Origin of the sequence: Archangium lipolyticum (assembly GCF_024623785.1) — a bacterium.
GTDB lineage: Bacteria > Myxococcota > Myxococcia > Myxococcales > Myxococcaceae > Archangium > Archangium lipolyticum.
In genome coordinates this window covers 1-115,343 of the sequence record NZ_JANKBZ010000021.1, presented here as the reverse complement: position 1 = coordinate 115,343, position 115,343 = coordinate 1, and the positions used below count along the sequence as shown (strand labels likewise).

General features: G+C 69.0%; 88 protein-coding genes. 51 read left to right on the top strand and 37 right to left on the bottom strand.

Annotation, left to right across the window (positions count from 1 at the left end):
* Positions 1 to 7: 7 nt before the first annotated feature.
* The 3 genes from NR810_RS34300 to NR810_RS34290 all read right to left on the bottom strand — a co-directional run bounded on the left by NR810_RS34300 (position 8) and on the right by NR810_RS34290 (position 3,032).
* Entirely contained in the window at positions 8 to 1,987 is a 1,980-nt protein-coding gene (locus tag NR810_RS34300) for a PhoX family protein (protein ID WP_257458688.1), read from the bottom strand.
* Between the two features lie 110 nt (positions 1,988 to 2,097).
* Positions 2,098 to 2,535, bottom strand: coding sequence for a DUF192 domain-containing protein (locus NR810_RS34295; RefSeq protein WP_407653868.1), 438 nt, complete (start codon positions 2,533 to 2,535; stop codon positions 2,098 to 2,100).
* A gap of 101 nt (positions 2,536 to 2,636) precedes the next feature.
* Positions 2,637 to 3,032: a TIGR02266 family protein gene (locus tag NR810_RS34290; RefSeq protein WP_204226821.1), complete on the bottom strand. Its 396-nt coding sequence runs from the start codon at positions 3,030 to 3,032 to the stop codon at positions 2,637 to 2,639.
* A 25-nt stretch (positions 3,033 to 3,057) separates the two neighbouring features.
* On the opposite strand from NR810_RS34290, the gene NR810_RS34285 reads away from it, so the two are divergent.
* Positions 3,058 to 5,409, top strand: a complete 2,352-nt coding sequence (locus tag NR810_RS34285) for a hypothetical protein (protein WP_257458686.1) — start codon at positions 3,058 to 3,060, stop codon at positions 5,407 to 5,409.
* A 61-nt stretch (positions 5,410 to 5,470) separates the two neighbouring features.
* Positions 5,471 to 5,938: a nuclear transport factor 2 family protein gene (locus tag NR810_RS34280; RefSeq protein ID WP_257458684.1), complete on the top strand. Its 468-nt coding sequence runs from the start codon at positions 5,471 to 5,473 to the stop codon at positions 5,936 to 5,938.
* 24 nt (positions 5,939 to 5,962) lie between these two features.
* Here the strand turns inward: NR810_RS34280 and NR810_RS34275 are convergent, their stop codons facing one another.
* Positions 5,963 to 6,934: a homoserine kinase gene (locus NR810_RS34275; protein WP_257458683.1), complete on the bottom strand. Its 972-nt coding sequence runs from the start codon at positions 6,932 to 6,934 to the stop codon at positions 5,963 to 5,965.
* Between the two features lie 147 nt (positions 6,935 to 7,081).
* On the opposite strand from NR810_RS34275, the gene NR810_RS34270 reads away from it, so the two are divergent.
* Positions 7,082 to 8,677 carry a tetratricopeptide repeat protein gene (locus NR810_RS34270; RefSeq protein ID WP_257458681.1) on the top strand — a complete coding sequence of 532 codons (1,596 nt, stop codon included), beginning with the start codon at positions 7,082 to 7,084 and terminating at the stop codon, positions 8,675 to 8,677.
* 4 nt (positions 8,678 to 8,681) lie between these two features.
* Here the strand turns inward: NR810_RS34270 and NR810_RS34265 are convergent, their stop codons facing one another.
* Genes NR810_RS34265 through NR810_RS34255 form a run of 3 tightly spaced genes read right to left on the bottom strand, consistent with a single transcriptional unit; the run spans position 8,682 to position 12,578 of the window.
* Entirely contained in the window at positions 8,682 to 9,173 is a 492-nt protein-coding gene (locus tag NR810_RS34265) for a hypothetical protein (RefSeq protein WP_306818755.1), read from the bottom strand.
* A 16-nt stretch (positions 9,174 to 9,189) separates the two neighbouring features.
* Positions 9,190 to 10,530 (bottom strand): cyclic nucleotide-binding domain-containing protein, encoded by a 1,341-nt coding sequence (locus tag NR810_RS34260; protein WP_257458677.1) that lies wholly within the window; start codon positions 10,528 to 10,530, stop codon positions 9,190 to 9,192.
* Between the two features lie 41 nt (positions 10,531 to 10,571).
* Positions 10,572 to 12,578 (bottom strand): FHA domain-containing protein, encoded by a 2,007-nt coding sequence (locus tag NR810_RS34255; RefSeq protein WP_257458675.1) that lies wholly within the window; start codon positions 12,576 to 12,578, stop codon positions 10,572 to 10,574.
* A gap of 248 nt (positions 12,579 to 12,826) precedes the next feature.
* Between NR810_RS34255 and NR810_RS34250 the strand changes: the two genes are divergently transcribed.
* Positions 12,827 to 13,684 (top strand): MbnP family copper-binding protein, encoded by an 858-nt coding sequence (locus NR810_RS34250; RefSeq protein ID WP_257458674.1) that lies wholly within the window; start codon positions 12,827 to 12,829, stop codon positions 13,682 to 13,684.
* Positions 13,685 to 13,693: 9 nt separating this feature from the next.
* Positions 13,694 to 14,833 carry a methanobactin export MATE transporter MbnM gene (locus tag NR810_RS34245; RefSeq protein ID WP_257458673.1) on the top strand — a complete coding sequence of 380 codons (1,140 nt, stop codon included), beginning with the start codon at positions 13,694 to 13,696 and terminating at the stop codon, positions 14,831 to 14,833.
* A 56-nt stretch (positions 14,834 to 14,889) separates the two neighbouring features.
* On the opposite strand, the gene NR810_RS34240 is transcribed toward NR810_RS34245, so the two are convergent.
* Positions 14,890 to 15,153, bottom strand: coding sequence for a mersacidin/lichenicidin family type 2 lantibiotic (locus NR810_RS34240; protein ID WP_257458672.1), 264 nt, complete (start codon positions 15,151 to 15,153; stop codon positions 14,890 to 14,892).
* A gap of 130 nt (positions 15,154 to 15,283) precedes the next feature.
* On the opposite strand from NR810_RS34240, the gene NR810_RS34235 reads away from it, so the two are divergent.
* The 19 genes from NR810_RS34235 (at position 15,284) to NR810_RS34145 (ending at position 36,618) form a co-directional block, all read left to right on the top strand.
* Positions 15,284 to 16,267 (top strand): ParB/RepB/Spo0J family partition protein, encoded by a 984-nt coding sequence (locus tag NR810_RS34235; protein WP_257458671.1) that lies wholly within the window; start codon positions 15,284 to 15,286, stop codon positions 16,265 to 16,267.
* Between the two features lie 21 nt (positions 16,268 to 16,288).
* The gene (locus NR810_RS34230; RefSeq protein WP_257458670.1) at positions 16,289 to 17,704 is read left to right on the top strand and encodes a sigma-54-dependent transcriptional regulator; all 1,416 of its coding nucleotides are present in this window, start codon (positions 16,289 to 16,291) and stop codon (positions 17,702 to 17,704) included.
* Positions 17,705 to 17,896: 192 nt separating this feature from the next.
* Positions 17,897 to 18,811, top strand: a complete 915-nt coding sequence (gspC, locus tag NR810_RS34225; RefSeq protein ID WP_257458669.1) for a type II secretion system protein GspC — start codon at positions 17,897 to 17,899, stop codon at positions 18,809 to 18,811.
* 26 nt (positions 18,812 to 18,837) lie between these two features.
* Positions 18,838 to 21,375 (top strand): type II secretion system secretin GspD, encoded by a 2,538-nt coding sequence (gene gspD / locus NR810_RS34220; RefSeq protein WP_257458668.1) that lies wholly within the window; start codon positions 18,838 to 18,840, stop codon positions 21,373 to 21,375.
* 3 nt (positions 21,376 to 21,378) lie between these two features.
* Entirely contained in the window at positions 21,379 to 23,172 is a 1,794-nt protein-coding gene (gene gspE, locus NR810_RS34215; protein ID WP_257458667.1) for a type II secretion system ATPase GspE, read from the top strand.
* Positions 23,173 to 23,238: 66 nt separating this feature from the next.
* Complete coding sequence (gene gspF, locus NR810_RS34210; RefSeq protein ID WP_257458666.1) at positions 23,239 to 24,495, top strand: type II secretion system inner membrane protein GspF; 1,257 nt, start codon at positions 23,239 to 23,241, stop codon at positions 24,493 to 24,495.
* 13 nt (positions 24,496 to 24,508) lie between these two features.
* Positions 24,509 to 24,658, top strand: coding sequence for a hypothetical protein (locus NR810_RS34205; RefSeq protein WP_257458665.1), 150 nt, complete (start codon positions 24,509 to 24,511; stop codon positions 24,656 to 24,658).
* Positions 24,659 to 24,724: 66 nt separating this feature from the next.
* Positions 24,725 to 25,141, top strand: a complete 417-nt coding sequence (gene gspG, locus NR810_RS34200; RefSeq protein ID WP_407653867.1) for a type II secretion system major pseudopilin GspG — start codon at positions 24,725 to 24,727, stop codon at positions 25,139 to 25,141.
* Between the two features lie 22 nt (positions 25,142 to 25,163).
* Complete coding sequence (locus NR810_RS34195) at positions 25,164 to 25,649, top strand: type II secretion system protein GspG (RefSeq protein WP_257458663.1); 486 nt, start codon at positions 25,164 to 25,166, stop codon at positions 25,647 to 25,649.
* Positions 25,646 to 26,368, top strand: coding sequence for a pilus assembly FimT family protein (locus NR810_RS34190; protein ID WP_257458662.1), 723 nt, complete (start codon positions 25,646 to 25,648; stop codon positions 26,366 to 26,368). The genes NR810_RS34195 and NR810_RS34190 overlap by 4 nt, the downstream gene beginning before the upstream one ends.
* A complete protein-coding gene (locus tag NR810_RS34185; protein ID WP_257458660.1) occupies positions 26,365 to 27,195 on the top strand; it encodes a prepilin-type N-terminal cleavage/methylation domain-containing protein in 831 nt (276 codons plus the stop codon). Before NR810_RS34190 ends, NR810_RS34185 begins: the two co-directional genes overlap by 4 nt.
* On the top strand, positions 27,192 to 27,863 hold the full coding sequence (locus tag NR810_RS34180; RefSeq protein WP_257458658.1) for a type II secretion system protein GspJ: 672 nt from the start codon (positions 27,192 to 27,194) through the stop codon (positions 27,861 to 27,863). The genes NR810_RS34185 and NR810_RS34180 overlap by 4 nt, the downstream gene beginning before the upstream one ends.
* A 2-nt stretch (positions 27,864 to 27,865) precedes the next feature.
* Entirely contained in the window at positions 27,866 to 29,209 is a 1,344-nt protein-coding gene (locus NR810_RS34175; RefSeq protein WP_257458657.1) for a type II secretion system minor pseudopilin, read from the top strand.
* Positions 29,210 to 29,212: 3 nt separating this feature from the next.
* Positions 29,213 to 30,811, top strand: coding sequence for a type II secretion system protein GspL (locus NR810_RS34170; protein WP_257458656.1), 1,599 nt, complete (start codon positions 29,213 to 29,215; stop codon positions 30,809 to 30,811).
* A 2-nt stretch (positions 30,812 to 30,813) separates the two neighbouring features.
* Positions 30,814 to 31,371 (top strand): type II secretion system protein M, encoded by a 558-nt coding sequence (locus NR810_RS34165; protein WP_257458655.1) that lies wholly within the window; start codon positions 30,814 to 30,816, stop codon positions 31,369 to 31,371.
* Between the two features lie 2 nt (positions 31,372 to 31,373).
* A complete protein-coding gene (gene gspN / locus NR810_RS34160) occupies positions 31,374 to 32,354 on the top strand; it encodes a type II secretion system protein GspN (RefSeq protein WP_257458654.1) in 981 nt (326 codons plus the stop codon).
* Between the two features lie 1,498 nt (positions 32,355 to 33,852).
* Positions 33,853 to 34,287 (top strand): hypothetical protein, encoded by a 435-nt coding sequence (locus NR810_RS34155; RefSeq protein WP_257458653.1) that lies wholly within the window; start codon positions 33,853 to 33,855, stop codon positions 34,285 to 34,287.
* Positions 34,288 to 34,360: 73 nt separating this feature from the next.
* Positions 34,361 to 35,992 (top strand): sigma 54-interacting transcriptional regulator, encoded by a 1,632-nt coding sequence (locus tag NR810_RS34150; RefSeq protein ID WP_257458652.1) that lies wholly within the window; start codon positions 34,361 to 34,363, stop codon positions 35,990 to 35,992.
* Positions 35,993 to 36,108: 116 nt separating this feature from the next.
* On the top strand, positions 36,109 to 36,618 hold the full coding sequence (locus NR810_RS34145; protein WP_257458651.1) for an RNA polymerase sigma factor: 510 nt from the start codon (positions 36,109 to 36,111) through the stop codon (positions 36,616 to 36,618).
* Between the two features lie 94 nt (positions 36,619 to 36,712).
* Here NR810_RS34145 and NR810_RS34140 read toward each other — a convergent pair whose 3' ends face one another.
* Both NR810_RS34140 and NR810_RS34135 read right to left on the bottom strand, forming a co-directional pair.
* Positions 36,713 to 37,381, bottom strand: coding sequence for a hypothetical protein (locus NR810_RS34140; protein ID WP_257458650.1), 669 nt, complete (start codon positions 37,379 to 37,381; stop codon positions 36,713 to 36,715).
* The gene (locus NR810_RS34135) at positions 37,381 to 39,552 is read right to left on the bottom strand and encodes a S46 family peptidase (RefSeq protein ID WP_257458649.1); all 2,172 of its coding nucleotides are present in this window, start codon (positions 39,550 to 39,552) and stop codon (positions 37,381 to 37,383) included. Before NR810_RS34135 ends, NR810_RS34140 begins: the two co-directional genes overlap by 1 nt.
* A 207-nt stretch (positions 39,553 to 39,759) precedes the next feature.
* On the opposite strand from NR810_RS34135, the gene NR810_RS34130 reads away from it, so the two are divergent.
* Positions 39,760 to 40,497 carry a M50 family metallopeptidase gene (locus NR810_RS34130; RefSeq protein WP_257458648.1) on the top strand — a complete coding sequence of 246 codons (738 nt, stop codon included), beginning with the start codon at positions 39,760 to 39,762 and terminating at the stop codon, positions 40,495 to 40,497.
* On the opposite strand, the gene NR810_RS34125 is transcribed toward NR810_RS34130, so the two are convergent.
* A complete protein-coding gene (locus NR810_RS34125) occupies positions 40,473 to 41,132 on the bottom strand; it encodes an MBL fold metallo-hydrolase (RefSeq protein WP_257458647.1) in 660 nt (219 codons plus the stop codon). The genes NR810_RS34130 and NR810_RS34125 overlap by 25 nt on opposite strands.
* A 136-nt stretch (positions 41,133 to 41,268) precedes the next feature.
* On the opposite strand from NR810_RS34125, the gene NR810_RS34120 reads away from it, so the two are divergent.
* The 8 genes from NR810_RS34120 (at position 41,269) to NR810_RS34085 (ending at position 54,300) form a co-directional block, all read left to right on the top strand.
* Positions 41,269 to 41,949 (top strand): hypothetical protein, encoded by a 681-nt coding sequence (locus NR810_RS34120; protein ID WP_257458646.1) that lies wholly within the window; start codon positions 41,269 to 41,271, stop codon positions 41,947 to 41,949.
* Positions 41,950 to 42,418: 469 nt separating this feature from the next.
* Entirely contained in the window at positions 42,419 to 44,803 is a 2,385-nt protein-coding gene (gene parC / locus NR810_RS34115; protein ID WP_257458645.1) for a DNA topoisomerase IV subunit A, read from the top strand.
* A 12-nt stretch (positions 44,804 to 44,815) separates the two neighbouring features.
* Positions 44,816 to 46,753, top strand: coding sequence for a DNA gyrase/topoisomerase IV subunit B (locus tag NR810_RS34110; protein ID WP_257458644.1), 1,938 nt, complete (start codon positions 44,816 to 44,818; stop codon positions 46,751 to 46,753).
* A gap of 100 nt (positions 46,754 to 46,853) precedes the next feature.
* On the top strand, positions 46,854 to 48,278 hold the full coding sequence (locus NR810_RS34105) for a PEGA domain-containing protein (RefSeq protein WP_257458643.1): 1,425 nt from the start codon (positions 46,854 to 46,856) through the stop codon (positions 48,276 to 48,278).
* 23 nt (positions 48,279 to 48,301) lie between these two features.
* The gene (locus NR810_RS34100) at positions 48,302 to 49,522 is read left to right on the top strand and encodes a PEGA domain-containing protein (RefSeq protein ID WP_257458642.1); all 1,221 of its coding nucleotides are present in this window, start codon (positions 48,302 to 48,304) and stop codon (positions 49,520 to 49,522) included.
* 47 nt (positions 49,523 to 49,569) lie between these two features.
* On the top strand, positions 49,570 to 52,053 hold the full coding sequence (gene sppA, locus NR810_RS34095) for a signal peptide peptidase SppA (RefSeq protein WP_257458641.1): 2,484 nt from the start codon (positions 49,570 to 49,572) through the stop codon (positions 52,051 to 52,053).
* A gap of 302 nt (positions 52,054 to 52,355) precedes the next feature.
* A complete protein-coding gene (gene rho / locus NR810_RS34090) occupies positions 52,356 to 53,843 on the top strand; it encodes a transcription termination factor Rho (protein WP_257458640.1) in 1,488 nt (495 codons plus the stop codon).
* 145 nt (positions 53,844 to 53,988) lie between these two features.
* Positions 53,989 to 54,300: a hypothetical protein gene (locus NR810_RS34085; protein ID WP_257458639.1), complete on the top strand. Its 312-nt coding sequence runs from the start codon at positions 53,989 to 53,991 to the stop codon at positions 54,298 to 54,300.
* A 27-nt stretch (positions 54,301 to 54,327) separates the two neighbouring features.
* Here the strand turns inward: NR810_RS34085 and NR810_RS34080 are convergent, their stop codons facing one another.
* On the bottom strand, positions 54,328 to 55,932 hold the full coding sequence (locus tag NR810_RS34080; RefSeq protein WP_257458638.1) for a serine/threonine-protein kinase: 1,605 nt from the start codon (positions 55,930 to 55,932) through the stop codon (positions 54,328 to 54,330).
* A 253-nt stretch (positions 55,933 to 56,185) separates the two neighbouring features.
* Here NR810_RS34080 and NR810_RS34075 point away from each other — a divergent pair, with 253 nt between their 5' ends.
* On the top strand, positions 56,186 to 56,560 hold the full coding sequence (locus tag NR810_RS34075) for a glutaredoxin (RefSeq protein ID WP_257458637.1): 375 nt from the start codon (positions 56,186 to 56,188) through the stop codon (positions 56,558 to 56,560).
* A 229-nt stretch (positions 56,561 to 56,789) separates the two neighbouring features.
* A complete protein-coding gene (locus tag NR810_RS34070) occupies positions 56,790 to 57,290 on the top strand; it encodes a CBS domain-containing protein (protein WP_257458636.1) in 501 nt (166 codons plus the stop codon).
* 4 nt (positions 57,291 to 57,294) lie between these two features.
* Here the strand turns inward: NR810_RS34070 and NR810_RS34065 are convergent, their stop codons facing one another.
* From NR810_RS34065 to NR810_RS34050, 4 genes are all read right to left on the bottom strand, one after another.
* A complete protein-coding gene (locus tag NR810_RS34065; protein WP_257458635.1) occupies positions 57,295 to 58,494 on the bottom strand; it encodes a heparin lyase I family protein in 1,200 nt (399 codons plus the stop codon).
* Between the two features lie 360 nt (positions 58,495 to 58,854).
* A complete protein-coding gene (locus tag NR810_RS34060) occupies positions 58,855 to 60,933 on the bottom strand; it encodes a hypothetical protein (RefSeq protein WP_257458634.1) in 2,079 nt (692 codons plus the stop codon).
* Positions 60,934 to 61,171: 238 nt separating this feature from the next.
* Positions 61,172 to 61,768: a DUF2378 family protein gene (locus NR810_RS34055; protein ID WP_257458633.1), complete on the bottom strand. Its 597-nt coding sequence runs from the start codon at positions 61,766 to 61,768 to the stop codon at positions 61,172 to 61,174.
* 70 nt (positions 61,769 to 61,838) lie between these two features.
* Positions 61,839 to 63,944 (bottom strand): ATP-binding domain-containing protein, encoded by a 2,106-nt coding sequence (locus NR810_RS34050; RefSeq protein ID WP_257458774.1) that lies wholly within the window; start codon positions 63,942 to 63,944, stop codon positions 61,839 to 61,841.
* A 135-nt stretch (positions 63,945 to 64,079) separates the two neighbouring features.
* Between NR810_RS34050 and NR810_RS34045 the strand changes: the two genes are divergently transcribed.
* Positions 64,080 to 64,958 carry a BsuPI-related putative proteinase inhibitor gene (locus NR810_RS34045; protein ID WP_257458632.1) on the top strand — a complete coding sequence of 293 codons (879 nt, stop codon included), beginning with the start codon at positions 64,080 to 64,082 and terminating at the stop codon, positions 64,956 to 64,958.
* 76 nt (positions 64,959 to 65,034) lie between these two features.
* Here the strand turns inward: NR810_RS34045 and NR810_RS34040 are convergent, their stop codons facing one another.
* Positions 65,035 to 65,592 (bottom strand): DUF2780 domain-containing protein, encoded by a 558-nt coding sequence (locus NR810_RS34040; RefSeq protein WP_257458631.1) that lies wholly within the window; start codon positions 65,590 to 65,592, stop codon positions 65,035 to 65,037.
* Positions 65,593 to 65,747: 155 nt separating this feature from the next.
* Between NR810_RS34040 and NR810_RS34035 the strand changes: the two genes are divergently transcribed.
* The 10 genes from NR810_RS34035 (at position 65,748) to NR810_RS33990 (ending at position 79,131) form a co-directional block, all read left to right on the top strand.
* Positions 65,748 to 67,418: a PQQ-dependent sugar dehydrogenase gene (locus tag NR810_RS34035; protein ID WP_257458630.1), complete on the top strand. Its 1,671-nt coding sequence runs from the start codon at positions 65,748 to 65,750 to the stop codon at positions 67,416 to 67,418.
* Between the two features lie 230 nt (positions 67,419 to 67,648).
* Complete coding sequence (locus NR810_RS34030) at positions 67,649 to 68,209, top strand: YfiR family protein (RefSeq protein WP_257458629.1); 561 nt, start codon at positions 67,649 to 67,651, stop codon at positions 68,207 to 68,209.
* On the top strand, positions 68,206 to 70,149 hold the full coding sequence (locus NR810_RS34025; RefSeq protein WP_257458628.1) for an ATP-binding protein: 1,944 nt from the start codon (positions 68,206 to 68,208) through the stop codon (positions 70,147 to 70,149). The genes NR810_RS34030 and NR810_RS34025 overlap by 4 nt, the downstream gene beginning before the upstream one ends.
* A gap of 12 nt (positions 70,150 to 70,161) precedes the next feature.
* Positions 70,162 to 72,393, top strand: coding sequence for a TonB-dependent receptor (locus NR810_RS34020; RefSeq protein ID WP_257458627.1), 2,232 nt, complete (start codon positions 70,162 to 70,164; stop codon positions 72,391 to 72,393).
* Between the two features lie 45 nt (positions 72,394 to 72,438).
* Positions 72,439 to 73,326 (top strand): phosphate ABC transporter substrate-binding protein, encoded by an 888-nt coding sequence (locus NR810_RS34015; protein ID WP_257458626.1) that lies wholly within the window; start codon positions 72,439 to 72,441, stop codon positions 73,324 to 73,326.
* Positions 73,327 to 73,374: 48 nt separating this feature from the next.
* Positions 73,375 to 73,647, top strand: a complete 273-nt coding sequence (locus NR810_RS34010; RefSeq protein WP_257458625.1) for a hypothetical protein — start codon at positions 73,375 to 73,377, stop codon at positions 73,645 to 73,647.
* A gap of 1 nt (position 73,648) precedes the next feature.
* Entirely contained in the window at positions 73,649 to 75,535 is a 1,887-nt protein-coding gene (locus NR810_RS34005) for a DUF4129 domain-containing protein (protein ID WP_257458624.1), read from the top strand.
* A complete protein-coding gene (locus NR810_RS34000) occupies positions 75,528 to 76,829 on the top strand; it encodes a DUF4350 domain-containing protein (protein ID WP_257458623.1) in 1,302 nt (433 codons plus the stop codon). The genes NR810_RS34005 and NR810_RS34000 overlap by 8 nt, the downstream gene beginning before the upstream one ends.
* Entirely contained in the window at positions 76,826 to 77,827 is a 1,002-nt protein-coding gene (locus NR810_RS33995) for an AAA family ATPase (RefSeq protein ID WP_257458622.1), read from the top strand. Before NR810_RS34000 ends, NR810_RS33995 begins: the two co-directional genes overlap by 4 nt.
* Positions 77,824 to 79,131 carry a DUF58 domain-containing protein gene (locus NR810_RS33990; RefSeq protein WP_257458621.1) on the top strand — a complete coding sequence of 436 codons (1,308 nt, stop codon included), beginning with the start codon at positions 77,824 to 77,826 and terminating at the stop codon, positions 79,129 to 79,131. The genes NR810_RS33995 and NR810_RS33990 overlap by 4 nt, the downstream gene beginning before the upstream one ends.
* 3 nt (positions 79,132 to 79,134) lie before the next feature.
* Here NR810_RS33990 and NR810_RS33985 read toward each other — a convergent pair whose 3' ends face one another.
* The 16 genes from NR810_RS33985 to NR810_RS52645 all read right to left on the bottom strand — a co-directional run bounded on the left by NR810_RS33985 (position 79,135) and on the right by NR810_RS52645 (position 106,318).
* On the bottom strand, positions 79,135 to 83,130 hold the full coding sequence (locus NR810_RS33985) for a serine/threonine-protein kinase (protein ID WP_257458620.1): 3,996 nt from the start codon (positions 83,128 to 83,130) through the stop codon (positions 79,135 to 79,137).
* 12 nt (positions 83,131 to 83,142) lie between these two features.
* Positions 83,143 to 84,153: a stage II sporulation protein M gene (locus NR810_RS33980; protein WP_257458619.1), complete on the bottom strand. Its 1,011-nt coding sequence runs from the start codon at positions 84,151 to 84,153 to the stop codon at positions 83,143 to 83,145.
* Between the two features lie 62 nt (positions 84,154 to 84,215).
* On the bottom strand, positions 84,216 to 85,073 hold the full coding sequence (locus tag NR810_RS33975) for a TonB family protein (RefSeq protein ID WP_306818752.1): 858 nt from the start codon (positions 85,071 to 85,073) through the stop codon (positions 84,216 to 84,218).
* Positions 85,054 to 85,485 (bottom strand): ExbD/TolR family protein, encoded by a 432-nt coding sequence (locus tag NR810_RS33970; protein ID WP_257458617.1) that lies wholly within the window; start codon positions 85,483 to 85,485, stop codon positions 85,054 to 85,056. Before NR810_RS33970 ends, NR810_RS33975 begins: the two co-directional genes overlap by 20 nt.
* A 2-nt stretch (positions 85,486 to 85,487) precedes the next feature.
* Complete coding sequence (locus tag NR810_RS33965) at positions 85,488 to 86,165, bottom strand: MotA/TolQ/ExbB proton channel family protein (protein ID WP_257458616.1); 678 nt, start codon at positions 86,163 to 86,165, stop codon at positions 85,488 to 85,490.
* 154 nt (positions 86,166 to 86,319) lie between these two features.
* Positions 86,320 to 87,546 carry a hypothetical protein gene (locus NR810_RS33960; RefSeq protein WP_257458615.1) on the bottom strand — a complete coding sequence of 409 codons (1,227 nt, stop codon included), beginning with the start codon at positions 87,544 to 87,546 and terminating at the stop codon, positions 86,320 to 86,322.
* A 55-nt stretch (positions 87,547 to 87,601) separates the two neighbouring features.
* A complete protein-coding gene (gene mxcH, locus NR810_RS33955) occupies positions 87,602 to 90,187 on the bottom strand; it encodes a TonB-dependent siderophore myxochelin receptor MxcH (RefSeq protein WP_257458614.1) in 2,586 nt (861 codons plus the stop codon).
* A 60-nt stretch (positions 90,188 to 90,247) separates the two neighbouring features.
* A complete protein-coding gene (locus tag NR810_RS33950) occupies positions 90,248 to 91,624 on the bottom strand; it encodes a class II 3-deoxy-7-phosphoheptulonate synthase (RefSeq protein ID WP_257458613.1) in 1,377 nt (458 codons plus the stop codon).
* 37 nt (positions 91,625 to 91,661) lie between these two features.
* Positions 91,662 to 95,963, bottom strand: coding sequence for a myxochelin non-ribosomal peptide synthetase MxcG (gene mxcG / locus NR810_RS33945; RefSeq protein WP_257458612.1), 4,302 nt, complete (start codon positions 95,961 to 95,963; stop codon positions 91,662 to 91,664).
* 61 nt (positions 95,964 to 96,024) lie between these two features.
* Positions 96,025 to 96,945, bottom strand: coding sequence for an isochorismatase family protein (locus NR810_RS33940; protein WP_257458611.1), 921 nt, complete (start codon positions 96,943 to 96,945; stop codon positions 96,025 to 96,027).
* A gap of 14 nt (positions 96,946 to 96,959) precedes the next feature.
* Positions 96,960 to 98,627, bottom strand: coding sequence for a (2,3-dihydroxybenzoyl)adenylate synthase (locus tag NR810_RS33935; RefSeq protein ID WP_257458610.1), 1,668 nt, complete (start codon positions 98,625 to 98,627; stop codon positions 96,960 to 96,962).
* A complete protein-coding gene (gene dhbC, locus NR810_RS33930) occupies positions 98,624 to 99,862 on the bottom strand; it encodes an isochorismate synthase DhbC (RefSeq protein ID WP_257458609.1) in 1,239 nt (412 codons plus the stop codon). The genes NR810_RS33935 and dhbC overlap by 4 nt, the downstream gene beginning before the upstream one ends.
* 97 nt (positions 99,863 to 99,959) lie before the next feature.
* Positions 99,960 to 100,733 (bottom strand): 2,3-dihydro-2,3-dihydroxybenzoate dehydrogenase, encoded by a 774-nt coding sequence (locus NR810_RS33925; protein ID WP_257458608.1) that lies wholly within the window; start codon positions 100,731 to 100,733, stop codon positions 99,960 to 99,962.
* 173 nt (positions 100,734 to 100,906) lie between these two features.
* Entirely contained in the window at positions 100,907 to 103,282 is a 2,376-nt protein-coding gene (locus NR810_RS33920) for a FecR domain-containing protein (RefSeq protein WP_257458607.1), read from the bottom strand.
* Positions 103,260 to 104,552, bottom strand: coding sequence for a serine/threonine-protein kinase (locus tag NR810_RS33915; protein WP_257458606.1), 1,293 nt, complete (start codon positions 104,550 to 104,552; stop codon positions 103,260 to 103,262). The genes NR810_RS33920 and NR810_RS33915 overlap by 23 nt, the downstream gene beginning before the upstream one ends.
* Entirely contained in the window at positions 104,552 to 106,318 is a 1,767-nt protein-coding gene (locus NR810_RS52645; protein ID WP_257458605.1) for an adenylate/guanylate cyclase domain-containing protein, read from the bottom strand. Before NR810_RS52645 ends, NR810_RS33915 begins: the two co-directional genes overlap by 1 nt.
* 257 nt (positions 106,319 to 106,575) lie before the next feature.
* On the opposite strand from NR810_RS52645, the gene NR810_RS33905 reads away from it, so the two are divergent.
* Entirely contained in the window at positions 106,576 to 107,286 is a 711-nt protein-coding gene (locus NR810_RS33905; protein ID WP_257458604.1) for an expansin EXLX1 family cellulose-binding protein, read from the top strand.
* 32 nt (positions 107,287 to 107,318) lie between these two features.
* Entirely contained in the window at positions 107,319 to 108,116 is a 798-nt protein-coding gene (locus NR810_RS33900) for an RDD family protein (RefSeq protein ID WP_257458603.1), read from the top strand.
* On the opposite strand, the gene NR810_RS33895 is transcribed toward NR810_RS33900, so the two are convergent.
* Entirely contained in the window at positions 108,113 to 108,628 is a 516-nt protein-coding gene (locus NR810_RS33895; RefSeq protein WP_257458602.1) for an outer membrane beta-barrel protein, read from the bottom strand. The two genes, NR810_RS33900 and NR810_RS33895, sit on opposite strands and share 4 nt — an antisense overlap.
* 113 nt (positions 108,629 to 108,741) lie before the next feature.
* Here NR810_RS33895 and NR810_RS33890 point away from each other — a divergent pair, with 113 nt between their 5' ends.
* The 3 genes from NR810_RS33890 to NR810_RS33880 all read left to right on the top strand — a co-directional run bounded on the left by NR810_RS33890 (position 108,742) and on the right by NR810_RS33880 (position 111,702).
* Entirely contained in the window at positions 108,742 to 109,803 is a 1,062-nt protein-coding gene (locus NR810_RS33890) for a tetratricopeptide repeat protein (RefSeq protein ID WP_257458601.1), read from the top strand.
* A 40-nt stretch (positions 109,804 to 109,843) separates the two neighbouring features.
* Entirely contained in the window at positions 109,844 to 110,947 is a 1,104-nt protein-coding gene (locus tag NR810_RS33885) for an FHA domain-containing protein (RefSeq protein WP_257458600.1), read from the top strand.
* 182 nt (positions 110,948 to 111,129) lie between these two features.
* Positions 111,130 to 111,702 (top strand): hypothetical protein, encoded by a 573-nt coding sequence (locus NR810_RS33880; protein ID WP_257458599.1) that lies wholly within the window; start codon positions 111,130 to 111,132, stop codon positions 111,700 to 111,702.
* 66 nt (positions 111,703 to 111,768) lie between these two features.
* Here NR810_RS33880 and sctV read toward each other — a convergent pair whose 3' ends face one another.
* The 3 genes from sctV to NR810_RS33865 form a co-directional block, all read right to left on the bottom strand.
* Positions 111,769 to 113,892 (bottom strand): type III secretion system export apparatus subunit SctV, encoded by a 2,124-nt coding sequence (gene sctV / locus NR810_RS33875; RefSeq protein WP_257458598.1) that lies wholly within the window; start codon positions 113,890 to 113,892, stop codon positions 111,769 to 111,771.
* A 161-nt stretch (positions 113,893 to 114,053) separates the two neighbouring features.
* Entirely contained in the window at positions 114,054 to 114,614 is a 561-nt protein-coding gene (locus NR810_RS33870) for a tetratricopeptide repeat protein (RefSeq protein WP_306818751.1), read from the bottom strand.
* A gap of 108 nt (positions 114,615 to 114,722) precedes the next feature.
* Positions 114,723 to 115,298, bottom strand: coding sequence for a hypothetical protein (locus NR810_RS33865; protein WP_257458597.1), 576 nt, complete (start codon positions 115,296 to 115,298; stop codon positions 114,723 to 114,725).
* Positions 115,299 to 115,343 lie beyond the last annotated feature (45 nt).

Here is a 115,343-nt window from a genome sequence, read left to right as displayed (position 1 = left end):
CCGGTAATCAGTTCATCGCCGGGAACGGGCCGATGTAACCGGTGTACGACTGACTCAGGCGCTGCGCCTCGGCCAGGTCCGCCCCCAGCTTCTCGACGTCGGACTCACCGTAGGGGTGCTGCACCTGCGCCTTGATGTACGCGAAGCCATTGATGTCCGGGTAGAAGTAGACGCCCGTCGTCTCCGAGCCGTAGGGGGCGGAGAAGATGCGGGTCAGCTCACGCGTGACGATGTTGTAGGACCAGACCATGTCGTTCTGGTGGCCCTCGACGGTGTCCTCGCCGATGAGCAGCGTGTCATACCCGTTGATGAAGGACAGGTTGTCGGGATTGGCGATGCCGTTCACGCTGCACGTGTTCGCGGTCCCCTTCACGGAGTCACCGCTGCTGTTCACGTACGTGAAGGAGGGATCGTAGAAGGGGCTGTTGCTCGGGTAGGGGTTGGCGGAGCCAGGAGCATTCAGCCACACGCCCTCGACCAGCGGCGAAGCGGATTCGACCACGTAGTCACTGCCGATGTCCGCGTTGCGCGACACCACCATCTCGTAGACCGCGCCGCAGTCGTTGCGGGCGACCTGGACGTGATTCGGCCCGCCGAGATCCCTGTTCGTCGGGTCGCTGATCATCCCGTTGTTCAGCTCGCTGAAGGACACGTAGAGCCGGTGGGCGGCCACGTTGTACGTGATGCCCTCGGTCTTGCGGAACTCGGTGGTGGCGCCGACGTAGGCCGCGTAACGGCGGCTCTCCAGGCGGGAGGCCGCCAGCTCCTGACCGGGCTTCAGCCGCAGGCACTCACGGCCGGTCTCGGTGTTGATGGCACGGAACCCGGATTCCGCGCTCGGGCAGGTGCCATTGGGGGCCTGGTCCTCGGTCTCGAAGATGTCGGAGAACTTGATGCCACCGTCGATCAGCGCCTTCACCTCGGCGTTCGTCGCGCTGGGGCCCAGCGGAATCCAGTAGATGTCCGCCCGGCCCGAGGGCAGGCCCGAAGCGGTGGTCTGGAACCACCGCGCCGCGTAGAGCTGGCCCTCGGACAGGTCCCCCTCCCGCTTCGCCACGAACATGTAGAAGCCGTCATTGGTGCCGTCATCGCTCAGGTAGGCGGTCCTGCGATCCGGCATCACATAGGCCAGCTCGAGCGCACGCCGGCCCGCCGCGTAGTGCTTCTTGACGGTGGTGGTGCCCGAGCCGTCCACCGCGACCTCGACCACGAAGCCATAGCGGTAGGGCGAATAGACGGCCTTGGCCTGCTCGATGGTGGCCGTGGCCGGATCGAGCCCCCAGTAGCGAAGCATCGAGCGATCCGCCGAGGGAAGGCTGCTCACCGTCTTGGCATCTTCAAACTTGCGCGCATCCGACGGGTACTCCTCGCTGCTCAGGTTCGTGTTCCACGGCGACACGCTGCCCGCGCAGGGAATCCAGTAGCCCTCCACGCCGGAGAAGTCGATCGGCCGGGTGCTGGTGGCCGTGAGCTTGCCATTCGCGTCCTGACGCAGCTCGGAGAGGTACATCGACGCGGGCGTGGTCTCGAACTGGGTGAGCTCGAAGATCTTGTTGCCCGTCTGGATGAGCGCCGAGAAGTCGTTGGACGGAGAGATGAAGTCCGAGCCGTCCGTGTTCTTCACCGGCTTGCCGTCCTTCTGGATCATCCGGCCGAAGACGTGCTCGCCCACGGTCTGACCGGAGCGCAGCACGGTCTCGTACTGGATGGAGACCTCCTTGCCGTTCACGTTCGCCTTCGGGCTGGCGTAGACGGCTCGCTTCTCCGCATCCGTGCGCGCGGCGTTCACCGGCGTGAAGCTGAGAGATTTGACATTGCCGGCCGGCCCCTGCGGGCCCGGTGCCCCTGGGGCTCCCGGTGCTCCCGGCTCGCCGTTGTCGCCCTTGGGCCCCGTCTCGCCCGTACACGCGGAGAGCGCGAGCGCGGTCAGGGACGCCAGCACCAGACGCCCCGTCCGGCGCTCCCACCTCGAATAACCCGATTGCATCGTGGCCTCACGATTGGAAGTGATGATGGCGGATGCTACCGGTGCCCGGTGGGCTCCAGGCAAGGTACTCGTGACACAATTGGCACAAACGCTCCCCCCGGGGCGCTCGCTCAGGGCACGACCTGGAGGTGCTCCACCCCTTGGAGCTCCACGGAACCACCGCGCGTGATGCCCACCTTCTGACACCAGCCGCCGGGCACCTCCAGCACGTAGCGCCCCGGCACGCCCACCGAGCGCGGGGAGAGCGTGCGCGGCTCGGCGTTCTCGATGATGCCCACGATGCGCCCCGCCGAGTTGATGAAGAGCATGTCCAGCGGGATGAGCGTGTTCTGCATCCAGAAGCTCTGCACCTCGTCGTGGGGGAACACGAAGAGCATGCCCTTGCCCGCCGCCAGCTCCTTGCGCCACATCAGCCCGCGCGTGCGCGTGTCGGGCGTGGCGGCCACCTCCACGTCCACCCGGTGCACGCCTCCATAGGCGTCCTTGAGCAGCACCCGCGCCCGCGGCAGCGAGGGCCCTACGTAGTCCTCCGCGGTCACGTCCGTCACCTTCCTCGCCTCCGGCGCGGACGGTCTACCCTTGGCCTCGGTGGCCTCGCAAGCCGTAAGCAGCAGCAGCGCGGCACAAGCAGCCCCCGGCCCCCGGCCCATCATCCCAGGTGGAGCTGCTTGTTCAGCAGCTTCTCCGTGAGCTGCGTCCCCAGGCTGTCCGCCATCAGCCGCTCCACCACACCTTCGAACTCGCCGCGCTGGCGCTCGTCGTTGTAGATGAAGCGGATGCCCATGCCGGGCTCCTCGGCGTCGCCCTTGGACCAGACCACCTCGCCGAGCAGCTCGAAGGGCGCCTCGCGCTGGGGCACCGTCAGCTTGAACAGGAAGCGCGTCCCGATGGGCAGCGGCTTCTTCGTCTTGATGAAGGTCCCACCCTTGGAGATGTTCTTCGTGTAATCGGCGAAGAACGAGTTGAGCTTCTTGTAGTCCACCTTCAGCTCGATGGGCGCACGAGCATGTTGGCGGTGTTCAGAGCCTGTCTTCTGTTCGGCCATGCTGTGGGGAGTATAGGAGAAGGCCATGCGGCAAGTCCTCTTCCGTGCCATCGACCTCGTCCGGCGCCCCCCGGTGCTGGTGCTCGCCGGGGCCATCGCGGTCGGCGGCTCGGCCCTCGTCCTGCTTCCCCTCTATGGCGTGCCCGGCTTCGAGCTGGGCCTCACCCTCTCCATCGCCGTCGGCCTGCTCGGGGGTGGGGTAGGCATCGCCGCGGTGCATCAGGAGCGCCGTCTGCTCACCGGGCAGGCGGTCGCCGCGGCCTCCACGGACACCCCGGGGACACGGGTGTGGCGGGCCCTCGCCCCCGCCCTGCTCATCAACCTGGCCATCCTGGTGCCACCCTTCCTCGCCGCCACCCTGTACGCGTCGATTGGAACCCGGTGCGACCCCTTTGCCCTGGTGGGCTTCTACCCCCTGCTCACCCTCCCCTCCGCGGTGCTGGCCTCGGTGGTGGGCGTCTTCTGCGGCTTCGCCACCCGCCGCTGGGGCCGCGCCGTCCTGCTCTACGTGGGGCTCGTCCTCCTCTCGGGGGTGGGCACCGGCTGGCCCATCGTCTTCGGGCCCCAGGTCTACGCCTTCAACCATTTCCTGGGCCACCTGCCCGGCCCCCTCTATGACGAGTCGCTCTCCGTCTCCTCCGCCCTCCTCTGGTTCCGGCTGGAGACGCTGCTGCTCGCCCTCGCCGTCTGGGCGCTCACCGCGCTCTGTCTGGACCTCTCCGAGTCCCGGCTGCACCGCCCGGGCCTCCGCGCCGGTGCCCTCACCGTGCTCGGACTGGCCCTCGTCCCCGTCATCCTCCTCGAGGCGCATGGGACGGACCTGGGCCTGCGCATGACGGATTCGGCCCTCATGGCCCGGCTCGGTGGAGTGCGCGAGACGGAGCACGTCCAGTTCATCTACCCCCGCGGCGAGCCCCGCGAGGAGGTGGACCGGATGGTGAGGGACATCGAGTTCCGCTACGCCCAGCTCTCGCGCTTCCTCGGCGGTGCGCCCGAGGGCCGCATCCGCGTGTGGCTCTACCGCTCGGACGAGGAGAAGCAGGCGCTGGTGGGCGCCGGCCGCACCCAGTTCGCCAAGCCCTGGCGCCTGGAGCTGCACATCAACGGGGGGCACGACTTCCCCCACTCCACCCTCAAGCACGAGCTGGCGCACGTGATGGCGGCTCCCGCGGGCAGCGCGCCCTTCCGCGTCACCACCCGGCTGGGCGTGTGGCCCCTCATGGGCGTCATCGAGGGCCTGGCGGTGGCCGCGGACAACCCCGTCCTGGGAGACCTCACCCTGCACGAGTGGGCCGCGGGCATGCGCCGGCAGAAACTGGCCCCGGACATCCGCAAGCTGGTGGGCCCCGAGGGCTTCTACCAGTCGGCCCCCGCCCGCGCGTACACGCTCGTCGGCTCCTTCCTGCGCCACCTCGCCGACACCTACGGCGCGGAGAAGCTGCGCGCCCTCTACGCCCATGGCGACTTCGAGGGCGCCTATGGCCGCCCGCTGGACGCGCTCGCCACCGAGTGGGAGCAGTACGTCGACGCGCTGCCGCTGGACGAGGCCACGGTGAGCCGCGCCTTCCAGCGCTTCCGCACCGGCAGCCTCTTCTCCCGCGCGTGCGCCCGCGAAGTGGCCCTCCTTCAAGAGGAGGCCCGCGACTTCCTCGCGAGCGATCCGCAGCAGGCGCTCGAGCTGTACCAGCGCGCCGCCCGCCTCCAACCCCAGGAGCCCTCCTTCCTGCTGGGCCAGGCCACCGCGCTGGAGCGGCTGGAGCGCCCGGACGACGCCACCCAGGTCCTGGCCGCGCTCTCCGAGCAGGTGAAGGGCCAGCCTTCCCTGGAGGCCGAGGTGGCCCTGGCCCGGGCGGACGTGGCCTCGCGGCGGGGGAACAAGGAGCAGGCGCGGGCCTTCCTCGACCAGGTCCTCGCGCTCACCCCCGGCCCCGAGGTGACGCGCACCGCCCAGGTGAAGCTGGCCGCGCTCGACTCCGACGTCCGCGCCGGCCCCATCCAGTCCTACTTCCGGGAGAAGAGCGAGGAGCTGCGCCTGCTGCGGCTCGCCAACGGCCTGGAGGCGGCACCGAAGGATCCCTACCTCCACTACCTGCTCGGCCGGCGCCTGCTCCAGGTGGACGCCCCCGCCCTGGCCCTGACGCACCTCTCGCGCGTCCTGGAAGGCGAGCTGCCCGAAGCCATCCGCCGAGAGACACTCCGCCTCCGGGTGCAGGCCGCCTACCTGGCGGGGGACTGCGGGACGGTGAGGCACGAGGTGGGGGCGTTGCCCGACTTCGGCCCCGGCTTCCGCGCCGTGGCCCAGGAATGGGCCGAGCGCTGCGACTTCGAGGACGGCCACTTCGGCGGTCCCCTGGTGCCCCGCGAGTCTTTCCGCTAGACCCGGCACGAGGAATGCAAATCTCCATGCGCGGTTGCCCCTTCACGGAGACTCCACGAACATGAACGCCCGTCTGCTCCCCGCCTGTGCCCTCCTGCTGCTCGTGGCCTGCGCCCCGCGCAACATCCCCGGCACGCAGATCCCCGACACCAATGACACCCGTGCCATTCTCGACGTGATGGAGCGCTACCGCTCCGCCATCGAGGCGCGCGATGCCAAGGCCATCCAACAGCTCGTCTCCCCGTCCTTCCGGGACAACGGCGGTACGGATGATCCCCAGGACGACCTGACGTACGCCAACCTGCCCCAGGCGCTCCCCGCCCTCTTCTCCCAGCTCGAGTCGGCCCGGGTGGACCTCGACATCCGCTCGGTGAACGTGCGCAGCGATGGGGCGGCCACCGTCATCTACTACTGGAACGTCAGCTGGCGCGCGCCCGGGCTCATCGAGAAGTCCCAGCGCGACTCCGAGCTGGAGCAGATGGTCTTCCAGAAGGAAGACGGCCAGTGGCGCATCGTTTCCGGTTTCTGAGCCGGTGACACGGGCGGCGCGCGCTCACACGCCGGCGAGCGCGCGCAGGCCCTCGGGCCCCATGCCCACCAGGGCCCGGGCCCGGGCCAGGTAGGTGCGGAAGTCCTTCGGTGCCAATTTGTCAGGCGGCAGCCCGGACAGGTGGAAGTCGCGGATGCGGCTGGCGGTGTAGCGCACCGAGCCGAAGAGCGCGTGCCCGAAGAGGTGCTCCCGCTCCACGGGCAGCAGCGTGCGCTCCACCTGGTAGCCGCGCAGCAGCGCCCGGCACAGCTCCGGCCGGTAGGCCCCGTTGTCGAAGCACCACGCGTTGAGGGTGATGGCCACGTCCAGCACGTACGCGTCCCGGCACGCCATCTCGAAGTCGAAGAACGCGCTCACCCGGTCCCCCAGCCACTTCACGTTGTCCATGAAGAGGTCCGCGTGGATGACGCCGCGCGGCTCCAGCCCTCCGCGCTCCGACTCGGCCCGCGCCAGGTAGCCCTCCAGCTCGCTGGCGATGGAGGACAGCTCCGCGTCCGGGTTCTGCTTCAGCCCCTCCAGCCAGCCGCTCACCACCTCCGGGCCGTACGGGTTGGTGCGCGAGCCCCCGAAGGACAGGGTGACGCGGTGCAGCTTGCCCAGCTCCATCCCCAGCGACTCCAGGTGCTCGGGGGTGAGCCGCGCGCGCGTGAGCTCCTCGCCCGCCAGCCACGCGAAGACGCACACCCGGCCCCCCTCCAGCTCCAGGAAGGGCGCGCCCTCGCGGGTGGAGACGAGCCGCGGCGCCGGGCAGTGGGACTCGTTGAGCAGCGAGAGCAGATCCGCCTCGAAGCGCAGATCGTCCGCCGAGCGCACCGTGGTGTGCCGCACGAAGTAGCGCCCCGAGGACGTCACCAGCCGGAAGTTGGAGTTGATGGAGCCCTGGGGAATGCCCGTGAACTCGTGCACGGTCCCCAACCCGTAGGCGTCCGAGAGCCGGGCGAAGGCCGCCGCATCCAGAGAGGTGTAGAGCGCCATGATGATGTTCTCCCGCGGCACACTCCGCCGCGCCGGGCCGGCCCCCCGCGTTGACACCCCAGGGCACCGTGCCTATCTACGGACGACCCCATCGTTTCATCCCTAAACAGCTGAAACCATTCCAATTTTCATTTTGGAGGCGCCTCCATGGCCGCGACCGACGGAAACCACGGCGGACAGAGGGACTGGCGGAGGCGGGAGAGTCTCCCGAGCGCCCTCCTTCAGGTGGGAGTGGTGGCGGTGCTGCTGGCGGGCGCGGTGACGTACGTGGTGCACCGGGGCTCGGTGCGGCAGCAGGTGGAGGCGCGGATGAAGGCGGCGCGGACGCTGGCCCAGCGCGACAACCCGGCGGACCTGAGCAAGGCCCTGACGGAGCTGGACGCCCTCTTCCAACTGGACGGGGAGGCGCGGGACGCCCAGGCGCTGGCGGCCGAGGTGAACACCCGGCTGTGGTTGGAGCACCGCCAGCCCGAGGCGGAGGCCCGGGCCCGCGAGCACCTGGCCCGCGCCGAGGCGTTGGACTCGCGCTCGGGTGAGCGTTACGGCGCGCGGGCGATGGTGCTGGTGGCCGAGGGCAAGGCCGCGGAGGCGGAGAAGTACCTGGAGGAATTGAAGACGCAGGGCGCCAAGAGCCCCAAGCTGGCGCTGGCCGAGGCCCAGACGTTGCTGGCGCGCGGGCGGCTGTCGGACGCGAGGCAGGCCTTCTCGCGGGCCAGCGAGACGGCGTGGCGGGAGCCGCGCTACCCGGTGGCCCACGGCGAGGCCCTGCTCGACGAGGGCATGTACGCCCAGGCCGCCGAGGCGCTGAAGAAGGCCACGGCGGCCAACCCGGACCACCTGCGCGCCCGGCTGTCGCTGGCGCTCGCGCGGCTGTACCAGGGCGAGGGACGGGACGAGGCGGCGAAGACGGTGTCCGACATGAAGGCCCGCGAGGCCGAGCTCACCCCGGCGCTGAAGGCCCGCGCGAGCACGGTGCGGGCGGCGCTCGCGCTGGCGGAGGGACGCACGGACGAGGCCCGGAAGGACGCGGAGGAGGCGCTCGCCACGTCACCGGACGAGCACCATGCCCTCTTCATCCGCGCGCGGGCGCTGGCGCTGAACAAGGATCCGGGGGCCCGCGCGGCCTTCCAGGAGGCGGTGGCGAAGCGGCGGACGGCCCCCCTCCTCTATCTGGACGGTGCTCCGGCGCTGCAACAGGCGGGGGATGGCGAGGGCGCGCTGGCGCTGCTGGATGGCTACGAGGCCGTCTTCCGCGACGTCCAGGTGCCGGCCCCCGAGGGCAAGACGGTGGCGGCGCTGGAGCGGGACGACCGGTACTGGCTGGCGCGAGGCCGCGTGCTGGAGGCGCTGGCGCGCGCGGACGACGCGATGGCGGCGTATGACCGGGCCCTGGCGGCCAAGGGCGTGAGCATGGCGCGCGCGCAGTACGCGAAGGCGTCGCTGCTGATGGCGCGCAAGGACTACGACGCCGCCCGGCCGCTGCTGGTGGAGGTGGCACCGGAGAACGGCATGGGCAGCATGCCCGAGGCCTACGAGGCGCTGGGAGACCTGCTCTTCGCCAAGGGCGAGTTCGCCAACGGCTGCCAGAGCTACTTCCTCGGGATGAGCCGCTTCCGGCTCCAGGGCATGCCCCGGGAGACGCTGAAGGAGAAGGTCTCGAACGTGGAGCAGCGCCTGGTGGCCGCGGGCCAGTCCAGCATCGCCAAGGCCTGGAGGACCGAGGCCGAGGCGCTGCTCCAGTAGAGACTCAGAAGAGCTCGGTGGGGCTCAGCGAGCGGTGCTTCGCCTGCACCACCCGCCACTCGCCGTCCTCCTGCTTCTCGAAGGTGCCCTCGATGAGGTAGGCGCTCAGCACGCTGTCCTGGGCGAGCTGCTCGAGCTGCTCGGCCTCCGAGCGGCCGAAGATGATCTTCACCTGCACGTCACCGCGCGTGGGATTCACCTCGGTGACATGCAGGTCGCGCACGAAGACGCGGACCCAGGTGCCCCGCAGCACCTGGCCCAGCAGCACGCCCTTGAGCTGCTGCTTGTTCCACCCCTCGCCCGAGCGGAAGCTGTCGGAGACGCCCTCCATCAGCTCGGCCATGTCCTTGCGCTCGGCGGCGGCCGTCATCTGCACCACCTTGCGCGTGATGGCCTCCTTCACCCCGGGCTCCGCCTGGGGCCACAGGGCCAGCACCGCCCCCGCGGCCAGCAGCGCCAGCACCAGCCCCAGTACGTGCCCTCTCGACAGCGTCATCATCCGCTCCCAGGCCTCAGGCCGGCCCCGCGCCTTCGCTCTCCATCAACAACTCGTCCGCGTCGATGATCTCCGAGGGCCGCAGCGCCTCGCCAATCTGCTTCAGCCGACGATCCGAGAGCTGCTCCAGGTACTTCTTGATGTGCGGGTACGTCTTCACCAGCTCGTGGAAGGAGGCGCGCTCCAGGTAGGCCGTCGCCGTCTTGCGCAGCGACACCACGGTGGCCGTGGCGCGCAGGCCGGTGAGCAGGGAGATCTCCCCAGCCACCTCGCCCTCGCGCAGCACGCCCAGGCGCACGGTGCCGCCGGCCGGATCATCCTTCTGCACCACCAGCTCGCCCGCCAGGACCAGGAAGAGGCCCGAGGAGTGCTCGCCCTCGATGAGCACCTTCTCGCCGGGTTGCAGCGAGCGGAACGCGAAGCGCTGCAGGAGCGCGTCGCGCTCGGACTCGGGCATGGGCTGGAAGAGCGGCGAGGTGGCCGTCAGGTTCCGCTCCATGCGCTTCTGCGCGAAGGTGGCCAGCACCTGCGGCACCGAGGGGAAGTTCTTGGCCACCGCGTTGAGGTGCTCGCGGCGGATCTCGAACACCTCCATGTCGGACACGGCGGTGACGGTGGCCGTCGGCGGAGCGCCGGTGAGCAGCGACAGCTCTCCGAAGATGGAGCCGCCTCCGAGGAAGCCCAGCGTCCGGTCCTCGCCCTCCACCCGCCGCGTCACCTCCGCCTTGCCGGCGACGATGACGATGAGCCCGTCCAGGGTCCCCCCCTCGGTGCTCACCGCCTCCTCGGGCTTGACGGAGCGGTAGCCCATGCGGATGACGAGCTCGATGAAGGCGTCGCGCTCCAGGTCCGCGAAGAGCGGGAGGGGCGGCCGGTCGTTCGGGTTGGCGGCGCCACCCGGGTCCGGCGCGGCGAGCACCTCGATGGCGCGGTCGCTCAGCTCCTCGCCGGACAGGGCCATCAGGTCCGTTTCCACCTTGCCGTCATAGAGCGTCTCCGGGGGCAGCGGCGGGGGCACCGAGGCGCGTTTGGCCACGTTGCGTGCCGCGCGGGCATGCAACCGCACCAGCGTCTCGCGCAGCCGCTTCTCCTGGGGGGCCAGGGCCAGGCCCAGCTTGCAGGCCGCCATCGCGGACAGCAGGTAGTCACGCCGCAGCAGCCCCTCGGCACACGCGTGGTAGACCGTGACGGCCCGCTCGCGCTCTCCCAGCTCCACCAGACACCGCGCGGCCATCATCCGCGAGCGGTGATCCGCGGGAACCCGGCGCACCGCCTCGGCGAACACCGCGAGGGCCCGTTCGAACTGGCGGTCCTCCAGGAGGTCCAGCCCCAGTTCCCGCAAAGATGACTCGTTCATCCCACTCCTCCACGAACCTGTTGGGGGGTGACCCTACCCCATCACGGCTGCTGTTCGAGCGCCTCGAGTTGCGTCTGCGCCCTGGTCTTGAGCTCGGACCCCTCGGCGGCCAGCTGGACGATCAGCCGGAACTTCCGCGCCGAGCCCTCCGGATCCCTGTCCCGCTGGAAGTAGGCCTGCTTGAACAGGTCCTCCAGCTTGCCCTGGATGGAGGCCAACCCCTCCTGGGCCTTGGGGTCGTCCGGGCGCAGGCGCAGGGCCTCGTTGAAGAAGCTGGCGGCGTTGGCCAGGTCGTTGCGCGCGAGCGCGGCCTTGCCCGCGACGACCGACGCGCCGGCGAGCTGGCCGTTGATGGTATCGCCGAAGGGGCCCTTGAGGCCGATCTGCCGGTACAGCTCCGCCGACGAGCGCAGCGGACGCGCCGCGGACTCCAGCGCGTTCTGCTGCACCTTGCGCTGGGCGTCCTGGTAGACACGCGCGAACTGGGGGATGAGCTTCTTGAGCAGCTTCGCCCGCTCGATGATCTCCTTGTCACCGGGGTTGGCGTCGATGACCCGGTCGCACTCGAGCACCGCGCGGGGGAAGTCGCTCGCGTTGAAGCGCGTCTCCACCACGCCGAAGGCGGCGGCGATGAAGGCCTCGCGCTGCTCCTTGGCCCGCCGGGCGGCGGCGGCCCTGGCCGCCTTGTCCCTGGCCAGCGCGTCCGCGGCTTCCTGGGCGAGCAGCTTCTCCAGCTCGGCCAGCTTCCCGAGGTAGAGCGGCTGCTGCTCCATGGGCAGCCGCTGGATGAGCGCCCGGGCCCCTTCCACGTCCCGGGCCTCCAGCGCCGCCTCCACCTGCTGCACCAGGTACTCGAGCTCGCGCGTCTCCAGCTCGGCCTCGAGCGTCTCCCGCATCTCCTCGGTGAGCTGCGCGGTGCCGTGCGGCGTCTGCTCCAGCAGCTCGCGCGCCTCGTCGAACTTGTTCTCGTCCATCAGCGCGCGCACCTGGGCGAAGGCCCGCACGATGGCCAGCTCCGCGCGCGCGATCGGGAGGAAGCCCTCCGCGTCGATGCCCGGGAAGAGGGACTCGGCCTCCTCGGCCAGCTTCACCGCCTCCTCGTAGTTGCCGGCGCGGAAGGCCTTGCGCGCGTCATCCATCAGCGACCGGGCCTGCACCTCCTTGGGATTGGGAGGCGGCGGGGGCGGAGGGCCCCGCTTGAGGAAGAGGACACCGCCGCCGAGGAGCGCGATGAGGAGCACCAGCGCGCCCGCCACCATGAGCCCCATGCGGCGCTTGGGAGCATTGCGGCGCGGAATGTCATGGACGGAGCGGACCTGTGTCTTCTTGTTCTCCTCGCCGTTGCCCTGCGGCTCGCCCCCCTCGGCATTGGCCTCGCCCCCGGCCGGCGCACCCTCGGCGGCCTTCTTCGCGGCCTCCTCCTTCTGGCGGGCCTTGAGCTCGGCGGCCTCCTTCTTCTTGCGCTCCTCCTCCTCCTCGGCGGCGCGCATCCGCTTGATGAGCTCCTGCTGGTCGATGAGACGGATCTTCGTCCGGCCCAGGCCGACGACGTCCTCGTGGACCAGCTTGCGCTCGTCCACGCGCTCGTCGTTCACCTTGGTGCCGTTGCCGCTCCCCAGGTCGCGCATCAGCACGCCGCCCTCGCCGAACACCAGCTCCACGTGGCGGCGCGACACGGACTGGTCGGTGAGCGTGAGGTCGCAATCCTGCCCGCGCCCGATGACCATGCGCACAGTCTTGAAACGCTTGCGCTGGCCGCGATCCGGGCCCTCGATGATTTCCAGCGTCAGGGGCGGACCGGCGCGCGTGGCGTCCGGGTTGTCGTCCTCCTCGTCCAGGGAGGGCAGCGACTCCTCGGCGGTGTTCGGCTCGTCGTAGGAGCGCTCGTCGTCCTCGTAGCTCTCCTCCTCGGCGGCGTACTCCTCCTCCTCGCGGGGAGCGCCGCGGCGGACCGCGCTGGCGGCCTTGATACGGGTGTTCTGCTGATCCGAACCGGACTGCTCGGACGGCTCAGCGGGCTTGCGGGACGGGCGGCGGGAAGGGGCCATGCGGCCCGGCATCTTAGAGCGCCAATCCCACCAGGGAAACGTGCATGGGGTGACAGAAGCGCGTCCAAGCTCCCGGAAGCAGGCGACTTCCCCGAGGGAAGCCCGATGGACCGGGAGTAGGAACGTCCAACATGTAGGATATATCCCACTGATGCGACACCATGCCGCACGGGAGGGGGGCGCCTCCCCTGCTATCGCTGACGGCACTTCCGGAGCTGGAGACCTCCAGCACGTTCCCGAGGTGCACGATGAAGGTCCTGAAGAAGTCCCTCCCCGCGGTCCTGATGCTTCCCATGCTCGCGCTCCTCCAGGCCTGTGGAGGCGAATCCGCCGGGAAGAAGTTCTCCGTGAGGTTCAGCCCCCAGGTGGGCGAGCAGGCGCTGCGCTGCGACGCGAGCTACCCGGGCATCGGGAAGACGGGCACCACGGTGAGGCTCATGGACTTCAAGCTGTTCGTGAGGGACATCACGCTCGTGCGTGCCAATGGGGAGAAGCACGCGCTCGCGTTGGACCAGGACGGGACGTGGCAACACAAGGCCATCGCGATGCTCGACTTCGAGGATCGCACGGGCACCTGTGAGACCGGCACCCCCGCGACGCGCTTCGAGGTGGTGGGCCATGCTCCGGACTTCGAGGACTACACCGGCCTGGAGTTCAAGGTGGGGGTGCCCGAGGAACTGAACCACCTGAACACCACCACGGCGCCCCCCCCGCTCAACAACATGGGCATGTCGTGGGGCTGGACGGGCGGCTACAAGTTCCTGCACCTGGACGTGAGCACGGGCAAGAACCCCGAGTTCTCCTTCCACCTGGGTGCGTCCGGCTGCACGGGCAACACGGCCGAAGGCTACAGCTGCGCCGCCTCCAATCAGGCGACGGTGGCCCTGAGCGGCTTCCATCCCGAGCACAACCAGGTGGTGCTCGACCTAGCGGCCCTCTTCGCCGACACGGACCTCGACCGCGCCATCGATCACAAGACGGACTTCGTCACCGGCTGCATGTCGTCCACGACCGACCCCGAATGTCCGGCGCTCTTCGCGCAGGTGGGGCTGGCGGCGGATGGCACCGCGCAGGCCGTGCCCGCCTCGTTCATCCGCGTCCGGTGAGGTGAGCACATGCCATCCCGACCCCTCTCATCGTGGAGCACCGCGGTGCTGGCGGTGCTGCTCCTGTCCGCCTGTGGAGAAGAGAAGAAGCCCTACGCCTGGCAACTGCCACCGGGCTTCGCCGAGCCCTTCGTCCCCGCGGACAACCCCATGTCCGAGGAGAAGGTGACGCTGGGCCGCTACCTCTTCTACGACAAGCGCCTGTCCGGCAACGGCACCATGTCCTGCGGGAGCTGCCACGAGCAGAAGCAGGCCTTCAGCGATGGCAAGGTGACGCCCACCGGCTCCACGGGTCAGCACGTGGCGCGCAACTCCCCGGGCCTGGCCAACGTGGCCTGGCTCGCCACGTACACCTGGGTCAACCCCGTGCTCGATACGTTGGAAAAGCAGGCGCTGGTGCCGCTCTTCGGCGAGGTGCCCGTGGAGCTGGGCGTGAGCGGACACCTGGACGAGGTGCTCCAACGGTTGCGCGAGGACGCGCGCTACCCCACCCTGTTCCGCGAGGCCTTCCCGGACGACGAGGAGCCCATCCGTCAGGACAACGTGGTGAAGGCGCTCGCGTCCTTCCAGCGCACGTTGATCTCGGGCAACTCGCCCTTTGACCGCTACCTCCAGGGCGACCTGGATGCGCTGTCCGACGCCGCGAAGCGGGGCATGGACCTGTTCTTCTCCGAGCGCGCCGAGTGCTACCACTGTCACAGCGGGCCGGACCTGACGAACTCCTTCCGCTCGAAGGACACGAAGCACGTGCAGTTGGACTTCCAGAACACGGGCCTCTACAACGTGGATGGGCAGGGCGCCTACCCGGGGAACAACACCGGCCTCTTCGAGTTCACCCGCGACCCGCGCGACATGGGGCGCTTCCGCGTGCCGGGCCTGCGCAACGTGGCCCTCACGGCGCCCTACATGCACGACGGCAGCGTGGCCACCCTCGAGGAGGTGTTGGACCTCTACATGGCCGGTGGGCGCGACGTGACGATCGGCCCCTTCGTGGGAGACGGCCGATCGAGCCCGCTGAAGAACCCGCTGGTGCGCCCCTTCGAGCTGAACGCCCAGGAGCGCGCCGACCTCATCGCCTTCCTGGAGAGCCTCACCGACATGGACTTCGTGAACGATCCGAGGTTCAGCGACCCCTTCGGCGGGGAGTGACACGGCCGGGGCTCGGCGGCGGGCCGAGCCCCACCGGTGCGTACGCGCTCATGCGCTCAGAAGGCGTCCTCCGCCTTCGTGAACGAGCAGTTGATGATGCCGCAGGTGGGGTGGTCGTCGGTACAGCCCGTGCCCGGAGGGAGGGTCACCGTCTTCTTGTTCGCCAACGCCCCACCGATGATCCGGCCCAGCTCGGTCTCATCCAGCTCGGACAGGGGCGCTCCGGAGGGGCTCTCGGGGAGGGATGCGCGCTCCTCGGCGGAGAGGCTGGCGCGGAACGAGGGGTCCTTCCAGGCCCGGACGATCATTTCCTTCTTCATGGCGGTGGCTCCGATGTTCAAGGCCCTCCCTGGGTCGGGAGGGGTCCATGAAGTCAGACGGTCCCAATCCGGGATGTGACCCGAAGCCCGGCTGGCATAGAGTCCCCGCCTCCTGACGAGGGGGACGTCCATGGCAACGAAGGCAGCGCGCAAGACCACCACCACCACGACCCGCCGGCCCCGCAGGAAGAAGGCCGAGCCCGCCTCCCGAGGTCTCACTCCCGCGCAGGTGGCGAGTGAGTCCTACATGCCATCTCCCGAGCTCATCCAGGGCATCTCGGAGGATGGCGGCGAGGTGCTGAGCGTCTACAGGGATCCTCTGGGCGGGCACACGGTGGTGTTCGCCGCGCTCCCCATCGACAAGGTGGAGCCCACCCCGTACCAGCGCGACATCTCCGAGCCCCATGTGAAGCGGCTGGCGGGCGCCATGGAGCGGTTGGATCGCTTCCTGGATCCCATCATCGCCATCCGCAAGGAGGGCCGGTACTGGACGCCCAACGGCAACCACCGGCTCCATGCCTCGAAGCTCCTCGGCGGCAAGTCCATCATGGCCCTGGTGCTGCCCGACGAGGATGTGGCGTATCAGATCCTCGCCCTCAACACGGAGAAGGCGCACAACCTGAAGGAGCGCTCGCTCGAGGTCATCCGCATGCACCGGGGCCTCACCGGGGCGCGCGCCGGGCGCGAGTCCGAGTTCGCCCACCTCTTCGAGGAGCCCGCCTTCCTCACACTCGGGGCCGCCTACGAGAAGCGGCCGCGCTTCTCCGGGGGCGCCTACAACCCCTTCATCAAGCGCGTGGAGTCCTTCCTGGAGCTGCCCCTGGCCGACGCCCTCCGGGTGCGCGAGGCCCGCGCCGACAAGCTCCTGGAGCTGGATGACGCCGTGGCCAGCGTGGTCTCCTCCCTCAAGGAGCGCGGCCTGCAGAGCCCCTACCTCAAGAACTTCGTCGTGGCCCGTATCAACTTCCTGCGCTTCAAGAAGGAAGGTACCGCCGAGTTCGACCCCACCGTGTCCCGGATGATCTCCAGCGCCCGGCGGTTCAACCTGGACAAGGTGAACCGCGAGGACCTCGGCCGCATGAGTGGACCCCTGCTGGCCGAGGATGAGGAATAGGGATTGCAAGGCGCCAGCACCATGACCACCCCCCCGACCACCGTCCTGGTCGTCGATGACGATCGGGCCAACCTGGACTCCGTCGCCCGCATCTTCCAACGCGAGGGCCTGGAGACGCTCACCGCCAGCAACGGCACCGAGGCCCTGGAGCTGCTGCGCCGGCCCGAGGTGAGCGTGATGGTGACGGATCTGATGATGCCGGGCATGGACGGGCAGGAGCTGCTCAAGGCCTCGCGCACCATCCGGCCGGACGTGGAGGTGGTGCTGATGACGGCCTACGGCACGGTGGAGACGGCCGTGGCCGCCATGAAGGACGGGGCCTACGACTTCATCACCAAGCCCCTCAAGCGCCACTCGCTGGTGAAGTCGGTGCAAAAGGCGCTGGAGCGGCACGAGCTGGCCGCGGAGAACCGCGTCCTCAAGGCGAAGCTGGCGGAGATGGGCAACGCCGGTGGGCGCGCCATGGTGGGCCAGTCCCCCGCCTTCCGGGCGATGATGGACACCCTGCGTCAGGCGGCGCCCTCCACCGCCACGGTGTTGCTGCTGGGCGAGTCCGGCACCGGCAAGGAGCTGGCCGCCCGCGCCCTGCACGAGCAGTCCAACCGCGCCAGGGGCCCCTTCGTCGCCATCAACTGCGGCGCCCTCCCGGAGAGCATCCTCGAGGCGGAGCTCTTCGGCGTGGAACGCGGCGCCTTCACCGGCGCGGTGGCCCGCCGCGAGGGCCGCTTCGAGCGCGCCAGCGGCGGCACCCTCTTCCTGGACGAGGTGGGCGAGATGCCGCTGTCCGCCCAGGTGAAGCTCCTCCGTGTGCTTCAGGAGGGAGAGTTGGAGCGGCTGGGCGGCACCCAGACGGTCAAGGTGGATGTCCGCATCGTCGCCGCCACCAACAAGGACCTGCAGCGCGAGGTGGCCGAGGGCCGCTTCCGTGAGGATCTCTATTACCGCCTGAACGTGGTGGAGGTGCGCGTCCCGGCGCTCGCCTCGCGCCGGGAGGACATCCCGCTGCTGGCCGATGCCTTCCTCCGCCGCTTCGCCGCCAAGAACGGCAAGGCCCTGCGGGGCTTCTCCCCCGACGCGGTGAGCGTCCTGGAGAACTACGCCTGGCCGGGCAACGTGCGAGAGCTGGAGCACGCCGTGGAGCGGGCGGTGGTGCTCGCCAAGAGCGACGTGTTGGAGGTGGCGGATCTCCCCGAAGCGGTGCGCAAGGGCCCCCTGGGCTCGGCCGGACAACTCGTCATCCCCATCGGCACGCCCATGGAGGAGATCGAGCGCCGGGTGATCCACGAGACCCTGCGGCACACCAAGGGGGACAAGACGCTGGCCGCCCGTCTGCTGGGCATCGCCGCCCGCACCATCTACCGGAAGCTGGAGCGCGAGGCGTCCGGCCCCCCCGGTACCGGGGGTGACGAGGGTCCCGGCTCCAACCCGGCCGAGTGACAGCCCGTCATGCCATCCGCCCAGCCGCTGACATTTTGTCCCACGCCGCCGCGGCCCCGGCTCCTGCTCCGGACGGCCTGGGTTATTCCGGAATGATTTCAAGCACTTGGCTGTAAGGCTCGGGCTGCCCGCTCCCCGCCGTGGATGGCACCCCACTTGCTCAATCCCGAGCAGGCCTTTTCTGGACGCGTGATGGAACTCTTCTTCCGCAAGTATTTCTGGACCGTGAACCTGGTCTTCATCCTGCTCGTCGCCCTGCTGGCGGCGCGCACGGTGAACCTGTTCGTGGAGTCCGCCCTCACCCCGCTGCCGTCAGGCCAGGTGTCGTCGGCACCGCACAAGATGAAGCCCCCGGAGATGTTGGCGTCGCTGGATCTCAAGCGCATGTCCGACCTGACCGGCGTGGCCGTGCCCGAGCCCGAGCCGCTCGTCTCCGAGCCCACCACGCCCGTGGTGGATCCCAACGCCGCTCCGGTGAAGAGCGGCCTGCGGGTGAAGCTGCTGGGCACCCTGGTGGCCAGCGACAAGCTGTGGTCCGTGGCCTCGGTGCAGGACATGAACAACCAGCGCTCCACCACCTACATGGTGGGCGACCGCATCCAGGGCGCCGAGGTGATCGACATCGAGCGCGAGCGCGTCATCATCCTCAACAACGGCCGCAAGGAGTTCATCGACGGCCAGCCCGGTGATGGCGCCGCGCCCGTGGCCTCCTATACCCCGCCCGTCACCACGCCCGTGCAGCCGCCTCCTGGCAACGGCATGGGCAACGGCATCAAGGCCCTCGGCGAGAACGACTACGAGGTGCCTCGCACGGAGATCGACCGCACCCTGGCCAACCTCAACGACGTGGCCATGCAGGCGCGCATCGTGCCGGCCTTCAAGGACGGCCAGGCCCAGGGCTTCAAGCTCTTCTCCATCCGCCCGGACTCCATCTACTCGAAGATCGGCGTCCAGAACGGCGACGTCATCAAGCGCATCAACGGCTTCGAGCTCAACAGCCCGGAGAAGGCCCTCGAGGTCTACACCAAGCTGAAGGAAGCCTCGCGGATCGAGATCGAGCTGGAGCGCAATGGCTCGAGCATCCGCAAGAACTACACCATCCGCTAACACCACCCGCCGTACCCCGCCCCTCCATGAAGACGCTTCCGTCCTGGTTGCTCCTGCTGTGCCTCGGGCTGAGCAGCATGCCCGCGCTGGCGCAGCGCCGCCCTGGCCCGCCTCCCGCCGGAGATACTGGCGATCGGCAGATCGCCCCGCAGAACCCCACCGGCCCCGAGGCCGGCAGCGCCACCGTGCGGCCCACGCCCACCTGCGAGGAGGTGCGCCGCCGCGCCCGCTACGGCATCTACTTCGACAAGGTGGACATCGAGAAGCTGGTGCAGACGGTGTCGGACGCCACCTGCCGCACCTTCATCCTCCCGGAGAACGTGCGCGGGAAGATCTCCATCATCGGCCCGGAGAACGGGCGGGTGGAGGTGGACGCGGACCAGTTCTACGCCGCCTTCCTCGCGGCGCTCGACGCCAACGGCCTGTCCGTCTACCAGCACGGGCGCTTCCTGAAGATCGTCGACAAGCGCGCCGCCAAGCAGAACCCCATCCCCACGCTGGTGGACCCGGACGCGAGCTACACCACCAACGAGCAGATGATCACCAAGCTGTTCCGCATCAAGAACGTGGAGGTGGAGCCCCTCCGCGGCGTGCTGCAGCAGCTGGTGTCCAAGGACGGCGACACCATCCCGTACCCGCCGGACATCATCATCATCAACGACGTGGGCTCCAACGTGCACCGCCTCGAGCGCCTCATCGACCAGCTCGACTCGCGCGCGGCCAGTGACGAGGTGCGCATCATCCCGGTGCAGTACGCCACCGCCCAGGACGTCGCCGCCACGGTGCAGAAGCTCTTCGAGCAGAAGGGTAGCCCTGGCCGCCCCGGCCAGCGCGGCGCCCCCGCGGTGATGCCCGGACAGGCCGCTCCCGGGATGGAGGGCGTGCCTCCTGCCGGAGCCGAGGGCGCCTCCAACGGCCCGGTGACCTTCTCGCAGATCATCCCCGACGAGCGCACCAACAAGCTCATCGTCGTGGCCAGCCCCGCCGCCTTCGAGCGCATCCAGAGCCTGGTGCGCGAGCTGGACATCCCCACCGCCGGCACCGAGCGCATCAACGTCTACGCGCTGGAGAACGCCAACGCGGAGGAGATGGCCAGCACGCTGCAGACGCTGTCGCAGGGCAGCACCAACCGGCCGCGCACCCCCATCCCGGCTCCGCCCACCCCGGGCGGGCCCCGTGGCGGCACCGGCGCCGCCGAGCTCTTCGCCGGTGAGGTGAAGATCTCCGCGGACAAGGGCACCAACTCGCTCGTCATCATCGCCAGCCAGAGCGACTACCGCAGCCTCGTCCGGGTCATCCGGCAGCTGGACAAGCCGCGCCGCCAGGTGTTCGTCGAGGCGGTCATCATGGAGGTCAACCTGGACCGCAGCAACCGCTTCGGGCTCAACCTCCACACCGGCTACTCGTTGAGCACGCCGCTCGGCCAGGGCTCGGGCATCATCGGCACCAAGTACAACACCAGCGGCGCGCCCCCCTCCTTCTCGCTGGCCAGCCTGGCCAGCTTCGGCGGCTTCCTCGCCGGCATCCAGGGCCCCGTCATCCCCCAGCTGAAGGACCTGGGCATCGACATCCCCGCCTTCGGCGTGGTGCTGCAGGCCATGCAGCAGAGCTCGGACGCCAACGTGCTCTCCACCCCGCACATCCTCACCAGCGACAACGAGGAGGCGGAGATCACCGTGGGCCAGAACGTGCCCTTCCAGTCGGGCTTCACGCCCACCTCGCTGGGCAGCAACATCACCGGCGGCGCGGGCGCCGGCGGCGTCTCCCCCTCGCTGCTGGGCGCCCTGGGCGGCCTGGGCAGCCTCTACGCCCCCATCACCCGCCAGAACGTGGAGCTCAAGCTCACCGTCAAGCCGCAGATCAACGAGAGCGACTTCATCCGCATGACCATCACCGAGCAGACCGAGGAGATCGCCTCCACGGACCAGGTGCTCGGTCCCACCACCGCCAAGCGCAGCGCCAAGACGACGGTGGTGGCGAAGGATCAGGAGACGGTGGTCATCGGCGGCATCATGCAGGACCGCACCATCGAGTCCGTCGTCAAGGTGCCCATCCTGGGTGACATCCCCCTGCTCGGCCACCTCTTCCGGGACAACACCACCCGCAAGACGAAGACGAACCTGCTGCTCTTCCTCACGCCCTACATCATCCGCGAGCAGTCGGACTTCCGGCGCATCTTCGAGCGCAAGATGGCCGAGCGGCAGCAGTTCGTGGAGCAGTTCTACGGGCAGGTGGCTGGCTACGACGTGCCGGTGGATTTCACCCGCAAGGCGGGGCCCCTGAGCCGCATGCGCCAGGTGCTGTACAAGGAGCAGAGCAAGGTGGAGAACGGCGGCCCCGGTCTGCCGGGCGAGCGCGTCATCCGGCCCGAGGGCGCCCAGGCGCCCGCCAGCCCCTCGTCCGCCGGCTCGGCGTCCACCCGGGCCGGGGAAGTCCAGTCCCCGCAGGAGGGTTCCGTATCCCCAGTGCCGTCGGAGGAGCCCCCCGTGCAACCTCCGCCTGCGCCTCCCTCGGAGGATCAGGAGCGTCTGCGCATCCAGCCGGATACGGGGAACGAGAGATAGACCATGAGCCTGCTCGCTGACGCCCCGCTCGCCAAGCCCGCCGACACCGCCACCCAGGTCGTCGCCCACGGTCCCGCCTACCTGTGCGGCCGGCCGCTGGGGGAGATCCTCCGCCACACCTGTGGCCTCACGGAGGACAAGCTCCAGGAGGCGCTCCAGTTGCAGGCCGAGAAGGGCGGCCGGCTGGGGGAGATCCTGGTGGGCATCAAGGCCATCGGCGAGGAGGACGTGGCCAAGGCGCTCGGCCTCCAGCTGGATCTGCCCTACCTCGCGCGCATCTTCCTGGAGGAGGTGGACGCGGAGCTCATCAAGCGGGTGCCCATCAACTTCGCCAAGCAGGCGCGCATCCTCCCCCTGTCCATGGACGGGGACGCGGTGGCCCTGGCCGTCGCGGATCCGCTGGACACCACCGTGCTGGACCATGCCCGCATGCTGCTGGGGCAGAACGTCCACCCGCGCATCGCGCTCGCCTCCACCATCGTGGACGCCATCAACAGCGTCTATGACCGTGCCACCAACGAGGCCGAGCAGCTGGTGGACGAGCTGGAGGCGACGGACCTGGACTCGCTCGCCCACGAGTTGGACGAGCCCAAGGACATCCTCGATGCCGAGGGCGACGAGGCCCCCATCATCCGGCTCGTCAACTCCGTGCTCTTCCGCGCCGCCAAGGAGCGCGCCAGCGACATCCACATCGAGCCCATGGAGCGCGAGCTCATGGTGCGCTTCCGCGTGGACGGCGTGCTGCAGGAGATCATCAAGCCGCCCAAGCGCTACCAGAGCGCCATCGTCAGCCGCGTGAAGGTCATGGGGCAGCTGAACATCGCGGAGAAGCGCCTGCCGCAGGACGGCCGCATCCGCATCAAGCTGGCCGGCCGCGACATCGACATCCGTCTGTCCACCATCCCCACCACCTTCGGCGAGCGCATCGTCATGCGCTTGCTGGACAAGAACACCACGCTGCTGGACCTGACCGAGCTGGGCATGGCCGCCCACACGCTCGAGGGCATGGAGCACGTCATCCGCCGTCCGCACGGCATCGTCCTGGTGACGGGCCCCACCGGTAGCGGCAAGACGACCACGCTCTACGGCGCGCTCTCGCGCATCAACACCCCGGACCTCAACATCCTCACCGTCGAGGACCCGGTCGAGTACCAGCTCAAGGGCATCGGCCAGATGGCCATCAGCCCGAAGATCGGCCTCACCTTCGCCCAGGGCCTGCGCTCCTTCCTGCGTCAGGACCCGGACGTCATCATGGTGGGCGAAATCCGCGACAAGGAGACGGCGGAAATCGCCATCCAGGCGTCGCTGACGGGCCACCTGGTGTTCTCCACGGTGCACACCAACGACGCGGCCAGCGCCGTCACCCGTCTGGTGGACATGGGCGTGGAGCCCTTCCTCGTGGCCTCCTCGCTCACGGCCATCCTCGCCCAGCGTCTGGTGCGCCGCGTGTGCCCGGACTGCCGGGTGCAGTACACGCCCACCGACGAGGAGCTCAAGGAGATCACCCTCACCCGCGCGACGCTCAAGGAGCGCTACGGGGTGGAGAAGATCTACAAGGCCACCGGCTGCCCCTCCTGCGGCCAGAATGGCTACCGCGGCCGTACCGGTATCTACGAGCTGCTGCTCGTGGACGAGACGGTGCGCCAGCTGGCCCTCAAGAACGTGGACGCCTCCACCATCAAGAAGGCCGCCATCGCCAACGGCATGAAGACGCTGCTGGACGACGGCGCCCGGAAGATCGCCCTGGGGGAGACCACCATCGCCGAGGTCCTCAGCATCACCCAGGAGGATCTCTAAAGAACACCCGCCCCGGCCCTCCCGGAAGGGAGTGGCGCGGGGTGTGGTTTTACTGCGCGAGCCACCATGCCAGTCTTCGAGTACAAGGCCCTGGATCAGGCCGGAAAATCCATCCGCGGAATGCTTGAGGCGGATTCGCCCAAGACGCTGCGCTCCCAGCTGCGCAAGGACGGCAAGTTCCTGACGGAGGTCATCGGTCAGGCCGAGGGCGGCCGTGCCGGCGTGCGCAAGGGCGCCAACGCGGCCCAGGCCGACCGCGAGGTGAACTTCGGCAAGATGGCGCGCGGCCGCATCACCACGGACGACATCGCCATCACCACCCGCCAGCTCGCCACCCTGCTGGGCGCGGGCGTCACCCTGGTGGAGTCGCTCAGCGCGCTGGTCGACCAGGTGGAGAAGGAGAAGCTCAAGCTCATCCTCTCCGAGGTGAAGAGCCGCGTGAACGAGGGCTCGTCCCTGGCGGACGCGCTCGCGGTGCACCAGAAGGTGTTCGGCTCGCTCTACGTGAACATGATTCGCGCGGGCGAGCACTCGGGCGCGCTCGACACGGTGCTCCTGCGCCTGGCGGACTTCACCGAGAGCCAGTCCAAGCTGCAGCAGAAGATCATCGGCACGATGACCTACCCCGCCATCATGATGCTGGTGGGCGCGGGCATCCTCACCATGCTGATGGTGGTCGTCATCCCGAAGGTCACGAAGATCTTCACCACGATGAAGGCCACCCTGCCCATCACCACCCGCATCCTCATCTGGGGCAGCAACTTCCTGCGGGACTGGTGGTTCATCATCTTCCCGCTCATCGGGCTCATCGCCTTCTCGCTGACGACGTACTTCCGCAGCCCCAAGGGCCGGCCCGTGTGGGACCGCTTCGCCCTCAAGGCGCCCATCTTCGGCAGCCTGCTGCGCCTGCTGGCCATCTCGCGCTTCGCCCGCACGCTCGCCACGCTCCTCAAGAGCGGCGTGCCCCTGCTGACGGCCATGGACATCACCAAGGCGGTCATCACCAACTCGGTGCTCTCCGACGTGGTGGAGAAGGCCCGCGACGCCGTCCGCGAGGGTGAGAGCATCGCCGCGCCCCTCAAGCGCTCGGGCGAGTTCCCCCCGCTCGTCTACCACATGGTCTCCATTGGCGAGCGCTCCGGACAGCTGGAGGACATGCTGTTGTCGGTGGCGGACAGCTACGAGAACCAGGTGAACGTGCGCATCGGCGCCCTCACCTCCATGCTCGAGCCCATCCTCACCGTGTTCATGGGCGTAATCATTGCATTCGTGGCCTTCTCGGTCCTGATGCCGATTCTGCAGGTGAACTCGGCCATCCGGTGACGGAGGCTTCACGATGAACGACACGCTCGACCGGTGGATCCAGCGCGTCACCCTGGCTGCGCTGCTCGCCCTGACGGCGACGCTGCTGACCGTGGGGGTGGCGCTGTACTCCTCCAACTCCGAGGCCGGCACGGCGGCCACCAGCAGCGCGACGCAGCCCTAGGACATTTTGACAGGAACGACTTCCCAACCTCCCGGCGCCTTGCCGAAAAGTCACATGAGGAAAGACATGAGCGACAAGAAGACGAAGCAGCAGCGCCGCCGCGAGCGCGGCATGACCCTCATCGAGATCATGGTGGTGATCACCATCCTGGGTCTCATCATGGCCGCGGTGGGCGTGGCGGTGATTCCGAAGCTGGACGAGGCCAAGCAGGACACGGCCCGGCTGGACATCGGCAACATCCAGCAGGCCCTCAAGCTCTACTACACGAAGAAGGGCAAGTACCCCGACACGGGCACCGGCCTGAAGGCGCTCGTGGACACGAACAACCTGGAGCGCGTCCCCACCGATCCCTGGGGCAACGAGTACGTGTACATGAACGAGGGCGGCAAGCCCGTCATCGTGTCCTACGGTGCCGACGGCACGCAGGGCGGCGAGGGTCCCGACTCGGACATCTCCTCGCGCGACGGCGCGGCCCAGAAGTAGCAAGGAAACGCGAGAGGACCCCATGACGACCTCAGAGCACGCCCCCACGCAGCAGCAGACCGAAGCGACGGCGCGTCCGTCCCACGTGGGGCGGCTCCTCGTCGCCGGGGTCATCCTCGCGGCCACGGCGGGCGCCTTCGGCATCGCCAGCCTCACCTTCGACGAGACGCTCAGTCCGCTGCAGCGTCAGACGCGCGCGGAGATCCGCGGGCTGGAGGGCTACTTCAAGTCCTACCACCGCATCACCGGGCGCTTCCCCTCCCAGGCGGAGAACTTCTATCCGCTCGTCCAGGTGGGCCTGCTCAAGGAGATGCCCGCGGATCCCTGGGGGCGCCCGTACCAGTACCGGATGGATGGTGGGAAGGGCTACGTCCTGTCCTATGGCGCGGACGGCCTGCCCGGCGGCTCCGGGGACGACTCGGACCTCATCAGCGGGGGCGTGCTGAACAACGCCATCCTGGGCACGCCCGAGCAGCAGCAGGAGGCGGCACGAGGAGGCCAGCCATGAACGGGCTCGCCCGGAGCAGGGCGCGGGAGCGCGGCTTCACCCTCATCGAGGTGTCCATCGCGCTGGGCATCGCCGCGGTGCTCTTCGCCGCCGTCACCCTGTCCATCGGCTCCATCACCGGCGCCAAGGCCAAGGCGTCCGCCGCCGAGCTGGCTGGCACCATCCGCTCGCTGTACGACACCGCCGCGCTCACCGGAAAGACGTGCCGGCTCGTCTTCGAGCTGGCGGATCCGAAGGCCGAGGAAGAGGAGCCCACGCGCTACCGCGCCGAGTGCGCCGCGGGGAACGTCACCACCGCGCGCGACCGGGACACGATGCTGCGCGACGAGACCCGTGAGCGGGAGGACGCGAAGCGCAACCGGGGCGGCTCCGACACGCGCCGCAACTACGCGCGCGACAGCGATGAAGAGCCCGGCCTGGATGAGATCCTCGCGCAGGAGGAGAGCCGCGTGGAGAACGCCGCCCGCTTCTCCGACTTCACCGCCGAGGAGATCAAGCCGCGCGAGCTGCCCTCGGACGTCACCGTCTCCGTGTGGACGCGCCACCAGCGCGAGGCCGTCGAGAAGGGCGCCGCCTACCTCTACTTCTTCCCCCAGGGTTACACGGAGAAGGCCCATGTCTACGTGCGCCAGGGTGACAACGTCTGGACGCTCGCCGTCTCGCCCCTGACCGGCAAGGTCGAGATCGTGGGCGAGGCGCTGGAGGTGCCCCGGTCATGAGACACACCCGTGGCTTCACCCTGTTGGAGACGGTGGTGGCGCTCGCCATCCTGGCGCTGGCGCTCATGGCCATCTTCGACATCAACTCCGGCGCGATAGCCAACCACGCCTACGCCAAGAAGCTCACCGTGGCCACGCTCCTGGCCCGCTCGAAGATGACGGACCTGGAGCAGGAACTCTACGACGATGGCTTCTCCCTCGATGACAAGGAGGAGTCAGGCGACTTCTCCCAGGAGGGCTGGGACAACTTCAAGTGGCGGGCGAAGATCATCGCCCCGAACACCGAGAATGTGTCGCCGGATCAGCTCATCGGCGCCATCTTCAACCTGCCCATCGGCGAGGGCGGGGACCTGAGCGGCCTGGCCTCCATGTTCGGCGGGGGCGGGGGCAAGGATGGCAAGAGCGGCCCCTCGCAGACCACCACCAACCCCATGGCGGGCGCGGCGATGGGCATGGCCCAGCCCATGTTCACCCAGATGGTGCAGCAGATCACCCAGACGGTGCGCGAGGTGCACCTCACCGTCTACTGGCGCGAGGGCACGCAGGTGGAGAGCCTGGATGTCGTCACGCACGTGGTGTCGCTGGGCCCCGGCTCGGACCGCAATGGCAGCAGCGCCTTCACGTCCCAGCAGGGCCGGCAGCCCGGCGAGATGAACAACCAGTGGGTGAATCCGGGCACCGGCTTCATCGTGCCCAACCCCGTGCCCGGCCCCAACGGACAGATGATGGATCCGACGACGGGTCAGCCGTTGATGAAGCGCAGCGACTGGCTCCAGCAGCGCGGCGGTGGCGGCGGCATGGTCCCCGGCGGAGGGATGACGCGATGAGGCGCTCGGCACGTGGCTTCACGTTGATGGAGGTCATGATCGCCGTGGCCATCACCGCCCTCATGGGGGCGATGGTGGGCATGGCCTTCCAGACGGGCTTCCACGCCAAGGAAGTGGTCGAGGGAGAGGCCGATCACTACCGCGAGGTGCGGGTGGCCATGAACCGCATGGCGCGGGAGATCGGCTCCGCCTTCGTGAGCGACCGCTACGACGCCCGGCGCTACCGCGACCAGAACGACCGGCCCACCAACTTCGTGGGTGAGGAGGACCGGCTGCTTTTCACCACCTTCGCGCACCAGCGCATGTACACGGACGCCAAGGAGTCCGATCAGGCGATCGTGGAGTACTTCGTCCAGTCGTCCACGGAACGAGGGGCCGGCAGCCGTCAGGACCTGATGCGACGCGTGAATCCGAATGTTGAGGACCGGATGGATCGCGGTGGAACGACGGATGTCCTCTTCGAGGGCGTGAAGCAGCTCGAGCTCTCCTACTGGGACGCCGACCGCAAGGAGTGGGTGGACGAGTGGGACACCCGCCGGGTGGAGCACAAGTCCAAGCTGCCCACGCGCGTGCGCATCACCGTGGTGGCGCTCGACGAGACCAACAAGGAAGTCCGCTACACCACCCAGACCCGTGTGATGCTCAACACGGAGCTGCCCAGGTACTGACCATGACGAGCCCCGAGCACGAGAAGGCCCCGCGAGCCCGCCGGGATGCCCGCAAGGACCGCCGTGAGCGCGGCGTGGCGCTCATCATCGCGGTGGTGGCCATCACCCTGCTGACCGTCGTGGCCACGGAGTTCGCCTACAACACGCGCGTGGACCTCCAGCTGGCGTCCAACCAGCGCGACGAGCTGCAGGCCACGTACATGGCGCGCTCGGGCGTGGCGCTCTCGCGCCTGCTGCTGCGCTTCCAGAAGCAGGTGGATCAGACGCCCATCCCGAATCTCGGGGCCATCGCGGGCAGCCTGCTCGGTGGCGGCACGCCGCCCGGCGGCCAGCAGCCGGCATCCTCGCTGAACATCCAGCTGTGGAAGCTGGCGCGCGTGGATTGCCACATGCTCAAGGGCATGGTGGCGGGCGGTGGCGCGGAGGCAGAGGGCGCGAGCGAGGAGTCCTCCGACCGGCCCACGCTCCACGAGGACGACGAGAAGGCGGAACCCGAAATCGCGCTGGGGCCGGAGAGGCGCTCCTTCGGCGGCTTCAACGGCTGCTTCCTGGCCACCATCTCCGACGAGGAGGAGAAGCTCAACCTGCACCGCCTCAACGCGGGCAGCGGTGACGCGCTCCCCACCGCCATGCGGTTGATGGACCTGCTCGGGGACAAGCGCTTCGAGTTCCTGTTCTCGCGAGAGGACGCCAATGGCGTGCGCGTCTCGCCGCAGGACGTGATCATCGCCCTCAAGGACTGGGTGGACGAGGACCAGGTGCAGTCGGCCCTCAACCTCAACGATTCCGTCAACCCGCTCTCCAGCGGCTTCTCGGACGAGGGTGGGCCCTACAGCCGCTTCGATCCGCGCTACCAGCCGAAGAACGCGCGCTTCGACAGCATGGACGAGCTGTACCGGGTGTACGGGGTGAACGACCGCTTCATGGCCGCCTTCCGGGACCGGCTCACGGTGTACCCGGACGTCAACTCCAAGCCCAACGTCAACACGGATGACCCGCTGATGATGTACATGGCCATCCTGTCGGCGGCGGACCCTGCCCGGCCGGACCCGCGGCTGAAGGACCCGGTCTTCGTCCAGGAGCTCATCAGCCGCATCCGCGCGGCGCGTGCCTTCAGCTTCTTCGGCACGAGCGTGGCGGACTTCGTGACGGCCATCGAGGGCGCGGGCATCGCCGTCAACCCGGCGCTCAAGGCGAACGTGGCCGGCAACCGCCTGCTCGGCGACAAGAGCACCACTTTCAGCATCAAGTCCGTCGGAGAAGCGGGCTCGGTCCAGAAGACCATCAGCGCCGTGATCAAGCTCGACGACGGACTTGGCAAGCTCCTGTATTGGAGAGAGGAATAACGAATGGCCCGGATTCTTGGTCTGGACCTGGGCAGCCACTCCGTGAAGGGGTTGCTGCTCGACGCGAGCACGCGGAGCTCGGCCGTGAAGGCCTGGGCCGAGGTGCGCCGCGCTCCCGAGGGTGAGCGTCAGGAGACGCTGCGCGCGGCCCTGCGCGAGCTGCTGGCGCACCCCGAGATGCAGCACGTGGATCAGGTGGTGGTGTCGCTGCCCGGCCAGTCGCTGGCCACGCACCAGCTCTCCCTGCCCTTCACCGACCCCAAGCGGATCGAAGCCACCATCCCCTTCGAGGTGGAGAGCCAGATTCCGTTCGACCTGGGCGAGGCCGTCTTCGACTACCAGGTGGCCACGCAGGTGAAGGACAAGGGCAGCGAGCTGCTGGTGGGCGTGGTGCGGCGCGAGGAGCTCGCGACGCTGCTCGGGGTGCTGAACGAGGCGGGGGTGGATCCGCGCGTGGTGACGCACCCGGGCATCACCTACCAGAACATGCTGCTGCAGCAGGCGAGCCTCCTGGCGGACCTGGAATCGGAGACGGTGGCCATCGTGGACATCGGCCACGAGCGCACGACGCTGGCCATCGGCCGGCCCGGGGTGGGCGTGGAGTTCGCGCGCACCTTCGCCGGTGGTGGACAGGGGCTCAGCCGCGCGCTGGCCGCCGAGTTCCAGACGCCGCTGCCGGAGGCGCACCACTGGAAGGAGTCGCACGGAGCGCTGGCGAGCGCGGCCCAGGCCCAGGGGCCGGATGGGGAGCGCGCCGCGGCGGCCTTCGTGCGTGGCCTGCAGCCGGTGCTGCGCGAGCTGCGTCCGTCCTTCAAGTCCTTCACCGCGCGCACCCGCCGTCAGGTGGGCGCCGTGCTGCTGTGCGGAGGCACCGCGCGCATGCCGGGCCTGGCCGAGCAGCTGGGCAAGGACCTGGGGCTGCCCACGCGCGTGCTGGCACTGCCGCGAGAGGCCTCCGCCGCGGTGCCCGCCTCGGAGCAGCCGGCGGTGATGCAGGCCTACTCGCTCGCGCTGCGCGGCCAGGCCACGGGCGCCAAGGCGCCGCGCTTCAACCTGCGCCGGGGCGAGTTCGCCTTCAAGGGCGACTACGACTACGTGAAGGACAAGGTGGGGCTGCTCGCCTCGTTCGCCGCCACCCTGCTGCTGCTGCTCATCGCCAGCGGCGTGGTGCGCAACTCGGTGCTGGCGCGGCGCGAGGCCCAGGTGGACGCCGTGCTGTGCGACGTCACCAAGAACATCCTCGGCGCGTGCGAGAAGAACTATGACCTCGCGCTCAACCGGCTCAAGGGCGTGGAGAGCCCCGCCGCGGCGCTGCCGAAGCTGTCGGCCGTCAACCTGCTGGCGGAGATGACGCAGCGGGTGCCCGCGGACGTGCCGGTGACGTTCGACCGCATCGACATCGACCTCGAGCGCATCAGCGTGCGCGGGGAGACGGACAGCTCCAAGCAGATCGACACCATCGCCACCGCGCTCAAGGGCCACCGCTGCTTCAAGGAAGTGAAGGAGGGCAAGGTGGAGAAGACCCGGGACGGCAACAAGGTGACGTTCCGCCTGGACATCCAGGTGCAGTGCCCCGAGCAGGTCCAGGGAGGGGAGAGCTAGACATGGAAAAGATTCGAGGACTCCTCAACGACGCCCGGGCCTGGTTCGAGCGGCTGACCAACCGGGAGCGCCAGATGGTGCTGGCGTCCGGAGGCGCGGTGCTGGCCTTCGTGCTGTTCGTCATCCTGTTCTCCTTCTCCAACAGCGCGGCCAGCTACCGCAAGCGCACGGACCAGAAGATGGCGAAGCTGCGCGAGGTGCAGACGCTGGCGGCCAGCTACCAGCAGGCCACCCAGGCGCGGCAGGCCATCGAGCAGCAGCTCACCGCCAGCGACGTGCGGCTGATGAGCTACATCGAGGACAAGGCCACCCGGGCGGGACTGACGGTGCCCAACATGACGCCCAAGAACGACGTGGGCATCGGTGATGGGCAGATCATCGAGAGCTCGGTGGAGCTGACGTTCACCGACGTGGACCTGCGCAAGCTGCACGACTTCCTGTCATCGGTGGAGAGCGGACCGGGCGTGGTGAAGGTGAAGAGCCTGCGCCTGGAGCCGCACGCCGCTTCCGAGAACCTGACGGCGTGGACGACCGTCTCCACCTACAAGCTGAAGCAATGACCATGGCCGCTGAGACCAAGACCGCCCGCTGGAAACTCGGACTGGGCTACGGAGCGTTCTCGCTCGTGGCCTTCTTCGTGTGTCTGTTCATCACCTTCCCGTACGACACGTTGCGGCGGCGCGCCGTGGACGCGGCGGCGGACGCGGGCTACGCGCTGCGCATCGGCTCGCTGCGGCCGGGGCTGCGCGGGCTGACGGCCACCAACGTGCGCATCAGCAAGGTGCCCAATGGGATGACGCCCGAGCTGCACAGCATGCTCGCCAGCGGCGCGGGCATGATGCCCGGCCCCGAGGAGCTGGGAGAGCCGCTCACCCTGGAGTCCGCGGCGGTGCGGCCCGCGCTGCTACCGCTGGGGGCGGCCTTCCACCTGGACCTGATGGGCGGCAGCGTCAGCGGCAACGTGGGCGTGCTGGGTGACGTGCAGGTGGCGGTGAAGCTGTCGGACCTGGACACCTCGAAGGGGAACCTCAAGGGCTTCAGCGGGATGGACCTGACGGGCAAGCTGAATGGCGCGCTCACCCTCACCCTGCCGAAGACGCGAGGCCAGCCGGACCTGAGCCAGGCCAACGGCCAGCTCACCCTGGACACGAAGGAGCTGCTCATCCAGGGCGGCACCATCACCGTGCCCATGTACGGCCAGCCCACGCCCATGGACCTGCCGAAGATCGCGCTGGGGGACATCGACGGGCGCATCCGCATCGAGAAGGGCCTGGCCACGGTGGAGGCGCTGCAGGCCAAGAGCGAGGACCTGGAGGTGCAGGGTTCGGGCACGGTGAAGCTGGGCCAGCGGCTGGACGTGAGCCAGCCGGACATGGACTTCAAGCTGCGCGCCGAGCCGGAGTTCGTGAAGCGGCTGGGTCTGCTGGGCGCGGGCCTGTCCATGCTGCCCACGGACAAGACGGATCCGAAGTTCCGCGTGGCACACCTGTCCGGCTTCTTCAACCGGCCCAACTTCGGCCCGCCGCGCCCGCAGATGCGCTAGGCCCCCGGCCCGGACTGGAAACCGGTCCGGGCCCGGAGCTCCGAAAGTTTCTTCAACAGCCCCTTGCGACGCCAGTGGTCGCGAGGGAGGCGACGGATGCGCTGCTCGGCCTCATCCAACATGCGGCGAGCCCCACGGTCGTCGTGTTCCGGGTGCCAGCGACACCACTGCGCGTAGAGGCATGCGACGTGGTAACGGCGCTCGGAATGTGAGTAGCCCAACCTCTGGACCCGCCGCAGGGTGCGCTCGAAGACAGGCCATGGGCAGTTCCGCCCGAAGGCCTCGGTAAAGAGCGTCTCGCATGCCCCCCGGGTGGCATCAGGCGTACATAGCCCGAAGCATTGGCAGCAACTCCCGGATGATTCGTCCATCACTCTCCATTGGATGAGTCCCTGGTGATTGTCAGCCGTTCGTTTATCGACACTCGGAACCGGGTTCTTCGGATGAAGTGTCGGTCAAGAACACGGCGCTCCCCACGTTGTATTGGAAGTCTCCACCGCGCGGGTTGAACTCTTGATGACTCGACGGGGGGTAGCGAACGATGAAGGACCGCACGCCGCCTTCACAGGGTCCTGGCCCTGACCTCAATGGAGAGCGCGCCGCTCGCCGGAAGGTACTCTGGGCCTGTGGTCTCATCGTCTCGGTGGCGGCCATCGCGAGTGTCTGGATCTCCCAGAATGCAAGGGCCGCACGGGAACATCGGGCTCCGCGGTCCACCCCACACCAGACCGCGACTCCCTCCCAACGCGCCGCCCAGGCCCTCGTTTCGGGCAACGTGGATCTCGCCAGGAAGGAAATCCTGGCGTCATTGTCGGGCGCGCCCAACGACGCGTCAGCACTCCTCGTCCTCGCGTGCATCGCACTGGAGGAAAACAACCTCCCGGAGGCTCAGGAGGTCATCGACAAGCTGAAAGCCGTAGCCCCGGAACGTCCGGAGCCAAAGCTCCTGGAGAAGCTGCTGGTGTCACGCCAACAGGCCCGCTCGTCTGGTTGGGAACGAGCATTCCGCGAGGCATGGATTGAACTGGGCCGCCCCAACTTGCGGCAGGACTCCTTGCTGCCAGACGCGGACTCCCCTTCTCCCGAAGCTCTCAACGAAGAGGAAGCTGCATGGCGCCAGACTTCCTCCTCTCCCATCCGGCTCACCCTCGCACTCGCATCCCTCCAACTCTCCGAGGAACGCGCACGTTGGTTGCTCGAGCAGGTTCCCACGATGGAGGAGCCCGCCCTGCTCACCGCGGTATTCGAGATGCTGGGTCAAGACTCGCTTCCGCCGACGCTCCGACAGGAAGCCCTCCCCATCTTGCGCCAGCGGCTTGCCCGGCTCGTGGAGGTCTCTACCCCATCCATGCAGCCTCGCTTGACGCTGCTCCTGGCAGGTACGCAAGCGGGGTCACCTCTTTCCCCGCGAGAACTCGCCTCGCTCGATGAGATATCGGTCCTCCCCGTCTGGACGGGGACCTCCTACCCGCGGACCTTCCAACAGGCACGAGACCACTTGCGACAGACAGGACTCTCGACCCCAGGCGCTCGCGCCTCCCTGGTCGTGGAGCGAGCCACCGGCACGAGCAGCGCGCTCCTGCTGCTCCGGCGAGCCGAAGCAACCCGCGAGCGGCTCTCCGAGGACGAGCGCCGATGGATGGGGCGCATGCTCTGGCGCATGGGCAGTCGCCTCACCGCGACCTCCAGCTACCTGGAACGCTCGGTAGGCCTGCTACTGATGGACGCCGGAGCCAATGACCTGAGAGACTCTTGCGGACAGGCGGAGACCCATGCACGCCAAGACGGGCTGAGCACCTCCGCGATGGCCTCGGACAAGGCCGCGCTCGAAAGGTGGCCCCTCCCCTCCCTGCGAGAAGAGATGGAGGAAGCGCGTGCTCGTGACGAGGTCGCGTGGTTACTCTCCTGGTTGGAGGAAATCACCCTACCCTGAAAATCATGTTTGGGAGTTGCGTGGGGGACACGCCACGGGTTAGGAGAGCCCCACGACTTTTCAGGGAGGCTCGATGCCAGAGCTGGTGTTCTTTCGTCGAGGTGAGGAGGTGCTGCGGGTCGGTCTGGGACGCGAGCGCATGGTGCTCGGTCGCGGCGAGAAGAGCGACGTCGTCATTCCCGACCCCGAGGTGAGCCGGCAGCAGGTGGCCCTCACCTTCGATGGCGAGCGCTGCAATCTGGAGGACCTGTCGGGTAAGGGCACCCAGGTGGCTGGTGCCTCCATGCGCAAGGGCGAGCTCGCGGACGGCTCGGACATCGCGCTCGGTCAGTGGCGCGCCATCTTCCGGCTCCATGGCAGCGGCCAGTCCGAGGGCCCCACCGAGGTCGGCTCCCGCACCGAGTTGCAGCCCCGCGACTCCGCTTCGCGCTGGCAGCCCGCACAGGTGCGCATCAAGCAGGGCTCCAACGAGACCGTCCACAAGCTCGGTGGTGACAGCTTCACCGTGGGCAAGGATCCAGCCTGCGATCTCGTCATCCAGGATCCCTTCATCTCCAGCCGCCACCTCAAGGTGACGCGGCGCGATGGCCACTTCCACGTGGTGGATACCAACTCCACCAACGGCACCTGGATGGGCTCCGTGCGCGTCTTCGAGGTGCAGGTCGGTCTGCCCACCACCCTGCGCGTTGGCGAGACGGACCTCATCCTCGAGCCCGTCACTCCGGCCCGCAAGGAGCTGTCCTTCCACGGCATCATCGGCAACGACCCATCGGTGCGGCAGCTCACCGAGCTCATCGAGCGGGTGGCCCCCTCCTCCGCCGCGGTGACCATCCTCGGCGAGTCGGGCACGGGCAAGGAGCTGGTGGCTCGCGCCCTCCATGAGTGCTCGCAGCGCGCCGACAAGCCCTTCATCCCCGTCAACTGCGCCGCCATCTCCAAGGAGCTCATCGAGAGCGAGCTGTTCGGCCACGAGAAGGGCTCGTTCACCGGCGCCGCCAACGCGCACAAGGGCGCCTTCGAGGAGGCCGACGGGGGCACCCTGTTCCTCGACGAGATCGGCGAGCTTCCGTTGGATCTCCAGGCCAAGCTGCTCCGTGCCCTGGAGAACGGGGAGATCAAGCGCGTGGGCGCCAGCCGCCCCATGAACGTGGACGTGCGCGTGCTGGCCGCCACCAACCGCGACCTGCTGACCGCCGCCCGCGAGGGCCGCTTCCGCGAGGACCTGTACTACCGCCTGTGCGTGGTGCCCCTGCACCTGCCTCCCCTGCGCAACCGGCGTGGGGACATGCTGGCCCTGGCCGAGCACTTCCTGCGCACCTACTCGCCTCGGGGCCAGACGGTGCGGCTCACCCCCGCCGCCGTGCAGCGGCTCCAACAGCACACGTGGCCCGGCAACATCCGTGAGCTGCGCAACGTGGTGCACCGCGCCCTGCTGCTGCGCAAGGGCGCCTCCATCGACGCTTCCGACCTCACCTTCGACCAGGAGGTGAACCGCGAGACGGGGGTGTCGGTGCCAGAGCTGCCTCCGGGCATGACGTTGGAGCAGATGCTCCTCAAGTTGGAGCGGCAGATCGTCGAGGCCGCCCTCCGCCGCTACGGCAACAACCGCGAGCGCGTGGCCCGCGAGCTGGGCGTGGCCCGCTCCACCCTCTTCAAGCGGCTCAAGGAGTGGGGTCTCACGAAGCAGGAAGAGGAGGCGGAGTAGCACCCCAAACCGGGAAAATCCGGCGTTGAGCGGCCCCAGGGGCGATTAGATCCTTTTCGAGGCCCGTGCGTTCCAGCTTTCAGGCACCCGATGAGGGTGTCCAGGAGGCATACACCATGGACGCCGCGGTCATCGCCCTTCCTCCCTTCGCCGAGCTGTACCGCCTGTACCGCACACGGGCACTGGCCATCGCACGTCGCATCGTGGGCGACGCCGACGACGCCGAGGACGTGGTGCAGGACGTCTTCACCCGTCTGGCCCAACGCCCCACGGGCTTCGACGGTCGCTCCTCGTGTTCCACGTGGTTGCATCGTGTGATGGTGAACAGCAGCATCAACTGGCTGCGCGCCCGGAAGCGCCGCGAGCGGCTGCTGCACGAGCCCGAGGCCCCGGCCTCCCCCGAGAACCAGGCGGTGGGCACGGAGATGCAGCGCCACTTCGAGGAGGCCCTGGCCAAGGTGAATGAGCAGCAGCGCCAGGTGCTGTGGCTGCGCGAGATGCGTGGCTACAGCTACCCGGAGATCGCTTCCATGCTGCGCATCCCTGAAGGCACCGTGAAGAGCGCCTTGCACCGCGGCCGCCTGCGCGCCCAGGCCGAGATGAAGGAGCGCGGCCAGGAGCCTTGAGGGTTCTCAGCGTCGGACTCACGGTGGGATGCAACCCGCGGGCTTCGAGACCCTCACCCCGTCCCTCTCCCGAAGGGAGAGGGGATGGGGGGACTCAGTCCTCCGACTTCGACCCCACGAAGTGGTCGTCCTTGTCGCGGAAGAGCAGGTTGAAGCTCGTCAGCGAACCGTAGATGCGCGTGATGTAGCTCTGCATCTCCACCTTCTCCGCGTCCGTCAGCTTCGGGTGTGCGTTGAGCTTCTGCTCCATCACCCGCAGCTTGTCGCGCACCATCACGATCTTGTGGAAGAAGGCGTCGATGGGGATGTCCCTCCCCTGCACGTCCGCCTTCCCGGGCACCAGCTTGAGCGTGCCTCCCTCCCACTTGTTGGCCAGGGGGGGCGCCTCACCGCCCTCGCCCACCGCCTCCCGGATCAGCTCCATCAACTCCGTGCGCGTCATGTTCAGCTCCAACCCTTCCAGATCCACCACTTCGTTCGGGTCCCGCTCCCGCCGCCGCACCACCGGCGCCACGCTCCGCGCCGAGCGCTCGTGGCGCGACGACTCGCCGGCCGCCTTCGCCGCCACGCCTCGCGCCAGGAACTTGTTGCACAACGGAGCCGAGGGCGGGAACAACCCCCGCTCCGACTGCAACCGGCAGACGCCCACCCAGCCCCGGTGATCCACCGAGTGCGCCGCCCACAGCTTGCAGTTGCCGCACACCTTCTCCTCCGGTCCGAAGACCGGCAGGGGCGGCGGTCCACCCTCGGTTCCGTCCGACATCAGCGGCGCTCCTGGGCCTTGGGGCCCTTGCGGATGCCCAGCTCGCGAAGCAGCGCGTCCGCGTCCTCCACCTGATCCAACAGCCACAGCACGTAGCGCACGTCCACGTTCACGTTGCGCGCCACGTCCGGGTTGTAGCCGAAGTCGTTCGACACGTTCTCCCACACGCGGTCGAAATTGACGCCCACCAGCTGGCCCTTGCCGTTCACCGTGGGGCTGCCCGAGTTGCCACCCGTGGTGTCCGCGTCCGCCAGGAAGTTCACCGGCACGTCCTTCAACCGCGCGTCCACCCACGGGCCGTAGCGCTTCGCCTCGGCCGCGGCGGCCACCTTGTCCGGCACGTCGAAGGGCTCCTCGCCCGTGTGCTTCTCCATCACGCCCGCCAGCGTCGTCTGCGGCGTGTAGAAGGCCCCGTCGCGAGGCGCGTAGCCCTTCACCTTCGCGAACGTCACCCGCAGCGTGCTGTTGGCGTCCGGCGCCACCGGCTTGCCCGCGTGCGCCAGCACCGCCCGGCGCCACTCGGGGAGCAGCCGCGCGCTCGCCCCGGCACGCCGGTCCCTCAGCTCGTCCAGCGCCGCCACCTCCGCCGCCAGGTCGAAGCCGAAGTCCAGCAGCGGATCCTTCCGCGCCCGGAGCTGCGCCTCCGTCTCCCCCGACATCTTCTGCCGCTCCGCCAGGTCCATCACCTTCGAGGCGGCGTAGAGGGCGTCGATCTTCGCGGCCACCTCCTTCTCCGCGTACGTCCGGCCGAAGAGCTTGTCGACCGCCGCGATGCGCTCGCTCTCGCCGAGCGCCTGTGCCCGCCGCACCAGCGCGAGGAACATCCGCTTGTCCGCCGGCGCGAAGAAGTTCTTCTGCTCGCGCTCCAGCCTGTCCTTCAGCCGCGGCAGCTCACGGTCCATGAACTCGGGCTCGCGCTCCAGGTCCGGCTTCGCCCGCTCCTGCGCCAGCCGCGCCAGCGACACCGCCAGCGCCGGCCCCTTCGCCGAGCCCTTCAGCACGTCGAGCAGGAACTCGCGCTCGAACGTCTTCGCCTTCTCGGCCTGCAGCGCCAGCAGCTCCGTGCGCGCCTTCAACGCGCCCGCGGACTCCTTGCGCTTCTCCGCCCACGCCACCACCGCCGCCTCGGCCGCGCGCTGCTTCTCCACCAGGTGCCCGCGCTTGAGGCCCGCGAGCTGTCCGCCCGCGTTCTTGTAGCGGTTGTGCAGGCTCTTGAGGTTGGAGGCCACGGCGATCTTCCCCGCGGCGTCCTTCGCGCCCTCCTCCTCGAGGATGCGGATGAGCTCGCCGTACACGTCGATGACGCGCGGGTAGAAGCGCGCCTGGCGCTCGGCCATGTCGTCCGCCAGCAGCGCGCGGAAGGTGGTGCCGGGGTAGCCCAGCACCATCACGAAGTCGTCCGGCTTCACGCCCTGGGTGGCCAGCGGGAAGAAGAACTCCGCCTTGTAGGGCACGTTCTGGGCGCTGTACTGCGCCGCCGAGCCGTCCGGCGCCACGTACGCGCGGATGATGGCGAAGTCACCCGTGTGGCGCGGCCACATCCAGTTGTCCACCTCTCCGCCATACTCGCCCACCGCGCGCGGCGGCGCGTACACCAGCCGCACGTCCGCCAGCTCCACCGAGTCGATCAGCACGTACTGCAGCCCGCCGTCGAAGCTGGCCACCCTGCAGCGCGTGGCCGGGCGCTTCTCGCACGCGGCGACCAGCTCCTTGTCCTTGCGCTCCAGCGACTTCTGCCGCGTCAGGTCGTCCGCGCCCTCCGGGACCGCCGCCAGCATCTCCTTCGTCACGTCCGTGAAGCTGCGCGGCACCTGCACGCGCGCTCCCTTGCCCGGGAGCTCCTCCTCGCGGCCCTTCGCCAGGAAGCCCTGGGTGAGGAGGTCGCGCTGCGGCGTGCTGTGCTCCTGGATGATGGAGAAGGCACAGTGGTGGTTGGTGATGACCAGGCCCGATTCGGCGATGAAGGCGCCCGTGCAGCCGCCCACGTTCACCGCGCCCGCCAGCAGCCCGGTGCCCCGCTTGGGATCCCACAGCCGCTTCGGTGGTACCTGGAGACCCTGGGCCTTCAGCCACGCCGGGTCGAGCTCGAGGACCTGCTGGGGGGTCCACTTTCCCTCCCCGGCCAGCGCCGGGGCAGCCACGAGCGAGAGGAGCAGGAGCGTCTTCTTCATGGTGCCCTTCCCTATCTCGTCTCGGCTCGGCTGGCGATGGTCTCGGATGGCCGGAGGGTCCGCGCGGGGGTACATACCCTCACCCCAGCCCTCTCCCAGAGGGAGAGGGGGCATACACGGAGTCCCGCTCGCTACCCCCTCGGCCATCCCCGGGAGCGGGAGGAGTCCCGTGGAACAAGCCCCGAGTGGACATGTTGTGGGCCCCGTATGAAGACCTCGAGCGGCTCAAAGCTGGACTTCGGCCGGGTGGCCCTTCTCCTCGTGCTCCTGGGAGCGGGCTGGTACTTCTGGGACTCGCCCGCCTTGTGGCCCCTGAAGCTGCTGGTGGTGATGATGCACGAGAGCGGTCACGCACTCGCCACCCTGCTCACCGGCGGAGCCGTGGACCGCATCACCCTCGCCGCCAACGAGTCCGGGGCCTGTCTGTCCCGCCTGCCTTCCGGGATGATGGCCCAGGTCGCCGTCTATTCCGCCGGTTATGTGGGCAGCGCGCTCGCCGGGGCCTTCCTGCTGCTGGCCACCTTCCGCTTCCGGCTGCGCCGCCTCGTGCTCGGCGCGGCGTGCCTGTGGCTCGCGGTGATGGGCGTCCTCTACGCCGGCGACGGCTTCACCCTGGCCTTCTGCATGGGCACCGCGCTCGTGCTGGGGCTCGCGGCGAAGTTCCTCCCGGACAGCGGCGTGGACATGCTCAACCTCTTCCTCGCCGCCTTCACCGCGCTCTATGTGGCCTTCGATCTGCGCTCGGATCTGTGGCACGGCACCGTGAGCTCCGCCAGCGACGCGGCCCTGCTCGCCCACCTCACCCCCGTGCCCTCCTGGGCGTGGGCCGCGCTCTGGTCGTTCGTCTCGCTCGCGGTGCTCGGCCTCTTCGCCCGCTGGTCGCTGCGCGCCGCGCCCCCGGAGAACATGGGCTACGGGCCTCAGCGCCTCGGGCGCATCCGGTAGGCCACGAAGGAAGCCACGTCCGGGAAGGCGAAGTACGGGTTGTGCTGGCGCACGTCACTCATGGCCGCCACCGGCACGTCCGCGTAGTCGTGTCCGGGGAAGAGCCGCGTGCTGTCCGGCACCTTCAGCAGCACCTGCGACAGCGAGCGGTACATCGCCTCCGGATCTCCCCCGCGCATGTCGCACCGTCCGCAGCCGTTGATGAAGACGGTGTCGCCGGACACCAGCGCGTCCTGCGCCAGCAGGCAGTGCGAGCCCGGCGTGTGCCCCGGGGTGTGCAACGCCTGGAACCCGCGTCCGCCCACCGTGAGGGCATCCCCCGGGCCCAGGGGGCGCATCGCGCCTCCCGCCAGCTTGCGCAGATCCTCCGAGAAGTCGACCTCGGCACGCTGCGCGTACACCGGCACGTCGTGCCGGGAGAGCAGCTCCGGCAGCCCGTTGGTGTGGTCACCGTGGCAGTGCGAGACGAAGGCGCCCACCAGGCGCTTGCCGTCCTCCGCGAGGGCCTTCTCGATGGCGGGCACGTCCCACGCGGGGTCCACCACCAGCACCTCCGGCGAGTCCTTGGGGCCCACCAGGTAGACGAAGTTGTCCATCGGCCCGAGCTTCAACTGGCGCACGTACAGGGATTGCATCGGTATCCTCCGGGCGGGCCTCCGCCCCAGGGTCTCCACTCTATGCTCCGCGCGCGGGAAGAGGACCGCTCTTGAGACGGGACACCGCTTCGCATTTGAATGTGGACCCTTCCCCCCACGCCGAGGAGGCCCCCGCTTGAAGAACCCGCTGCTCCCCCTGGCCCTCACCCTGCTCACCACGAGCGCCATGGCCAAGGACCGGGCCACCTTCCGCTACACCCCGCCACCGGACGAGGAGCGCCCCGTGGTGGTGGAGGCGACGGTGGGCCCCCAGGGCAGCGACTTCGCGCTGCGGCTGCGCTTCGACAAACCGCCCTTCGGGCAGGAGTGTGGCAACCGCTGTGCCAATGCCACCGTGCTGCTCGACACGGATGCGAGCACGCAGTCGGGCCTGAAGCTCTCCGACAAGGTCCCCGAGAATGGCGCGGACCTGGCCGTCATCGTCCAGGGCACGAGAGACCTCTCCGGCACGAACACGGATGGCTACCTGCGCGTCAAGGTGCGTCGTCTGTCGGATGAATCGCGCACCGTGGATGACGGCGAGCTGCTCACGGAGCTCGACCACCGGCGAGATCCCGAGCGCATCCACATCGAGGGCAACACGATCTTCCTGCTCATCGACGCCACGGGCAACCTGCCCTCGGGCCGCAAGGTGCGCGTCGTCTACCACCCGCCCGGCAGCAAGGCACTCCAGGCCACCATCCCCGGCATGCTCAGCGGGAGCGCCAGCAGCGGCAAGGTGATGATCTTCCGGCGCGGCGGGAGCTGGGGAACGGCACAGCAGGGCGGCAAGCGCGTCGGCACCGAGAGCAAGTAGGCGGAGGGAACTGCGCCTCAAATGGCATGCCTCCTCGTCAGGAGGGCATGAAAGCCCGGGCCCACGCTCTCCTGGTAGCCCTGCACACCAGGAGGCGAACCTCACGAGTCATGTCAGACCCCTGATCCAATATCCGCCAATGGCCCTTGGATCCGGGTCCATGCCGTCGCGATGCCCCCTCCTCCAGTCCGGCCCGCGCCCCTACCCGTCGTCCCGGTCCCAACCCAGGCAGGCAAGCGGAATGACCCCATTTTTCAAGCCCTTGGATGATTGATTTCGTAGCCCCAGACACTGAACAGATGTATAGCAACCCCACGCCCGAGGCTTTGCAACCCCTCGATTTTGTTCCCTTTGACGGAGGGCCGTGCTACTTCCGCCCGCTCATCATTTGCTGGGCCGGGTGCGGAGTGCGCGAGCCGCGCCCCGCGTTTCACAGGGATACGAACGGTCCTGACCTGAACACATGAGCATGCTCGCAGAAGCCGAAAACAAGACGCGGAAGAAGCAGGGGGCCTCGGGCGGCGGGGGCGGCAATGGTGCGCCCGCGGCTGCGGGGGGTGGTGGTGGCGCCACTCCCGCCGGGCTCGCCGAGGAGGCCCGTCGGCGCTACCTCAACTACGCCCTGTCGGTCATCACCTCGCGCGCCCTTCCGGACGTGCGTGACGGCCTCAAGCCCGTGCAGCGCCGCATCCTGTACGGCATGTGGAACGACCTGAACCTCTCGCACGAGGCCAAGTACAAGAAGTGCGCCCAGGTCGTCGGCGCCATCATGGGCCCCTACCACCCGCACGGCGACTCCGCCATCTACGACGCCCTCGTGCGCATGGCCCAGGACTTCTCCCTGCGCTACCCGCTCGTGGACGGCCACGGCAACTTCGGCTCGCTCGATGGCGACGCCGCCGCCGCCTACCGTTACACCGAGTGCCGCCTGGAGAAGCTCGCCGACGAGCTCCTCAACGAGCTGGGTCAGAAGACCGTCGACTTCCGCCCCAACTACGACGGCACCCGCCAGGAACCCATCGTCCTGCCCTCGCGCGTTCCTCACCTGCTGATGAACGGCACCACGGGCATCGCCGTGGGCATGGCCACCAACATCCCGCCCCACCATCTGGGCGAGCTGTGCGACGCGCTCACCGCGCTCGTGGATGACCCCAACCTCACCACCAAGCAGCTGCTCAAGTGGGTCAAGGGTCCGGACTTCCCCACCGGCGGAGAGATCCTCAACTCCCAGAAGGAGCTGCAGGAGATCTACGAGACCGGCCAGGGCGGTGTGCGTCTGCGCGGCGAGTACGAGCTCGAGGAGCTCAAGCGCGGCGGCCAGCAGATCATCATCACGTCCATCCCCTACACGGTGAACAAGTCCACCCTGGTGGCGAAGATCGGCGAGATCGTCCGGGAGCGGAAGCTGCCGCTCGTGGTCGACGTGCGCGACGAGTCCACCAAGGACGTGCGCATCGTGATGGAGCTCAAGAAGGAGGCCAGCCCCGAGCTGGTGATGGCGTACATCTACAAGAACACGCCCCTCCAGACGAACTTCAACGTCAACCTCACGTGCCTCGTGCCCAACCCGGAGAACCCCGAGGTCGGCACGCCCAAGCGGCTGGGGCTCAAGGAGATCCTCCAGTACTTCCTGGACTTCCGTCTCCAGGTCATCAAGCGCCGCATCCAGTACCAGCTCGACGAGCTCAAGAAGCGCGTCCACATCCTCGAGGGCTTCGAGAAGGTCTACGACGCCCTGGACGAGATGATCCGCATCATCCGCGCCTCCGAGGGCAAGCAGGACGCCGCCAAGAAGCTCATCGCCCGCTTCAAGCTGGATGAGCTCCAGGTGGACGCCATCCTGGAGATGAAGCTCTACAAGCTGGCTCGCTTGGAGATCCTCGTCGTCCAGAACGAGCTCAAGGAGAAGCGCAAGCAGATCAAGGAGCTGGAGGCGCTGCTCAAGAGCAACCAGCGGCTGTGGGCCACGGTGAAGGACGAGCTGGCCGAGGTGAAGGCCGCCTACGGCACCGGCAAGCGCCGGACGAAGGTGAGCTTCCGTGGCGCCGAGGAGATGACCTTCGACGCCGAGGCCCTCATCGCCGACGAGGACGCCCACGTCGTCCTCACCCGCGACGGGTGGATCAAGCGCGTGCGCGAGGTGAAGGATCCCAACTCCACCCGTCTGCGCGAGGGTGACGCGGTGATGACGGTGCTCGCCGGCAGCCTCAAGGCGAACCTCGTCCTCTTCAGCAACTTCGGCACCGCCTACGTCACCCGCTTCAACGACGTGCCGGCCTCCACCGGATACGGCGACCCGGTGCAGAAGCTGTTCAAGTTCGACGACGGCGAGCGCGTGGTCGCGGCGCTGTCGCTCGACAACCGCCTGTGGCGCCCGGAGAAGCTGCTGGGTGTCACGAAGCAGGGCATGGGCATGCGCTTCCCGCTCGCCCCGCACCTGGAGATCTCCACCCGCGCCGGCCGCCGCTACGCCAAGACGGGCGAGGGCGATGAGATCGTCGGCGTGCAGGCGGTGGAGGACAAGGACCTGGTGGGCGTGCTCACCGAGCACACGAATGTGTTGGTGTGCAAGGTGGCGGAGATCAACGAGCTGGCTGGCCCGGGCAAGGGCGTCACCGTCATCAAGGTGGATGACGGTGATCGGGTGGTGGACTTCCAGGTCGTGCCCTCGGGCAACAAGGAGGCGGGAGTCACCTTCGAGACGCAGAAGGGCCGCAAGCTCACCCTGCACCCGGGCCGTCAGGAGGTGACGGGCCGCGGCGGCAAGGGTCACGAGATGTCGCGCAAGGACGCGGTGAAGGAGGTGCTGCGCGCACCCCTCTTCGTCCCGCTGCCGGAGCAGAAGAAGGAGTAGCCGGAGACTGTCATGGCGACGACCAAGAAGACGACCTACACGGGCGCGGACATCCAGGTCCTCGAGGGCCTGGAGCCGGTCCGCAAGCGCCCGGCGATGTACATCGGTGGCACCGACAGCACGGGCTACCACCACCTGCTGTGGGAGATCCTCGACAACTCGGTGGACGAGGTCATCAACGGCTATGCGTCCACAGTGGAAGTCACGCTCCACAAGGACGGCCGGACCATCACCGTGGTGGACGATGGGCGAGGCATCCCCATCGACATCATGCCCAAGTTCAAGAAGCCGGCGGTGGAGATCATCCTCACCACGCTTCACGCGGGCGGTAAGTTCGAGCAGGGCAACTACATCCACTCGGGCGGTCTGCACGGCGTGGGCAGCTCGGTGGTGAACGCGCTCGCCCGCAAGCTGGTGGTGGAGATCAAGCGCGACGGCAAGCGCCACGTGCAGACGTACAGCAAGGGCAGGCCCACCAGCGCGCTCAAGGCGGAGGGTCCGGCGCGTGGCACCGGCACCTCCATGACCTTCGAGCCGGATCCGGAGATCTTCGGCGAGAAGCTGAAGTTCGACGCGAAGCTCATCCGCGAGCGGCTCGAGGCGAAGAGCTACCTCCACAAGGGCATGACGGTCGTCTGGAAGGACGACACGGCCACCCCGCCCGTGAAGGAGGAGTTCAAGCACGATGGCGGCATCGCCGAGTACCTGACCAAGGTGGTGGCCGAGCGCGGCAAGCCGGTGGTGCCGGCTGGCAGCACGGCCATCTTCTACCACTCGCGTGACAACGGGGTGCGCCTGGAGGCCGCGCTGGTGTGGACGGAGGCCACGGACGAGCACATCCGCTCGTACGTCAACGGCATCCCCACGCCGCTGGGCGGCACGCACGAGGCGGGTCTGCGCGGCGCGGTGGTGAAGGCGGTGCGCAACTACATCGAGACGCACGACCTCACGCCCAAGGGCGTCACGCTCACCGCGGAGGACATCCGCGAGGGCATGACGTCCATCCTCTCCACCTACGTGGTGGAGCCGCAGTTCCAGGGCCAGACGAAGGGGCGCCTCAACAACCCGGAGACCACGGCCCAGGTGGACGGCGTCATCCGCCCCGCGCTGGAGAAGTGGCTCAACGACAACAAGTCCATCGCCGAGGCGGTGGTGGCCCGCATCGTGCTGGCCGCCCGCGCCCGCGAGGCCAGCCGCGCCGCCTCGCAGGCCATCAGCCGCAAGACGGCCGTCAGCCACCGGCTCAACCTGCCGGGCAAGCTGGCGGACTGCTCCTCCACGGAGCCGGGCACCAGCGAGCTCTTCCTCGTCGAGGGTGACTCCGCAGGTGGCAGCGCCAAGCAGGGCCGCGACCGGCGCACCCAGGCCGTCCTCCCGCTGCGTGGCAAGGTGCTCAACGCCGAGCAGGCCTCCACCGACAAGGTGGTGGGCAACAAGGAGCTCACGGACATCGTCAGCGCCCTGGGCTGCGGCATCGGCAAGGACTTCGACATCACCAAGCTGCGCTACGGCCGCGTCTTCCTGATGATGGACGCCGACAGCGACGGCAACCACATCGCCACGCTGCTGCTCACCTTCTTCTACCGGCACCTGCGCCCCCTCATCGAGCAGGGGCACGTCTACCTCGCCCAGCCCCCCCTCTTCCGGGTGGACATCGGCAAGGAGACGTACTGGGCGCTCGACGAGGCCCACCGCGATCAGATCATCCGCGAGAAGGTCAAGGGCAACGCCAAGCCCAGCGTCATGCGCTTCAAGGGTCTGGGTGAGATGACGCCGGACGAGCTGAAGGAGACCACGCTGGATCCGAAGAAGCGTCAGAGCCTCCAGGTGACCATCGACAACCCGCTCCTGACCGACCAGGTCATCAACGACCTGATGGGCCGGGACGTCAGCGCGCGCTTCAAGTTCATCATGGAGAGCGCCAACGAGGTCGAGGAGCTGGACGTGTAGGACCCGCCGCCGGGGGCGGGGACCGGGCCCTCCCGGACCGCCCCCTGGCGTCTCGCGGGGCATGGTGCCCGGCCCCCCGGCTCGGCTAGCATCCCGCCTCGTGCATCTGAAGACCCCCCTCGCCCTCTCGCTGGCGCTCCTGCTGGGTGCCGCCCCCGGTGTGACGAAGGCAGCCGCCCCTGGTGGTCCGGCCGCTTCGTCCCGCAAGTCGAAGAAGAAGACGCCGCCCGCCGAGCAGGGCACACCCGCTCCGGAGCCCACGGCCGCCCCGGCCGAGACTCCAGCGGAGGCTCCCGAGCAGGCCCAGGCGCCCCAGAACGCCCCGGCCGCGCCCTCCGAGCCCGCCCCCGCCCCCCAGGAACAGCAGCTCCCGCCTCCCGCCTGGGCAGGCCGTGTCGCGGTGCTGGCCGTCCCGGTAGCCCAGAACACCACCGAGACCGCCTCCCGCATCGAGACCGACCTGCGCGGTGCGCTCGGCGCCTGGCCGGACGTGCAGCTGGTGGACTTCGCCCCTCTCTTCCCGCTGCCGCCGCCCATCTCCCTCAAGCAGGGAGATGCCCTCTTCGACGAGGGCAAGAGCCTCTACGACAACCTCGACACGGAGGCCGCGGCGAAGAAGTTCGCCGAGGCGGCGGCCTTCTACCGGCGGTACGCGGTGGACACGAAGCCGGAGCGGCTGGCGCGCGTCCACATCTTCCTGGGGGCCTCGCGGATGCTCAACGGGGACGCCGCCGGGGCACAGGAGTCCTTCACCCAGGCGCTGCTCGCCTCCCCCACCGTCCAGCCCGAGACCGAGTTCTTCGGCCAGGACGTGCACGAGGCCTTCAACGCCGCCAAGGTGGGCCTGTCGCGCCAGCCACGGGGCACGCTCGCCATCGACTCCCTCCCGGCGGGCGCGCAGGTGATGCTGCACGGGCAGAACGTGGGCACCACGCCCCTGAAGGACGTGGAGCTCATGCCCGGTGCGCACCAGGTGGTGCTCACCCTCCCCGGGCATCTGCCCTTCGGCACCTTCCAGGAGGTGGCCTCCTCCAAGCGCGCCGAGCTGCGGCCCACGCTGGAGCCCACGCCCAGCCTGTCCGCGGTGCAGGATCTCGCCGCCAACGTGTCCAGGTCTCCGACGCTCGGCACCGACAAGCTCCCGCCCGAGGTGGCGCGGATCGGCGAGCGGCTCGGCGCCCGCTACGTGGTGCTCGCGGTGGTGAAGCAGGCGCGTGAAGGGACCGTGACCACGCTGCACGCGTGGGACACCCAACTGGCGAACCGCCTGCACGGCGTGGTGCTGAAGCCCGGAGAGGCACGCGGCCAGGAGGCCGTGGCCCGGGTGCACGACTTCGTCACGGGCAAGCAGGTGCTGCCTGCCTCCAGGCTGCCCATCGCGCTGCCGGCCGTCGTGAAGAAGCCCTGGTTCTGGGCCACCGTGGGCGGAGTGGCCGCGGCCACCACCGCGAGCATCCTCCTGGCCACCCAACCCCAGCCCAAGCTGCTGGGCCCACGGCTGGGGAACCCCGGCGCCGGTTGGTAGCGTTCCTTTCCGAGGTCCATCGAATGAAAGCCCTTGCGCTCCTCCTCCTCCCCACCCTCGCGTTGGCGGCTCCACCCGCCGGACCCCGGCGTGTCTCCGCGCTCATCGTGCCCATGGATCCCACGGCCGAGGCGAGCGGACCGCGGTTGGAGAACTACATGAACGAAGCCCTGGGCCAGTTCCAGGGCTACACCGTGCGCAAGCCCGAGGAGCTCTTCGGCATGCCGCCGGATGAAGAGGCACAGGCCTCCCTCAAGCGCGGCGAGCAGGGCTACAAGGAGAGCCTCGAGGCCTTCACGAAGAAGGACTACGAGGACGCCGAGCGCAAGATACGCGCCACCCTCAAGGAGCTGCAGAAGGCCGCCGGCGCGATGACGGCCTCGTGCAACCCGCTGTGTGACGCCACCGCGCTCTACGCCGCGGTGATGCACCTGCGCGGCGACGCGGAGGAGGCGAAGCTGGCGCTGTTGGATCTGATGTCGCTCAATGCCACCTACGAGCTGGACACCAAGCGCTTCAGCAAGGAGCTCATCGCGCTCCGGTTGCAGGTGGCCACAGGTGTCAACGCGGCGCTGCGCGGGGGGGCGACGGTGAAGTCGCGTCCGGCCGGCGCCCGTGTCTTCATCGACAACGAGTTCAAGGGCTACACCCCGGTGACGGTGCCGACGCTGTCCGTGGGCAAGCACCTGCTGCGCCTGGAGCGGCCCGGCTTCCGCCAGTACGGGCAGATCCTCGAGGTGAGCCCGGACGACGTGGAGGCGAGCACCGCCTTGCAGCCGACGGACGTCTACAAGGCCTATGACACCAAATTGGACGGCGTGGCCGCCGAGGTGATGCGCGGGGGCAACGTCTCCAACCCGTCGGTGGCGGGGATGGGCAGATCGCTCGGGCTGGAGCAGGGGTTGGTGGGCACCGTGCGCGACATGCCGGACAACAACACCACCGAGCTGGTGCTGGGCCTGTTCGAGATGCGCACCGGCAAGCGGCTCGGCACCAAGCGCGTGGTGCTGCAGGGCGACGAGTTCGGACAGCTCAAGTCGGAGATCAACCGCCTGGTGAATCACCTGGTGAACAATGCCGAGGGTGGCGGGGAGAAGGTGGTGAAGTCCTCGGATCCGCTGGAGAACTCCCACGGCACGGACGAGTGGAACAGCGAGGACCGCGGCGGCAAGCGGCGCACCCAGGAGAAGAAGTCGAAGAAGGGGGATCCACTGGAGGCAGTGAACGGAACCGAAGATTGGTGAGACGCGGCGCTTGTGCGCCGGAGCACGGGACCTAGAGTCCGGGGGCCATGCGTGCCCTTCCCTTCCTGTTGCTGCTGCCCGGTCTCGTGCTCGCACAACCGGCGCTCGTCCTCCAGCCGGCCACGCCCCCGCGCGGGGTGACGTTGCCCCCTACCTCCGCCGCGTTGGTGGACGAGGCCACGGCCCTCACCGTCAACCCCGCGGGCCTGCGCTACGTGGGGCCCGCCCAGCTCTTCTACCTGCACGAGCGCGACCTCGCGCACGACCAGCTGGGGGATGGGCTGTACCTCGGCAGCACCCTGCTGGGCGGCCTGGGCGCGGGCTTCAGCATGGAGTGGATCCGCGGGCGAGGGCTGCCGGACTACCGGAAGACGTCCCTCGGCCTGGCGCTCGGCGGGGAGAAGCTGTCGCTCGGCGCGGCGTACAACGGGTACTCCTCGCGCGACGACGCCCTGGACTGGCTCTCCAGCTTCGACCTGGGCCTCACCGTCCGCCCCGCGCGCTTCCTCTCCCTGGGTCTGGTCGTGAAGGACGTGAGCGCTCCCGAGGAGGGGCCCTACTCCCTGCCCCGCCGCTACAACCTGGCCGTGGGCCTGCGCCCCTTCGGCGAGAGCCTGACGCTGAGCGCGGACTACCTCGCCCGGGAGGGTGACTGGGGAAATGGGCGCCTCACCTATACGCTGCTGGGCAACCTCGTCTCCGGTGTGCGCCTGGGGGCGGGGCTCTCGCAGGGTCTCGGCGCGGATCGCTCGCTGGCACTGCAGGTCGCCCTCACGCTCGACACCTCGAACTTCGGCGTCACCTACGCGGCCGGGGGCTCGGAGCGGGACGGGCTGGACCATGTGGTGGCGGTGCGCCTCTCCGGCCAGAAGTACCCCGCCCTGCGGCTCGATGCGGGCTCGGTGGCCATGTTGGACCTGGATGACCGGCTGAGCGCGCGAGGCAACCCCGCGCTGTCGCTGCTCGGCATCACCGGCTCGGACCCGTACATCCAGCTGCTGAAGTGGATGGACGAGGCCGCGAAGGATCCGCGGCTCAAGGGCGTGCTGCTGAAGGTCTCGGGCCTGCCGGACGTGAGCTGGGCCAAGGCGGAGGAGCTGCGCCAGGCGGTGCTGAGGCTGCGCGCCGCCAACAAGCGGGTGATGGCGGTGCTCTACAGCGTGGATGACGCGTCCTACTTCGTGGGCTCGGCCGCGGACGAGGTGTACGCGCTGCCCGGCTCCTCGCTGCTCATCAACGGCCTGTCCGCCAGCGTCACCTACCTGGGCGGGACGATGGAGAAGCTGGGCGTCACCTGGGACGTGGCGCGCGTGGGCGACTACAAGACGGCCCCCGAGCAGCTCACCCGACGGGACCTGAGCCCCGCGCAGCGCGAGACCATCGAGGCCTACCTGGATACCCAGACGGGCTACTACGAGGCGCAGGTGGCCAAGACGCGCAACATCCATCCCGAGCGCCTGCGGGAGTCCTGGCGCACGGGCATCCTCACCGCCGCCCGCGCGAAGGAGCTGGGGCTGATCGACGGGGTGCTGCTGCCCGAGGAGCTGAACGCAAAGCTGGAGGCCCTGGCGCCCGGGGCGCGCTACGACCCGACCTACTCGCCGAGCAACGAGCGGGAGCCGCGCTGGGGAGGCCGCCGCCGCATCGCCGTGGTGCCCGTCCTGGGCAGCATCGCCGGGGGCAAGAGCCGAAGCTCGCCGCTGGGAGGCGAGGCCATCGCTGGAGCGGAGACGGTGGCGCTCGCGCTGGAGCGGGCCCGGAAGGACCCCTCCGTGGTGGCCATCGTGGTGCGGGTGGACTCGGGCGGAGGCGACGTGCTGGCCTCGGAGCTGATGTACCGCGCGGTGCTGGAGGCGAAGAAGGCCAAGCCCGTCATCGCCTCCATGGGGGACGTGGCGGCCTCGGGCGGCTACTACGCCGCCATGGGCGCCGACGAAATCTGGGCGGCCCCCACCACGTTGACGGGAAGCATCGGCGTCTTCTTCCTGAAGCCCGCGTTGCGCGGCCTGCTCGGCGACAAGCTGGGGGTGAACCAGGAGACCCTCACCCGCGCGCCCATGGCCGACCTGCTCAGCGTGTGGAGACCCTGGACGGAGGAGGAACAGAAGGCGGTGCAGGCCTGGGTGGACTCGGCCTACGACGACTTCATCACCCAGGTGTCCGCCTCGCGGAGCATGGAGAAGGCCCGGGTGGACACCCTCGCGCGCGGGCGGGTGTGGTCCGGCGCGGCGGCGAAGGAGCGAGGGCTGGTGGACTCGCTGGGCGGCTTCGTGGAGGCGGTGGCGTCGGCGCGCAAGCGGGCGGGGGTGCCCGACCGGGAGGAGCTGGACCTGGTGGTGCTGGGCGAGCCTCGCGGACTGCTGTCCTCCATGGGTGGGGAGCCCGGGGTACTGGCGGACCTCCTTCCCACGCCCGAGCCCGCCCTCCCGCCGGGCGTGCGAGGACTCGTCCGGGAGACGGGACTGGACTCAGCGGGGATGCTGGAGCCGGGCCTGAAGGCTTCCCAACCCTTCACCCTGACTGTCCGGTGAGTCACGGGGAGGACATTGAAACGCGAAATTCTCGGGTCGCCCGGCGTGTCCTCTGTTAGTGTTGCATGGCGCTTTCCGATTGGCCTCGAGGCCATCGGGACGCTCCAGGAGCCGGCGGTTCGGTCGGCGGGTGGCTCGCGCCAACGCGAGAGCCTTCCCGAGGACCCCGCGCCGGGCTTCTGTCCCACAGTCATCGACTCCGTGCGGCTCCCGCCGGGGGACCCCCTCTCAGGGGGCACCGCAACTTCCCGTAGACCATGAGCGAAACCGATAACCGCGATCCCCGAGACCTCCCGTCCCCCATGGCCGCCCGTGCCGAGGCGCCGCCGGACGTGGATGATGGTGATGACGAGGGCGACGAGGGCCCCGATGAGGGTGAGGGCTCCGCGTCCACGCCGGGCCAGCCCGGTGGAGGCCAACCCGGCCAGGGTGGAGGCCGCCGCCGCCGTCGCCGCCGCCGCCGCCGGGGCGCACAGGTGCACTTCACCCCGGAGGGACAGGCCTACCGCCTGGTGCCCGGTCCGGACGGCCAGCAACAACAGGTATTCCTGACGCCCCAGGAGCTGCAGCAGCACCAGCAGCGGATGGCCCAGCAGCAGCAACAACAGCAGCAGCAGCAGGGCGGGCAACACGGTGGCCACCAGGGCCATCAGGGTGGACAGCCGAGGCAGCATCAGCCGGCGCCCCAGCCCTCGCTGGCGCCGGTGGAGGGCGTGCTCGACACCGAGGTGAAGGGCCCCAACGCCTACCTGCGGCAGCTCAAGCGCAACCTGCTGCCCTCGCCGGACGACGCGGAGCTCCCGAAGAACCTGGTGCAGAAGCTGCGGCTGCGCCCGGGCCAGTACATCAACGCGCTCGCGCAGACGAAGGGCAACAAGGGCCTCATCCAGCGCGTGGAGCAGGTGGATGGCCGCCCGCTGGAGCAGGTGGGCCGCCTGCCGCACTTCGCCGACCTGACGTCGGTGGATCCGGTGGAGCGCATCAAGCTGGAGAGCGGCCACCGCGAGATGGTGACGCGGGTGCTGGACCTGATCGCCCCCATCGGCAAGGGCCAGCGCGCGCTCATCGTGGCGCCGCCGAAGACGGGCAAGACGATCATGCTGCAGCGGATCGCCCAGGCGGTGGTGTCCAACCACCCGGAGATCCACCTCATGGTGCTGCTGATCGACGAGCGCCCCGAGGAAGTGACGGACATGCGCCGCAGCATCAAGGCCGAGGTGCTGGCCTCGAGCTCGGACCGGCCGACGGGCGACCACCTGAAGGTGGCCGAGCTGGCGCTGGAGCGGGCGCGGCGGCTGGTGGAGAGCGGCAAGGACGTGATGATCCTCCTGGACTCCATCACGCGGCTGGCGCGCGCCTACAACAAGGAAGTGGACAACTCGGGCCGGACGCTGTCGGGCGGCGTGGACAGCCGGGCGCTGGAGCGGCCCAAGCGCATCTTCGGCGCGGCGCGAGCCACCGAGGAGGCCGGCAGCCTGACCATCGTGGGCACGGCGCTCATCGACACGGGCAGCCGCATGGACGAGGTCATCTTCGAGGAGTTCAAGGGCACCGGTAACTCCGAGGTGACGCTGGACCGGTTCCTGGCGGAGAAGCGCATCTTCCCGGCCATCAACATCGGCCAGTCGGGCACGCGCAAGGAGGAGAAGCTCTTCACCCACAAGGAGTACGAGAAGGTGAAGAAGATGCGCCAGATGCTCTTCGCGGTGAAGCCGGTGGAGGCCATGGAGGCGCTCGTCAAGCGGCTGAGCCGCTACACGTACAACGACGAGTTCCTCGAGGAGCTGTGAGCCGCTGAGCCGTCTCACCGCGCGACGAGGCGCATGCACGAGGGCCCGCACTCCGCCATCAACCGGCGGGGGGCGGACCCTTCGTCATTTTGGAATTCCGCCAGGCTCTGATACATGCAGCGCTCCTTCCAAGAGGAGACATTACATGAAGAAGTTCTTCATTTTCCTGTTTGCATCCATCGCCTGGAGCGCGTGCGGTGGCACCATCGATGTCGACGAGCAGAGCGGAACCCGGACCCAGACCCTGGACTATTCCTGTCCCCAGGGCTGCGCCTGTAAGCAGTGCGGCTGGGAATGCCTCAAGACTTTCAATGAGCAAACCAGCACCTGGGTTTATCGCACACGCCTGACTACCTGCAGTAATTCAAGCGAATGCAGCTATAGCAGCAACGTCGTGTACTGCGCCGCGCCCTGCGTCCCAGGCCAGTTCTACGCCGAGCCTTGTCCGAGCATCTAGGCGCTCGTTGAAGGACGCACCCGAGCACTACGCCACGCGGCCCACCATCTCCGTCACCAGGGTCTGCGTCCCGGTGAGGCCCGAGGGCTCTCGCCGGGGCCGGGCCTGCTCCATCAGGGAGCCGTTCTCGTCCCACCAACGCTCGGACGCCTCCTCGGTCCACTTCCCCGCGTCCGCGCAGGCCTCCAGCGCGGCGCGCAGCTCCCGGGCGCTGGCGTAGCGCTCATCGGGGTGCTTCGCCAGGCAGCGCATGAGGATGTCGCACAGGTCCTTCGGCAGCTCGCGGCCCAACCGCGAGGCCGGCGGAGTGGGCGGCGTGTGCAGGTGGTGTGAGCAGATCTCCGTCGACGAGCGGCCCTCGAAGACATGGCAGCCGGTGAGCAGCGCGTACCCCACCGCGCCCAGCGAATACAAATCTCCACGCGCATCCACCCGCGCCGGAGAGACGATGGCCTCCGGAGCGAGGTAGAGCGGCGTGCCGACGACCAGGTGCACCCGCTGGGCGGAGACGTCCTCGGCGCCCCCCACCTCCTTCACCAGTCCGAAGTCGAGCACCTTCACCAGGTCCGGCACGCCCCGGCGACGGCACAGGAACAGGTTGGCGGGCTTGATGTCGCGGTGGAGCAGACCAAACCCGTGCGCCTCCTCGAGCGCGCCGCACACCTGACGCAGGATGTGGATGACCCGCGCGGGCGGCTGCGGCCCCGCGACGGAGAGCAGCCCGTCCAGGTCCACGCCCTCCAGGTACTCCATCACGTAATAGAAGAGCCCATCCGCGGTGCGACCGTAGTCGTAGATGGCGATGGTGTTCGGGTGGGTGAGCTGGCTGGTGAGCTGCACCTCACGCTCGAAGCGCACCAGACCATGGCCGTCCGCGTCGGCGCGCAGCAACTTGATGGCGGTGCGGCGGCGCAGCAGGGCGTGGCTGGCCAGGTACACCTCGCCCATGGCCCCTGCGCCCAGCCGTTTGATCAACGTGTACTGCCCCAGCTTCCGCGCCGCCTGCACCTGCTTCCGCAGGCCGTAGATGACGTGGGAGACGAGGGTGGCCATGGTGACGGCGACTCCGCTCCAGAGCAGCACGTCCAGGATGGGCAGGAGCATGTCGGTATGCCCCCGAGCGTAGGCCATCCTGGCGGCGACGAGCGCATCCGGCAGGGCGCCAATCAACGAGATCCAGAACGTCCGGCGAACGGAGCTGGGGACGATGACCGCGTGGGAGATGAGCGCGCCGTTGGTGCACAGCAGGAGCGACAACGTGTCCCGGTCGAAGTAGGCATCCAGCTTGAGCAGGAAGAGCACGCAGAGCAGCCCCACGCTGTCCAGCCAGGACAGGGCGCGCAGGGAACGGGAGGGGCCCCGGCTCAGGAACCAGAGGATCAGCGAGAGCACGGTGCCGACCAGGTGGAAGGCGTAGCTGGGATCCACCAGGGCACGCGTCCACGGCACCCCGACCATGAAGACGGCGGCCAGGGTGGTGAAGGCGTAGAAGGCGAAGGTGAGGACGAAGAGCGCCTTGTAGAGCAGCTCCAACCGCTCCTGAAGAAAGGAGCGGACCTCCTCGGACACGAGGGACGTGCCCTCGAACGAGTTGGGCGCCGAGAGGTAGGGCCTGACCTGGGAGAGCTCCATCGACCCCCTGTTCTACACCACTCGGACCTGAAGTGAGGATACGGGGGGATCGGAGCGGTGGCCAAGCCGGCACCGGCGGGCGCGTCGGAGGAACCGGCAGCACGGGCATGCTCGGGGTTCATCGCGCTCGGCCTCGCCGTCATCAGCGTGGCCACCGCTCCATCCGTCAAAGAGAGACGTGGAGACCGCTCGATCCTGACCCGGCGTTTTGGATTGCGGCCGCGAAGAGGCGCTCGTTAGGTTGGCGCCCCATATGACAACCCCCCGACCCCTGCACCCCGAAGGCAAGCGAGCTCCCGCCGTGGCGGAGGCCATGGCCAGCTTCCACCGAGACGTCGTCGACCAGGTCCGCACCACCGTGGAGCGCGAGGCCGTGGTCGTGGTGGGCATGGCGCAGAACCCCTTCGTGAAGAAGGTCCGCCAGGCCCTCACCGAGGCCGGCATCCAGTTCACCTACCTCGAGTACGGCAGCTACTTCGGCATGTGGAAGCAGCGGCTCGCCATCAAGATGTGGAGTGGCTGGCCCACCTTTCCCCAGGTCTTCGTCCGCGGCGTGCTCATCGGCGGCTTCGACGACACGACCAAGGCCCTGGCGGATGGCTCCTTGAAGAAGCTGCTCGGAAGCTGAGGCACGCTCCGAAGGCGCCCGCCCGCGTGGTGGACGGGCGGGCCAGCGAGGAGGTGCAGGGCCTGCGCGACCGGCCAACCCGAACGCAGGACCTGCGCACCCTCCCCACAAAAGCCCTCTGGAACGGGCTGGCGCCTACTTTGCACTGAGAGGGCCTGAGCATCGGGCCTCCAGAAGCGTGGGCGCAGTGGCCAGACGCGGAGCGGGGCCCCTGAACAGGAGCACCACCATGCGCGCCACCCTTCTGACCGACCTCCCGATCGCCTCCTCCCTCTACGCGGAAGAGACGGAGAGCCTGCCCGCCCCGGCGCTGTGCACGGTGGACGAGGTGATGGTCCGGAACGTGATCGCCGTCAACCCGGACACCAGCCTGCGCACGGCGACCGAGTTGATGTTGGAGCACGCCGTCAGCGGGCTCCCCGTGGTGGATGAGGCGGGCCTGCTCGTGGGGATGCTGTCCAAGACGGACCTGGTGCGCCACCAGCTCGACGAGGACTCCGCGGACTCCGTGACGCTGCCCTCCGGCCAGCACGTCCTCGAGGACACCACCGTCGAGGACGTGATGACGCGGCAGGTGCTCACCGTGCCGGCGGGCGCCTCGCTCGCCGAGGCCGCGAAGGTCATGGCCATCGCGGGCGTCCACCGGGTCCCCGTCGTGGCACCGGGGGGTGCCCTGACGGGGCTCGTGACCACCTCCGACCTGGTGCGGTGGGTGGCCGGGCTCCCTTGAGGAGCTACTGGACGTCCGCCAGGCTCCGGCCCTGGACCCAGCCGTCGTGGTAGACCACGCCCGTCGGGGCGATGGTGCTGTTCCGGTACAGGCCCACCTTCAGGTAGTTGGTCATCCCGCTGTACAGGGTGGCCGAGTACTTCTTGGGCAGGACGAGCTGGCCGTTGAGGTACAGCTCGACGAAGCCGGTGCTCGAGCTGGCCGACCACTTCACGTGGAAGATGAAGTCCAGCCACTGCCCGCGCACCAGCGGCGTGCTCCACACCACGGTGCTGCCCTGCAGGCGCAGGTAGATGGTCTCACCATTGACGTAGAACTCGACCGGCGGCGAGCCATTGTCGCCGGAGTGGTGCCACTGGGTGAAGAGCTGCCAGGTCTTCGCGCTCGGGAAGTCCGAGGCGAACATCGTGTTCCAGCGGTAGTAGTACTCGTCGCCTTCCTTCTCGTTCGTCATCCGCACCAGCTCGTTGCGGTTGCCGCTGGAGCTGATGGGATTGTCCCCCTGCTTCACCGTCACCTTGATGGCGTAGCTGCCCTGGCGGGTGGGCGAGGACAACACCTGCAGCCGGTCCGAGCTGACCATCTGCGTCTTGGACCACTGGGAGCGGTCACCCGTCTCGAAGTCGCCACGCCACACCACGCCGGAGCCGGTGCCGCCGGAGCCCGTCGAGGACGTCCCGCACACGCGGGCCTCCGCGATGCTCGCCCAGTCATTCACGGTGTTACCGTTGACGTAGATGCGCAGGCGGCGCGCGGAGCGGGCGGGGAAGGAGTACGTCTCCGCCGCCGTCGTCGTGCCACTGCTCTTCCCGGTGTAGACCTGGGTATAGCTCATCCCATCCGAGGAGACGGAGAGCGTGAAGTTGCTGGCGCGCACGTTGCCCTGGTGCCACGCGATGGCCACTCCCGACAGGGTGCGCACCGCTCCCAGGTCGTAGTCGATCCACGCCCCCTTGCCGAGCATGCTCCAACGCGTGTCGGGCCGGTCATCGAGCGTGTTGGCTGGAACGTTGCCATCGTTGCCGCTGGCGATCACCGAGGTGGCCGCCAGTTGCGTGCAGTTCTGCGTGGTCAACGCGTCCGATGAGGCCTCGAGGGAATCCGTCGGCTCGTTGGAATTGAAACCCACGTCATCGGGGTTTCCACCACAGCCGATACCAGCGAGGGCGAAAAGCACTTCAGCCAAGAGGAGGGTCTTCTTCACGACAGGGGCTCTCCAGGAAATGTCGACGGACGACGAGTGGTTCCGGACCGCGCGGCGGCCGGTGGATGAGGGTTCAGGTATCTGCGAGACGCGGCTCCCCCGTTGCGCCAACCAGGGTTCGACCCCGGTTGCCGAGAGGGATTGCACCAGCGTGTGTGTCTTTGACTCCTTCAGCCGTCCGCGACTCGCGGACGTTTGAGGTGCCAAAGATCATCCCCCACTTTTGTCACTCAATCAACACAACGCGTCGAAGCTCGCGCGAGGAGCAAGGTGACGAGCGTCACGGCAGGGAGAGGCGCGCGAGTCGAAATTCGTTGCCAGTCACAGACGGCTGTGCCCAGCACGGTTCATCCGGAGAGCTCACGCGTGGTGAGAGGTGCTCCGCTGGGAAGCGCCGATTGACTGCTCGTGAATGTGTTCCAGGAACTCGGGGACGAGGGATGCGGAGATGATCCACAGGCAGGGCTGCGCCTCGGGGTCGTCGTGCAACCGGGCCGCCTTCGCGTACTCGCCACCGTCCTCGCACAGGTAGACGAAGGAGCTTCGCCCCCGGAGCGCGAACCAGCGGCGCGCCTCGTCCAGCAACGCCACGTAGGCGCTCCGCCCGTCCCGGGACAGCGGGAACAGGCGCGCGGCATCCAGCAGCCGGATGAGGCTCGTCCCGGGATGACCCAGCTCGAGCACCAGCGCGGCCAGGGGCACGCCCTGACGGCGCGCCACGAGGATCCGCCGCTCCCGCTCCAGCCCCGCCTCCTGCCAGAGCCGGGACACGCCCCACAACTCCAGCCGGTCGCGGGTGAAGTCCAGCGCCTCGACGTAGCAGGCCGGGCGGGTGCGGGCGATCTGGCCGGCCAGCAGGTACTTCTCGCCAATCGACGCGGGCCCGATGTCCAGGTCCTCCCGCGGCTGTCCGCTCGGCTCGCCGCACTCCACGTCCATCATCCGCAGCGGCATCACCAACGACTGCCCGCCGTCCTGCATCCGCTGGGCGAAACGCAGGTGCGTCCGGTACATCCACGGCACGGTGGACTCGGCGTAGCAGAACATCCACCGGAACGCGGGGTCGCCCTGCGAGTGCTCCAGCGTGCGCAGATACGTGTCACGGAGGATCTGCCCCGGCACGTGCGGCACGTTGTCCGGCCGCCCGGGCCGCCGCCCGAGCTGGTGCAGCATCCAGGCGTAACGGTAGGGCTTCAGCGAGGAGAGCGACGCCTCCACGCCCCGCTCCGAGGGCCACACCGTCTGGCAGAAGAGCTGTGGCAGTTGCGCCGCCCGCCTGCCCAGGTCGATGAAGCTCCGGCGGAGCTCGGAGAAGTGCTCGGAGTGCCTGCCCACCAGCGCGAAGTAGCCCGACGCGCCGTACAGCTCCCACAGCGGTTCGAGCAGTTCCTCGCTGGTACGCGTACTGGGACAGAGCGACCGCGAGACGAGGCGCGTCCACTCCACCGCGTCCCGCTCCGTCATCGGCCGGACCGCCAGACCGAACACCCGCTGCCCGTCGCCCCGCGCGGACGAGACGTGACGCACCTCTCCGCTCAGGTAGATGGATTCGCCGTCAGCCGTCTCCACCTCGAGGGGCAGGAAGAGCCCCGGGAAGACCAGGTCATCGCTCCCACCACGCAGGGCCAGTCCGGAGAAGGAGAGGTCGACGAGCTCCCGCTCGCGCCGGCCCAATTCCTTCCAGAGCGGATGATCGAAGCGGGCCCGCAGGCCCGGGGGCGCCGGCACGCGGCGGTGCCAGCGGTGACGCACGCGCCACAACCGCTCGGGCAGCCGGGTCACCAGCCGCTCCCCTCCGGCCACCGGCCCCGCCAGGCGCATCCGGTAGGCCGAGTTGTAACCCGTCACCTCGAGCTCATAGGGCGGCTCGCCCCACTCGGCCCCCGGCTCGGAACATCGCCAATGCAGCAGACCCGCCTCGGCGTCCAGGCGCTCCAACACCACCCGCACCGTCCGGCCCGGCCGGCGCAGCACGCCCTTGTTGCTCATGGCGGCGATGGCCGTGAGGATGGACTCGATGCGCTCGCCTCCGGAGACTTCCTCCTGTACCGGCAGGGGCGAGGCCTCGGGCTCGGCGCTGCCGCGGAGGACCGCGTCATCCAGCAATGACAGGATTTGCCGCCCCTGCTCCGGGGAGACCCCCACGAGCTGGATGCCCAACGCGGTGCCCCGCCCCCCGGCATCGCTCCACCGGGCCTCCCCCACCAGGGGACCGATGGCCGTCCCGCCCGCGTCCAGACACACCCGCAGCGTCCGCTCGTGCATCAGCGCGTCCGCCACGCTCCCGGAGAGGGCCCACACCGCCGTGGGGCTCAGCAGCGTCGCCCGGCCCAGCACCAGTCCCTGCTCGGGCAGAACCACCTGGATGCCATCCGGACCATGGAGCGAGTACCCCGAGTACGGACCGGTGACCGATAGCCTTTCCGTGCTTCCCTGCATGGCATTCCCCCTGCTGTCACACGCGCGAGGCTCCCAATCGCTCTCAGGCATCAAGAAACACGCCCCACCATTCCCCGTCAAGCACCAGACTGAAAGTCATTGTTCCCTCCGCCGGATTGCGCTTGTCATGGAAAAGCATCACTCCCGCCGCACTGGGACGCCAGGGCTGTCAGGGAATGCGGGCAGCCTCCGCACACCGCGCGAGACCAATCCCTGTCTTGCCAGAGAGGGCTGGGAACTACCAGTTGAGGCGGAGGAGGAAGCTGCTGGCATCCTCGTCCGTCGGGATGCCCTCGATCTTCAGCTCATCCGGACCCATCGCCAGGGCGGCGGTGGTGCTGGACAGCACGATGCCGGCGTTCCAGGCGAGGCCAATCAGGTCCTGCGTGAAGACGAGCTCTCCGGAGTTGGGGCTCAGCCGGCGGTAGGAGTGCTCGCCGAAGGTGACCGCCACCGAGGCCGCGCCGGGGATGCCCTCCAGGGTGCGGTGCATGCCCGCCGTCATGGCTCCGAGGATCCGCACCCGGCCCACGGTGCTCCGGACGTAGGCGAGGCCCGCATCCTGGCCGGCCCGGAAGAGTGCCTCGCCGTAGGACTCGCCGCTGGCCTCCGCGGCCTGCCCGATGACGTCGAGCATCCTCAGCATCCAGGCCACCGGGTAGCGGTAGTTCTCCACCAGCCGGCCCACGTCACCGAGCTGGCGCCGCGCGAGCTCGCCCACCTCGGCCCCCCGGGCATCGGCCGACGCGAGAACCGCCTCGAGGAACACTCCGGGGACCTGATGGTCCGGACGGCACCTCGACAGCCGTGACAACAGCTGGGCACGCTGTTCCATCAGTTCCTCATTCTGCCACGACCGTCCAGGGCCGGTCACGCTGGCCACGCGGCTCTTCCCCCGGCGCTCCTCACGCTTCAGCGAGCAGGGGCGAGCGGACCGCCGACGAGACAATCCAGAGCTGATGGGAGGTCCGGGTGATGGCGATGTGCAGCCTGCGACGTGCCTCGTCATGAGCCGGATAGGCCCGCGCCGTCGCGTCCGGGATGACGACGTAGTCGAACTCGAGCCCCTTGACGTTGTCCACATCCGTCACGTCGACGCCCGGCTCGAAGGAGAAGTCTCCCTCCAGCACGAGACGGGCCCAGGACATGTCCGCGACGACGCGGTGGAAGGCGCGCGCCTGGTCGGGGCCGCTGGCGATGACGGCGACGGACGCGTGGGGCTCGCGCTCCAGCAGGTCGCGCAGCGCCTCGCCGATGAAGAGGTGGGCCTGGGCCTCGTCCGGGAAGTGGTGGAACCCCACGGGCGCTCCTTCGCGGCCCGCCTGGGGCACCGCCGTGGTGGCCTGCGTGCCCAACACCTTGCGCGCCAGCTCGGTCACCGGCCTGGGGCAGCGGTAGGACACCTGGAGCCGGCACGTGGCCGCGTCGCGGATGCCGAGCTCCGAGAGCACCGCGGGCCACCCCGCGAAGCTCGTCGAGGTCTGCTGCATCTCGTCGCCCGCCAGCGTGCAGCTCCGGGCCTCGCCCAGCAGCTTGCCCACCACGAACAGCTCGAAGAGGGAGAAGTCCTCGGTCTCGTCGAGCACGACATGCACCAGCCGGCCCACGGCGCCCAGGTTGCCTCCCTGGAAGCGCAGGAACAGCAACAGCGGCAGATCCTCCAGGTCCAGGGTACCGGCGAGCGCGTCGGGCGTGTCGCTCTCCAGGGACTTGCCGTCGAGCGTCTGGAGTCGCTCGGGGTCCACGCCCTCGAGCTCTTGCGAGAGCGGCGTGGCGATCTGCAGCATCGTGTGCCGCACCGTCTCGTCGACGGCGGTGAGCGGCAGGTCCCCATTCGAGCGGGAGACCACGCCCTCCAGGAAGCGCCGGTCGGTGAAGACCTCGGCGAGCCGCTTGCGCAAGGGCGGCAGGGTGGTGACGGAGGACTTGAGCACTCCCAGCCGGGCCGCGAGCGAGAGGCGCAGGGCCGGATGCCGCTTGAGCTTCGCGACGAGCGGTGGCGTGTCCTCCCACAGCTTGATGGCCTTGGCGCCGAACGAAATGCGCGCGGCCATGGCGGCCCAGGAGTCGAGCGTCTCGACGGAGACCTTGTCCAGCCCCAGTGGCGCGAGCAGGCGCCGGGAGAGCCTCGCCAGCCCCTCCTCGGGGACGATGACCTTCATCCGCGACTCGGGGTAGCGCGCGTGGTCGTCGAAGGCGATCTTCGCGAGCCGGTGGAGGGCCACCGTGGTCTTCCCGCTGCCCGCGCTCCCCAGCACGAGCAGCGGCTGGTCCGCGGCCACGCTCACGGCCTCGAACTGCTCGGCGTCGAGCATCGCCGTCACGTCGAGTGCCCCCTCGCGCCCCGAGGCCCCCTCCCCCACTCCGAGCTGACCCGGCCGCACCGCCGTCCCCGAGCCGCCCGCGAGCAGGGAGGAAGGTCCCGAGCCCAACAGCCGCCAGGTCCCCTCGGGCGTGCGCGCCAGCACGAGCGTGCCGGACTGGATGCGCGTCAGCCGCCCGCGCTCGATGACGACGAGCCGCCGCACCTCGACGGTGCCCTCGGAGAGCCGCTCGCCGAACCACTCCTCGTACGAGTCGCCCTCTCCATAGCGGTAGAAGACGCGGGCCACCGGGGCGAAGCGCCAGTCGATGATGCGGACGTCGGCGGACGCGTCGGCGAAGCTGGTGCGGCCCAGCAGGTAGTCCCGGATGCCCGCGGGCCCATCCACGCGCAGGTGCGCGAAGTACGGGGCGTTGGCCTCCGGCAGCACGGTCGTCCCCTGGCGCTCCAGGAGGGCGCGCGCCTGGTTCATCTGATGGAGCAGGTGCGGGAGATCCGCCACCGGTGCGGTGGCCGCCTCGTCACGCAGCACCTGCAACTGGGCGACGAGCCCTTGCGTCTCCTGATGACGGCTGTCGCCCCGCTGCCTCGCGGCCTCCAATGACGCGAGCACGCGACCGAGGAGTGCCTCCTCCTCCGCGATGATTGACTGTGCGTGCTGTGGAAGTTCTCCCACGGTGCTCCTCATGCCGAATCCGCCGGCCATCTTCACATCCACGCTCGGGATGTAACGACCTTTTTTCTCAGAAGCTGATCCATTCAGAACCAACGACAACAACAACAGATAGCAGCATTCCCCCCTGCTGAATGGAGCCCCGACCTCATGCGGATTGGAACATCGTGGATTGCATCATGGCTGCCGGTGTGGAGCCTCGCGCTGGTGCTCTCTCTCGCCCCTGCGTTCCCGGCGCTCGCCGACCCCCTGTCGGTGAGCCTCACGGCCGACAAGAGCAACTATGAGCGCGGTGAGCAGGCGACCCTGACCCTGGAGGTGAAGAACACCTCCCTCCTGCCCGTGACCGTCTCGTTCAGCAATGGACAGCGGTATGACTTCGCGGCGCGTGACGCCAATGGCACCACCGTGTGGACCTGGTCCCATGGCAAGTCCTTCGACCCGGGCTCGTCCAGCAGGACGCTGGCTCCGGGTGAGATCTGGCGGGCACAGGAGACCTGGGGCTTCGTCGATGACGCGGGGAGCGGCGTGTTCGACGGCACCCTCACCCTCAGCGGCACCTTCCTGGGCCAGTACCTGGGACGGAGCGGTCCCAAGGTGGCCACGCAGGATGTCGTCCTGTTCACCCCGGATCCCCTCCAGGTGACGTTCTCCACCGACAAGAGCCAGTACTCGCGGCTCTCGTCGTCGTCGGCCCGTCTGGTCCTGACGCTCACCAACATCGCGACCTACCCGGTGACGATCACCTCTCCGACCGAGCAGCTCCATGACTTCGGTGCCAGGAATTCCAGCGGGCAGACCGTGTGGACCTGGTCCCATGGCAAGACCTTCAACCAGACGCCGGCGCAGCTCGTGCTCGCCCCTGGCGAGTCGCTCGAGCTGACCGGGTCGTGGTCGTTCAAGAACAACAGCGGGTCCTCCGTCGCGGACGGGTACTACACGGTCAGCGGGACCTTCCTGGGCCAGTACCATGGCGCGGTTCCTCCCAAGGGTGGAGAGAGCCAGATCCGCGTGTACACGCTGTTCTGAGTGATGCTTCCGTAGGACCATGGGCGCCCTTCCGCGCGAGCTCCGGCGGAGGGGCCCCCTCGCTTCAGGCAAGGCCTCAGCGGATGAGGCCGCCCAGGAGTCCACCCAGACCTCCGCCGCCCTGGGAGCCGCCCCCCTCCGGCGTGTTTCCACCGCCGCCCAGGTTGGCGAGCATCGGCATCACCGTGAGGATGCCGCTCACCAGCTTCGGATCCAGCCGCGACTTGAGGAAGTTGAGCAGCAGCGGCGCCACCAGCGAGGCCTTGCCGGCGTCGATGTTGAAGCGCTGCAACAGCGCCACGATGCCCGCCACCTCGCCCGCCTGACCTCCGAGCCCGCCCAGCGCGCCCATCAGTCCACCGCCGCCCCCACCCGACTGCCCCTGTCCACCCAGGAGACCGCCCAGCCCACCCAGCAACCCGCCGCCACCGGACCCACCCTGTGGGGCCTGCCGCGCCGCCTGCTGTTCCCACCCCTGCATCTCGGGAATGGCCTGCCCCATTTGATCCGCCGCCTGCGCGCCCAGCTTCTCCTTCACGGTGCCCTGCACCAGCTTCAGCAACGAGCCCGCGAGGCCCTGCGCCTGGTTGGAGTCCACTCCCAGTTGCTGCGAGAGCTGCCCGATGAGGTCCATTCCGTCCTCCTCCGTGTCGTCAGAGAGCGGCGGTTCTAACGGACCTCGCCCCTCCTCCCACCGGAAAAACTACGTACGGGCTGGGGTGGACGTCCGTTGCAGGACGGAAATCGAGGGTGCCTCCGGGATAGTATCCCTCCCTGGGAGCCCACCTCATGAAGACGTCGCTTCACCTCGGACTGCTGCTCGCAACCCTTCCCCTGGGGGCCCTGGCCCAGACAGGCAAATACACCCCCTCCGGGAGCTGTGATGGACTCCCCAGCATCGACGTGACCACGCCTCGCGGCGTCTGCGTCGGTGTGGTCGCCGACGGCTTCCGCTTCCCCCGCACGGTGACGGCCCTCGCCGATGGCAGCCTCGTCGTGGTCGACATGGGCGGCTGGGTCCCCAGGAAGGGCTCGCTCTGGCGTCTCACCCCGGACGCCTCCTCCCATACGTATGTGAAGCGCAAGCTGCTCGATGGCCTCGACCGCCCCCATGGCTCGGCCATCGGCCCCGATGGGCTGCTCTACATCGGGGAGATCTCCCGTGTGATCCGCCTCGACCCCGATGCGGCCGATCCCGCCTCCACGAGGGAGACCGTCGTCGGCGATCTGCCCACGGATGGGCGGCATCCCCTGACGGCCATCCTCTTCGACAAACAAGGCTACCTGTATGTCAATCTCGGCTCCGCCTCGGACAACTGCGAGCCCACCAAAGGCTATCGCAATGCCGATCGCCGCACCTGTCCCGAGGCGCAAGGCCCTTCCGCGCGAGGCGTCATCCGGCGCTACGCCCTGACCGGCCCCAACCGCACCGCCACCCGGTGGATGAACTACGCCGTCGGGCTGCGCAACTCCATGGCCATGGCCATCCACCCCGAGTCGGGGCTGTTCGTCCAGGGCGAGAACTCCCGCGACTCCATCCACAGGGCCGACAGCACCCTCGATGATCGCACCGAGCCTCGCGAGGAGCTCAACATCATCGTCCCGTGGCAGGACTATGGCTGGCCCTATTGCTACGACGGCAACAAGGCCAGTCCCGAGTTCAAGGGCTTCGACTGCTCGCGCATGCGCCAGCCCGCGCTCCAGCTGCCGGCCCACGTGGCACCCCTTGGCATGGCGTACTACTCCGGCGGCATGTTCCCCGGCTGGTACAAGGGCAAGCTGCTCGTCACGTACCACGGGTACCGGGACTTCGGGCAGAAGCTCGTCGCCATCCCCACCGATGCCACTGGCAAGCCCACCGGCGAGCCCTTCGAGATCATCAAGGGCTGGTACAAGAAGGGCACCCAGCCCCTGGGTGCTCCCGTCGGCGTGAGCGTGGCCCGGGATGGCTCCATCTTCGTCGTCGAGGACAAGAACGGCACCGTGCTGCGTCTGTTCTTCGATCCCTCGAAGGGTGATGGCATCCCCTCGCCCGGGCTGTCCGTCAATCCTGGCAAGGACGCCGAACAGGATGCGCGCTGCCGCGAGCTCGCCACGCGCGACGACTCGTTCTCACGAATCCAGCGCGACATCATCGATCCGCTCTGCACGAGCTGCCACGGCGCCGCCGGTGGCAACGCCGGCAACCTCCGCCTCGCGCGCTGCGATGACATCGGCAACGCGCAGCGGTTGCTCGCGCCCCGCCCCGGGCACTCACCCTTCGTCATTCCCCGCGACCTCGAGAGCGAGCTCTACCTGCGCCTCCAGGGCACCACACCCGGTCTCCCTCCCATGCCCGCCGGAGGTTTGAATCCCGAACAGCTCGAGGTGGTGGAGAGTTGGATAAAGGAGGGAGCTCCCGTTCCCAGCGCCCAGAAGGCTGGCACGAACAAGGCGATGGCCACCGACAGCACGCCCTGAGTCGCACCCCTCACACACTTTTCCCGACTCGTCAGGGCTTCCAGAATACGACAGCACTACGGGTCTCGTGACTCGCGAGGCTGCGCGCCCCTCTCCACCAGTGGAATACTTCCATTGTCAGGCTTGGCATTGGGGGGTGCGAGATGAGGCAAGAGCCAGGTCTCAGTGGCATCGCTTCATGGAACAGCAGCAGGTGGGGATGTCTCGAACGCAGACTCTGGACCTTCGGTGTGCTGCTGGCCCTGCTCACCAGCCAGACGGCACGGGCCGAGGGACTTCCCTCCACGCTGCGCGCCTCTCTCATGGTGCGCATCCTCGCCTACGACCGGAGGATGGGGACCCTCCCTCCGCCCCTGACCGTGGTCGTCCTTCATCTCGCGGGCAACGAGGGCTCGGAGCGGACGGCCCGGGAGTTCACCCGCGCGCTGGAGACGGCCTCGCGAGGGAGGTCCATCCTGGGCCGGCCCGTGCGCATCCTCCGCATCGGCTTCCGTAATCCATCCCAGCTCCAGGCGGAGCTCACCGAGGCCCGTGCGGCGGCGCTCTATGCCTGCGAGGGACTGGAGGCCTACACGGACCGCATCGCCCGGGTGACGAGGCACCTGTCCGTCCTCTCCTTCACCGGGAGCCGCGCACAAGTCGACGAGGGCCTGGCCATCGGCCTCAGCCGCCAGGGGGACTCGCCCATCATCCTCGTCCATCTCTCGGCGGCCCGGGAGGAGGGCGCGGACCTCGATGCCGGCCTGCTCAGCCTCTCCCAGCTCGTCAACCCGGAGGGGCGTGAGCCATGAACCTCATCCCCCGTCATCTCTCCCTGCGGGCCCGGCTGATCTCCCTGGTGGTGCTCCTCATCACCGCCTTCGCCCTCTTCTTCCTCCTCTTCTTCCCCGCGCGCATGGATGACCAGGCGCGGCACTTGATGCTCGGCCGCGCCATGGGACTCACCCGGCTGCTGGCCAGCGCCACCGAGCCGGCGCTCGACTTCGGAGACCCCGCCTACGGCAAGCGGCACCTCGAGACGCTCGACTCCATCCCGGAGGCCGTCTTCGCCCTGCTGCTGCGCGAGGATGGAACCCCCCTGTCCACCTGGCACCCGGAGCGCGCCCCGAAGGAGCCTCTCGAGGCCAGACAGGGGGCGTTCATCCACGGGCAGGAGGTGATCTCCCGGGTCGACATCCATACCCGGGGAGGCCAGCAGGGCACGCTGCTCCTGGGCTTCAGCCTCGCCGAGATGCAGCGGGAGAGCCGGCGCAACCAGCAGCTCGCCGCGCTCATCTCCGCGCTCATCATCGGCATCGGGATGCTGGCCGCCTCCGCGCTGGGGACCCTGCTGGTCCAGCCCCTCAAGCGCGTCACCCGCGTGGCGCTGCGCATCTCCGAGGGAGACCTCGGCGCCCGGGGAGAGCTCGACCTCAGCCGGCGCGACGAGACGGGCACCCTGGCCGCCGCGCTCTCGCGCATGCTGGACCGGCTGTACGAACAGCGCGCCCTCATCGAGTCCCAGGTGCGCGAGCTGCGCAGCACCCAGGAGCAGCTCATCGTCGCGGACCGGCGCACCTCCGTGGGCACGCTCGCGGCCGGCGTGGCGCATGAGATCAACAACCCCCTCGCCTACGTCACCGCCAATCTCCAGTTCGCCCTGCGCGAGCTGCCACAATTGAAGCGCCTCGCCCGCGAGGGGACCCCGGACACCCCGTCCACGCAGGAAGAGGAGGACTGGGAGGAGGTGCTCAACGCCCTCTCCGAGGCCCGCGAGGGTTGCGCGCGCGTGCAGCACATCGTCCAGAGCCTCAAGTCCTTCTCGCGCGGGGACGAGGACAAGCGCGAGCCCACGGACCTGGGACACACCCTGGAGACCGCCATCAACATGGCGGGCAATGAGATCCGCCACCGCGCCCGCCTGGTGCGCGACTACCAGCACGTCCCGCCCGTCGAGGCCAACGAGGTCCGGCTGGCCCAGGTCTTCCTCAACCTGCTCATCAACGCCGCGCACGCCATCGAGCCGGGGGCCGCGGACCAGAATGAGATCCGCATCTCCACCCATCTGGGAGAGGACGGACGGGTGCGGGTGGCCATCACCGACACCGGCAGCGGGATGACCCCCGAGGTCCGCGGCCGTCTCTTCACTCCCTTCTTCACCACCAAGCCGGTGGGCGTGGGCACCGGGCTCGGACTGTCCGTCTGCGAGGGAATCGTCACCAGTCTGGGAGGCACCATCGAGGTCCAGAGCGAGCCGGGAGAAGGGAGCACCTTCACGGTGGTGCTCCCGCCCTGCACCACCGCGGCGCACGACGGCGCGGACGAGCCAGCCGCACCGCTCCCCCGGGCGAAGCGGTCACGCATCCTGGTGGTGGATGACGAGCCCCTGGTGGGAGCCGCGCTCCGCAGGGCCCTGGGCCGCGAGCACGAGGTATTCGTGACGACGGGCGCACGCGAGGCCCTGACCCGGATGCGGCAGGGGCCCCCCTTCGACGTCATCCTGTGCGACCTGATGATGCCGGAGATGACCGGCATGGAGCTCTACACCGAGCTCCAGCGGACGAACCCCGAGCAGGCCAGGAGGGTGCTCTTCCTCTCCGGCGGTGCCTTCACCGAGACGACCCGCGCCTTCCTCGAGCTGCACCAGGAGCGGGCGATGGGCAAGCCCATCGACATGGACACCCTGCGCGAGCGGCTCCGCGTCCTGCTCGAAGGCCACGAGCCCCCCTCCTCCCACCCCGTCATGAGTTGAGCCCATTCCCACATGCCGCCCTCTCCCCTGATTCCCTGGCGCCGCATGCTGCTCCTGGCCACGGCGCTGTCGGCCCTTCCCGCCCACGCGCATGACGACCCGGCTCCGGAAGAGCACTCCGAGCCCGAGTGGACGCAATCCCTCTCATTGGAGGAGTTGCTCCAGGTGGAGCTCTCCGCGCCCTCCAAGCGCCTCCAGAAGGCCCGGGAGGCACCCGGCGTGGCCTCGGTGGTGACACGGGAGCAGTTGCAGCGCTTCGGCTGGACGACGCTCGAGGACATCCTCATCAGCCAGCCCGGCTTCTTCGCCTCGCACGACTACGAGCGCAATACGGTGGGAGCCCGCGGCCTTTGGGAGGGGTGGAACAACAACCACCTGCTGCTGCTGGTGGACGGCGTGCCCATGAACGACAACGACACGGCCGCCGCGTTCACCTGGGACATCACCCCCCTCTTCCTGGTGAAGAGCGTGGAGATCCTCCGCGGCCCCGCCTCCTCCCTTTACGGCTCCAGCGCCATCCACGGTGTCATCGCCATCAATACCCTCTCCTCGGCGCGCACCCTGAGCGAGGGCGAGCGGCTGGAGATCAACAGCGAGGCGCGGCTGCGTTTCGGCAGCCAGGGCACCGCCGCCGTGGATGCGGTCGCCGTCACCCGCTCCCGGCACGTCTCCGCGGTGGTCGGATTCCAGCACCTCCGCACGGATGGCTTTTCCTATCTCTCGTATGACGGCTCGGGGCGCACCGATGCCACGGGCGCGCTCCAGCGCTTCACCATCCGCGACAACCATGAGAGTGATTACCTCTTCGTGAAGCTGGAGGCGCTCGAGGCCCTGGAGGGATTGTCCCTTCAGTACCATCTCCAGGACTGGAGCTACAGAACCGGCCACGGCTGGAACTTCTGGGTACCGGACATCGAAGAGCCCATGAGGGACCGCCGGCACATCGCGGTGCTGCGCTACCGCTCCGCGCCCGGTGGCACGCTGGAGCAGGAGTATGTCTTCAAGTACCAACGGCACGAGTACGACAACCACGTGCGCTTCTATCCGAACGGCGCGCTCGATGGGCGCTACCCCTCCGGGGTGACCGAGGTGTTCAAGAGCGCCGTCAACGAGCTCTTCGGACGGGCCCAGCTCTCGGCCAGCCTGCTGGACGGGCACCTCTCCCTGCTCGGCGGCGTGGAGTACGGCACCACCCTGTACCATGGCGACGAGCAGCACTACAGCAACGCCGACCTCTCCGACGAGGAGGGGGACTACCCCGCCTCGGAGACCCGGGTGCTGCTCCGCCCCCTCTACGCACCCATCCTCGACGAGCCGTTCAACAAGGCAGGCGCCTACGCCCAGCTCGCCTGGAGCCGGATGCTGGAGCTTCCCCTGTCACTGACCCTGGGGCTGCGCTACGACTTCCAGTTCTTCCACTACCGTGACCCGCGACAGCCGGACTCGCCCCGGCGCTACAAGTCCTATGAGCAGCTCAGTCCGCGGCTGTCGCTGGTGTTCCTCCCCAGCTCCGCGCTCAGCCTCAAGCTCCAGGCCGGCCGCGCCTTCCGTGCACCCTCCTCGGGCGAGCTCTTCGGCACCGACACCTGGATGCTGGACTCCAATGTCGAGGTGCTGCGTCCCGAGCGGGTCACCACCTTCGACCTCGGCGCCGACTGGAGCATCCGCCCGAATCTCAGCTGGCGGAACACCCTCTTCCACTCGAGCTACGACAACCTCATCGGCTACAGCAACGAGAACGCACTCAACAACCTCTTCACCCAGACCCACGCGGGCCTGGAGTCCGAGCTCATGGCGGAGGTGGACCTGGGAAGGCAGGGCCGGGTGTCGGCGTTCGGCAGCTATACCTACGTGCGGCTGCTCGGTGGCTCCGACCCGGATGGCGTGTCACCCTCCAATGCTGGGCACCTCACCTGGGCCCCCGCCCACCTGGCCAAGGCCGGGGCCAGCTACCGGCGGGAGCGCTTCAGCCTCGCGCTCCAGGGGCGCTACCAGAGCGAGGTACACCGCCGCGAGGAGGAGCTGCTGACCCCCTCGTACGCCGCCGTGCGGCCCTCGGTGGTGCCCGCCTGGTTCCGGTTCGATGCCAACGCCCGCTTCCAGCTCACCGGCTGGGCCACCGCCGAGCTCAAGGTGACCAACCTGCTGAACACGCGGAGCTACCTGGTGAAGACCGGCGACTTCCCCTTCGACTACCAGATGGAGGGCCGCCGCGTCTTCGCGAGCGTGGAGATCGACCTCTGATCGTCCCCGCCAGGGACGGGGCCACGTTGTAGAATGGGCGCTCCCATGAGAACGCCGCTGGCTCCGCTCCTCACCGTCTCGCTCCTCGTCCTGCTCGCCGGCTGCCGACGCCCGCACTCCTCCTCGCAGGTGGATGCGGGCACCCCGGGCGCCGCCGTGAAGGGGCCCCAGGGCACCGTGACGGTGAAGGGCTCGGACACGATGGTCCTCCTGGGACAACGCTGGGCCGAGCGATTCATGAAGACGCACCCGGGCGCGAAGATCCAGGTGACGGGTGGCGGCTCGGGGACGGGCATCGCGGCGCTCATCAACGGCACCACGGACATCGCCATGTCCAGCCGCCCCATCAAGGAGGCCGAGAGGCAGCTGGCGCGGCAGCGCTACCCCCACGGCCCGGTGGAGGTCCCCGTCGCCCGGGACGGCATCACCTTCTACGTCCACGAGTCCAATCCGGTGGACGCCCTCACCATCGCGCAACTCAAGGGCATCTACCTGGGTGACATCACCCGCTGGAAGGACGTGGGTGGCAAGGACGCCCCCATCGTCCTCTACTCGCGGGAGAACTCCTCGGGCACCTACACCTTCGTCAAGGACGAGGTGCTCGGCGGCGAGGACTTCACCCCGCGCGCCATGACGATGCCCGGCACCGCGGCGGTGGTGCATGCGGTGGGCCTGGAGCGCAACGGCATCGGCTACGGGGGTTCCGCCTACGCCAGGGGCATCAAGGAGCTGAAGGTGAAGAAGGACGCCCAGGGCGAGGCCGTCGCCCCCACCTCGGAGAACATCCAGAGCGGCGCCTACCCCCTGTCGCGCAGGCTCTTCTTCTACCTGCCCCGCGAGGCGGCCGGCATCGACAAGGAGTTCATCGACTACACCCTGTCGCCCGAGGGACAGCAGATCGTCCTCGAGGTGGGCTACTTCCCCGAGAAGTAGTCTCCGACCCGCTGGCACGGGCGGCCCGGGATTGCGTAGGCTGCACCCATGATTCAGGGCTCGGGCCGCTGCCACTATCACCCGGAGCGCACCGGGCTGGGCATCTGCGTGGAGTGCCGCCGCGTCATCTGCCGCGAGTGCACCACGCAGTTCGAGGGCATCAATCGGTGCGCCAGCTGCCTGGAGAAGCGGCTCAAGTCGCTGCAGGGGCTGGAGGAGCGCCGGGAATGGACGGTGGGCAACGTGCTGCTGGCCCTCATCGGCGCCGCCGTTCTCTACGGGGGTGTCCTGTTGCTCGCCCACATGGCGGCGGAGCTCTGACATGGCCGTCTCCGCGCTCGAACTGCGCCCCCGGGGGCCGGTGGCGATCCTGGACGCGGGCCTGCGCGTGTGCGTGCGCGGCTCCGGCGTGTGGGCCCTCACCCTGCCCGGCGGAGCGCTCGTCACCGCCGCGCTGATGCACCTGACGGACGCGGTCATGAACAACCGCTCCCTGTCCCAGCCCGCGCTCTGGTTCACCCTGGCCTGGCTGGCCCGGGGCGTCTTCCAGGGCGCCGCCTGCCACCACGTGCAGGAGCTGCTGCTCGGCCAGGGCCCCGGAGAGCCCACGGCGTGGGGCTCGCTGCGCGCCGCGCTGGCCCGCGCGCCGAGTCTCCTGTGCGCCGTGGCGTACCTCTTCCTCTTCAACCTGCTGTCGCTCAGCCTCTCGCTGGGCTCCGCCTTCCTCTTCCTGTCCGCGCACCTGGTGGGCTACGCCGCCACGATGCAGGGCCGCGGCAGCCCCCTGGGCCTGTACGGGCTGTGCTCGAAGATGCTCGGCCCGGCGCGCTCCGGCGCCACCGGGGTGCGCATCCTGCTGCTGGTGCAGTTCCTGGTCTTCTTCAACCTCCACATCGGCGTCAACGCCCTGCTCTACGTCGGCCGCAAGCTGCTCGGTATCGATCTCACCTTCGCCGAGCGCTTCGCCTCGCTGGACAACACGCCCTGGCTCGTCTTCCTCGTGGCCGTCACCTTCACCCTCTTCGAGCCGCTGCGCGCCGCCACGGCCACGCTGCTGCTGGTGGATGGGCGGGTCCGTCAGGAGGGGTTGGATCTGCTGGCGGCGGTGCAACAGCTGCCCTCGAAGCTCCCGGCCGGGCGCGCGGGAGTCCGGAGCGCGGCGCTCGTCCTGTTCGCGCTCGTGGGCACCTGCCTGCTGGCCACGCCAGCCCGGGCGCAACAGTCGGAGGAACCCGAGTCCCTCGCGGACACGGGGCAGCGCCTGGAGAGTCTGGCCGAGTTCTGCGAGTGGGAGGAATCGGCGGCGGCTTCGTGGAAGCAGACCGCCGCCTCGCTGAGCCCGGCCGAGGCCCGGAAGTTCCAGCGGCTCGTGCACGGCGTGGAAGCGGACGTGTACGAGAACGAGGACTGCGGGGCCATGGAGCGGCTCGATCTGGGCGTCTCCCTGGCGCAACAGACGGCGGAGCTGGAGAAGGCGCAGGCGGACGCACGGGCCTCCCAGGCCCGCGCCCGGGACATCCTCGCGCGGCCCGAGTTCCAGGTGCCCGACCCCGAGGAGCAGAAGGAGAAGGAGAAGGCGCCCACCGAGCCGGAGCCCGAAGGCCCCTGGCAGAAGTTCCTCAAGTGGTTGGGCGAGTGGCTGAAGAAGCTCTTCGAGCGGGATGAGCCCGCTCCGGTGAAGCCCTCGAACTGGTCCGGCCTCAGCGGCCTGAACGTGGCCAACGTGCTGGTGGTGGTCCTCGTCGCCGGAGTGCTGGTGGTGCTCGCGTTGCTGCTGCTGCGCGCGCTCGGCAAGAACGCGAAGGACGAGGGGGAGCGGCTCGAGGTGAGCACCCAGGACGCGACGACGCTGGCGGCGGATCCGACGAATGCCCTCTCCCGCCCGCCCGAGGGCTGGGCCCAGCTCGCCGACGAGCTGGCCGCCCGGGGCGAGTACCGCGAGGCGGTGCGCAGCCTGTACCTCGCCCTGCTCTCCCGGCTGCATCGGGATGGCGTCATCCACTACGACACCACGCTGAGCAATTGGGACTACCTGCGCCAGTTCAAGGGCCGCCGCGAGTGGGTGCCGCCCTTCCGTGAGCTGACGCTGCGCTTCGACTTCGCCTGGTACGGCAACCTGCCGGTGGGCTCGGACGGCTACCGCGACTTCCGCGCGCTGTGCGCCCCGCTGCTGTCCACCCCCGCCACCCCGGAGGCCGCCAGTGCGTGACCGTTTTCCGCTGGTGGTGGTGGGAGGGCTGATCGTCACCGCCCTGCTGGGCTCGTGGCTGGTGCGCGGCGCGGCCCGGGGCGGCTTCGCCGACACGCTCTCCACCTGGCGCGCCCAGCCAGATGGGGCACGCGGCCTCTACCTGCTCGCCGAGGAGAGCGGCCTGGCCGTCCTCCGCCGCACCGCGGACCTGCAGATCGTCCAGGGCATGGGCTCGCCAGTGCTGCTCGCGGTGGAGGTGGAGGATGCCCGCGAGGACGACCCGGACGAGACGGCGCTCGCCTCCGGCTCGGATGATGAGGAGGAGGAGGACGACGAGGAGGTGCCGCGTCACGGCCTCAACCGGCTGCACGTGCCCGAGCTGAGCGAGGCCGAGACGGAGAAGCTGCTCGACCACGTGCGCGAGGGGCACCACCTCGTCTACGTCCCCTGGGGCTCGAAGGAGAACCGGCTGCTGGACGCGGTGGGGGTGAAGCTCCGCAAGGCGGACACCTCGCTGCCCATGCGCACGCTCGTCCCGCCGCTGTCCAGCCCGTACACGTTGGGCGTGGAGCGCGTGGAGGCGAAGGTGCAGGCCTACCTGACGCTGCCCGAGACGGGCGCCGTGCCACTGCTCGAGGACGAGCCGCTGGGGCTGACGGTGGCGGCGGTGGTGCCGTACGGCGCGGGCAAGGTGCTGGTGGTGGGCGCGCCGGAGCTGGCGATGAACCAGGCGCTCGCGCGCGCGGACAACGCGCAGTTCTGGCTGAGCGCCTTGAGGGCACTGGGCCCGGGCCCCTACGAATTCGACGAGCACCACCACGGCTTCACCAACGAGCGCTCCCTCGTGGACTTCGCCCGCCGCTACGGCCTGCACTTCGCGGTGGCGCAGTTGCTGTTGGGGCTGAGCCTGTGGGCGGTGGCGCTCAAACGCTTCGGCCGGCCGCGTCCGCCGCCCGAGTCCGTGCGCGTGGGGGCCACCGACGCCCTCTTCGCGATGAGCCGCCTGTACCGCGAGGGCCGCCACCACGCCTTCGCCGCCGGCCTCATCACCCGGGGCCTCACCCAGGAGCTGGCCCTGCACGCGGGCCTGCCCGCCCACGCCCCCGTGAAGGCCGTCTCCGAGGGACTGGCCGCGCGCGGGCGGGAGGACCTGGCCAACGGCCTGCGCGCCATCGCCCGCAACACCGAGTCCACCGCCAGCGAGAGTGATTTGCAGCAGCTGGCCACGCGCGCCGCGACGCTGCGCCAGCGCATCCATCCTTCCGGGCCGCCGCCGGGCGAGTCCGCCATGTCGAGAGCCGAGGAGTCATGACCCTGCCCACCATCGCCCCCCAACCGCCCGCCACCGCCAGCAACGCCGTGGCCGCCGCCCATGCCATCCGCGAGGGCGTGCTCTCCGAGGTGCGCAAGGCCGTCGTCGGCCAGGACGAGCCGCTGGAGCTGATGCTCGTCGGCCTCATCGCCGGTGGCCACGTGCTGCTGGAGGGCGTGCCCGGCGTGGCCAAGACGCTGATGGCCAAGGCGCTCGCGCGGAGCGTCAGCTCGGACTTCAAGCGCATCCAGTTCACCCCGGATCTGATGCCCGCCGACATCCTGGGCACCAGCATCTTCGACCTGAAGAGCCAGTCCTTCGTGCTGGTTCGCGGCCCCATCTTCACGGACCTGCTGCTGGCGGATGAGATCAACCGCGCCCCCGCCAAGACGCAGTCCGCGCTGCTGGAGGCCATGCAGGAGCGCGCCGTGTCGCTGGAGGGCCGCAACCTGCCGCTCTCGCCGCTCTTCACGGTGTTCGCCACGCAGAACCCGGTGGAGTCCGAGGGCACCTATCCGCTGCCCGAGGCGCAGCTCGACCGCTTCCTCCTGAAGATCGACGTGGGCTACCCGGCGCCCGAGGAGGAGGACGCCATCCTCGCCTCGGTGCACCGGGGCTTCGACGCGGGCGATCTGACGCGCGCGGGCGTGGGAGCGGCGGTGACGAAGGAGGGGCTGCTGGCGGCGCGGGCGGCGCTCAACGAGGTGACGGTGGAGCCGCCGGTGCTCTCCTATGTGCGCAAGCTGGTGGCGGCCACGCGCACCTCCAGCCGCATCCGGCTGGGCGCGGGGCCTCGCGCGGGCGTGCACCTGCTGCTGGCCTCGAAGGCGCTGGCGGCGCTGCGAGGCCGGGGCTTCGTCACACCGGATGACGTGCGCTTCCTGGCCGCGCCGGTATTGAAGCACCGCCTGCTGTTGTCGCCGGACGCGGAGCTGGACGGAGCCACGCCCTCGGACGTGCTGCGCGAGGTGGTGCAGTCCGTCGAGGTTCCCCGGTGATTCCCACCGGGCGCCTCTGGGTGCTGCTGTGCTTGCTGGCCGTGCCGATGATGGCGGCGGGATTCTTCCCGGGCCTCGGCGGCGTGGTGCTGGTGCTGGACGCGCTCGGGCTGGCGCTGGCGGGGGTGGACTTCCTGCTGGCCCGCCGGGTGCGTCTGGAGGTGAGCCGGAAGCTGCCGGCCCGTCTGTCGGTGGGGGTACCCAACAAGGTAGAGCTGCTGCTGGTGCACCGGGGCGGCCAGGCGGTGGACGTGCGGGTGCGTGACGACGTGCCCGAGTCCTTCACCGCCGAGCCCGAGGAGGCTCCGCTGCACCTGCCCGCGAACAGCCAGACGCGCTGGGTGTACCGGGTGACGCCGGTGAAGCGCGGCAAGTTCGGTTTCGGGGACGTGCACGTGCGGGTGCGCGGGCCGCTGGGGCTCGTCTTCCACGAGCGGCACGTGCGCGCGGAGCAGAAGGTGTCGGTGTTCCCGGATCTGCGAGGCGCGAGCCGCCTGCTGCTGTCCGGCGCGGCGTTGGATCTGGTGAACCTGGGCCTGCGGCAGTTGCGGCGGGATGGCCGGGGCAGCGAGTTCGCGCGCCTGAGGGACTACGCGCAGGGAGACTCGGTGCGCGAGGTGGACTGGAAGGCCACGGCACGGCGCACGAGGCCGGTGACGCGGGTGATGGAGTCCGAGCGCTCACAGTCCATCCTCATCTGCGTGGACGCGGGCCGCTCGATGGCGGCGCAGGTGGACGGACTGACCAAGCTGGACCATGCCGTCAACGCGGCGCTCTTCCTGGCCTTCGTGGCGGTGCGAAACGGGGACCGGGTGGGGCTGGCCGTGTTCGCGGACGGGGTGAAGGCGTACCTCCCTCCGGCGGCGGGCCGCATGCAGTACCGGAAGATATTGGACACGCTCTACTCCACCACGCCGAGCCTCACGTACGTGGACTACCTGGCGCTCTTCAAGGAGCTGAACGTGCGCCTCACGCGGCGCAGCCTGCTGTGCGTGTTCACGGACTTCCTCGACGAGGAGCAGGCCTCCACGATGGTGGCACCGTTGCACCGGCTGGCGCGGAGACACGTGCCCCTGTGTCTGTCCGTGCGGGACACGGCGCTGGCGAACCTGCTGCGCACGCCACCCGCGGGCGCCGAACAGGCCTTCCAGCAGGCCGTGGCCAGCGAGCTGCTCACGGACCGCGAGTCCCTCAAGGCGAAGGTGAGCTCCGGGGGCGTGCAGATGCTGGATGTGCAGCCGGATGAGCTGAGCCTCGCCGCGGTGAACCGTTACCTGGACATCAAGGCGCGCGGCGTTCTGTAGGTCCTACGCCGCGGCCTCGCCCCAGCGCTGGCGGACCAGCTCGAGGGTGCGAGCATTCTCGGGCACCTGGCGCAGGAAGCGCTCGCGGGCCGCGGGGTCTGGAATGTCGTCGGCGCGTGCTCGCACACACTCATAGGCCTCCCGAAGGGCCATCTCCCCCGTGCAGTCATCCCCTTCCGCGAAGCAGGCCTCCGCCAGCGCCAGGTGCATGGCGACCGCGTACACACCCCAGCTGCCCATGCGCGCCACATCCTGCACACCCAGGTCCGCCACCTGCCGGGCCTCCGTGGCTCGTCCCTGGGCGAGCAACACGTTGCTGAGCACCGTGCGCGCATAGACCAGGTAGGACAGGAAGGGCGTCAGAAGCTCACAGGCCCTGCGGGCATACACCTCGGCTTCATGGAGCTCGCCGCTGGCCGCCACCACCTTCGCCAGCATCGCGTGCGCCGTGCCCTGTTTGAAGGACAGGAAGTCTCCATTTCCCATCCACTCGCGAACCAGCGCCCGCGCCTCGCGCTGATGCTCCGGATCGGCGCTGCCCGCCAACGCCTGGATCAGATGATGCCGGGCATGGGCTCCCACGAGACGATGATCCGTCCGCTGAGAGGTGGCGACCGAATCCCGCAGCCGCTCCAGGGCACCGGGCAATACCCCCAGGGCGTCCAGGGCCATCCCCGACAGGGTCTCCAGCGCGCTCGCGTTGCGCTCGGAGCCGATCTCCTGGAAGTCCCGCGTGCCCAGCTCGGCCACCAGGAAGGCCTGCCAGGGCCTGGCCTCGATGAGGTGAAGGAAATAGCCCTGCATGAATCTCATCCAGCCACGCGCCACCGGATCATCGTTCACGATGTCGGCGCCCACCTCGATGATGCGCCCGAGCAGTTGTTCCATTCCCTGGCGCGAACCGGACCAGGCCACGGTGAGACCCAGCAGGGCAACGGATTCGATATAGGCGGCGAGCGCCTCGGGCTCCGGAGAGGTGCGCAGCAGGAGCTCACTCAGCCTGACCGCCCGCTCCTGTTGACCGTCCTGCGCGGTCCCGAGAATCAGGCCTCCCATCAACCTGCACCACAATCGGCTGCCCGCCTTCAACTCGGACACCACCGGCATCCCGAGCTCCAGCGCCCTCTGGTTCTGCTCCAGCCAGATGGCCACCACGGCCTGGAGCGCGCGCAACCGGGACAGGGCCTCGCCGCCCACGCCACAGGCCAGGGCCGACTCCACACATTGGAGGCACCCCTGCAAGGCATTGCGTTCGAAGAGCTGCTCGGCGGCCCGGGTATGGAAATGGGCCGCGAGCGCCAACTGCAGCCCGAGCTGGTAATGCGTGGCGAGCACCACCAGGTCGGTCTCCCCCATCCGCTCCAGCCAGGCGCCGGCCAATCCGTGGCCCTTGGGCCGATAGTTGTCGGGCACCAGGCCATAGGCCGCGTCCCGCACGAGCGCGTGCCGGAAGCGGTACTCGACCGTGCCGGGGAAGCGGCTGTCGGGCTGCGGCTCGATGACCTCCTGCGCCACGAGCTGCCGGAGGTGCTGCGCCAGCATGTCCGTCGCGTCCTGCCAGCCCAGCAACTCCCCTACCCCCTGGGCCCAGAAGGTGCGGCCGAAGAAGCTGGCGGCCAGCAACACCTGGCGGGCCCCGGCCTCCATCCGTGTCAGACGCGACTGGAGCACCGCCAGCACCGTCTCCGGCGCGGCCTCCCCGCGCCCCTCGGCCGCCACGCGGATGAGCTCCTCCAGGAAGAGCGCGTTGCCGTCGGACTGCTCCACGACCCTCTGCACGACGGTGTCGGAGACCCGCGACCCGAGCACCTCGCGCGCCAGCCGGGCGCTGGCCTTGCGGCTCAAACCCTGTAGCGGCAACTCCTGAAGGGAGGGCGACCACAACCCGGGAAAGAGCTCCTTCACCTCCGGCCGCGCCAGCGCCAGCACCATCAATGGCCGCCTGGCCAGCTCCCGCAGCACCTCGTCCACCAGCTTGATGGTGAGCGCATCGCTCCAGTGCAGATCCTCCAACACCAGCAGCACCGGCTGATGGGCACACTCCGCGCCCAGGAAGGACACCAACGCCCGGCTCACCTGAGCGCTCATCAGCCGCGGATCGCCGCGCGCGGCACGCAGACGTGGACTCGCCTCCCCGGGGAAGGGAATGGCGCACAGCTCCCCCAGGGACTCGACGACATCCTGGGCCTCCTGCTCGGGCAGGTGCCGGGCCACGCGCTGGTACAGCCGGGTCCGACGTGCCTCCAGGTTCTCCCCTTCCACGATGCCGCACAGCCGTCGCAACGCCTGTCCCAGCAGGCTGTACGAGGCTCCCGCGCTCATCGGGTCTCCTCTCCCCAGCAGCACCATCACCCGCTGCTCCTGGCGCTCGATGCGGCGGAGGAACTCGTGGCGCAGCCGGGACTTGCCCACGCCCGCGGGGGCAGTCACCAGAAGGGCCCGGGCGGCTGGCGCCTCGATACAGGAGTCGAGGGTGATGTCGAGCCGGGCCAGCTCCTGCTCGCGCCCCACGCAGGGGGTGGGCTTGCCCAGCAGCGGACGGGACGCATCGGCGCTGAGCTGCTCGCCTTGCAGCAGGAAGGTGCCCGCCGAGGAGCGCGAGAGCTGGAAGCCGGGCCCCAGCAAGCCGGCCGTCACCTCATCCAACACCACACAGGAGGAGGCGGGCATCCACTCGAGCTGGCGCAACAGCCGCCCCCCCCTGTCCATGGCATCACCCACCGGCAGGTGCTCATTGATGACGCCCAGGCCCGTCACCAGCACGACGGCGGCCTCGGGCCAGCGCTCCTTGAAGGTGAGCGCGCACCGGGCCGCCAGGGCGGCCTGATCCGTGGCACTGCCGCGCTCCGGCACCAGCGTGGCCACCAGCGAGCCGTCCGCCAGCAGCTCCACCCGGGCGCCATGGGGAGCGAGCGCCACGCGCAGCGCGTCCAGCGAGGAGGCCCAGGCCCGCTCCATCGGCCCCTGCTCACCGGGCCGCACCCCCAACAGGGACACCAGCAAGACACTGACGAGTTGCTGCTCGGCCCCGGCCAGGCTGGGAGGGCGCGAGTCCTCCATGGCGCGGGGCAACAACAACTCGGGCACGGACTCCAGCGCGGAGAGCGCCTCCAGCAGGGTGGAGGCGTCCAGCAGCCGCCGCCGCGGATCCTTGGCCAGCATGCGGTCCACCAGCACCTGCACGCCCGGGGGCAGCCCGGTGCGCAGCGTGTGCAGGGGGGCGGGTTCGGTGAAGAGAATCTTGGCCAGCGCGGCGGCGAAGTGGGGAGCGGCGAAGGGCGGCTGACCCGTGAGGCACTCGTAGAGCACGCAGCCCAGGGAGAAGATGTCCGCGCTGGGGGAAATCTCGGACTGGCTGGAGGCCTGCTCGGGCGACATGTAGCCCGGAGTGCCCACCACGATGCCGGGGCGTGTCACCGCCATCAGCGAGTGCGTGCGGGCAATGCCGAAGTCCAACAGCACCACGTCCTCGGGACGGCCTTCGCGCAGGAAGAGGTTGGAGGGCTTGAGGTCACGGTGGACGATGCCCTGCTCGTGCGCGGTGACGAGCGCCTCGGCGGCGCGGCGCAGCAAGGCCAGGGCCTCGGAGAGGCCAAGGCACTGGCGGCTCAGGCGCTGAGCCAGGTCCTCGCCTTCGAGCCACTCCATGGCCAGGAAGGGCTGGCCTGCCTCGGTGGTGCCATGAGCGACATAGGAGACGATGCCGGGGTGGCACAGACTGGAGAGCAGCATGGCCTCCCGGTTGAAGCGGTAGGCCACCTCCGGAGAGTCGATGACATGCAGGAACTTGAGGGCGACGGGCCGTCCGGAGAGGGAATCCCTGGCACGGTAGACGAAGCCCATGCCGCCACGGCCCGCCAGGTCCTCGATGGTGAACCGCCCGGCGACGCTCTTTCCCCGCGAGAGAGGAACTCCTGGACTGCCTGACGCAGACGGATCCGTGGTGTCATTGTCCATGCCGTGGGGTGTCCCCTCCAACAGACAAACTACCACGTTCATGAAGCAGCTTTTCTACGACGCGCCGCTTCCATCCGCGGCGGCCCCGCGCGCCCCTCGCATCCAGTCCGAGCACAGGTACGCGTAGACGCCCAGGCCCACCGTCAGGGCGAAGGAGATCTTGAAGGCCACCGAGAGCTTCGGCGGGTGGATCTGCGAGATGGTGCCCTCGATGAAGCCCGCGAGCACGAAGAGCGCGAGCGTGCCGAAGAGGAGCTTCACCGCGCGTATCGCCTCCTGGCGCAGCGCCAGGCCCCGAGGCAGTCCGCGCGGGGCGATCTGACCCCGGGCGATGACGAAGCCCGCCGCACCCGCGATGCAGATGGCCGTGATCTCCGGAATGCCGTGGGGGAGGATCCACGCCCAGAACCAGCCGGCCATGCCCTTGGCCGTGTACACCTGCGCGAGCGCGCCCAGCAGCAGCCCGTTGGTGAAGAGCATCAGCGCCGTGCCCACGCCCACGGTGATGCCCAGCGCGAAGGCGAAGAAGGCCACCTGGATGTTGTGCGTGAAGAGGAAGGTGGTGAACTGGGCCTGCTGCCCCACCGACATCCCCTCGCCCGCGGCCTCCTCGGCGGCGCGCTCGAGGGGGTCCATGCCCAGGTGCTGGTCGGGGACGAGGTAGGGCGCCGCGTCGGGGTCCACCAGCATGCCCAGGTACCCGAAGCCCACGCCCGCCATGAACAGGAGCACCGACGCCGCGTACATACGCCACTCCTGGCGCATCAGCGCGGGAAACCCCCGGGCGACGAAGCCCCACACGTCCGCGAAGCGCGGCCGCTGGCCCGGGTAGGTGATGGCGTAGGCCCGGCCCACCAGGTCATTGAGGTACTCGCTCACGTCGGCCGAGCCGCTGCGCGCGCGCACCCAGAGCAGATCGCTGGAGACGGCGCGGTAAAGCTTGCCCAACGAGCGGGCCTCCTCCAATTCGAGGCCGCGCAGTCCCTTCCCCTCCGCCTTGTCGAGCAGGGACTCCAGCTTCTCCCAGCGCGGCCGCCGCACCTCGATGAACTCGGGCATGTCCATACGAGGCGACTCTAGGAGCCTCCCGGCGAATCAGCCAGGGGGGCGGCGGCCCATCCTCCGGCTCACCGACGCTTGAACCGGACCCGGATCGGCGGAGAAGTGGCCGCGTACGGACGGCCATCCCGGTCGAGGGCGGCGTCGAAGCGCGCGCTCCGTGCACAGGCCAGCGCCGCCTGACCGAAACCGTGGCCCGGATCGGACACCAGCTGGGCCGAGGTCACCTGGCCCTCGGGAGTGACGACGACACGGAGCACGACCGTCTGCTCGTTGATGCGCAGCGTGTCCGCCTCCCGGGGCCAGGGGCAGTCCCAGTTGCGCGCGGGGAGCCGGATGGGGCGGGCCCTGCTCACTCCAGTCCCGTTGGCATCACCGTCTTCAGAGCCAGCAACGGCCTCGACGGCCCGCGTGGAGCTTCCGTTGGAAGCCGTCACGCCTCCGGCATAGCTCTGGGCCTGACCGCTCACGATGTCGAAGCCGGTGAAGTCGAGGGGAGCTTCCGCCTCCTTCACGGCGACCACCTCACCGGCCTGGGCGGGCGCGGAAGAAGGTGGAGCGTTGGTGGGCTTGGCGCGGCTCGGCGGCGTCTCGGCCCGAGCCGCTCGCTGCCGTTGTTGCCGCGGCGGTGGAGGTGGCGGAGCCACGGGAGCGGGAGGTTCGGGAATAGCCTGGGGCCGTAGGTCCACCAGGTGCTCGACCCGGATCGGGGGCTTCGGCGCCGCCGCCGGAGGAACACGCGAGGCAGCCTTCTGCCATACCCTCCATGCGAGAAAGCCCGCCGCCCCGTGCAGGGCCACCGTCGCCACCACGGCCCACACGAGGATCCCCGGCCTCCTCGGCTTCTCGGGTCCGAGGACGATGTCCGCGATGCTCTCGGTGCCGGGCTCGCGCTCCGGGGATGGCTCAGGGGTTCGCACGCCCATCCTCCGTTGGCTCCGGACGGACCGTGCCGAAGGCCACGCGGGTGAGCCCCACCTCCTTCAACTGGTCGAGCACCGAGATCACCTGCCGGTGGGGAACCGCGCCGTCCGCCTGGATGACGGCACGAAGCTCCGGATCCTTCGCGAGCGCCTGACGCACCCTGTCCCTCAAGGCCGCTCCATCCGTGTCCGCGCCATCCACCAGGATCTGGCCGTCCGCGGTGATGGAGATGGCGAGAACCGTCTGGAGCTCCTCGCTCTGGGAAGCCTGGGGCAGGTCGAGCGGCAGGGCCGGGGTGTCGATCATCTTCGCGGTGACGATGAAGATGATGAGGAGCACCAGCGTGATGTCGACGAGGGGCGTGACGTTGATTCCCTCGATCAGCCCGCCTCGGGGTTGCGTTCCACCCGCCATGACTAGTCCACTCCCTTGCCACTCACGCCCGCGTTGCGATCCCGGGCGGACACATAGGCCAGCACGAGGTTGGTGAGCGCTTCGGCGTCCGAGAGCATGCGGGTAATCCGCCGCTGGAAGTAGTTATACGCCGCGACCGCGGGCAGGGCGACGCCAATACCCACGGCGGTGGCCACCAGGGCCTCGGCGATGGCGCCCATCACGACGTTGGAGGCGATCCCCCCGCCGCGCCCACCCGTCGTCTGGCCGAGCGCCTCGAAGGCGAGGAGGACGCCGATGACGGTCCCGAAGAGCCCGATGAAGGGCGCGTTGTTTCCCAGGGTGCCCAGATAGGCCAGGCGGTTCTCCAGCGTGGAGCGCTCGATGGCCAGTGCGCTCTGCATGCCCTTGTCGGCGGCGGTCAGTCCTCTCGGCGCGAGACGGAGCCCTGCCCGGGCCACCACCGCTCCGACGGACGTCCGCTTCTCGAGCTTCGCCAGCGCCCCGGGGAAGTCCCCGCTCGAGAGCGTCTCCTCGAGGGTGTCGGAGAGCTCGCGAAGGACATCCTGCTTGCCGCGGAAGACGAACCAGCGCTCCACGATGATGCCAACGCTCCCCAGCGAGAGCGCGAACAGGAGCCAGAGGACCCAGTTGGCGCCCCACTGGACGAAGACATTCTTGATCATTTCAACGATGGGCATCGTCGTACTCCCTGCGCGATGAGGGTCCGCAATGAAGACCATGCCCAGGCCGAGTGCAAGGCTGATGGCGGCGACGCCAATCACTCGCGAGGGCTTCATCTGCCACCACGGGGCACGGCGGCCCCCGCGAAGGGGGCCGCCTCCCTGCTGTGGCTCAGCGAACCTGGAGGAAGGAGAAGGCGACGCCCTGGAAGGTCGTCGTCACCTTGCCGCTCTGGTCCGTCAGCTCACGGAGGCTCGTCGCCGTCGACCCGCTGGCGAACTCGGAGAAGAGGAGCCGGTCATCGGCCTGGTACAGGAAGGAGCTGCCGGTGCTCGCCGGGAGCGACGCGACGGGCGTGGCGGACAGGGGGTTGAACTCGACCTTCCACCACTTCCACGCCGGGGCGCTCGCCACGAGCCGGGGGTGCGTTCCGTCCTTCACCGTGTAGATGCTCTCATCGAGGACACGCAGGTAGACGTTCCCATTGGAGCCAGGGAACAGCGTGCCGGCGGTGCTCCCCTTGGCGAGCGTGCTGAGCTCCACGAAGAAGGAAGGATCGAACTTGAGCGTCTGGGGATCGAACTTGAGCACGCAAGGCACCGGCGTGTTCTCGCCCGCCATCCGGCGCACCGCCGAGCCGTACACCTCCGTCGCGATGTAGACCATGCCGTCGGGGCCAACGACGCCCTCGCGTACATAGCCGCAGCGATCGTCCTTCACGATCGTCGCCGTGTCGGTCCTCGTGTCGATGACGACCACGCCGGCCTGCTTGACGATGCCAATCCCCGTGGCCGGGCGCCAGCCCAGGGGCATGATCACCTGGTTCTCGCGGCGGATCGGCACCGCGGAGAAGGTCAGGATCGCGCCCTCGACGGAGATGCCAGTGAGGTTGATGCTCCCCGTGACCGTCATGTCGGAGGGGTTCCAGACGATGGCCTGCGAGGTGCGCCCATCGAAGTAGTACGCCTTGGTCGGCGAGACGAATTGGAACTGGCTCTGGTACTCGCCAATCGACGACACGCCCTTGCCCGCGAAGCTCACGACGCCCGACGGCACCAGGCGCCCGTCGCTCGACAGGGTATAGCGGGTGACCGTGGCGCCCTCGTCTCCAGCCACGTAGAGGTGGCCCGACTTCGGAATGCCAACGCCGAGCGCGCGCCCGGGAACCTCGATGGCCTTCTCATCCAGGGCCAGCGGCTCGGTGTGGTCCACCTTGTCCGTCAGCAGGATGTAGCTCACGGGCTCATCGGCCGTGAGGATCTGCGTCGTGATGGCATACAGCGGACCGGTGGAAGGACCGCCCGGGTCGGTCGTGTCATCGGGGTCGCAACCGGCGAGGAGCGGGAGGGCGAGCGCCGTGACGAAGCGGAGGGAGCGAAGAGGAGTCGCGAGCTTCACGTGAGATGCCTTTCTACTGTCTGGAGTCGTACTGCTTGTGTGGGGGTCCTGCGAGTCAGAGCGCCACCGTGAGCTTGGCGAAGATGCTCCGCCCGGGGCGCTGTATTCCGTAGAAGTCGAAAGAGGGCGCGTCGGTCAGGTTCTGCACGTCGATCGTCCAGCTCAGCGTGGTGGACGCGGCGCGGGTGACATAGGTGAAGACGAGCGAGTGCAGCAGCTGCGATGGAATCACCATCTTGCTGTCCCGGGTGCCCGCGCCTTCCCACGAACGAAAGAACTGGTGGGTGTAGCGGGAGTGCCACGTCAGCGAGAGCTCGTCCTGAGGGCTCAACAGACTCGCGAGCTGGAAGCGGGCACTGCCATTGGCCAGCAGGTAGGGGCGGTTCGGAATGCGCTTGCCCTCGAAGGAACCGAAGTCGCCTTCGCTGGAGATGTTGCGGAAGTCCTGCCAGGTGACGTTGCCGTCGAGTGACAGGTATTGCCCCGGAGAGGTCCACCCCACCGCGCCGGCGGCCCCCAAGGCGCGGGCCGCGTAGACGTTCTGGTAGGTGAAGAAGCTCTCCTTGCCCGTGAGGATGATGAGATGGTCCGCGAGGCGTCCGAACCCATTCACGCTGGCGCGAAACGCGCCCGCCGGCAGCTGCTCGGTATCGAAAGTGAGTCCGAGGTTGACGTTGTGACTGGTCTCGGGCTCCAGGTCGAGGTTCTCGTTGATGAGCATCCCATCGCCGAAGAGCTCGTCCGGACGCAGCAGGCGCGTGGCCCATTCATAGGAAGCCTTCGCGTAGAGCCGCTGGGAGAGCCGGAACCGGACGCTGTCGCCCACGCCCACTTCGTGGGTATTCTGCTCGAGAGGTTGGAAGACACCACTGGGCAGGAGCTTCTCCGCACGCGCCAGCTGGAGGTAATCCTTGACGAAGGCGATGTTCTCGAGGCGCTCGTCGAGGGCATCGAGCTCGTATTCGAGACCGCTGACCAGCGAGAACAGGTCGCGCTCGCTGTCGAGCGGGTCGACCTGCTGCCGGGCGCGCAGACGCTTGTCCTCGCCACTGCGGGTCACGAACGTCGGCGCGAGCGAGAAGCGAAGCGTCTGGGACTCGGAGACATTCCACCCCAGGTTGAGCCGTGCGAAACCGGTGTGCTGATCCACGTACCGCTCGACGGCACGCGACTCGATTTCACCCTGCTGCGGAAGCTCCCGGATGCAGCGGCCGAACCAGTTGTAGGCACACTGGTCGAGGTCCATGAAGCTCGTCTGGCGCAAGGTGTAGCCAGCGACCGCGTCGACCGAGAACACCTGGGAGAAGAGCTGCTCGAAGCGGAGGGTGGCTCCACCCGAGAGCTCGCCGGAGTCCACTCCGCCATACGGCACCGTCATGGCGGGGTTGTGCTGGATCTCCTTGTCGTACGTCCCCAGGAACGCGCGCAGGAGCAGACGCCTGGCCCAGGGCCGATCCACGAAGCCCGCTTCGACACCGCCACCCGCGGCCCGGTAGCCATCATGAAAGCGATAGACGCGCGCGGGTTTGAGCCTCCCCAGATCGTCTTCGGCCAGGACGTTCATGGGATAGTCATTCCTGGCGTAATCGAAGAAGCCATTGGCCCGGACGAACAACCCGGTGGACTCCTGGAAGTGCCGTCCACCCGCCGTGAGGCGATGCGTGTCGAAGGACCCGAGCTCGTAGGACGCGTCGGCGCTCGTCCCGCGGATCTCCTGGTCGGTGACGAGCTGGACCGCGCCCCCCAGGGCATCGGCGCCGAAGCGGATCGGCACGACGCCCTGGTAGATATCGATACGCTGGACCAGGTTGACGGGGACGTTGGAGATGTTGGGCCCGAAGCCCGCCAGCTCGAGCGGGATGCCGTCGACGAAGAAGCGGATCTGCTCATCCGTGAGCCCGGCGAGGGAGAAGCGCGTGCGGCTGCCAAGTCCTCCCGCGCGGCGCACCCCCACGTTCTCCGTACGGGCCAGGGCCGTTCCCATGTCGGCGGCCTCGCGCTGCATGGTCTCGGTCTCGATCACCTGGACCGCTTCGGCGGACTGGCGCCGGCGCTCCGCTTCGGACTCACCCTCGACGGTGACCTCGATGGGCTCCTCGTTGGCGGCATCCGGGCCGGGCGCAACGGAGGACGGAGGCACGGGCTCGGCGGCTTCGGCCGGAGGAGGAGGAGGCTCCTGCGGGGGCAGACGGAACTCGTAGGTATAGAGGATGCGCGAGGGCATCGCCGTGCCGTTGCGCTTCGCCGGCTCGAAACGGAAGCGGAGTGCCGCCTCGCGGGCCGCCTCGTCGAAGCCATGTCCGGCGGGCTCGAGCACCTCCGCCTCCGTGACGGTGCCGCTCGCGTCGAGCGTGAGCCGGAGGGGAACCCGGGCCTCGAGCCGCTCGCGCTCCGCCAGGGCCGGGTACCGCGCCTCGACGAACTCCAACAGCTTCGGTGGCTCGAGCGCCGGAGCCTGTGGAGCGGACACCTGCTCCGAGGCGTCCTTCGCCGCCTCCCCCGCTCCTCCTGGTGGAACCTGTCCCGCCTGGGCCAGGCCGGACACGAGAAGCCCCGCCAGCACCGCCGGGACGAACAGGCCGCGAACTCCGCTCCTGGCATGATCCCCAGACGCGCCGGGGATTATGAAAATGGTTCTCATTCTCATTTTCGGGGCAGAGCTAGTCCCGCGGGGCCTGTCCTGTCAAGGAGGATCTCCGGCTCAGGCCGCCCGGACCTGGGGGTCTCGCAGCGACTGGAGCGTCTCCGCCACGAGGAAGGCGAGTTGCAGCGCCTGGTCCGCGTTGAGTCGCGGGTCGCAGTGGGTGTGGTACCGGCTGGACAGCTCGTCCTCGGTCACCGCCCGGGCGCCGCCCAGGCACTCGGTGACGTTCTGTCCGGTCATCTCCAGGTGGAGACCGCCCGGGTGGACGCCCTCGGCGGAGGCGACCTGAAGGAAGGTCTTCACCTCCGACAGGATGCGGTCGAAGGGCCGCGTCTTGTACCCGTTGCTCGCCTTGAGCGTGTTGCCGTGCATCGGGTCGATCGACCAGACCACGGGGCGGCCATCGCGCCGGGTGGCGGCCATCAGCCTGGGCAGACACTCCGCGGCCTTGTCCGCGCCGAAGCGGCCGATGAGCGTCAGCCGCCCGGGGATGGCCTTGGGGTTGAGGACGTCGATCAGCCGCAGCAAGTCGTCCGGCTCCATCGTCGGACCGCACTTGAGGCCGATGGGATTCTTGATGCCCCGCATGAACTCCACGTGGGCCCCGTCGAGCTGGCGCGTCCGCTCGCCGATCCACAGCATGTGCGCGGAGGTGTCGTACCAATCCCCCGACGCGGAATCGACGCGGGTCATGGCCTGCTCGACGTTCAGGAGCAGGGCCTCATGGCTGGTGAAGACGTCGACCGGGCCCAGGGAGGGCTGGTGCTCGGGGGTCACGCAGAGGGTGCGCATGAAGCACAGGGACTCGAAGATCTTGTCCGCCAGCCCGCGGTAGCGGTCGCCCTGCGAGCTGCCCGCGATGAAGTCGAGCGTCCACCGGTGCAGCTCGCAGAGGTCCGCGTAGCCGCCCTGCGAGAAGGAGCGCAGCAGGTTCAGCGTGGCCGAGGACTGGTGATAGGCCTTGAGCAGCCGCTTCGGATCCGGCGTGCGCTCGGCGGGATCGAAGTCCATGCCGTTGATGATGTCGCCGCGATAGGCCGGCAGGGTGACGCCATTGACGGTCTCGACGGAGCTGGAGCGGGGCTTGGCGAACTGCCCGGCGATCCGGCCCACCTTCACCACCGGACGGCCCCCCGCGAAGGTGAGCACCACCGCCATCTGGAGGATGAGCCGGAAGGTGTCGCGGATGTTGTCGGCCGTGAACTCCTTGAAGCTCTCTGCGCAGTCACCACCCTGCAGCAGGAACGCCTTGCCCTCGGCGACCTGGGCGAGCGAGGCCGTCAGGCGGCGTGACTCGGCCGCGAAGACCAGGGGAGGCAGGCGCGACAGCTCGGCCTCGGTGCGAGCGAGCGCGAGAGGATCCGGATAGTCGTCCGGGATGTGGTTGGCGGGCTTCTCCCGCCAGGAGTGGGGGGTCCAGTTTCGGGTCGTCACAGAAGTACCGTTTCGAGAAGGGGGACTGGAGAAGTCGTCAAGGCCTGGGGAGGAGCCCGTGCTCCACGCAGTAGTCCAGGTAGCGGTAGAACAGTTGGCGGTCGGCCACCGGGCAGGAGATGCCGCTGCCCTCCAGGGCCTGTGTCACCCGCTCGCTGCGGATGGGCCCCAGGCCGAAGACGGGCTCCGCCGAGCCCGAGCGCAGGTCGAAGAACGCCAGCGTGGTGCTGTTGTCCGCGTTGCCCGCGCGCTCGGCCACGCGCGCGCGCCACTCGGGAACCGGGAACAGCTCGACCTTGTAGCCGTAGTCACGGGCCCAGCCGAACAGCTCGATCAGCCGGACCTCCGGGACGGGCGTGAGGTTGAAGACCGTCCCCGGCCGTGGCACCAGCGAGAGCCGCACGAGCGCCCGGGCCACGTAGTCCACCGGCGTCCAGGACTCGCTCACGTCGAGCGTGGGGAGCGCCCCCGCGGGGATGCCCGCCAGCAGGATGCGCCAGACCAGATCCTGCGGATTGACGATGCCGCTGTCGGGCGCGCCAACGACCCGCCCGAGCCGGTAGACCGCCACCGGCAATCCGCGCTCGGCCGCCTGTTGGACCAGCCGCTCCGCCACCCATTTGCTCTGCTGATAGCCGTCGCGCAGACCGGGGTGCGCGGGCACGAACTCCTCGGGGACCTCGGGGCTGAGGTTCGCCTGCGGGGCCACCGCCAGCGTGGAGACGTAGTGGAAGGGCTTGGGGCGCACGGCGGCGGCCAGCCGCAGCAGCTCGCGAGTCCCCCGCACGTTGACCGCCTGAAGGCTGCCGTACTCGCGCACGACGCTGACCACCGCGGCGTTGTGGTAGACGGCGTCGCACTCGGCCGCCAGCCCGTGGAACCGCGTGGAGCCCAGCCCCAGCATCGGCTGCGACAGATCCGCCGGCAGTGCCAGCACCCGCTCGGCGAGGCCGGTGGTCGGGAGCCACTGGGACACCAGGGCCTCGCGAATCCGCTCCATCGCATGTGCCTCATCGTTGGCACGCACCGGGCAGACCACCCGCGCATCCGTCTGGCGCAGCAACTGGTCGAGCAGGTGCGCGCCGACGAAGCCGGTGGCACCGGTCAGCAGGACCTGCCGGAGCGGAGCCTGCTGCGCCTGGCTCGAAGACCGAAGCTCCCGGGGAACGAGCTCCTCGGACAACTCGGCATCCGCGAGCATGGCGGCGGTGAGACCCCCGCTTTCCGGCCCGGCATCCGTGCCCCGCTCCAACACCTGCGCCAACCCGGCGGCGGTCGGATGACGGAACACGGTGGCGACGGGAACCTCGCGGCCCAGGGCCACGCTGAGCCGGTTGGCCACCTGGATGCTCTGGAGCGACTGCCCGCCAAGGTCGAAGAAGTCGTCCTGCGCGGACATGCCGCTCATGCCCAGGACCTCCTCCCAGACGCGCAGCACCACGCGCTCGAGCTCCGTGGCCGCGTTGGCCGCCGAGGCGGATTCCTCGGTGGGCAGCATGCGGCGCAGCGCGGACCGATCGATCTTGTTCGTGCTGGTCCGGGGCAGGCGCTCGGAGAACACGAAGGCACCGGGCACCATGGGCGCGGGCAGCTCCGCCAGCAGATACCGGCGCAGCTCCGTCGCCGAGGGAGCGGGCGCAGCCGCCACGATGTGCGCGCACAGCCGCTTCGTGCCTCCTGGCAGACTCTGTCCGACCACGGCGGCTTCACGCACGCCGGGGTGGCCCAGCAGCACGGTCTCGACCTCGGCCGGGTCGATCCGGTGGCCGCTGATCTTGAACTCGTCATCGACGCGGCCGACGAACACCAGCTGCCCATCCTCGCGCACGCGGACCCTGTCACCGGTGCGGTAGGCGCGCGGCCGGCCGGGCAGCGCGTCGAGCAGTGTGAAGCGCGCAGCGTCCAGCTCCGGGCGTCCCAGATAGCCACGCGCCAGACCGCCGCCCACCAGGAACAGCTCGCCCTCGGTGCCCGGAGCGGCGAGCTGCCCGTGTTTATCGACGAGAGCCGCGCGGACACCCGGGAGCGGACGGCCGATCGGGACCTCCTCACCGGCGGGCACGGTCTCGGAGCCACCGCTGAGCGTGGCGACGGTGGCCACCACGGTGGCCTCGGTGGGGCCGTAGGTATTGAGCAGCGTCACCTCGGGTCCGACGGCGGCGCGCCAACGCGCGACCCGCTCGGGCAACGCGGCCTCGCCGCCGATGATCACCGTGCGGATGCAGGAGGGCAGACGGGCCGCCCCAGTCGAGACCGCATAGGCCAGCTCGTGCCAGAACGCCGTGGGCAGATCCAACACGGTGATGCCGTACTCAGCACAGGCCTCGAGCAGCCGCGGCACCGACTGGAGCATCTCATCGGTGCGCAGCACCAGCTTCGCGCCAGCGCACAGGGTCAGGAAGATCTCCTCGACACTGGCATCGAAGTGCAGCGGCGCGAACTGCAACACCCGGTCCTCACGGCTCATCCCGTAGCGCTGCGTCGCCCCCACCACGAAGTGGGCCAGCGCGCCCCGGGTGATCTGCACACCATTGGGCTGGCCGGTCGAGCCGGAGGTGTAGATGACATACGCCAGCTGCTCTTCCGTCGTCTGCGCGGGGGTAGGCGTATGGGGCAAGCCCGACGCGCTCCGCTCATTCCTTCGCACGACCGGCCGGCCCGGGGCCGCCGGATCGGCGCTGATGATCAACGAGGGAGCGGCATCCTCGAGGATCGCCGCGGTCCTGGACGAGGGCCCGAGAGGATCGAGCGGCAGGTAACCCGCCCCGGAGAACAGCACCCCCAGGCTCGCCACGATCGCATCGATTCCCCTTGGCAGCATCACCGCCACGGGGGTGTCGGGCCGCACGCCCGCGTCGACGAGCTGGTCCGCCATCACGCGAGCGGACTGGAGCAGCTCGCGGTAGCTCAGCCGCTGCTGGCCGTGCTCCACCGCGATCGCGTCCGGTTGCTCGCGGGCCCGCTCGGAGATCAGCTCCAGCACCGGGCGCGCTGGCGAGGGAAGCGGCCCTCCGTCGAGTACGGACGAGTGGCCCTCCCCTGCCCCCGAACGGCTCACCACCTGGTCGGGCGCACCGGCCAGCGATTCCAGGAGCTGGAGGAAATCGCGCTGGTGGGCGTCCAGCTGCTCGGCGCGATAGCAGGCAGGGTTTGCGTCGAAGTCGACCCGCACTCCGCCGCCATCGGACCTGACATACAGACCGATCGAGAGATCCTCGACCGGCCCGGCGGAGATGTTGTGCGCGATGGCCGGCATCCCCGCGAAGCGCAGGGCGTAGTCGAACGGCATGATGTTGACCACCGGGCCGAACAGCCGGCGCTGACCACCGACCAGCCGCAGGTCGCGACGGAGCTGCTCGTAGCGGTAGCGCAGATGAGGCCGCATGACTCGCAACTCCGAGGCGACCTCACGGGCCAGATCGAACCACCCGATGCCCGGGCGTACGGGCACGCGCAGCGGCACGATGTTCATCGCCATGCACGGCACACGCAGCGCGGCCGAGCCGAGCCGCGACATCACCGGCAGGCCGAGCACCACCTCCGGAGCGCCGGTCAACCGGTGCAGCCAGGCCGCCGTGGCCGCGAGCACGAGGTCGGGCCAGCTCACTCCCGCCTGACGCGCGGCCGCCTGCAACCGCTCCACCTCGCCGGAGGGCAGGTAGCGCGTCTGGCGCACGAAGCTGCTCGACATGGGAGCGGGTGGCGCCAGGGTCACCGGGGTGGGCCGATCGGCCAGGCGCTCCACCCAGAAGGCGCGGTCGAGCTCATACTGTGGCCCGGCCCGGTAGGCCACGTCCTCGTCCAGCACGGCGCGCAGTGAACCAAAGCCGCCCGTGGCGGGCCGGCCGGTGACACGTGCCGTGTAGAGCTCCGCCACCCGCCGCGCCAGCAGCGAGAAGCCAAAGCCATCCATGGCGATGTGATGGATGCGCTGGTACCAGAAGAAACGATCGGGCGCGGCCTTGAACAGCGCCTCAGCGAAGAGCGGCCCGCGAGCGAGATCGACGGGCCGGGTCAGATCCTCGCGCATCCACGCCCGCGCGGCCTCCCAGGGCTCGGGAGTGCCGCTGACGTCGACCACCTGAAACGCCCAGTCCGGCGGAGGCCCGGGGATCTGCACGGGACCCTGCCCGTCCGACACGAAGCGCACGTTCAGCGCCTCTGCCTCTCCGACGGCCTGCCGCACCGCGGCCTCGAAGAGGCCTACGTCGACGGGTCCGCGTATCTCGAGGCACTCGCCCGCGTTGTACACCGGGCTCTCGACGTCGAACTGCTGGCCCAGCCAGATTCCGTGCTGGGCCGCCGACAGCGGCCAGCGGGCGTCCTGTGGATCGCGCATCACTCGGTACTCCTGAGGGGAAGACACACGGCGAGAGGGGTTGCCCCCCTCGCTGCGTCGACTACGAGGGGTGGTGGGAACGGCCCTGGGACGTCGCGCCCCGCGCACTCGAGGACAGCAGTGCGTACCAATCGGTCAGGGTCGGACGCTCGGCCAGCTCCACGAAGGAGATCTCCGCGCCGGTGCGCCGCCAACGCTCGACCAGGCTCATGATCCGGATCGAGTCGAGCCCCCTCTCGAGCAGGTTCTCGTCATCACCGATCTCCGAGGGCCCCTGCAGCAACAACTCCGCGACATCCTCACGCACCTGCTGGAGGCTCAGGGGCTGCTCGCCCTGGGCCACCGCGGGCCGCAGCTCGTCGATGACCCGCTGCGTGACGGTGGTGACGGCGCACAGCCGCGCCGCGTAGTTCAGCGCCATCTGGTGGTTTTCCAGGGAGAAATCGCCCAGCGCGTCGGCGACCAGGAACGCCTGCACGTCGTGCATGAACGCATGGCTGGCCGTCTGGAGGCAGCCGATGTGGGCGTAGATCCCGGTGATGATCAGCTGGTCTCGCCCGCGCTCACGCAGGAGCTCCAGCAGCTCGGTCTTGATGAACGCGCTGTAGCGCCACTTGGTGAGGAAGATGTCGTTCTCACCCGGAGCGAGTGCATCGACGATCTGTTTCTGCTGGGGGCCACCGTTGATGCCAGGCCCCCAGAGATCCAATTGCAGGCCGCGCTGCTCGGGCGTCTGACCACCGGGCTGGGCCGAGTACACCACCGGAATGCCCAGCGAGGCGCAGTGCTGCTTCAACCGCTGGATGTTCGCCAGCAGTTCCGTCACCGGCGACTGGCCGGGGGTGAAGGCATCCAGGAAGTAACGCTGCATGTCATGGATCAGCAGCACCGCGCGCTTGGGATCCGGCGTCCACGACACCTTGTTCTTGGGCAGGTCGGCCGCGCCGGGCATGGGATAGGGGGCGATGGCGGGGAGTGCCATGGGAGTGATTCCTTTCAACGCGAAGGTGTGGAAGCGGCGTTTCTTGAAGGGGAACGGGTGAGCGTCTCGCGCAGGGCCTTCTTGCTGACCTTGCCGACCCCGGTCTTCGGGAACGCGTCGACGAACTCGACCCGGTCCGGAATCTTGTAGGCCGCCAGTCCGCGCTCGCGCAGGAAGGCATTGAGCGCGGCCGCGGTCGGCGGTGCTTCACGCGGAATGACGAACGCGCAGGTGCGCTCACCGAGGAACGCATCCGGAATGGCGACCACCGCCGCGTCATGGACGGAGGGATGGGCCAGCAGGTGGTTCTCGACCTCTTCCGCCGCGACCTTGTCGCCGCCGCGGTTGATCTGATCCTTCGCGCGCCCCTCCACCACCAGGTAGCCCTCCGGCGTCACCCGGACCAGGTCACCCGTGTGGTAGAAGCCATCGGGCGTGAACGCCCGCGCGTTGTGCGCCTCGGCCTTGTAGTAGCCACGGATGGTGTAGGGACCGCGGGTCAGCAGCTGACCGGTCTCGCCCGGAGCGACCTCGTTCCCATCCTCGTCGACCACCCGGATCTCATCGTCGGGAGAGATCGGCCTGCCCTGCGTGGTGACGATGAGCTCCTCGGGGTCATCCAGCCGGGTGTAGTTGACCAGTCCCTCGGCCATGCCGAAGACCTGCTGAAGCGTGCAGCCGAGCGTGGGACGCACCCGCCGGGCGGCCTCGGCGCTGAACTTCGCCCCTCCGACCTGCAGCACGCGCAGGCTCGACAGGTCGTGCCTCCTGGCCTTGGCCGACTCCAGCCAGATCATCGCCAGCGGCGGCACCAACGCGGTGATCGTCACCCGCTCGCGTTCGATCAGCGGGAAGGCCTCGTCGGGGCTGGGGTGCAGCGCCAGCACGGCCGTGCCACCCGCGTAGAAGGTGCCGAGCACGCCCGGCGAACTCAGCGGGAAGTTGTGCGCGGCGGGCAGCGCGCACAGGTACACGCTCGACCCGTCCAGCTGGCAGATCTCCACGCTGCCACGCAGGCTATAGATGTAGTCGTCGTGGGTGCGCGGGATGAGCTTGGGAACGCCCGTGCTGCCGCCCGACAACTGGAAGAACGCCACGTCGCTGGCGCTCGGCCCCGGCGGCAGCTCGGCCGGCGAGGCGTACAGCCCGCTCAACGGGGTGAACGGGCCGGCCTCACCGGCGACGATCACATGCCGCAGGGTCGGCACCGCTCCACGGACCTGCTCGGCCAGCGTGCGGTAGTCGAAGCCGGAGTGCTTGTCCGGGATGATGTAGGCGACCGCCTCGGTGAACGAGCAGAAGTAGTTGATCTCCGCGCCACGGTGCGCGGGAAGCGCGAACACCGGCAGCGCGCCCAGCCGGAACAGCGCGAAGATGACCTCGAAGAACGCGCCGATGTTGGGCAGTTGCACCACCACCCGGTCCCTCGGCTTGATGCCCAGGGCGTGGAATCCGGCGGCCAGCTGGTCGGCTCGCGCGTCGAGCTCGCGGTAGGTCCAGCGCTGGGCCCCGGCCACGAGCGCGGTGCGCTCCCCGTGACTCCGGGCCCGCTCGCGCAGCATCTGGCCGAAGGTCTCGCCCCGCCAGTAGCCGGCGTTCCGATACCGCGTGGCGAACTCCTCGGGCCACGTGGGACAGCCCGGCAGCGGACCCCCCTCTCCCTGGGAGACAGGCGAGGTCATGGCTGCACCTCGGCACCGTGCACCTCGGCGCCCTGCCCCAGCCCCATGGCCTGGAGCATGGTCCGGAACTTCGCCTCGGTCTCGGCCAGCTCGGACTCGGGCTTCGAGCCCGCCACGATCCCCGCCCCCGCGAACAGCCGCAGCGTGCGCTCATCGGCCTCGGCGCAGCGGATGGTCACGGCCCACTGGCCGTCTCCGTTCGCGTCGCACCAGCCCACCGTGCCCGTGTAGAAGCCACGATCAAATGGCTCGATCGTGTCGATCGCCTTGTGGGCCAGCTCGGTCGGGTAGCCACACACCGCCGGCGTGGGATGCAGCGCGAGGGCCAGCATCAGCGACGAGATCGACGGATCCGCCAGCTCGCCGGTGATCCGGCTCGACAGGTGCCACATGGTGGCGGTGTTGACGAGCGATGGCCCGGAGGGCACCTCCAGCCGCTTGCAGAATGGACGCATGGCCTCCGCGACCGCGTCGATCACCACGGCGTGCTCGTGGAGATCCTTGGGCGACGCCAGCAGCGCGGCCGCCCGGGCCTGATCCTCGATCGGGTCGGCGCTGCGCGGCGCGGAGCCCGCCAGCGGGTTGGCGAGCACCTGCATCCCCGAGCGAGAGACCAGCAGCTCGGGGCTGGCGCCGATCAGCGTGCGCCGGCCCGCTCCGGGCGCGGTCGCCTGCGGAGGCAGATCCACCGCGAAGGTGTAGCCCGTGGGGTTGCGCTGGGCCAGGTTGCGCAGCAGCTGCCGCATGTCGATCGGCGTGGCGGTGCTGAGGTGCAGCGAACGGGACAGCACCACCTTGCGCAGCGGGCCGCTCCGCATCAGCTCCAGCGCCCGCGTCACGCCATCGAGATAGGCCGCGGGCTCGGGCACCGGCTGGACCGTGTAGCGCGCCGCCGGGGCGCGGGGCATGGAAACGGCCGGATCGAACATCAGCGGTCCCGCCCGCTGAAGGGTCATCGGCACCACCAGCTGGGCCGGAACCGAGCCATCGAAAGGCACCGCGCCGACCGCCACCGGGATGTCGTGCGCGGCCTCCCGTGCGTCGTTGAGCACCGCCGCCACGCGCTCGGGCAGGCGCTCCAACGAGTTCGTGCCCCCGGCGTGCGGCACGGTGGCGAACGTGCCTCGCGCCAACAACGTGCGCCTGGGCGAAGCGAAGAAGAAGGACGAGCCGGCCTCGTAGCTCTCGAGCAACTGCGTGGCCAGCGTCTGCGGCACCGTGGGACTCTCGGTCATTCCAGTCACCTTCCCGTGTCGGGACTCAGGACCACTCTTCCCGCACGACTGACATTGAAATTGCAAACTATTCTCAACTTCGAGACAGCAGAAATGGCTACACGCCCAGGGTCGCACCACCGTCGACACACAGGTCGTGCATGGTGATGTGGCGGGCCCGGTCGGAGACCAGGAAGGACACCGCCTCGGCGATATCGTTGGGGGTGGCGATGCGGCGCAGCGGGATGCCCACGCGGAAGGTCTCGGGCGAGCCGGAGATCATCGCCTGAGCGCCGTTCTCGTCGGTCCAGAGCGAGCGCTGCATGGCCGTGTCGGTCGAGCCGGGAGACACCACGTTGCAGCGGATGTTGTACTGGGCCAGCTCCAATCCCAGACATTTGGTGAACATGGTGGAGGCGGCCTTGGAGGCGGCGTAGGCGGCCATCTGCATCCGCGGCACCCCGGCGGCGTTCGAGCCGACGGTGACGATCACTCCCGACCGGCGAGGCACCATGCGCCTGGCGACCGCGCGGGAGACGTTGAACACCCCATGGGTGTTGACCGCGAAGGTGGTGGCCCAGTCCTCATCGCTGAGCGACACGACCGGGCCGATCCGCAGCACACCCGCCACGTTGACCAGGATGTCGATGGGCCCCAGCTCGCGCTCGACCCGCTCCACCACCCGCTCGACCGCGGCACCGTCGCTCACGTCGGCCGGAAAGGCGGCGGCGCGCAACCCGCGCTCGCGCAGCTCCGCGGCCACCGCGGCCAGGCCCTCCTCTCGGGTGTCGAGCAACGCGACCGATGCGCCCTCGGCCAGCATCCGCGCTACCGCCGCACCGATGCCCTGCGCCGCACCTGTCACCAGGGCAACTCTGCTGGTCGCTCCCATCCGCTCTCGCTCCCTTCGCTCGGCCCCGGACCGCTGGACCGGGCGACTTCCGGATAATGAGAATGGTTCTCATTATCAATATTCAGGCAGACAGGTGCCATATCGCGCCCCGCCCGTCAAGCGCCGTGCGCACAGGTAGTGAAGTGAGAAGGTGACTCCGGAGGTCGGTGTCGCTACTGGACTTGCGTGGGGCGCAGCCCCGTCCAACCGAATGTCAGCAAGCCGCTCCAGTCGCCCCAGACGCGAGCCCTGTCCGGACCGAAGCCCCGGCGCACGGAGGTGCCCAATTCGAACCCGCCGAGTCGCAGACGCGCACCCACCCCAGCCGCGAAAGCCACCGGTCCAACAACACGGGGCGTGGCGTCGACCAGCCCATCGAGCTCGGCCACGAGCCCCAGCCGGGGAGTGGGAAGGAACCACGCCTGATACGCACTGTCCCAGCTGGCCTGGGCCTGACCCGGCCGGAGGGCATAGCCCTGGCTGGTGGAGAAAGCCCACCGTCCCCTGCGCAGCCCCGCGAGCAGCGCCGGGCGCAACCGCAGCCCCTGGACGTCCGCGCCGAAGCCGGAACCCGCGAAGGTGCCATCGAAGGACAGCAGCACGCGGAAGGCCGGAGAGTCCGTCAGCCGCACCCGCCCCGACAACGAGACGGACAGTGCCGTCGCGGGCAGCTCGCCCGCCTCACCGCCACCGCGAAGCAACGCACCGGGACGCAGCGCCACCGCCGTGCCCAGGGCGACCCGCTCGGACACGCGGCCCTCCACGGCGAGCGTGGTGCGGCCGCGCGCGAGGTCCACACCCGCCGAGCCCAGTCCGGGTTGCACGCGCAGCTCGCCGAGCCAGGCCTGCGGCAGGAAGGCCGTGGGCAGCGGGGCGGCCTCCACTCCTCCACCCGAGGGAGCGCCCAGCATCGGTTGGAGCGCCACTTCCTCCTCGGCGGCCTCCACGGCGGGCTCGGGCTCCACGGCCACCACGGGAGTCGGGGCCCGCTGCTCCACCGGCGCCAGGGCACTGACCCGCTGGACGGACGTGTCACCCCAGAGCGCCTCCAGGGCGGCCACGCGCTCACCGCCGCGCATGCCCGGCACCGCCCGCGTCATCAGCGCGCCATCCGGCAGGCGCTGCAGCGACGCCTCCACCTGCGTGCCGTGCTGCCCGAGCAGCTTCAACTGCGGGAAGGGCCCATCCAGCGGTCTGCCGCGCTCGTCGAGCACCAGCACCTTCACCCGGAACGCACCGGCCACGGGCTCCAGGTCCACCTCCACCCGGGGCGGAGACACCGTGATCGTCAGCTTCTCCGGGCGCGCGTCGGGCACACCACGAGGCAGCAGCTCCAGCGTGTGCGCGCCCACGCCCTCCACCCGCACCGGGTGCGTCGTGGGAGCGCCATCGAGGAGGAAGTCCAGCGACTCGGCGCCCTCGACTGAGAAGTCCACCCGGAGCGCGCCCTGGATGCCCTGGGGCGTGACCGAGCCCCGCTCCGTCTTCACGCGCAGCACCTCCACCTGCCGCACGGCGGACGCCTTGCCCAACAGGCCCACCGCGTCCATGGCGCGTACGCGCGCGAAGTACCTGCCGGGCCCCAGCGCTCGGGCCATGGACTTCAAGCCCTCCCCCGCCGCCTGCACCGTCTCCCCGTGCACCCGGTCGTTGAAGCGCTCGTCACGCGCGAGCTCCACCCGGTACGACGCCGCCTCCTTCACGGGGGCCCACGCCAGCTCCTCGTCCACGCCCTTGTCGTCCAGCAGCAGCCGCACCGAGCGCGTGCCGCTCGCCCACGACGGGGCCTCGGGCAGGGGGCGCGGCTTCTCGGGAAGCTGGCCCTTCGCCACCCGCGTCCCATGGTCCTTCGGGACCTGGACGCTCTGCCCCTTCGCCGAGACCTCGGCCTGGCCGTCGAAGACGGACACGCGGCTCATCTGCTGCGCGTCCACGCCGACGTGGAGGTCCTTCGAGCGCGCGGCCACCATGGCCGCCGGCATCTGCACGCCCACGGGCTCGCCGCGCAGCTCCGCCAGTGAGACGTTCAGCTCGCCTTGCAGCAGCTCCACCGCGCCGGACTTCTTCACCTTGTCCGCCGCCTGGGTGGCCTTGCCGTAGATGACGACGAGCGCGTTCTCGTTCATCTGCAGCCGCGTCAGGTCGCGGAAGGTGACCTCGGCACCGGCCTCGCGCAGCGTGTTGACGGAGTCCAGCCGCCACAGTCCCTGGCCGGTGTTCGCCTCGCGCCACTCCACCTTCCCCGCCCGTTTGGCGTTGACCTCGGGCTTGATGAAGGTGAGGCGTGCGTCCGGGTCGCCCTTGATGCGCAGCACCGAGCCTGGCTTCAGCTCGTGCGGCGGCGGTCCCATCTTGTTGAGCGCGTGCAGCTTCGCCGAGCCGACCGTCACGTCACCGAACACCTTGCGCGCCACGCTGCCGCACGTGTCTCCGGGCTGCACCACGTACACGTCGTCGTCCGGGGTCTGCTGGGCCCATGAGACGGCCGGCAGGCACAGCACCAGGGCGAGCGCGGCGGAGAGAGCGCTAACGCTTGGACTTCTGAGCACGTGACACCTTCCGGGTCAGATCGAGGGAATCCAACGGCAGGGGGACGAAGTCGAAGAGCCCGCCTTCGAGGGCGCCCGTCACCAGCTCCCAGTCATCCGCGGGGCCGCACAGCAACACGGGTGGAGCACCGGGGCGGGAGGCCAGGGACCTCGCTCGCACGAGCGACTCCCGCCCGTCCGCGACGAAGAGCAGCGCGCCGAGCTCTCCCAGGGGCTCCTCCGTGGAGACGACCCGCGCCTGGAAGCCGCACGCCAAGAGCGACATCACCAGCGTGTTCTCCGTGCTCCCCTCTCGCGAGGCCACCACCCCCACGGGCAGCCCGCCAGCCACCGGTTTCGGCACGGGCACCTCGTGCCGTGCGGGCCCGACTCCCCGCTCCGTCTTCTTGCCCTCGCCCCGCTTCTTCGGCGCGGCCGGCCCCAACGGCTCTTCGAGCACGGCCAGCAGTTCCTGGCGCATGGCCGCCGCGTCCGCCGGTCGCAGCTCGGGCAGCTTCTCCAGCGCCTTCATCACCGTGGCCTCCAGCCGCTCGGGGATGGAGATGCCTGGCCGTGTCCCACGGAGGGATGGCACCGGCTTGTAGAGGTGCGCGACGGCCGTCTCCGCCGACACCATCACCGGGAAGGGAGGTACCCCGGTGAGCAGCTCGTAGAGCACGCACCCCACCGAGTACAGGTCGCTGCGGCCATCCAGCGGCAGCCCGCGCATCTGCTCCGGGGACATGAAGCCCGGCGTTCCCACGGCCATGCCCTCCTGGGTGAGCCGCACATTCAGCTCCCCGCCGAGCGCGGCCAGCCCGAAGTCGAGCACCTTCACGCGCTCGCGGCCGTCGTGGCGCTCGAGGAAGAGGTTCGCGGGCTTGAGGTCGCGGTGGATGATGCCGAGCACGTGCGCGGCCTCCAACACCTCCAACACCTGCACGGTCAGGTCCACCGCGCGCAGCACCGGCAGCGAGCCCTCCCGCCGAAGCAGGGACTCCACGGTCTCGCCGGACACCAGCTCCATGGCGAGATAGAGGAAGCCGGAGTCGAGCCCGTAGTCGTACACCTCCACAGAGCCCGGGTGGCGCAGCCGGGCCAGGACCTGGGCTTCCCGCTGGAAGCGCTCGGAGAAACCGGGGGCGCTGGCGATATGCGGGTGCATCACCTTGAGGGCCACGTGGCGGCCCAGGCCGAGCTGCTCCGCCACGTAGACGGCGCCCATGCCTCCCTGGCCGAGCACGCGCAGGACACGGAAGCGTCCGCCGACGAGCTGCCCCACCTGGAGCATCAGACCGGCACCTCGTAGATGCGGGTGGCGGCGGTGCGGCCATGCAGCTTGCGCTCGCCGGCGGGCACCAGGTCGACGGCCGCCCCGCCGATGCGCTCGCGCGTGGACTCGCTGACGAGGATCTGCCCCGGCTGGGCCATGGACTCGAGCCTCGCCGCCACGTTCACCGTGTCACCGATGACGGTGTACTCCATGCGCTTCTCGCTGCCGACGTTGCCCGCCACCGCCGGGCCCGTGTGCACGCCGATGGCGAGTTGGATCTCGATGCCCCACCGCTCGCGCCAGCGGCGGTTGCCCACGTCGAGCCAGCGGCGCAGGTCCTCGGCCGCCTGCACCGCGCGCAGCGCGTCGTCCTCATGCGCCTGGGGCGTGCCCCAGACCGCCATGATGCAGTCACCGATGAACTTGTCGATGATGCCCCCGCGCCGCTGGATGATCTCCGTGGCGAAGGTGAACAGCTCGTTGAGCAGCGCGACGATGATCTCCGGAGGCTGGGACTCGGACAGCCGGGTGAAGCCCACCACGTCCGCGAAGAAGATGGTCACTTCGCGGCGCTCGCCGCCGAGCCTCAGCTTGTCGGGGTTGGACACCACCAGGTCCACCACGTCCGGAGACAGGTAGCGGCTGAGGGCCGCGCGCACCTGCGTCTGGATGATGACCTCGCGCTCCTTGGACTCCAGCGTCAGGGCCATGCTGTCGAAGGCGCGGCCCAGGGTGCCCAGCTCGTCCCCGCGCCGGGTGACGTGCTCTCCCACGCCGCGGAAGGCGCGCTCGGCGAGGGCCCGCGTCGCCGCCACCAGGTCCCGCAGGGGCCGGGTGAGCTGCCGGGCCCCGAGAAGGCCAACTCCCAGCGCCACCAGCGCGGCCACCGCGAGCGCGGCGAGGATGGACCGGCGCATCTCCGACAGGGAGGCATAGGCCACGGCCTGGGGTTGCTGCACCACCACCGCCCAGCCGCGCTCGGAGAGGGACTCCAGCGAGCCGATCATCTCCTGGCCGCCCAGGTGGAAGTCCGAGATGGCGGCCATGTCCGTGCCGAAGGACGAGTCCCCGCTCAGTGCCGCGAAGAGGCCGTGCTGGGAGAAGTCCTCTCGGGTGGCCACCCGGGACGGGTCCGCGTGCAACACGAGCCGCCGCTCCCGGTCCACGACGAACACGTTCTCGCGCGAGCCGAGGAACTTCTCGCCGAGCTCGCCCATCAGCGCGCACAGCTCGCCGAGCTTCACCTGGGTGCCGAGAATGGCGCGCACGGTGCCCTCGCGCGTGATGGGGAAGAACACCTCGAGCACCGGCCCGCCCTGCGCGCCGACGCGCACGCCCTGAATCACCAGGTGCCCGCCGGACGAGCCGAGGGCCGCGAGCAGCCCGGGCTCCAGCCGGGAGGGAAGCTTCGGGTCCGGCACCTCGTCCGCCTTCACGGTCTTCACGCTCTGCCCGCCCGGGGCGTACAGCGAGACGAAGTCGATGTTGGACAGGGCGGCCACCCGGGCACCGACGAGCGAGTACCGCGTGGCGTCGTCCCCCATCCCGGGCGCGAAGAGGATCATCCCGAGGCCCTCGAGCTCCTGCTCGACACGCACCAGCTCGCCCCGCACGGAGCGCTGCACGTCCCCGACGATGGAGCGGTGCAGGTGGCGCACGCCCTCCTGGATGGCACCCGCGTTGGTGTCCATCATCTTCAGCCCCAGCCCCACCAGCGGTGGCAGCGCGCAGACGAGGATGAGGAGGAACAGGCGCGTGAAGAGCGAGACGCCTCGGGGAGTCACCGGGCCACTCCGCTCCGTGCTGCGAGTCTCCACTCCGGGGACAGGGGTCTCAGCCATCGCGTGTCTGGGGGTGCCGCGGGTCTCGAGGGCACGTCGTCAAGGGCCCCGGTCTATCACTCTCCGTAGGGGTGGAGCGAGTCATCGGGCTCCAACGGCCCCGCCCGGTCTCTCTCCAGGGGAACACCGCGGGAGCGAGCGGCCGGACCCGCCGGCACGGTAGACTCGCCGCCCCCTTCCCTTCTGGAGGAGTTGCGAAGATGCGCCTCAACAAGCCCGCTTCCGCCCGCTGGTTCGCGGCGGCCCTGCTGCCGCTGCTGGCGGCCTGTGGACCCACCGATCCTGGCGAGGCCCTGCGTGCCCTCGGCGAGTACCAGGACGGCCTCATCACCTTCTACAACGAGGCGGACGGCACGGGTAACTGCAGCTTCATGGCCAGCCCGCAGGACCTGGACGTGGCGGCGATGAACATCGGCCAGTACCAGGACAGCGCGGTGTGCGGCGCGTGCGTGCAGATCGACGGCCCGAAGGGCAGCCTGCGCGTGCGCATCGTGGACTCCTGCCCCGACTGCTCCACCAAGGGCCACCTGGATCTCAGCCCGTCGGCCTTCGCGAAGCTCGCCGAACCCATCCAGGGCCGCGTGAACGTGAAGTGGCGCATGGTGACCTGCGACGTGCAGGGCCCCATCCGCTACCGCTTCAAGGACGGCAGCTCGCAGTGGTGGACCGGCATCCAGGTGCTCAACCACCGGCTGCCCGTGACGAAGCTGGAGTACTGGAAGAACAACGCCTGGGTGGCGGTGAAGCGCGAGAGCTACAACTACTTCGTCGATCCCAACGGAATGGGTGCCGGCGCCATCAAGGTCCGGGTGACGGCCTCGGACGGGCAGACGCTGGAGGACACCCTGCCCGCGGCGGATCCCAACAACACCTCGGTCATCGACGGGGCCGCCCAGTTCAAGGCGGGCTGAAAAGAGAACGCGTACGGCCTAGAGTGGGGGGCGTGACGGACACGCCCGACACCCTCCTCGACGGCACCCATGCCGTGCTCACGCCCGAGTACGTGGAGTTCCGCTTCACGCTCGCGGGCATCTATTCGCGCTTCCTGGCGTGGCTGCTGGACGCGCTCATCGTCGTCTTCGGCACGGGCGTGTTCATGACCGTCCTCAGCCTGGTGATGGTGGCCTTCCCAGGCTTCGGCAGCGCGCTGGGCATCGTCGTCTACTTCCTGGTGGACTGGGGCTACGGCATCGCCCTGGAGACTGCCTGGAGCGGCCAGACGGTGGGCAAGCGGGCGCTGGGCCTGCGCGTCATCCAGCAGAGCGGGGTGCGCATCGGCTTCTACCACGCGGCGCTGCGCAACCTGGCGCGGCCGGTGGATCGTCTCCCCCTCCTCTATCTGGTGGGCGGGCTGACGGCGCTGCTATCCGGCTCGCAGCAGCGGCTGGGGGACATGCTCGCCGGCACCATCGTGGTGCGCGAGCGCCGCCTCAAGGCGCCCTCCGCCCTCGGCGCCACGGGCGAGGAGGGGCTGCTGGCGGATCCGCTCTTCGTCTCGCGGGTGAAGCGGCTGAGCGCCGAGGCCCGGGAGCTGGTGCTCTCCGCGGCCCTGCGGCGCGAGGAGCTGCGGATGGAGGCCCGGCTGCGCCTCTTCTCCGCGCTGGGCACCCGGCTGCAGGAGCTGCTGGCCATGGAGAAGCCGGCCCACCTCTCGGACGAGAAGTGGACGCTGCTGGTGGCCGCGGCGCTGCTGCCCGCCCCCGGCGCTCGGGCCGGGGGCCAGGTACGTGGGGCGGCCTAGAAGTAGACGGAGGTGCCCGCGGACAGGATGAGCGACGTCTGCACCCGCTCCGACAGCGACAAGTAGGCGTTGAACTGCGCCCGCGCCCCGAGGCTGATGGAGTCCGACACGAAGAACTCGACGCCCGCGTTGGGCCCGATGCCGACGAAGTTCGACTCCCCCTGGTCCTTGAAGACGTGCAGGTAGCTCAGGTCCGCTCCCACGTAGGGCCGGATGGACTCCTCGATGAAGAGGTAGCGGATGCCCAGCGACGGGGCCAGACCGAGCACCCGCTTGCCGCTGATGGGATCCTCCGGGAAGGCCAGCTTCGTCAGCGAGACGACCTCGAAGCCGCTCTCGATGTAGAGGCTGGCGTCGAAGCCGAGGAAGACGGTGCTGTTGAGGCTGGCCGTGCCGTTGAAGTTCATGTAGCCCGCGGACAGACCGAGGCTGCGGTTGGCGAACTGGGCGTGGGCGGGGGCGGCCACGAAGAGGGCCACCGCGATGCCGAGGGCAGAGAGGTACGAGCGCATGACCCCGACTCTAGCGCCGGAAAGCGGCGGCCAAACCAGCGAAACCGCGAGGATTCTTCCCTCACGGGGGGCGTTGATCCAGGGGGGGGGCCTCTCCTACACTCCCGCCCGTCATGCCTTCCTTCCGCTCCGCTCTCGCCCTTCCCCTGCTCCTGGCCTCGGCTTCCGGCTGTATCACCACGCCGCCTCCCAACGAACGGGCCCTGGTCAACACCGAGCTGTGTACCCAGCAAATCAACGCTGGAGACCTCAAACAGGCGGAGGTGTATTGCGACCTGGCCCTGGAGTTCGCCCCACAGTTCGCGGACATCTGGGTGAACAAAGGCCTCATCGCCATGTACTCCGGTAACAATGCCAAGGCCAAGGAGCACTTCATCAAGGCCATCCGCTTCAACCAGGAGCACGCCGCCGCCTACATGAACCTGGGCGTCATCTACCTGAATGAGGGCGCGTACGGAAAGGCGCACGACAACCTCAGGCGAGCCCTGAAGGTGAACCCGGACTACATCGAGGCCCGCAAGAACCTGGGCCTCACCTACATCAACCTCAACAAGCTGCCCGAGGCGGAGAAGGAGTTCCTCACCCTGCTGGTGATCAACCCCAACGTCGCCGAGTTCCACCACGACCTGGGCATCGTCCGCTACCGCCAGGACAGGAAGGAAGAGGCGGTGGAGGAGATGCAGAAGGCGGTGCAGCTCGCCCCCAACCAGAACCCGGACTGGTGGAACGACCTGGGCGCGGTGCTCAATGAGCTCAGCCGCTTCGAGGAGGCCAAGATGGCCTTCAGCAGCTGCGTGGCCCTCAACCCCAAGCACCCGCAGTGCATCGACAACCTGAGCATCTCCCAGCGCAAGGCGGCCCTCACGGACTCGGCCCTCAAGGAGTACCGCGACACGCAGAAGGCGCAGAACGACCCCGCCGCCCTCTTCCAGCTGGCGCAGCAGTACAAGCAGAAGGGCCTGCTGTCCGAGGAGGAGCGCGCCTACAAGGACTGCGTGAAGCTGGACGGCAAGTTCGCCCCCTGCCACTACGGCCTCTTCCAGCTCTACTCGGACGGCCACAAGCGCGAGGCGGCCGAGGTGGCCTGCAAGAACTTCATCAAGTACGGCTCGGTGGAGGATTTCCCCGCGGAGATGGAGACGTGCGAGAAGTTCATCAGCGCGCAGTCCTACTAGTCCCTCCCCTCCTTCCCCGTCCCCGAATCCCGCCATCGCGATGAGCGTCAGGCTTACGGTCAAGCAGAGCAGTGAAGCCGGTGGAAAGACCACCGAGTTCGTCCTGGACGACGCCATCATCACCCTGGGCCGCGACAAGGGCTGTCAGGTGGTGCTGGCGCAGCAGGCCGTCTCGCGCAACCACGCGCGCATCACCCAGGAGGGCAACCTCTTCTTCCTGGAGGACCTGGGCAGCGCCTATGGCACCCAGGTGAACGGCAAGCCCCTGCCCAAGGGCGAGAAGCGGCTGCTGCGCAACGGTGACGTCATCGCCATCGCCCAGTTCGACGTGCGCTTCGACAAGGTGGCGGACCTGCCGCACGACGTGGAGTCGCAAAAGACGTCCTTCGTCGCCCGCAACATGGTGAAGGACGTGATGCGGGGCCTGTCCGGCGGCGAGGAGCGCTACCTCCGGGTGATGAACGGCCCGCGCGAGGGCGAGCGCCTGGAGATCAACGACGCCCAGGAGTTCGTCATCGGCCGGGACGACTCGGCGGACATCATCTTCCGGGACGATCTCATCTCCCGCCGGCACGTGAAGGTGCGGCGCGACTGGTCCGGCACGCACGTGGAGGACCTGGGCAGCCGCAACGGCATCAAGGTCAACCGCAAGCGGACGAACCGCAAGACGCTCCGGGACGGTGACGAGGTGGAGGTAGGTGGCGTCCGGCTCGTCTACGTGTGCCCGTCCGAGGCGCCCGAGGAGCAGTCCGAGCCCCTCTCCGCGAACCTGGGCGCGACGGCGTTGTCGGACGACGAGGGCAGCTCGACGCAGTCACTGCCGGCCGCGCGCGAGCGCACGCCGCCCAAGCGCGGCTCCGACAAGGCCGCGGACGAGGCCAGGGCCCAGGAGGCGCAGGCCGCGGCCAAGGCCGCCGCGGAGCCGGAGCCCGCCGAGGAGCCGGAGCCTCCGGCCCGGGAAGAGCCCGCAGAGGAGGAGCCGCCGGTCCAGGCCGCGCCCGAGCTTCCGGTCAATGCCAAGGAGGAGCCGGTCGACAGGCCCTCTCCCGTGAAGGATCCCAAGCGCCTCATTCCTCTGGTGGTGCTGGGCGTCATCGGCCTGATGGCCCTGAGCCTGCTGATCGCCCTGTTCGTGGGCATCTGAGCTGCTCCAAGAAACCAAGAAGCCGAGGCCCGCCCTCTCGCTCTCCGAGCGGAGAGGCACAACGCGGTACGAAAGCGCCGCGTTGTGGGCTTTGTCCGATCGCCAGATTGATTCCGGCCGGGGCACATGAGCAGAGTTGAGCCTCACGTTCTCCGTCTGTGGAGGCCGAGGAGCGAACGACGATGCTCAAGGGACACAAATGGAAGGTGTTGTTGCTGGCGAGCCAGTTGATGGGCTGCCTGTGCTGTGTTGGAGGGGGAGGCGACGACTTTGGCGATCCGAGCGTGCGCACCCCGCTACCGGTCGAGCTGACCACGGGTGAGTGGAGGGATCCCACCCAGATCAGCCGGCGCACGACCGTCCTCGACATCTACAACGTGGATGCCGAGGAGTGGTTCTCGGTCGACGAGTCGGATCGGCGGGCGGGTATCGGCTACCGCTTCTATCCGGATGGCCGCTACATCCGGGCCAGCTACGTCACCGTCAAGAATGGCGGGTGCGTCAGCCGGGTCTGGAACTACCAGCAGGGAGGCGTGGCGCTGTCGGGCTCGGCGGAGACCGGCTCGGTGCTGACCTTCCACCCCGCCGTCCACCGGCAGAAGTACGAGGGCGGATGCAATCACGCCTCCGACATGGACCAGGACGGACCGCTGGATCAACAGGTCTACAACGTGGGCATCCAGGCCGAGGGCGACGAGACGTTCCTCTACCTTCAGAACAGCAGCGAAAACCGGAAGTTCGTCAACCAGCAGTGAGGCAGGTGCTCCCGGGGTGGATGAGCAGCGGATACCGTCTGCTCATCCACCCGGGTGAAGCCCCCTCTACCGGATGGAGATGCGGGCCACGGGCTGGATGTTGAGGTCCGGGGACAGCTCCTGGAAGCTGACGACGGAGAACGGCGGGTTGAACTCGTACTCCAGCAGCTTGCGCACGTAGCGCCGGATGTCCATGGCGGTGAGGATGACGGGCCGCTGCGCGCTGGGCGGCAGGTGGCCGCACTCGGACTTGACCGCCTGGACGATCTCCTGGGCGATGTCCGGCTCCAGGGCCAGGTGCGTTCCCGACGAGGTGCGCTTGATGGAGCCCCGGATGGCCTCCTCGATCTGCGGATCCAACAGGTAGACCACCAGGGTGCCGGTGCCGCGCGCGTACTTGTGGGACACGTAGCGGCGCTGGCTGGAGCGCACATGCTCCGTGAGCATCACGTTGTCGGCCTCGACCTGGCCGAACTCGGCCAGCGCCTGGAGGATGCCGCGCAGGTCACGGATGGAGATCTCCTCCTCCACCAGACGGCCGAGGATGTCCGTGAGCTTGAGCACGGAGACGACCTTGGGGACGACCTCCTTGACGATGGCGGGGAAGGCCTTCTCCAGCTGGTCGAGCATCGACTGCGTCTCCTGGACGCCGACGAACTCGCGCGCCTGGCGGCGCAGCACGGCCGCCAGGTGGAGGATGATGTAGCCGGGCACGTCCCAGGTGGTGAGACCGGCCGCCTCGAGCATCTCCTTGTGCTGCTCGGGCACCCAGGCCGCGGGCTGGCGCGTGGCGGGGTTGATGGACTCGTACCCCTGGATGTTCATCAACTTCAGGCGCTCGACCGTGTCGTTGACCAGCACGTTGCCGATCTGCACCTGGCCCGTCACCAAGGGCACCTCGTTGATCTGGATCTGGTACGAGCCGGGAGGCAGGTTCGGATTGCCGCGAGCGCGCACGCCGGGGAAGCGGACACCCAGCTCCACGAAGAGGCCGTCGCGCATGAAGGGGATGAGCTCGAAGAGGAACTTGCCGTTGTCCTGGCGCGAGTCCACGAAGGGCACCAGGGAGTCGGAGACCTCGAGCACGATGGGCGTGACGACGGGGATGAAGAGCTCGGAGTCCGGGTTGATGGCCTCCTTGGGCTGGGGCTCGGTGGCCGCCGGCGTCTCGCCATCGGGCGTCTCGCCGTTGGCGATGGCTTCCTCGCCCGCCGCGAGCTTCTTCTCCTTCTCCAGCATCTTCCAGGCGCCGAAGCCCGCCAGGCCGCCGAGGATGAAGAAGGGAATCTTGGGCAGCCCGGGGATGAGACCCAGCCCGAAGAGCATGGCCGCGGCGATGGCGATGGCCTTCGGGTAGGCCGTCAACTGCGCGCCGATGTCCTTGCCAAGGTGGTTGCCCTCCTCGTCGCCGCCCACGCGCGTCACGATGATACCGGCGCAGGTGGAGATGAGGATGGCGGGGATCATGCCGACCAGACCGTCACCGATGGTGAGCAGCACGTACTTCTCCGCCGCGCTGCCCACGTCCATGCCCTTCTGCATCACGCCGATGATGAGGCCGCCGACGATGTTGATGACGGTGATGATGATGCTGGCGATGGCGTCACCCTTGACGAACTTCATCGCACCGTCCATGGCGCCGAAGAGTTGGCTCTCGCGCTCCAGGTCGCGGCGCTTGCGCTTGCCCTCCTCCTGGTCGATGGAGCCGGCGCGCATGTCCGCGTCGATGGACATCTGCTTGCCGGGCATGGCGTCCAGGGTGAAGCGCGCGGCCACTTCGGCCACACGCTCGGAGCCCTTCGAGATGACGATGAAGTTGACGATGACGAGGATGACGAAGATGACGAGGCCGACGACGAAGTTGCCCTGCACCACGAAGTGACCGAAGGCCTCGACCACCTCACCCGGATCACCCGTGAGCAGGATGAGGCGCGTGGTGGAGATGGTCAGCGCCAACCGATACATCGTGGTGATGAGCAGGAGCGTCGGAAACACCGACAGCCGCAGCGCCTGGGGGACGTACAGCGAGATGAGCAGCAGCACCACCGAGATGCTGATGTTCAAGGTCAGCAGCACGTCCAGCAGCAGCGTGGGCAGCGGGACGATCATCATTCCGATGATCGCCACCACCACGCAGGCCAGGACGATGTCGGAATATTTGGAGAGGAAGCTATTGCTCTGGGTTGGCATCGGCGGGGCTCATCCTAGCCCGCGTGTCGCTCCAAACCCAAGAGCCTCGGGCCGAGGTGCCACGGGCCCGGCGCGGTGTCACGAGCCATGAACGCGAACGCCCCGGAGGATGCCTGGAAGGCACCAACCGGGGCGGCGCGTGACCACGAACGGAAGCGCGACTACTTCTTGTTCGTGTCGGTGTTGGCGCCCTTCTGGGCGGCCTCGATGGTCTCGAGCGCGGCGGCGGCAAGCAGCCGAGCACGCATCGTGAGGGGATCCTTGTTCTCGGGATCCAGCTCCACCGCCTTGGCGAAGTCCTGAGCCGCCTCGACGATGTTGCCCAGGCGCAGGTGCACCTCACCGCGGTTCACCAGCGCGGCGGAGTCCTTGCCGTTCAGCGCCAGCGCGTGGGTGAAGAGTTGGAGGGCCGTCTGCAGATCCTCCTCGGCCAGATAGATGGCACCGAGCGCCGTGCGGTAATAGGCCTCCGCCGGATCCAGCTCGCACAGACCATCGAAAACGACCTTGGCATCCTTGTAACGGCCCTGCTCGTACAGCCGGAAGCCCTGCATGGCCATCTCGAGCATCTCGGGACCGGTGAGCCCCACGATCTGACCGACACTCGCCTCGCCGTTGAGCACCTTTTCCTTCTCGCTCTGCGGCAAGTTCTTGATGAAGTCCGGGCTGGTCTTCTTGGTCGCGCTGCGGAGAAGATCCAAGTTGGCCTTGTTGTCTGCCATTGTCTCTGGTCCTTAGAAAAAGGAAGGCGGATGCCCACCTGGAAGCAGGCACCCGCCGGTTGTATCACGGTTCCGAAGAACCGCGAAAGAGCCGCACCCCGGGAAACGCTAGCCGCGGGTGTTCTGGATGATGGTCTTGCTCATGTCGTGCAGCGTCTGGAGCAGGTTGGACATCAGCTGGCTGATGCGCGCGGTGCGCTGGATGGCCGCCTGCATCGCCATCTCCTTCTTCTGCTCGTCCGGGACCTGATCGTACATCGCCGCGGCCTCATCGCCCATGTTCTGGCGGATGTACTCGCGCGGGTTGCTCTTCAGCAGGTTGCCGGCCGCACCACCCACCGCCTGGCCCACGCCGGTGCTGGCCGCACCGCCCGTGCCCGTCGCGCCACCCGTGGCCGCCGTGCCGGTCGAGCCACCCGTGGCGCCCGTCGGAACGATGCCGGTGTTCCCGTTGGGAGCGCCCGGAGCGCCGATGTTGGCCTGGGACGGGGAGGGCAGACCGAGGGCCTTGGCAACCTGGTCCAGCAGGCTCTTCTTGGCGCCGTCAAAGCCGGACTTGAAGAAGTCGCCCAGCACGCTCTTGAGGGCGTCCTTGATGCCGTTGAGGGCGTTGCCGCCGAGGAGCTTACCGATGCCGCCGAGGTTGATGTTGGGAAGCTTGAAACCACCGATGCTCAGGCTCATGACGTTCTCCTTCGTGCCGGCGGCGTGAGTGCCGCCCGGCCTACA

What these genes read in the sequence shown, in the direction of transcription:
- NR810_RS34300 (WP_257458688.1), bottom strand. Translation starts at nt 1,987, where the DNA reads ATGCAATCGGGTTATTCGAGGTGGGAGCGCCGGACGGGGCGTCTGGTG.
- NR810_RS34290 (WP_204226821.1), bottom strand. Translation starts at nt 3,032, where the DNA reads ATGGCCGAACAGAAGACAGGCTCTGAACACCGCCAACATGCTCGTGCG.
- NR810_RS34285 (WP_257458686.1), top strand. Translation starts at nt 3,058, where the DNA reads ATGCGGCAAGTCCTCTTCCGTGCCATCGACCTCGTCCGGCGCCCCCCG.
- NR810_RS34280 (WP_257458684.1), top strand. Translation starts at nt 5,471, where the DNA reads ATGAACGCCCGTCTGCTCCCCGCCTGTGCCCTCCTGCTGCTCGTGGCC.
- NR810_RS34275 (WP_257458683.1), bottom strand. Translation starts at nt 6,934, where the DNA reads ATGGCGCTCTACACCTCTCTGGATGCGGCGGCCTTCGCCCGGCTCTCG.
- NR810_RS34270 (WP_257458681.1), top strand. Translation starts at nt 7,082, where the DNA reads ATGGCCGCGACCGACGGAAACCACGGCGGACAGAGGGACTGGCGGAGG.
- NR810_RS34265 (WP_306818755.1), bottom strand. Translation starts at nt 9,173, where the DNA reads ATGACGCTGTCGAGAGGGCACGTACTGGGGCTGGTGCTGGCGCTGCTG.
- NR810_RS34260 (WP_257458677.1), bottom strand. Translation starts at nt 10,530, where the DNA reads ATGAACGAGTCATCTTTGCGGGAACTGGGGCTGGACCTCCTGGAGGAC.
- NR810_RS34255 (WP_257458675.1), bottom strand. Translation starts at nt 12,578, where the DNA reads ATGGCCCCTTCCCGCCGCCCGTCCCGCAAGCCCGCTGAGCCGTCCGAG.
- NR810_RS34250 (WP_257458674.1), top strand. Translation starts at nt 12,827, where the DNA reads ATGAAGGTCCTGAAGAAGTCCCTCCCCGCGGTCCTGATGCTTCCCATG.
- NR810_RS34245 (WP_257458673.1), top strand. Translation starts at nt 13,694, where the DNA reads ATGCCATCCCGACCCCTCTCATCGTGGAGCACCGCGGTGCTGGCGGTG.
- NR810_RS34240 (WP_257458672.1), bottom strand. Translation starts at nt 15,153, where the DNA reads ATGAAGAAGGAAATGATCGTCCGGGCCTGGAAGGACCCCTCGTTCCGC.
- NR810_RS34235 (WP_257458671.1), top strand. Translation starts at nt 15,284, where the DNA reads ATGGCAACGAAGGCAGCGCGCAAGACCACCACCACCACGACCCGCCGG.
- NR810_RS34230 (WP_257458670.1), top strand. Translation starts at nt 16,289, where the DNA reads ATGACCACCCCCCCGACCACCGTCCTGGTCGTCGATGACGATCGGGCC.
- gspC (WP_257458669.1), top strand. Translation starts at nt 17,897, where the DNA reads ATGGAACTCTTCTTCCGCAAGTATTTCTGGACCGTGAACCTGGTCTTC.
- gspD (WP_257458668.1), top strand. Translation starts at nt 18,838, where the DNA reads ATGAAGACGCTTCCGTCCTGGTTGCTCCTGCTGTGCCTCGGGCTGAGC.
- gspE (WP_257458667.1), top strand. Translation starts at nt 21,379, where the DNA reads ATGAGCCTGCTCGCTGACGCCCCGCTCGCCAAGCCCGCCGACACCGCC.
- gspF (WP_257458666.1), top strand. Translation starts at nt 23,239, where the DNA reads ATGCCAGTCTTCGAGTACAAGGCCCTGGATCAGGCCGGAAAATCCATC.
- NR810_RS34205 (WP_257458665.1), top strand. Translation starts at nt 24,509, where the DNA reads ATGAACGACACGCTCGACCGGTGGATCCAGCGCGTCACCCTGGCTGCG.
- gspG (WP_407653867.1), top strand. Translation starts at nt 24,725, where the DNA reads ATGAGCGACAAGAAGACGAAGCAGCAGCGCCGCCGCGAGCGCGGCATG.
- NR810_RS34195 (WP_257458663.1), top strand. Translation starts at nt 25,164, where the DNA reads ATGACGACCTCAGAGCACGCCCCCACGCAGCAGCAGACCGAAGCGACG.
- NR810_RS34190 (WP_257458662.1), top strand. Translation starts at nt 25,646, where the DNA reads ATGAACGGGCTCGCCCGGAGCAGGGCGCGGGAGCGCGGCTTCACCCTC.
- NR810_RS34185 (WP_257458660.1), top strand. Translation starts at nt 26,365, where the DNA reads ATGAGACACACCCGTGGCTTCACCCTGTTGGAGACGGTGGTGGCGCTC.
- NR810_RS34180 (WP_257458658.1), top strand. Translation starts at nt 27,192, where the DNA reads ATGAGGCGCTCGGCACGTGGCTTCACGTTGATGGAGGTCATGATCGCC.
- NR810_RS34175 (WP_257458657.1), top strand. Translation starts at nt 27,866, where the DNA reads ATGACGAGCCCCGAGCACGAGAAGGCCCCGCGAGCCCGCCGGGATGCC.
- NR810_RS34170 (WP_257458656.1), top strand. Translation starts at nt 29,213, where the DNA reads ATGGCCCGGATTCTTGGTCTGGACCTGGGCAGCCACTCCGTGAAGGGG.
- NR810_RS34165 (WP_257458655.1), top strand. Translation starts at nt 30,814, where the DNA reads ATGGAAAAGATTCGAGGACTCCTCAACGACGCCCGGGCCTGGTTCGAG.
- gspN (WP_257458654.1), top strand. Translation starts at nt 31,374, where the DNA reads ATGGCCGCTGAGACCAAGACCGCCCGCTGGAAACTCGGACTGGGCTAC.
- NR810_RS34150 (WP_257458652.1), top strand. Translation starts at nt 34,361, where the DNA reads ATGCCAGAGCTGGTGTTCTTTCGTCGAGGTGAGGAGGTGCTGCGGGTC.
- NR810_RS34145 (WP_257458651.1), top strand. Translation starts at nt 36,109, where the DNA reads ATGGACGCCGCGGTCATCGCCCTTCCTCCCTTCGCCGAGCTGTACCGC.
- NR810_RS34140 (WP_257458650.1), bottom strand. Translation starts at nt 37,381, where the DNA reads ATGTCGGACGGAACCGAGGGTGGACCGCCGCCCCTGCCGGTCTTCGGA.
- NR810_RS34135 (WP_257458649.1), bottom strand. Translation starts at nt 39,552, where the DNA reads ATGAAGAAGACGCTCCTGCTCCTCTCGCTCGTGGCTGCCCCGGCGCTG.
- NR810_RS34130 (WP_257458648.1), top strand. Translation starts at nt 39,760, where the DNA reads ATGAAGACCTCGAGCGGCTCAAAGCTGGACTTCGGCCGGGTGGCCCTT.
- NR810_RS34125 (WP_257458647.1), bottom strand. Translation starts at nt 41,132, where the DNA reads ATGCAATCCCTGTACGTGCGCCAGTTGAAGCTCGGGCCGATGGACAAC.
- parC (WP_257458645.1), top strand. Translation starts at nt 42,419, where the DNA reads ATGCTCGCAGAAGCCGAAAACAAGACGCGGAAGAAGCAGGGGGCCTCG.
- NR810_RS34110 (WP_257458644.1), top strand. Translation starts at nt 44,816, where the DNA reads ATGGCGACGACCAAGAAGACGACCTACACGGGCGCGGACATCCAGGTC.
- NR810_RS34100 (WP_257458642.1), top strand. Translation starts at nt 48,302, where the DNA reads ATGAAAGCCCTTGCGCTCCTCCTCCTCCCCACCCTCGCGTTGGCGGCT.
- sppA (WP_257458641.1), top strand. Translation starts at nt 49,570, where the DNA reads ATGCGTGCCCTTCCCTTCCTGTTGCTGCTGCCCGGTCTCGTGCTCGCA.
- rho (WP_257458640.1), top strand. Translation starts at nt 52,356, where the DNA reads ATGGCCGCCCGTGCCGAGGCGCCGCCGGACGTGGATGATGGTGATGAC.
- NR810_RS34085 (WP_257458639.1), top strand. Translation starts at nt 53,989, where the DNA reads ATGAAGAAGTTCTTCATTTTCCTGTTTGCATCCATCGCCTGGAGCGCG.
- NR810_RS34080 (WP_257458638.1), bottom strand. Translation starts at nt 55,932, where the DNA reads ATGGAGCTCTCCCAGGTCAGGCCCTACCTCTCGGCGCCCAACTCGTTC.
- NR810_RS34075 (WP_257458637.1), top strand. Translation starts at nt 56,186, where the DNA reads ATGACAACCCCCCGACCCCTGCACCCCGAAGGCAAGCGAGCTCCCGCC.
- NR810_RS34070 (WP_257458636.1), top strand. Translation starts at nt 56,790, where the DNA reads ATGCGCGCCACCCTTCTGACCGACCTCCCGATCGCCTCCTCCCTCTAC.
- NR810_RS34060 (WP_257458634.1), bottom strand. Translation starts at nt 60,933, where the DNA reads ATGCAGGGAAGCACGGAAAGGCTATCGGTCACCGGTCCGTACTCGGGG.
- NR810_RS34055 (WP_257458633.1), bottom strand. Translation starts at nt 61,768, where the DNA reads ATGGAACAGCGTGCCCAGCTGTTGTCACGGCTGTCGAGGTGCCGTCCG.
- NR810_RS34050 (WP_257458774.1), bottom strand. Translation starts at nt 63,944, where the DNA reads ATGAGGAGCACCGTGGGAGAACTTCCACAGCACGCACAGTCAATCATC.
- NR810_RS34045 (WP_257458632.1), top strand. Translation starts at nt 64,080, where the DNA reads ATGCGGATTGGAACATCGTGGATTGCATCATGGCTGCCGGTGTGGAGC.
- NR810_RS34040 (WP_257458631.1), bottom strand. Translation starts at nt 65,592, where the DNA reads ATGGACCTCATCGGGCAGCTCTCGCAGCAACTGGGAGTGGACTCCAAC.
- NR810_RS34035 (WP_257458630.1), top strand. Translation starts at nt 65,748, where the DNA reads ATGAAGACGTCGCTTCACCTCGGACTGCTGCTCGCAACCCTTCCCCTG.
- NR810_RS34025 (WP_257458628.1), top strand. Translation starts at nt 68,206, where the DNA reads ATGAACCTCATCCCCCGTCATCTCTCCCTGCGGGCCCGGCTGATCTCC.
- NR810_RS34020 (WP_257458627.1), top strand. Translation starts at nt 70,162, where the DNA reads ATGCCGCCCTCTCCCCTGATTCCCTGGCGCCGCATGCTGCTCCTGGCC.
- NR810_RS34015 (WP_257458626.1), top strand. Translation starts at nt 72,439, where the DNA reads ATGAGAACGCCGCTGGCTCCGCTCCTCACCGTCTCGCTCCTCGTCCTG.
- NR810_RS34010 (WP_257458625.1), top strand. Translation starts at nt 73,375, where the DNA reads ATGATTCAGGGCTCGGGCCGCTGCCACTATCACCCGGAGCGCACCGGG.
- NR810_RS34005 (WP_257458624.1), top strand. Translation starts at nt 73,649, where the DNA reads ATGGCCGTCTCCGCGCTCGAACTGCGCCCCCGGGGGCCGGTGGCGATC.
- NR810_RS33995 (WP_257458622.1), top strand. Translation starts at nt 76,826, where the DNA reads ATGACCCTGCCCACCATCGCCCCCCAACCGCCCGCCACCGCCAGCAAC.
- NR810_RS33985 (WP_257458620.1), bottom strand. Translation starts at nt 83,130, where the DNA reads ATGAACGTGGTAGTTTGTCTGTTGGAGGGGACACCCCACGGCATGGAC.
- NR810_RS33980 (WP_257458619.1), bottom strand. Translation starts at nt 84,153, where the DNA reads ATGGACATGCCCGAGTTCATCGAGGTGCGGCGGCCGCGCTGGGAGAAG.
- NR810_RS33975 (WP_306818752.1), bottom strand. Translation starts at nt 85,073, where the DNA reads ATGGGCGTGCGAACCCCTGAGCCATCCCCGGAGCGCGAGCCCGGCACC.
- NR810_RS33970 (WP_257458617.1), bottom strand. Translation starts at nt 85,485, where the DNA reads ATGGCGGGTGGAACGCAACCCCGAGGCGGGCTGATCGAGGGAATCAAC.
- NR810_RS33965 (WP_257458616.1), bottom strand. Translation starts at nt 86,165, where the DNA reads ATGCCCATCGTTGAAATGATCAAGAATGTCTTCGTCCAGTGGGGCGCC.
- mxcH (WP_257458614.1), bottom strand. Translation starts at nt 90,187, where the DNA reads ATGAGAACCATTTTCATAATCCCCGGCGCGTCTGGGGATCATGCCAGG.
- mxcG (WP_257458612.1), bottom strand. Translation starts at nt 95,963, where the DNA reads ATGCGCGATCCACAGGACGCCCGCTGGCCGCTGTCGGCGGCCCAGCAC.
- NR810_RS33940 (WP_257458611.1), bottom strand. Translation starts at nt 96,945, where the DNA reads ATGGCACTCCCCGCCATCGCCCCCTATCCCATGCCCGGCGCGGCCGAC.
- NR810_RS33935 (WP_257458610.1), bottom strand. Translation starts at nt 98,627, where the DNA reads ATGACCTCGCCTGTCTCCCAGGGAGAGGGGGGTCCGCTGCCGGGCTGT.
- dhbC (WP_257458609.1), bottom strand. Translation starts at nt 99,862, where the DNA reads ATGACCGAGAGTCCCACGGTGCCGCAGACGCTGGCCACGCAGTTGCTC.
- NR810_RS33925 (WP_257458608.1), bottom strand. Translation starts at nt 100,733, where the DNA reads ATGGGAGCGACCAGCAGAGTTGCCCTGGTGACAGGTGCGGCGCAGGGC.
- NR810_RS33915 (WP_257458606.1), bottom strand. Translation starts at nt 104,552, where the DNA reads ATGCTCCAGGTGGGGCAGCTCGTCGGCGGACGCTTCCGTGTCCTGCGC.
- NR810_RS33905 (WP_257458604.1), top strand. Translation starts at nt 106,576, where the DNA reads ATGCGCCTCAACAAGCCCGCTTCCGCCCGCTGGTTCGCGGCGGCCCTG.
- NR810_RS33895 (WP_257458602.1), bottom strand. Translation starts at nt 108,628, where the DNA reads ATGCGCTCGTACCTCTCTGCCCTCGGCATCGCGGTGGCCCTCTTCGTG.
- NR810_RS33890 (WP_257458601.1), top strand. Translation starts at nt 108,742, where the DNA reads ATGCCTTCCTTCCGCTCCGCTCTCGCCCTTCCCCTGCTCCTGGCCTCG.
- NR810_RS33885 (WP_257458600.1), top strand. Translation starts at nt 109,844, where the DNA reads ATGAGCGTCAGGCTTACGGTCAAGCAGAGCAGTGAAGCCGGTGGAAAG.
- NR810_RS33880 (WP_257458599.1), top strand. Translation starts at nt 111,130, where the DNA reads ATGCTCAAGGGACACAAATGGAAGGTGTTGTTGCTGGCGAGCCAGTTG.
- sctV (WP_257458598.1), bottom strand. Translation starts at nt 113,892, where the DNA reads ATGCCAACCCAGAGCAATAGCTTCCTCTCCAAATATTCCGACATCGTC.
- NR810_RS33870 (WP_306818751.1), bottom strand. Translation starts at nt 114,614, where the DNA reads ATGGCAGACAACAAGGCCAACTTGGATCTTCTCCGCAGCGCGACCAAG.
- NR810_RS33865 (WP_257458597.1), bottom strand. Translation starts at nt 115,298, where the DNA reads ATGAGCCTGAGCATCGGTGGTTTCAAGCTTCCCAACATCAACCTCGGC.